95 protein-coding genes, 1 pseudogene and 2 riboswitches are annotated in these 114125 nt (G+C 72.0%); of the genes and pseudogenes, 61 read left to right on the top strand and 35 right to left on the bottom strand.

All coding sequences use genetic code 11. The annotated features are described in order from the left end of the window. Positions 1 to 101: 101 nt before the first annotated feature. Positions 102 to 1418, bottom strand: coding sequence for a short-chain fatty acid transporter (locus tag GCL72_RS03550; RefSeq protein ID WP_153143496.1), 1317 nt, complete (start codon positions 1416 to 1418; stop codon positions 102 to 104). Between the two features lie 306 nt (positions 1419 to 1724). On the opposite strand from GCL72_RS03550, the gene GCL72_RS03555 reads away from it, so the two are divergent. Genes GCL72_RS03555 through GCL72_RS03565 form a run of 3 tightly spaced genes read left to right on the top strand, consistent with a single transcriptional unit; the run spans position 1725 to position 4764 of the window. After that, on the top strand, positions 1725 to 2930 hold the full coding sequence (locus GCL72_RS03555; RefSeq protein ID WP_153143349.1) for a thiolase family protein: 1206 nt from the start codon (positions 1725 to 1727) through the stop codon (positions 2928 to 2930). Positions 2931 to 2935: 5 nt separating this feature from the next. After that, positions 2936 to 3901, top strand: a complete 966-nt coding sequence (locus GCL72_RS03560) for an enoyl-CoA hydratase/isomerase family protein (protein WP_246160992.1) — start codon at positions 2936 to 2938, stop codon at positions 3899 to 3901. Further along, positions 3898 to 4764, top strand: a complete 867-nt coding sequence (locus GCL72_RS03565) for a 3-hydroxyacyl-CoA dehydrogenase family protein (RefSeq protein WP_153143350.1) — start codon at positions 3898 to 3900, stop codon at positions 4762 to 4764. Before GCL72_RS03560 ends, GCL72_RS03565 begins: the two co-directional genes overlap by 4 nt. Positions 4765 to 5145: 381 nt before the next feature. On the opposite strand, the gene GCL72_RS03570 is transcribed toward GCL72_RS03565, so the two are convergent. After that, the gene (locus tag GCL72_RS03570; protein ID WP_153143351.1) at positions 5146 to 5379 is read right to left on the bottom strand and encodes a helix-turn-helix domain-containing protein; all 234 of its coding nucleotides are present in this window, start codon (positions 5377 to 5379) and stop codon (positions 5146 to 5148) included. A 133-nt stretch (positions 5380 to 5512) separates the two neighbouring features. On the opposite strand from GCL72_RS03570, the gene GCL72_RS03575 reads away from it, so the two are divergent. Next, positions 5513 to 6124: an HD domain-containing protein gene (locus GCL72_RS03575; RefSeq protein ID WP_343030139.1), complete on the top strand. Its 612-nt coding sequence runs from the start codon at positions 5513 to 5515 to the stop codon at positions 6122 to 6124. Positions 6125 to 6185: 61 nt separating this feature from the next. On the opposite strand, the gene GCL72_RS03580 is transcribed toward GCL72_RS03575, so the two are convergent. The 3 genes from GCL72_RS03580 to GCL72_RS03590 are packed head-to-tail and all read right to left on the bottom strand — an operon-like array spanning position 6186 to position 10019. After that, positions 6186 to 7652: a dihydrolipoamide acetyltransferase family protein gene (locus GCL72_RS03580; protein ID WP_153143353.1), complete on the bottom strand. Its 1467-nt coding sequence runs from the start codon at positions 7650 to 7652 to the stop codon at positions 6186 to 6188. 1 nt (position 7653) lies between these two features. Further along, positions 7654 to 8757 (bottom strand): alpha-ketoacid dehydrogenase subunit beta, encoded by a 1104-nt coding sequence (locus tag GCL72_RS03585; RefSeq protein ID WP_153143354.1) that lies wholly within the window; start codon positions 8755 to 8757, stop codon positions 7654 to 7656. A gap of 2 nt (positions 8758 to 8759) precedes the next feature. Beyond that, the gene (locus GCL72_RS03590) at positions 8760 to 10019 is read right to left on the bottom strand and encodes a thiamine pyrophosphate-dependent enzyme (RefSeq protein WP_153143355.1); all 1260 of its coding nucleotides are present in this window, start codon (positions 10017 to 10019) and stop codon (positions 8760 to 8762) included. Between the two features lie 218 nt (positions 10020 to 10237). Here GCL72_RS03590 and GCL72_RS03595 point away from each other — a divergent pair, with 218 nt between their 5' ends. Continuing rightward, positions 10238 to 10729, top strand: coding sequence for an Lrp/AsnC family transcriptional regulator (locus GCL72_RS03595; protein ID WP_153143356.1), 492 nt, complete (start codon positions 10238 to 10240; stop codon positions 10727 to 10729). Positions 10730 to 10863: 134 nt separating this feature from the next. Continuing rightward, positions 10864 to 12987, top strand: a complete 2124-nt coding sequence (gene paaZ, locus GCL72_RS03600; RefSeq protein ID WP_153143357.1) for a phenylacetic acid degradation bifunctional protein PaaZ — start codon at positions 10864 to 10866, stop codon at positions 12985 to 12987. Positions 12988 to 13343: 356 nt separating this feature from the next. Here the strand turns inward: paaZ and GCL72_RS03605 are convergent, their stop codons facing one another. The 9 genes from GCL72_RS03605 to GCL72_RS03645 form a co-directional block, all read right to left on the bottom strand. Continuing rightward, positions 13344 to 14114, bottom strand: a complete 771-nt coding sequence (locus tag GCL72_RS03605; RefSeq protein WP_153143358.1) for an enoyl-CoA hydratase/isomerase family protein — start codon at positions 14112 to 14114, stop codon at positions 13344 to 13346. 49 nt (positions 14115 to 14163) lie between these two features. After that, a complete protein-coding gene (paaE, locus tag GCL72_RS03610; RefSeq protein WP_153143359.1) occupies positions 14164 to 15336 on the bottom strand; it encodes a 1,2-phenylacetyl-CoA epoxidase subunit PaaE in 1173 nt (390 codons plus the stop codon). Further along, positions 15336 to 15887 carry a 1,2-phenylacetyl-CoA epoxidase subunit PaaD gene (gene paaD, locus GCL72_RS03615; protein WP_153143360.1) on the bottom strand — a complete coding sequence of 184 codons (552 nt, stop codon included), beginning with the start codon at positions 15885 to 15887 and terminating at the stop codon, positions 15336 to 15338. Before paaD ends, paaE begins: the two co-directional genes overlap by 1 nt. An 11-nt stretch (positions 15888 to 15898) precedes the next feature. After that, positions 15899 to 16726, bottom strand: coding sequence for a 1,2-phenylacetyl-CoA epoxidase subunit PaaC (gene paaC / locus GCL72_RS03620; RefSeq protein WP_153143361.1), 828 nt, complete (start codon positions 16724 to 16726; stop codon positions 15899 to 15901). Continuing rightward, a complete protein-coding gene (gene paaB / locus GCL72_RS03625) occupies positions 16723 to 17028 on the bottom strand; it encodes a 1,2-phenylacetyl-CoA epoxidase subunit PaaB (RefSeq protein ID WP_153143362.1) in 306 nt (101 codons plus the stop codon). The genes paaC and paaB overlap by 4 nt, the downstream gene beginning before the upstream one ends. A 58-nt stretch (positions 17029 to 17086) precedes the next feature. After that, positions 17087 to 18112 carry a 1,2-phenylacetyl-CoA epoxidase subunit PaaA gene (paaA, locus tag GCL72_RS03630; protein ID WP_246160993.1) on the bottom strand — a complete coding sequence of 342 codons (1026 nt, stop codon included), beginning with the start codon at positions 18110 to 18112 and terminating at the stop codon, positions 17087 to 17089. Between the two features lie 170 nt (positions 18113 to 18282). Next, on the bottom strand, positions 18283 to 18933 hold the full coding sequence (locus tag GCL72_RS03635; RefSeq protein WP_153143363.1) for a TetR/AcrR family transcriptional regulator: 651 nt from the start codon (positions 18931 to 18933) through the stop codon (positions 18283 to 18285). Positions 18934 to 18950: 17 nt separating this feature from the next. Next, complete coding sequence (locus GCL72_RS03640) at positions 18951 to 20342, bottom strand: phenylacetate--CoA ligase family protein (RefSeq protein ID WP_153143364.1); 1392 nt, start codon at positions 20340 to 20342, stop codon at positions 18951 to 18953. Between the two features lie 5 nt (positions 20343 to 20347). Then, positions 20348 to 20932 (bottom strand): hotdog fold thioesterase, encoded by a 585-nt coding sequence (locus GCL72_RS03645; RefSeq protein ID WP_246160994.1) that lies wholly within the window; start codon positions 20930 to 20932, stop codon positions 20348 to 20350. Positions 20933 to 21168: 236 nt separating this feature from the next. Beyond that, positions 21169 to 21285, top strand: a riboswitch (SAM riboswitch). Positions 21286 to 21415: 130 nt separating this feature from the next. On the opposite strand from GCL72_RS03645, the gene GCL72_RS03650 reads away from it, so the two are divergent. Continuing rightward, positions 21416 to 22795 carry an O-acetylhomoserine aminocarboxypropyltransferase/cysteine synthase family protein gene (locus tag GCL72_RS03650; RefSeq protein ID WP_153143365.1) on the top strand — a complete coding sequence of 460 codons (1380 nt, stop codon included), beginning with the start codon at positions 21416 to 21418 and terminating at the stop codon, positions 22793 to 22795. Between the two features lie 196 nt (positions 22796 to 22991). Continuing rightward, a complete protein-coding gene (gene metX, locus GCL72_RS03655) occupies positions 22992 to 24107 on the top strand; it encodes a homoserine O-acetyltransferase MetX (protein WP_153143499.1) in 1116 nt (371 codons plus the stop codon). Positions 24108 to 24131: 24 nt separating this feature from the next. On the opposite strand, the gene GCL72_RS03660 is transcribed toward metX, so the two are convergent. Next, a complete protein-coding gene (locus GCL72_RS03660) occupies positions 24132 to 25049 on the bottom strand; it encodes an SGNH/GDSL hydrolase family protein (RefSeq protein WP_153143366.1) in 918 nt (305 codons plus the stop codon). A gap of 133 nt (positions 25050 to 25182) precedes the next feature. Here GCL72_RS03660 and GCL72_RS03665 point away from each other — a divergent pair, with 133 nt between their 5' ends. After that, the gene (locus GCL72_RS03665) at positions 25183 to 25854 is read left to right on the top strand and encodes an alpha/beta hydrolase (RefSeq protein WP_153143367.1); all 672 of its coding nucleotides are present in this window, start codon (positions 25183 to 25185) and stop codon (positions 25852 to 25854) included. 39 nt (positions 25855 to 25893) lie between these two features. Here the strand turns inward: GCL72_RS03665 and GCL72_RS03670 are convergent, their stop codons facing one another. Next, complete coding sequence (locus GCL72_RS03670) at positions 25894 to 26256, bottom strand: RNA-binding S4 domain-containing protein (protein ID WP_153143368.1); 363 nt, start codon at positions 26254 to 26256, stop codon at positions 25894 to 25896. 86 nt (positions 26257 to 26342) lie between these two features. Here GCL72_RS03670 and GCL72_RS03675 point away from each other — a divergent pair, with 86 nt between their 5' ends. The 3 genes from GCL72_RS03675 (at position 26343) to GCL72_RS03685 (ending at position 29429) form a co-directional block, all read left to right on the top strand. Beyond that, positions 26343 to 27356, top strand: coding sequence for a DMT family transporter (locus tag GCL72_RS03675; RefSeq protein WP_153143369.1), 1014 nt, complete (start codon positions 26343 to 26345; stop codon positions 27354 to 27356). 58 nt (positions 27357 to 27414) lie between these two features. Further along, the gene (locus tag GCL72_RS03680; RefSeq protein WP_153143370.1) at positions 27415 to 27861 is read left to right on the top strand and encodes a VOC family protein; all 447 of its coding nucleotides are present in this window, start codon (positions 27415 to 27417) and stop codon (positions 27859 to 27861) included. 188 nt (positions 27862 to 28049) lie between these two features. Beyond that, entirely contained in the window at positions 28050 to 29429 is a 1380-nt protein-coding gene (locus GCL72_RS03685; RefSeq protein ID WP_153143371.1) for a glycine--tRNA ligase, read from the top strand. A 1125-nt stretch (positions 29430 to 30554) separates the two neighbouring features. On the opposite strand, the gene GCL72_RS03690 is transcribed toward GCL72_RS03685, so the two are convergent. Next, on the bottom strand, positions 30555 to 31706 hold the full coding sequence (locus GCL72_RS03690; protein ID WP_153143372.1) for an MBL fold metallo-hydrolase: 1152 nt from the start codon (positions 31704 to 31706) through the stop codon (positions 30555 to 30557). 1037 nt (positions 31707 to 32743) lie between these two features. On the opposite strand from GCL72_RS03690, the gene GCL72_RS03695 reads away from it, so the two are divergent. The 3 genes from GCL72_RS03695 (at position 32744) to GCL72_RS03705 (ending at position 36375) form a co-directional block, all read left to right on the top strand. Continuing rightward, on the top strand, positions 32744 to 33721 hold the full coding sequence (locus tag GCL72_RS03695; protein WP_246160995.1) for a GNAT family N-acetyltransferase: 978 nt from the start codon (positions 32744 to 32746) through the stop codon (positions 33719 to 33721). Positions 33722 to 33795: 74 nt separating this feature from the next. Further along, a complete protein-coding gene (gene dusB / locus GCL72_RS03700) occupies positions 33796 to 34950 on the top strand; it encodes a tRNA dihydrouridine synthase DusB (RefSeq protein ID WP_153143373.1) in 1155 nt (384 codons plus the stop codon). Between the two features lie 102 nt (positions 34951 to 35052). Further along, complete coding sequence (locus tag GCL72_RS03705) at positions 35053 to 36375, top strand: deoxyguanosinetriphosphate triphosphohydrolase (RefSeq protein WP_211364957.1); 1323 nt, start codon at positions 35053 to 35055, stop codon at positions 36373 to 36375. Here the strand turns inward: GCL72_RS03705 and GCL72_RS03710 are convergent, their stop codons facing one another. Next, the gene (locus tag GCL72_RS03710; RefSeq protein WP_246160996.1) at positions 36376 to 36960 is read right to left on the bottom strand and encodes an aminoacyl-tRNA deacylase; all 585 of its coding nucleotides are present in this window, start codon (positions 36958 to 36960) and stop codon (positions 36376 to 36378) included. A 125-nt stretch (positions 36961 to 37085) separates the two neighbouring features. On the opposite strand from GCL72_RS03710, the gene dnaG reads away from it, so the two are divergent. The 6 genes from dnaG (at position 37086) to GCL72_RS03740 (ending at position 47208) form a co-directional block, all read left to right on the top strand. Beyond that, entirely contained in the window at positions 37086 to 39065 is a 1980-nt protein-coding gene (gene dnaG, locus GCL72_RS03715; RefSeq protein WP_153143374.1) for a DNA primase, read from the top strand. Between the two features lie 212 nt (positions 39066 to 39277). Beyond that, positions 39278 to 41977: a phosphoenolpyruvate carboxylase gene (locus tag GCL72_RS03720; RefSeq protein ID WP_153143375.1), complete on the top strand. Its 2700-nt coding sequence runs from the start codon at positions 39278 to 39280 to the stop codon at positions 41975 to 41977. A gap of 32 nt (positions 41978 to 42009) precedes the next feature. Next, entirely contained in the window at positions 42010 to 44193 is a 2184-nt protein-coding gene (locus GCL72_RS03725; RefSeq protein ID WP_153143376.1) for a prolyl oligopeptidase family serine peptidase, read from the top strand. A gap of 229 nt (positions 44194 to 44422) precedes the next feature. After that, on the top strand, positions 44423 to 45058 hold the full coding sequence (locus GCL72_RS03730; protein WP_153143377.1) for a dihydrofolate reductase family protein: 636 nt from the start codon (positions 44423 to 44425) through the stop codon (positions 45056 to 45058). Positions 45059 to 45274: 216 nt separating this feature from the next. After that, positions 45275 to 46333, top strand: coding sequence for an ATP-binding cassette domain-containing protein (locus GCL72_RS03735; protein ID WP_153143378.1), 1059 nt, complete (start codon positions 45275 to 45277; stop codon positions 46331 to 46333). Continuing rightward, complete coding sequence (locus GCL72_RS03740) at positions 46330 to 47208, top strand: ABC transporter permease (RefSeq protein ID WP_153143379.1); 879 nt, start codon at positions 46330 to 46332, stop codon at positions 47206 to 47208. Before GCL72_RS03735 ends, GCL72_RS03740 begins: the two co-directional genes overlap by 4 nt. A 96-nt stretch (positions 47209 to 47304) precedes the next feature. On the opposite strand, the gene GCL72_RS03745 is transcribed toward GCL72_RS03740, so the two are convergent. Further along, positions 47305 to 47640, bottom strand: coding sequence for a DUF4870 domain-containing protein (locus GCL72_RS03745; protein WP_153143380.1), 336 nt, complete (start codon positions 47638 to 47640; stop codon positions 47305 to 47307). Positions 47641 to 48040: 400 nt separating this feature from the next. Here GCL72_RS03745 and GCL72_RS03750 point away from each other — a divergent pair, with 400 nt between their 5' ends. The 3 genes from GCL72_RS03750 (at position 48041) to GCL72_RS03760 (ending at position 49539) form a co-directional block, all read left to right on the top strand. Next, positions 48041 to 48853: an SIR2 family NAD-dependent protein deacylase gene (locus GCL72_RS03750; protein ID WP_153143381.1), complete on the top strand. Its 813-nt coding sequence runs from the start codon at positions 48041 to 48043 to the stop codon at positions 48851 to 48853. Positions 48854 to 48954: 101 nt separating this feature from the next. Continuing rightward, the gene (locus GCL72_RS03755) at positions 48955 to 49236 is read left to right on the top strand and encodes a DivIVA domain-containing protein (protein ID WP_153143503.1); all 282 of its coding nucleotides are present in this window, start codon (positions 48955 to 48957) and stop codon (positions 49234 to 49236) included. A gap of 132 nt (positions 49237 to 49368) precedes the next feature. Next, positions 49369 to 49539 carry a DUF3117 domain-containing protein gene (locus tag GCL72_RS03760; protein ID WP_153143382.1) on the top strand — a complete coding sequence of 57 codons (171 nt, stop codon included), beginning with the start codon at positions 49369 to 49371 and terminating at the stop codon, positions 49537 to 49539. A gap of 149 nt (positions 49540 to 49688) precedes the next feature. On the opposite strand, the gene GCL72_RS03765 is transcribed toward GCL72_RS03760, so the two are convergent. After that, the gene (locus tag GCL72_RS03765; protein ID WP_246160997.1) at positions 49689 to 50339 is read right to left on the bottom strand and encodes an O-methyltransferase; all 651 of its coding nucleotides are present in this window, start codon (positions 50337 to 50339) and stop codon (positions 49689 to 49691) included. A 250-nt stretch (positions 50340 to 50589) separates the two neighbouring features. Here GCL72_RS03765 and GCL72_RS03770 point away from each other — a divergent pair, with 250 nt between their 5' ends. The 3 genes from GCL72_RS03770 (at position 50590) to GCL72_RS03780 (ending at position 53879) form a co-directional block, all read left to right on the top strand. Then, positions 50590 to 52005: an SNIPE associated domain-containing protein gene (locus tag GCL72_RS03770; protein ID WP_153143383.1), complete on the top strand. Its 1416-nt coding sequence runs from the start codon at positions 50590 to 50592 to the stop codon at positions 52003 to 52005. A gap of 100 nt (positions 52006 to 52105) precedes the next feature. Next, entirely contained in the window at positions 52106 to 53188 is a 1083-nt protein-coding gene (locus tag GCL72_RS03775; protein WP_153143384.1) for a hypothetical protein, read from the top strand. Between the two features lie 43 nt (positions 53189 to 53231). Beyond that, positions 53232 to 53879, top strand: a complete 648-nt coding sequence (locus GCL72_RS03780; protein WP_153143385.1) for a twin-arginine translocase TatA/TatE family subunit — start codon at positions 53232 to 53234, stop codon at positions 53877 to 53879. A 50-nt stretch (positions 53880 to 53929) separates the two neighbouring features. Here the strand turns inward: GCL72_RS03780 and GCL72_RS03785 are convergent, their stop codons facing one another. The 4 genes from GCL72_RS03785 to GCL72_RS03800 all read right to left on the bottom strand — a co-directional run bounded on the left by GCL72_RS03785 (position 53930) and on the right by GCL72_RS03800 (position 57909). Continuing rightward, complete coding sequence (locus GCL72_RS03785; RefSeq protein WP_153143386.1) at positions 53930 to 55066, bottom strand: Mrp/NBP35 family ATP-binding protein; 1137 nt, start codon at positions 55064 to 55066, stop codon at positions 53930 to 53932. A 9-nt stretch (positions 55067 to 55075) separates the two neighbouring features. Next, positions 55076 to 55885 carry a DUF899 family protein gene (locus GCL72_RS03790; protein ID WP_153143387.1) on the bottom strand — a complete coding sequence of 270 codons (810 nt, stop codon included), beginning with the start codon at positions 55883 to 55885 and terminating at the stop codon, positions 55076 to 55078. A 143-nt stretch (positions 55886 to 56028) separates the two neighbouring features. Beyond that, entirely contained in the window at positions 56029 to 56961 is a 933-nt protein-coding gene (locus tag GCL72_RS03795) for an aldo/keto reductase (protein ID WP_153143388.1), read from the bottom strand. A gap of 87 nt (positions 56962 to 57048) precedes the next feature. Next, positions 57049 to 57909 carry an aldo/keto reductase gene (locus tag GCL72_RS03800; RefSeq protein WP_153143389.1) on the bottom strand — a complete coding sequence of 287 codons (861 nt, stop codon included), beginning with the start codon at positions 57907 to 57909 and terminating at the stop codon, positions 57049 to 57051. 169 nt (positions 57910 to 58078) lie between these two features. Between GCL72_RS03800 and GCL72_RS03805 the strand changes: the two genes are divergently transcribed. Next, positions 58079 to 58981, top strand: coding sequence for a LysR family transcriptional regulator (locus GCL72_RS03805; protein WP_246160998.1), 903 nt, complete (start codon positions 58079 to 58081; stop codon positions 58979 to 58981). Positions 58982 to 59098: 117 nt separating this feature from the next. Further along, positions 59099 to 60043: a YflT domain-containing protein gene (locus tag GCL72_RS03810; protein ID WP_153143390.1), complete on the top strand. Its 945-nt coding sequence runs from the start codon at positions 59099 to 59101 to the stop codon at positions 60041 to 60043. 156 nt (positions 60044 to 60199) lie between these two features. On the opposite strand, the gene GCL72_RS03815 is transcribed toward GCL72_RS03810, so the two are convergent. Next, positions 60200 to 60472, bottom strand: coding sequence for a GlsB/YeaQ/YmgE family stress response membrane protein (locus tag GCL72_RS03815; protein WP_153143391.1), 273 nt, complete (start codon positions 60470 to 60472; stop codon positions 60200 to 60202). Positions 60473 to 60651: 179 nt separating this feature from the next. Next, positions 60652 to 62343: an aminopeptidase P family protein gene (locus GCL72_RS03820; RefSeq protein ID WP_153143392.1), complete on the bottom strand. Its 1692-nt coding sequence runs from the start codon at positions 62341 to 62343 to the stop codon at positions 60652 to 60654. A gap of 251 nt (positions 62344 to 62594) precedes the next feature. Between GCL72_RS03820 and GCL72_RS03825 the strand changes: the two genes are divergently transcribed. From GCL72_RS03825 to GCL72_RS03885, 13 genes are all read left to right on the top strand, one after another. Continuing rightward, positions 62595 to 63452 (top strand): PHP domain-containing protein, encoded by an 858-nt coding sequence (locus GCL72_RS03825; RefSeq protein ID WP_153143393.1) that lies wholly within the window; start codon positions 62595 to 62597, stop codon positions 63450 to 63452. Between the two features lie 83 nt (positions 63453 to 63535). After that, a complete protein-coding gene (locus tag GCL72_RS03830; protein WP_153143394.1) occupies positions 63536 to 64204 on the top strand; it encodes a TetR/AcrR family transcriptional regulator in 669 nt (222 codons plus the stop codon). 241 nt (positions 64205 to 64445) lie between these two features. Further along, entirely contained in the window at positions 64446 to 64679 is a 234-nt protein-coding gene (locus tag GCL72_RS03835) for a DUF3107 domain-containing protein (protein WP_010525176.1), read from the top strand. Positions 64680 to 64687: 8 nt separating this feature from the next. Further along, positions 64688 to 66364, top strand: a complete 1677-nt coding sequence (locus GCL72_RS03840; protein WP_153143395.1) for a DEAD/DEAH box helicase — start codon at positions 64688 to 64690, stop codon at positions 66362 to 66364. Between the two features lie 28 nt (positions 66365 to 66392). Beyond that, positions 66393 to 67334 carry a DNA-methyltransferase gene (locus GCL72_RS03845; protein WP_153143396.1) on the top strand — a complete coding sequence of 314 codons (942 nt, stop codon included), beginning with the start codon at positions 66393 to 66395 and terminating at the stop codon, positions 67332 to 67334. Continuing rightward, the gene (locus GCL72_RS03850) at positions 67331 to 68179 is read left to right on the top strand and encodes an ABC transporter ATP-binding protein (protein ID WP_153143397.1); all 849 of its coding nucleotides are present in this window, start codon (positions 67331 to 67333) and stop codon (positions 68177 to 68179) included. The genes GCL72_RS03845 and GCL72_RS03850 overlap by 4 nt, the downstream gene beginning before the upstream one ends. Further along, positions 68176 to 68874 carry an ABC transporter permease gene (locus GCL72_RS03855; protein WP_153143398.1) on the top strand — a complete coding sequence of 233 codons (699 nt, stop codon included), beginning with the start codon at positions 68176 to 68178 and terminating at the stop codon, positions 68872 to 68874. Before GCL72_RS03850 ends, GCL72_RS03855 begins: the two co-directional genes overlap by 4 nt. Next, positions 68871 to 69533, top strand: a complete 663-nt coding sequence (locus GCL72_RS03860) for an ABC transporter permease (RefSeq protein WP_153143399.1) — start codon at positions 68871 to 68873, stop codon at positions 69531 to 69533. Before GCL72_RS03855 ends, GCL72_RS03860 begins: the two co-directional genes overlap by 4 nt. Before the next feature lie 22 nt (positions 69534 to 69555). After that, complete coding sequence (locus GCL72_RS03865) at positions 69556 to 70509, top strand: ABC transporter substrate-binding protein (protein WP_153143400.1); 954 nt, start codon at positions 69556 to 69558, stop codon at positions 70507 to 70509. Positions 70510 to 70596: 87 nt separating this feature from the next. Then, positions 70597 to 70707: riboswitch (SAM riboswitch) on the top strand. 5 nt (positions 70708 to 70712) lie between these two features. After that, positions 70713 to 72440 carry a nitrite/sulfite reductase gene (locus tag GCL72_RS03870; RefSeq protein ID WP_246160999.1) on the top strand — a complete coding sequence of 576 codons (1728 nt, stop codon included), beginning with the start codon at positions 70713 to 70715 and terminating at the stop codon, positions 72438 to 72440. Further along, complete coding sequence (locus GCL72_RS03875; protein ID WP_153143402.1) at positions 72437 to 73195, top strand: phosphoadenylyl-sulfate reductase; 759 nt, start codon at positions 72437 to 72439, stop codon at positions 73193 to 73195. The genes GCL72_RS03870 and GCL72_RS03875 overlap by 4 nt, the downstream gene beginning before the upstream one ends. After that, positions 73195 to 73974 carry a uroporphyrinogen-III C-methyltransferase gene (gene cobA / locus GCL72_RS03880; protein WP_153143403.1) on the top strand — a complete coding sequence of 260 codons (780 nt, stop codon included), beginning with the start codon at positions 73195 to 73197 and terminating at the stop codon, positions 73972 to 73974. The genes GCL72_RS03875 and cobA overlap by 1 nt, the downstream gene beginning before the upstream one ends. Further along, a complete protein-coding gene (locus tag GCL72_RS03885; protein ID WP_153143404.1) occupies positions 73971 to 75437 on the top strand; it encodes an FAD-dependent oxidoreductase in 1467 nt (488 codons plus the stop codon). Before cobA ends, GCL72_RS03885 begins: the two co-directional genes overlap by 4 nt. Positions 75438 to 75492: 55 nt before the next feature. Here GCL72_RS03885 and GCL72_RS03890 read toward each other — a convergent pair whose 3' ends face one another. Further along, complete coding sequence (locus GCL72_RS03890) at positions 75493 to 75867, bottom strand: nuclear transport factor 2 family protein (protein ID WP_153143405.1); 375 nt, start codon at positions 75865 to 75867, stop codon at positions 75493 to 75495. Positions 75868 to 75880: 13 nt separating this feature from the next. Continuing rightward, a complete protein-coding gene (locus GCL72_RS03895; protein WP_153143406.1) occupies positions 75881 to 77341 on the bottom strand; it encodes a glutamyl-tRNA reductase in 1461 nt (486 codons plus the stop codon). 157 nt (positions 77342 to 77498) lie between these two features. On the opposite strand from GCL72_RS03895, the gene hemE reads away from it, so the two are divergent. From hemE to GCL72_RS03950, 11 genes and pseudogenes are all read left to right on the top strand, one after another. Further along, positions 77499 to 78674 (top strand): uroporphyrinogen decarboxylase, encoded by a 1176-nt coding sequence (gene hemE, locus GCL72_RS03900; RefSeq protein WP_425486759.1) that lies wholly within the window; start codon positions 77499 to 77501, stop codon positions 78672 to 78674. Next, positions 78671 to 80143 (top strand): protoporphyrinogen oxidase, encoded by a 1473-nt coding sequence (gene hemG / locus GCL72_RS03905; RefSeq protein WP_153143407.1) that lies wholly within the window; start codon positions 78671 to 78673, stop codon positions 80141 to 80143. Before hemE ends, hemG begins: the two co-directional genes overlap by 4 nt. 142 nt (positions 80144 to 80285) lie before the next feature. After that, complete coding sequence (gene hemQ / locus GCL72_RS03910) at positions 80286 to 81011, top strand: hydrogen peroxide-dependent heme synthase (protein ID WP_153143408.1); 726 nt, start codon at positions 80286 to 80288, stop codon at positions 81009 to 81011. Between the two features lie 2 nt (positions 81012 to 81013). Then, entirely contained in the window at positions 81014 to 82150 is a 1137-nt protein-coding gene (locus GCL72_RS03915) for a ferrochelatase (protein ID WP_153143409.1), read from the top strand. Beyond that, positions 82150 to 83178 carry a hydroxymethylbilane synthase gene (gene hemC, locus GCL72_RS03920; protein ID WP_153143410.1) on the top strand — a complete coding sequence of 343 codons (1029 nt, stop codon included), beginning with the start codon at positions 82150 to 82152 and terminating at the stop codon, positions 83176 to 83178. Before GCL72_RS03915 ends, hemC begins: the two co-directional genes overlap by 1 nt. A 117-nt stretch (positions 83179 to 83295) precedes the next feature. After that, positions 83296 to 83920 (top strand): annotated as a pseudogene (locus GCL72_RS03925) (ABC transporter ATP-binding protein). Continuing rightward, entirely contained in the window at positions 83917 to 85062 is a 1146-nt protein-coding gene (locus GCL72_RS03930) for a permease (protein WP_153143411.1), read from the top strand. The pseudogene GCL72_RS03925 and the gene GCL72_RS03930 overlap by 4 nt, the downstream one beginning before the upstream one ends. A gap of 5 nt (positions 85063 to 85067) precedes the next feature. Further along, positions 85068 to 85826 (top strand): uroporphyrinogen-III synthase, encoded by a 759-nt coding sequence (locus GCL72_RS03935; protein ID WP_153143412.1) that lies wholly within the window; start codon positions 85068 to 85070, stop codon positions 85824 to 85826. Positions 85827 to 85942: 116 nt separating this feature from the next. Further along, positions 85943 to 86923, top strand: coding sequence for a porphobilinogen synthase (gene hemB, locus GCL72_RS03940; protein ID WP_153143413.1), 981 nt, complete (start codon positions 85943 to 85945; stop codon positions 86921 to 86923). An 82-nt stretch (positions 86924 to 87005) separates the two neighbouring features. Beyond that, positions 87006 to 88319, top strand: a complete 1314-nt coding sequence (gene hemL, locus GCL72_RS03945; RefSeq protein ID WP_153143414.1) for a glutamate-1-semialdehyde 2,1-aminomutase — start codon at positions 87006 to 87008, stop codon at positions 88317 to 88319. Positions 88320 to 88408: 89 nt separating this feature from the next. Continuing rightward, entirely contained in the window at positions 88409 to 88786 is a 378-nt protein-coding gene (locus GCL72_RS03950) for a hypothetical protein (protein WP_153143415.1), read from the top strand. 217 nt (positions 88787 to 89003) lie between these two features. On the opposite strand, the gene betC is transcribed toward GCL72_RS03950, so the two are convergent. Then, on the bottom strand, positions 89004 to 90587 hold the full coding sequence (betC, locus tag GCL72_RS03955; RefSeq protein ID WP_153143416.1) for a choline-sulfatase: 1584 nt from the start codon (positions 90585 to 90587) through the stop codon (positions 89004 to 89006). A 284-nt stretch (positions 90588 to 90871) separates the two neighbouring features. Next, positions 90872 to 91621, bottom strand: a complete 750-nt coding sequence (locus tag GCL72_RS03960; RefSeq protein WP_153143417.1) for a DUF6318 family protein — start codon at positions 91619 to 91621, stop codon at positions 90872 to 90874. Positions 91622 to 91811: 190 nt separating this feature from the next. Between GCL72_RS03960 and GCL72_RS03965 the strand changes: the two genes are divergently transcribed. After that, entirely contained in the window at positions 91812 to 92792 is a 981-nt protein-coding gene (locus tag GCL72_RS03965; protein WP_153143418.1) for an SUMF1/EgtB/PvdO family nonheme iron enzyme, read from the top strand. A gap of 36 nt (positions 92793 to 92828) precedes the next feature. Here the strand turns inward: GCL72_RS03965 and GCL72_RS03970 are convergent, their stop codons facing one another. Next, the gene (locus GCL72_RS03970) at positions 92829 to 93542 is read right to left on the bottom strand and encodes a 3'-5' exonuclease (protein WP_153143419.1); all 714 of its coding nucleotides are present in this window, start codon (positions 93540 to 93542) and stop codon (positions 92829 to 92831) included. Between the two features lie 176 nt (positions 93543 to 93718). Between GCL72_RS03970 and GCL72_RS03975 the strand changes: the two genes are divergently transcribed. The 3 genes from GCL72_RS03975 (at position 93719) to GCL72_RS03985 (ending at position 102288) form a co-directional block, all read left to right on the top strand. Continuing rightward, entirely contained in the window at positions 93719 to 97429 is a 3711-nt protein-coding gene (locus GCL72_RS03975; protein WP_170289549.1) for a UrvD/REP family ATP-dependent DNA helicase, read from the top strand. A 68-nt stretch (positions 97430 to 97497) separates the two neighbouring features. Beyond that, positions 97498 to 101274: an ATP-dependent DNA helicase gene (locus GCL72_RS03980; RefSeq protein ID WP_170289550.1), complete on the top strand. Its 3777-nt coding sequence runs from the start codon at positions 97498 to 97500 to the stop codon at positions 101272 to 101274. 69 nt (positions 101275 to 101343) lie between these two features. Further along, complete coding sequence (locus tag GCL72_RS03985) at positions 101344 to 102288, top strand: HNH endonuclease (protein ID WP_246161000.1); 945 nt, start codon at positions 101344 to 101346, stop codon at positions 102286 to 102288. A 29-nt stretch (positions 102289 to 102317) separates the two neighbouring features. Here GCL72_RS03985 and GCL72_RS03990 read toward each other — a convergent pair whose 3' ends face one another. Continuing rightward, the gene (locus tag GCL72_RS03990) at positions 102318 to 103577 is read right to left on the bottom strand and encodes an MFS transporter (RefSeq protein WP_153143422.1); all 1260 of its coding nucleotides are present in this window, start codon (positions 103575 to 103577) and stop codon (positions 102318 to 102320) included. A 259-nt stretch (positions 103578 to 103836) separates the two neighbouring features. Continuing rightward, complete coding sequence (locus GCL72_RS09950) at positions 103837 to 105678, bottom strand: phosphotransferase (RefSeq protein WP_343030140.1); 1842 nt, start codon at positions 105676 to 105678, stop codon at positions 103837 to 103839. A 188-nt stretch (positions 105679 to 105866) separates the two neighbouring features. Between GCL72_RS09950 and GCL72_RS04000 the strand changes: the two genes are divergently transcribed. The 4 genes from GCL72_RS04000 to GCL72_RS04015 all read left to right on the top strand — a co-directional run bounded on the left by GCL72_RS04000 (position 105867) and on the right by GCL72_RS04015 (position 111712). Next, on the top strand, positions 105867 to 106856 hold the full coding sequence (locus tag GCL72_RS04000; RefSeq protein WP_153143423.1) for an arsenic resistance protein: 990 nt from the start codon (positions 105867 to 105869) through the stop codon (positions 106854 to 106856). 312 nt (positions 106857 to 107168) lie between these two features. Further along, entirely contained in the window at positions 107169 to 108350 is a 1182-nt protein-coding gene (locus GCL72_RS04005) for a sensor histidine kinase (RefSeq protein ID WP_153143424.1), read from the top strand. Between the two features lie 129 nt (positions 108351 to 108479). Beyond that, on the top strand, positions 108480 to 109535 hold the full coding sequence (gene nudC, locus GCL72_RS04010) for an NAD(+) diphosphatase (protein WP_153143425.1): 1056 nt from the start codon (positions 108480 to 108482) through the stop codon (positions 109533 to 109535). Beyond that, positions 109532 to 111712: an ATP-dependent DNA helicase UvrD2 gene (locus GCL72_RS04015; RefSeq protein WP_153143426.1), complete on the top strand. Its 2181-nt coding sequence runs from the start codon at positions 109532 to 109534 to the stop codon at positions 111710 to 111712. The genes nudC and GCL72_RS04015 overlap by 4 nt, the downstream gene beginning before the upstream one ends. Positions 111713 to 111730: 18 nt before the next feature. On the opposite strand, the gene GCL72_RS04020 is transcribed toward GCL72_RS04015, so the two are convergent. Further along, the gene (locus tag GCL72_RS04020; protein ID WP_153143427.1) at positions 111731 to 112345 is read right to left on the bottom strand and encodes a M48 metallopeptidase family protein; all 615 of its coding nucleotides are present in this window, start codon (positions 112343 to 112345) and stop codon (positions 111731 to 111733) included. A gap of 11 nt (positions 112346 to 112356) precedes the next feature. Next, positions 112357 to 113967 (bottom strand): zinc-dependent metalloprotease, encoded by a 1611-nt coding sequence (locus GCL72_RS04025; protein WP_153143428.1) that lies wholly within the window; start codon positions 113965 to 113967, stop codon positions 112357 to 112359. Positions 113968 to 114125 lie beyond the last annotated feature (158 nt).

A 114125-nucleotide genomic window follows, 5' to 3' on the forward strand; every position in this document is an offset into this window, starting at 1 on the left:
CCGGAGGATCTGCTGGCGGAGTTCTCGAGGCTCAAGGGTGCGGTGCTCGACGACAAGACGATGCTGCAGTGAGCAGGCCGTGATTTTCGGGCGGGCGCTCGTCAGGACATGACCAGCAGCACGCCGCCGAAGACCAGGCCCGAGGCGATCAGCACGATGGTCGTGTAGCCGAGAATGTCGCGCATCCTCAGGCCGGCGATCGCCAGCAGCGGCAGCGCCCAGAAGGGCTGGATCATGTTCGTCCACTGATCGCCGTAGGCCACCGCCATGATCGCCACCGCCGGATCCGTGCCCAGCGACTCCGCGGCCTCCAGCAGGATCGGTGCCTGCACCGCGATCTGCCCGCCGCCCGAGGGGACGAAGAAGTTCACGATCCCGGCGGAGAGGAACGCGAACAGCGCGAAGGTCTGCTCGGTGGAGATCGCGACGAATGCCTCGGAGAACACCTGCATCAGTCCGGTGCCGGTCATGATGCCGAGGATTCCGGCGTACAGCGGGAACTGCAGCAGGATGTCGCCGACGTTGCCGGCGGCCGCCCTGGTCAGCGCGAGCAGCTCGAACGGGCTTCGCACCAGCAGCATGATCAGCGTCAGGAAGCTCCAGTTGACGATGTCCAGGGTCAGCCCGCCGCCGCCGGCGAAGTGGATCGTCAGATAGCCGACCAGCATGAGGCCCACCAGCAGGGTCGGGAGCCGGCTGGCGTCGACGCGGTCGGCCGGGGTGACCACCTCGTCGTCGACCGCGGCGTCCTCCTCCCGGGCGTCGACGTCGAGCGCGACCACCTGCTGCGGGTCCCGCGGGGCGATGAGCGTCAGGGTTCCGGCGACGACGATGATCGTCACCGCGGCGGCGACCATGTTCCAGCCGGAGAACACCGTCTCGGTGATCGCCAGCGGTCCGCCCAGCACGTCGGCGACGAAGGAGTCCGGGGTGGCCGCGGTGAGCGGGCCAGAGGCCGAGTAGCCCATGTGCCAGACGACGAATCCGGAGAACCCGGAGGCCACCAGCATGGGGAAGTGGACCGGCATCTCGCGCCGACGAGCCTGTTCGGCGACCTCGCGGGCCATCAGTCCGCCGACCACCAGTCCGAGTCCCCAGGTGATCAGCGCTGCGAGCGAGGCCACCACGAAGACGAACACGTAGGACTGCATAGGGCTGCGGGGAATCCGGGCCAGACGGCGCAGCAGCGCCCGCACCGGGCGGGTGCTGGCCAGGATGTGGCCCAGGAACAGGACCAGGGCGATCTGGGTCATGAACTGCAGGAGCCCCGCCAGTCCGAGGCCCCACTCCTCGATCACCTGGAGTGGTCCGGCGTCGGTGAACAGCAGGGCGAGGATCGCGACGATGACCGTCAGTCCGATCGCGAAGACCAGCGCCGAGGGGATCAGCTTCTCCACCACGGAGTTCAGGGGACGCATGACCGGGCCGAGCAGCGCGCCCCCGCCGACGGAGGGTCGGCGTGGTGCGGGGTTCTCGCTCATGGATGGACCTCCTCGTCATATCCGGTGTGCCGGGCGCGCAAGCCAGGCGCGGGTGCGTGGTGCACAGCCTGCCAGAGGGGTGTGTGGTGGATCACCCGTGACGCACCGCCCGGAAGCGGCGGAGTCCGTGCCGCGGACCCTGTGAGGCGCCGACGCATCTCGGTGATTGACCTCACAGTCCCTCCGTGGAAGAGTGGGGAAAAGTGAACGATCGGTCAGTTAATCCGACGAAAGGCCCATGACGTGTCCGTCAGCCCCGCTTTCCTCGTCTCCGGGACCCGCACGCCCGTCGGCCGCCACGGCGGCGCGCTGTCCGCGGTCCGGCCCGACGACCTCGCCGCCCTGGTGATCCGCACCGTCGTCGAGGACTCCGGCATCGACCCGGGCGCCGTCGACGAGGTCATCCTCGGCAACGCCAACGGCGCCGGCGAGGAGAACCGGAACGTCGCCCGCATGGCCTGGCTGCTGGCCGAGTATCCGGATTCGGTCCCGGGCATCACCGTCAATCGGCTCTGTGCCTCCGGGATGAGCGCGATCGCCCAGGCCCAGCAGATGGTCGCCGCCGGAGCCGCCGACCTGGTGGTCGCCGGCGGGGTGGAATCGATGTCGCGGGCGCCGTGGGCGATGGCCAAGCCCACCCGCGGCTTCTCCGGACCCGGGGAGGTGGCCGACACCTCCATCGGCTGGCGCTTCGTCAATCCGAAGTTCCTGACCATCGACAAGCGCACCTATTCGATGCCGGAGACCGCCGAGGAGGTCGCCCGGGTCGAGGGCGTCACCCGCGAGGATGCCGATGCCTTCGCCGTCGAGTCTCAGCGGCGCACCGCCGCCGCAGTCGAGGCCGGCCGGCTGGCCCGTGAGATCACCCGGGTCGAGGTGCCTGGCCGCAAGGGGGCGGTGCATGTGGTCGAGACCGACGAGGGCCCGCGCCCCGAGGTCACGCTGGACGGCCTCTCCGGGCTGCGCCCGGTGGTCCGCGACGGCGAAGTCGTCACCGCCGGCAACGCCTCCTCGCTCAACGACGGCGCCTCGGCGGTGATCGTCGCCTCCGAGGCCGCCGTCGAGCGGTACGGACTGGCCCCGCGGGCGCGGATCGTCGGCGGGGCGAACGCCGGAGTGGCCCCGGAGACCATGGGCATGGGGCCGGTGCCGGCGACGACCAAGGCCCTGGACCGCGCCGGCTGGCGCGTCGAGGACCTGGGGGCGATCGAGCTGAACGAGGCCTTCGCGACCCAGTCGCTGGCCTGCATCCGGCGGCTGGGTCTGGATCCGGCGCTGGTCAACGCCGACGGCGGGGCGATCGCGCTGGGGCATCCGCTGGGCTCCTCGGGCTCACGGATCGTGCATACGCTGGCCCGTCGGATGGAGGACGAGGGGGCCGAGCGCGGGCTGGCGACGATGTGCGTCGGCGTCGGGCAGGGCTCGGCGCTGCTGCTGGAGAGGGTGTGAGGAGCATGAACGGGCACGACCAGCACGATCAGCACGACCGGCACGACGGCGGCCGCGATGCCGGGCAGCGCGACGAGCCCGCGGCGCCGCGGCTGGATGCCGCGGCCTTCACCACGCTGCGGATCGCTGAGGGCGAGGACCGGCTGCATGCGCGGCTGGACCGCCCCGAGGTCCGCAACGCGATCGACGCGACGATGATCGACGAGCTCCACGCGCTCTGCGCGCATCTGGAGCACACGCCGAAGATCCTCATCCTCTCCGGCAGTCCCTCCACCGGCCTCGGAGCCGACGACGCCGGCCCCGAGGTCCGGCCGCGCCGCGGAGTCTTCGCCTCCGGCGCCGACATCTCCCAGCTGCGCGACCGCCGGCGCGAGGACGCGCTGCGCGGGGTGAACTCGACCGCCTTCGACCGGCTGGGGAAGCTGCCGATGCCGGTCATCGCCGCCCTGGACGGCCACACCCTCGGCGGCGGCGCGGAATTGGCCTGGGCCGCCGACTTCCGGCTGGGCACCCCCGCGCTGCGGGTGGGCCAGCCCGAGACCGGGCTGGGCATCATTCCGGCCGCCGGAGCCCTCTGGCGACTCCGCGACCTCGCCGGCGAGGCCCTGGCCAAGGAGATCCTGCTGGCCGGCCGCATCCTCGACGCCGAGGAGGCGCTGGCCCACGGGCTGGTCAGCGAGATCCACCCGAGCCAGGAGCTGCTCGACGCCGCCGACGCCCTGGCCGGGCGCATCGCCGCCCAGGACCCGCTGGCGGTGCGGATCAGCAAGCAGGTCTTCGCCATGCCGCGCGAGGCGCATCCGCAGGTGGACAATCTCGCGCAGGCGATCCTCTTCGAGTCCGAGGCGAAGGTCGACCGCATGCAGGCCTTCCTGGACAGGCGACAGGCCCGCCGGCAGGACCCGGAGCAGAACCGGGAACCGGACCGAGAACACTACCGAGAGCAGACGACGTCAGGAGAGACGGCATGACCAGCAGTGCACTTCCCCCGACGGTCGGCGTGCTCGGCGGCGGCCGCATGGGCGCCGGGATCGCCCATGCGTTCCTGATCTCCGGGGCCGAGGAGGTCCTCGTCGTCGACGTCACCGCCGAGGCCGCCGAGGCCGCACGCTCCCGGATCGCCGCCGACGTCGCCGCCTCCGTCGAGCGCGGCAAGATCGCCGGCGACTCCGAGGACTGGACCGCACGACTGACGGTGACCACCGATCGGGCGGTCTTCTCCCGCTGCGGGCTCGTCGTCGAGGCCGTGCCCGAGGACGCGCGGCTGAAGGCCGAGGCGCTGACCGACGTCGAGCAGCGGCTGACCTCCGACGCCTGGCTGGCGACGAACACCTCCTCGCTGTCGGTGACCGAGCTCTCCGCCACGCTGCGCCGGCCCGAGCGCTTCTGCGGGCTGCACTTCTTCAATCCGGTGCCGGCCTCGAAGCTGGTCGAAGTCGTCCTCGGCGGGCAGACCGGCGAGGAGCTGGCCGGCCGCGCCCGAGGGTGGGTCGAGGCGCTGGGCAAGACCGCCGTCGTCGTGCAGGATGCGCCCGGCTTCGCCTCCTCGCGGCTGGGGGTGGCCATCGGCCTGGAGGCGATCCGCATGGTCGAGGACGGGGTGGCGGCGCCGCAGGCCATCGACGACGCGATGGTGCTGGGCTATAAGTTCCCCATCGGGCCGCTGGCGCTGACCGACGTCGTCGGGCTGGACGTGCGGCTGGGCATCGCCGAACATCTGGCCTCCGAGCTGGGGGAGCGCTTCGCCCCGCCCCAGCTGATGCGCGACATGGTCGCCCGCGGCGAGCTCGGCCGGAAGTCCGGAAAGGGGTTCTACGAGTATCCGGAGGGGTGAGCGCTCTGCTCGGCGACCGGCCGGAGGGCTGGAGCCGAGCCCGGCGACCTGCAGCCCGTCTCCACGATCCGGGCTGGCGCTGGAGGCGCTCCGTTCGCGCTGCGGCGTCGAGAACTGGGACTGTCCGCCTGCCCGACGCATGTGCACCACCAGGCTCCGAGCGACTGCGCGGGCCAGCTCCGGTCCGTGATCCTCCTCGACCAGCGCCAGGGCCAGATCGATCCCGGAGGTGACACCCGCTGACGTGTAGACCGTCTCGTCCTGGATGAAGATCGCGTCCTCGTCGACGGCGACTCCGGGGTAGGACCGTTGCAGTCGCTCGGCCTGCTGCCAAGGGGTCGCTGCTCGGCGCCCGTCGAGGGCATCGGCCGGCCGGGAAGGTCATCCCCCGCCGCAGAGGACCGCTGTGCGGATGGGGCCTGCGGTCTCGGGCGGGGAGTCGACCGTGATGTCCAGGCCGATCGAGGTCTGCACCGGCCGCCCCGTCGGCGAGCTGTACCGGATCCGACAGTCGGCCCCGAGGCGGGCAGCCTCGCTGAAGACCTCGGCGCAGCCGGCCACGTCGAGCGCCTTCACTTCGGGGAAGACCAGGAACTCCACGTCGTGCGCCACCATGGCTGAAAGTGTGGCATGCCTGTCTGACAGGACCTTGGCGGCCGAGGGCCCTCGGCCGCATGGTGGGAGCATGGAGACGTCAGGACGCGACGAAAGCACCCCTCACGCCAGTACGACGATCGCGGGCATCGCCGTGCCGGACACTGATCTGGTGCGCCGGGCGACGGATTTCGTCCGCGAGCGTGAGGACGATCTGCTCTTCGACCACTCGCGACGGGTGTTCTTCTTCGGCGCCCTCCAGGGGCGGCGGCGGGGCATCGACGTCGATCTGGAGCTGCTCTACGTCGGCGCCCTGTTCCACGACCTCGGCCTGACCGAGGAATACGGAGACTCTCGCCGGCGATTCGAAGTCGACGGCGCTGAAGCCGCCTGGAACTTCCTGGTGGAGCATGGAGTCTCGGAGGCCGACGCGCGCCGCGTCTGGCTCGGCATCGCCCTGCACACCACGCCCGGAGTGCCTGAGTTCCTGGAGGGCGAGATCGCGCTGGTCACCGCCGGAGTGGAGACCGATGTGCTGGGCATCGGATTCCACGACCTCAGCGTGGAACAGCGTCGAGCTGTCACCTCCGCCCATCCGCGGCCGGACTTCAAGCGACGGATCCTTCACGCCTTCGCCGACGGGAATCGGCATCGACCGGAGACGACGTTCGGCACCGTCAATGCTGATGTGCTCGACCATTTCCTCCCAGATTTCGAGCGGACGGACTTCGTCGAGGTCATCCGATCCAACCCCTGGCCTGAATGAGCAGGGGCGCATGCGGCGGGCGCCGCTCATCCGTCCCGCCCGGCTGCAAGGGCGACGGGCATCAGAGGTTCGCCAGCGCCGAGGTCGGGTCCTCCACGCAGGCGGCCACGAAGTTCAGGAACCCGCCGGCCGTGCTGCCGTCGCAGACGCGGTGGTCGAAGGTCAGCGTCAGCGTGGCGATGCTGCGCACGGCCAGTTCGCCGTCCACCGCCCAGGGGCGCTCCAGGATGCGCCCGATCCCGAGGATCGCGACCTCCGGATGGTTGATGATCGGCGTCGCCCCGTCCGAGCCGAAGACGCCGTAGTTGTTCACTGTGAAGGTGCCGCCGCTGAGCTCGGCGCCGGAGAGTCGTCCCGCGCGGGCGTCGGCGACCAGCCGGGAGACCTCCTGGTGCAGTCCGCGCGCAGAGAGCCGCTCGGCGCGCCGGACCACCGGCACCACCAGGCCGGTGTCGGTCTGGGCGGCGAAGCCCAGATTCACCCCGTCGAAGTGCACGATCTCCTGCTCGCCGTCCTCGCGGTCGTCGACGCGGGTCGCCAGCTCGGGGTGCCGCGCCAGTCCGGCGAGCACGAAGCGGCCGATCAGCGCCAGCAGCGACGGCGCCTCCTCCCCGGTGCGGGCGGCCTGCTCCTTCAGCCGCGCGCGCAGCGCCAGCAGCTCGGTGACGTCGACGTCCTGCCAGGTGGTCGCCTCCGGGATCTCCCGACGCGACGTCGCCAGCCGGGTGGCCACTGCCTTGCGGATGCCGGTGATCGGCTCGCGGTCGCTGACCTCGAGGCCGGCCGGGGCCGACCGCGGAGCCTGTGCCGCGGCCGGCGACGCCGCGCTCGTCTGCTGCGCCGTCGTCGCCGGTCGGTCTCCGGCCGTCTCCATCGCGGCGAGCACATCGGACCGGAGGATCAGCCCGTCGGGGCCCGAGCCGGCGAGTCCGCTCAGCGGGATGGCATGGTCGCGGGCCAGCCGGCGCACCAGCGGCGAGGAGACGCGCGGGGCGCGCTCGCGGGGTGAGGCGGTCGCGGGCGTCGTGGAGGGCGTCGTGGAGGGCGCCGACGGCGGGGCCGCACGACGACGGCGACGCCGTCGGCCGCCCGAGGCGCCGGAGGTGCCGTAGCCGATGAGCACGTTCCCCGATCCCTCGCCGGCGGTCTCCGGGGCGGGTGCGGCGTCCGGATCGCCGGGCACTGCGGCGCCGGCGCGCTCCTCCTCGCGATGGTCCAGCGCACCGGCCGGCTGTGCTGCCGGGGCCTGTGCGGCCGAGGGCTCGGCCGCCGCATCCGGGCCAGCGGCGGCGTCGCCGGTGTCCACCGAGATCAGCGGACGCTCGACGACCATCGTCTCTCCCTCGGCGCCGTGCAACTGTGTCACGGTTCCCGCGTATGGCGAGGGGACCTCCAGAGTGGACTTCGCCGTCTCCACCTCGGCGACGGGCTGGTCCACCTCGATCGTGTCACCCTCGTCCACCAGCCAGCTCAGCAGCGTCGCCTCGGTCAATCCTTCGCCCAGATCGGGCAGGTTGAAGGTGGTCATCTCAGTCCTCCCACTGCAGCATGTCGAGCGCGTCGAGCACCCGGTCCACGTCGGGCAGGTGGTGCTGTTCGAGCTTCGGCGACGGATACGGGATGTCGAAGCCGGTCACCCGCCGCACGGGAGAGGCCAGCGAGTGGAAGCAGCGTTCCTGGATCCGGGCGACGATCTCTCCGGCGACGGAGGCGAAGCCCTGGGCCTCGGCGACCACGATCGCCCGGCCGGTCTTCTCCACCGTGGCGGTCAGTGCGGCGTCGTCGAAGGGGACCAGGCTGCGCAGATCGAGCACCTCGGCCGAGACCCCGTCCTCCGCGGCGGACTCGGCGGCGGCCAGCGCCGTGGCCACCGTGGGGCCGTAGCTGATCAGCGAGACGTCGGTGCCCGCGCGGGCGACGACGGCGCGGCCGGCGGCGCCGACGCCGTCGGGATCGGCGCCGGCCTCACCGGACCCGCCCGGCCCGCCGGAGTCGGAGGCGCCGTCCTCGTACTGGCGGCGCAGCGCCTCGAGGTCGACCGGCTCCTTCGACCAGTAGAGCTTCTTCGGCTCGAAGAAGATCACCGGGTCGGGGGAGTCCACCGCCTCGCGCAGCATCAGATAGGCGTCGGCGACCGTCGCCGGGGTGTAGATCTTCAGGCCGGGGGTGTGGGCGTAGTAGGCCTCGGAGGAGTCGCAGTGGTGCTCGACGCCGCCGACGCCGCCGCCGTAGGGGATGCGGACCACCAGCGGGATCCGCACGCGGCCCCGGGTGCGGTTGCCGAACTTGGCGATGTGGCTGAAGATCTGCTCCAGTCCGGGGTAGGCGAAGGCGTCGAACTGCATCTCGACCACCGGGCGCATCCCGTTCATGGCCATGCCGGCGGCCATGCCGGCGATGCCGGATTCGGCCAGCGGGGTGTCGAAGCACCGGTCCTCGCCGAAGCGGCGGGCCAGCCCGTCGGTGATGCGGAAGACGCCGCCGAGCGTGCCGACGTCCTCGCCGAAGACGCAGACGGACGGCTCGGCGGCCATCGCATCGGAGAGCGCGGTGTTCAGCGCCGCGGCGAAGGTCGTCGCCCGCAGGGCGGCGCCGGGATCGGCGGCGCGGGGCTCGAGGTCGGGGGCGGCCATGGTCAGTCCTCCTGTCCACGGGCGAGCTCGTCGGCGAGCTGGGCGCGCTGCTCGCGCAGCTGGGCGGTGGGCGCCGCGTAGACGTGGTCGAAGATCTCCAGCGGGTCGATCGGCGGATCGGCGGTCATCGCCGTGCGCAGCGAGGCGGCGACCTCCTCGGCCCGATCGCTGATGCGGGACGCGGCGTCGTCGTCGAGCACTCCCCGGGAGCTCAGGAACGTCTGCACCCGGGTCAGCGGGTCGTGGCGGCGCCAGAGCTCGACCTCGTGCGCATCGCGGTAGCGGGTGTCGTCGTCGGCGTTGGTGTGGGCCTGCATGCGGTAGGTCGTCGCCTCCAGCAGCAGCGGCATCGAGCGCTCGCGCGCCAGCGAGACCGCCCGGCGCAGCGTGGCCAGCACCGCGACCATGTCGTTGCCGTCGACCTGCTCGCCGGCCATGCCGTAGCCGATAGCCTTATGCGCCAGCGAGGGCGCCGCGGACTGGTGGGAGAGCGGCACCGAGATGGCGTAGCCGTTGTTCTGCACGAAGAAGACCACCGGCACCTCGAAGACGGCGGCGAAGTTCAGCGCCTCGTGGAAGTCGCCCTCGCTGGTCGCGCCGTCGCCGCACATCGCCAGCACCACGGTGTCCTCGCCGCGCAGCTTCGCCGCGTGGGCGACTCCGACGGCGTGCAGCAGCTGGGTGGTCAGCGGCGTCGACGGCGCCGAGACCCGATGGGCGATCGGGTCGAAGCCGCAGTGCCAGTCGCCGCGGAAGGAGACCATGACCTCCACCGGGTCCACGCCGCGGGTCATGATCGCCACCGAGTCGCGGTAGGTGGGGAACATCCAGTCGTCGGCGCCCAGCGCCAGCGCCGCGCCGACCTGACAGGCCTCCTGGCCGTGCGAGGAAGGGTAGACCGCCAGTCGGCCCTGGCGGACCAGGGCATAGTTCTGGTCGTTGATGCGGCGGCCGACCACCAGGGCCTCGTAGGCGGCGAGCAGCGCCTCGTCCTCCGGGACCGGGTACTCGTGCCCGGCGCTGGTGCCCTGCTCCTCCTCGGGGATCAGCGAGCCGTCGGGGGAGAGCATGCGGATCTGCTGGGCGGCGGGGAGCATGTACTGCTCGGGGGTGATGCCGAAGCTGCGGCTCGTCTGCTCGATGCGGGCGGCCTGCTCGGCCTTCTCGTGGGCGAGCGGCTCGTGCGGCTCGTCCGACTGGCGCGGCTCCTCGGGCACGACGGCGGGCCGGCGTCCGTCGTCGGCGGTGATCTCCTCGTCCATGGCCTGCGGCCTCCTCGGGGTCTCTCGGCTCGGGCCGTGCGGCCCGGCGCGCTCGGCGTCGGTGCGGAGCGAGCATCCGGCCGCGCTTCGAGTGTGACCCACGTCATGCAGGGTCTGCCATGCCTGCCGCGGATCGCAGACGATGTCCGATGGAGGAGGGGCTTCGGCAGACGATCTGTTCGTAATGCCAGGCACTGTCGCTGGTATCGTCCAGAGGTATGGCGACATTGCTGGACGATCACGCGACGAGCGGCCGACCGTTGGATGCCCTGGATCACCGGATCCTCGAGAGGCTGAGCCTCGACGCCCGCGCCTCGGTCACGCGCATCGCCGAGGAGCTGCACCTCTCGCGGGCGAACGCCTACGAGCGGATCGCGCGACTGCGCCGCTCCGGGGTGCTGCGCGGCTACACCGCGGTCATCGACCCGCGGGCGGCGGGGCTGGCCACTGCCGCCTACGTCTTCCTCACGCTGAAGCAGGACGACTGGGGCGTGCTGCGCGAAGCGCTGGCCGACGAGCCGGCAGTGCGGCATCTGGCCCTGGTGGGCGGGCAGTACGACGCCGTGCTGCTGGTGCGCACGCGCACTGTGGACGAGCTGCGCGCGGTGATCTTCGAGCGAATCCAGTCGCTCTCCTGCGTGCAGTCCTCGCAGACGGCGCTGATCTTCGACGACCACGCCGAGCATCGGCACGCCGTGCCGGAGGAATGACTGGCGATGAGGGTCCGTGCCGGCTTTCGGCGGGGCCGGTCGTCGGTGTGCGGGCTGTCACAGCAGCGTGATCGGCGCTACGATGGATGTGATTACCGACCGTTCGGTCAGTTGCCCATCGTCGAGAGGACGTCATGACCGCCATCGCCGCCGATCACGAGACGACCATCAGCCCGACCCGGACGCTGCCCAGCTACCTCGCCGACGCCTGGTGGGCGCCGGAGGATCCGCAGCGGATCAGTACAGTGCGCGACGCGTCCACCGGTGAGCCGATCTGCCGGGTCTCCGCCGAAGGGCTGGACACTGCGGCCGCCGTCGCGCACGCCCGCGCTGTCGGACAGCGCAGTCTGGGCGAGCTGACCTTCCATGAGCGGGCGATGCGGCTGAAGCAGATCGCCCAGCACCTGGACGAGCACAAGGAGGAGCTCTACGCGCTCTCCGACCGCACCGGCGCCACGCGGAAAGATCACCTGATCGACGTCGACGGCGGCATCGGCACGCTGCGGACCTTCTCCTCGAAGGCGCGCAAAGAGCTGCCGAACGCGCAGGTGATCGTCGACGGCGCCGTCGAGCAGCTCTCCCGCGACGGCTCCTTCCTCGGCGAGCACATCTACACCCGGCTGACCGGCGTCGCCGTGCAGATCAACGCCTTCAACTTCCCGGTCTGGGGCATGCTGGAGAAGCTCGCCCCCAGCTTCATCGCCGGAGTGCCGACGATCGTGAAGCCCGCCTCGCAGACCGCCTACGTCACCCAGGCCTGCGTGCGGCTGATGATCGACTCCGGGCTGCTGCCCGCCGGGGCGATCCAGCTGATCTCCGGCTCCGCCGGCGACCTGCTCGATCACCTGGACCACCGCGACGTGCTGGCCTTCACCGGCTCGGCGTCTACGGCGCACCTGCTGCGTTCGCACCCCAGCGTGCAGACCGCGGGACTGCGCTTCACCGCCGAGACCGACTCGCTCAATGCGGCCATCCTCGGACCCGACGCCGGCCCCGAGACTCCCGAGTTCGAGGCCTTCATCAAGTCCGTGGTCCTGGAGATGACCGCCAAGGCCGGACAGAAGTGCACTGCGGTGCGCCGGACCATCGTGCCCGGCGAGCATGTGGACGCCGTCGTCGAGGCGCTGCGCGCGCGGCTGGATTCCCGCGCGGTGCTCGGCGACCCGCGCGACGCGGCGACCACTGTCGGCGCGCTCGCCTCGAAGGATCAGCAGACCGAGGTCACCCGGGCGGTCGACGCTCTGGTCGAGGCCGGCGGCACTGTGCGCTGCGGCGGCGTCGACGGCTACCTGGGCGGCGTCGACGCCGAGGCCGGGGCCTTCTTCCCGCCGACGGTGCTCTCCTTCGCTGACGCCCGGACTCCGCAGGTCCACTCGGTGGAGGCCTTCGGCCCGGTGACCTCGGTGCTGGGCTATACCGACGTTGACGATGCGGTGGAGCTCGCCGCCCTGGGCGGCGGCTCGCTGGTCGCGACCGTCTGCACGCATGACCCGGGGATCGCCGGAGCCTTCGCCCGCGGGATCGGCTCCCACCACGGCCGGGTGCTCTTCCTGGACCGCGACGACGCGAAGACCTCCACCGGGCACGGTTCGCCGCTGCCGCATCTGGTCCACGGCGGGCCGGGCCGGGCCGGCGGGGGAGAGGAGCTCGGCGGAGTCCGGGCGGTGAAGCACCACATGCAGCGCACTGCGGTGCAGGGGTCGCCGGATCTGCTCACCGGGATCACCGGAGTCTGGCACCGCGGGGCGCGGGCGCAGACCGCGACGCCGGAGACCGTCGCCGACGGCAGTGCGGTCCACCCCTTCCGCAAATCGCTGGCCGAGCTGCGCCTCGGCGATCAGTTCGCCTCGGAGCTGCGGACGGTGACCCTGGAGGACATCGACGCCTTCGCCGCCTCCACCGGGGACACCTTCTACGCGCACACCGACGAGGAGGCCGCGACGGCCAACCCGTTCTTCCCGCGGCGGGTGGCCCACGGCTACCTGCTGGTCTCCTGGGCGGCGGGGCTCTTCGTCGAGCCGGCGCCCGGGCCCGTGCTGGCCAACACCGGGCTGGAGAACCTCTCCTTCGAGACGCCGGTGACCTACGACGACGCGATCCGGGTGACGCTGACCGCGAAGGAGATCATCCCGCGCGAGGACGAGGACTTCGGCCAGGTCCGCTGGGACACGGTGCTGCACAACCAGCACGACGAGGTCGTGGCGACCTACGACGTGCTCACCCGCGTGGCCGCGGAGAAGAAGCCCGAGTGGGCGTGAGGCGATGAGCGGCCGGCTGGTCGATCGCTGAGTCGGTGGGCTGCGCCCCGGTCGATCATCTGGTCGGCCGGGGCGCGGCGTCGGCCGGGGGCGGGCCGCCGGCGGGGACCGCTTCGCCCCGCCGGTCGGGGTCGGGCCGCTGGCTGAGACCGCTGCGCCCCGTGCTTTTCACCCGTCCCCGTCGAGTTGGACGAGGGATCGGAAACATGACGGGGATGATCGGAATCCCCGTCCAAGTGGACGGGGCGGATCGGCTGCCCCGCCCAACTGGACGGGGCGGACCGGATCACGGGCTCGGTGACCGAGCCCGGCTCGAAGCAGGGAGGGGCTGCGGGCGCTGCCGCGCGGTGGGCCGGTCACTCGCCGCGGAAGACCGGCGTGCGCTTCTGTTGGAAGGCGGCGAAGCCCTCGGCGTAGTCGGCGGTGTCGCAGAGTCGGCCCTGGGCGCGGTTCTCCTGCTGCAGAGACTCCCAGAGCCCGAGGCGCTCGTCGCGGATCCGGGCGACGAGCGCCTTGGACTCGCGGAAGGCGAGCGTCGGACCCGCCGCCGCACGTGCGGCCCGCGACCGGGTGAACTCCAGCAGCTCCTCGGCCGGCATCGTCCGGGAGAACAGTCCGCCGGCCACCGCCTCGGCGCCGGACATCAGGTCGCCGGTGTAGATCAGGTCAAGCGTGCGGTGGGCGCCCAGGCGCTCGGTGAACAGCGCATGACCGCCCGAGTCCAGCGTGGCGCCCAGGGCGGCGAAGGGCGAGCCGATCGTCGCGTCCTCGGCGACATAGACGACGTCGGCCGCGATCGCCAGTCCCAGGCCCACGCCCAGGCAGCCGCCGTGGACGGCGGCGAACGTCGGGGCGGGGAAGTCCGCCAGCCGGTGCAGCACCGGGGTGACGTGGTCCTGGAGGAAGGCCAGGGCGTCGTCGGTGGCCGGGTCGACGGCGGAGATGTCGCGGCCGGCGCTGAAGCCCTTCCCCTCGCCGCGCAGCAGCAGGGCCCGCACCCCGGCCTCCTCGGCGCGCACCAGGGCGTCGTCGAGCGCGGCCAGCGCCGCGGCATCCAGGGCATTGCGCTTCTTCGGGGCGTCGAGGACGATCTCGCCCAGGTCGTCGTCGAAGTCGGTGCGGATCATGGAGCTCCTCGGGTCGGCGGTCGGCAGGCGGCAGGCGGCGGTCGGCGTCTCAGGTGTCGTAGTCGACGACGAGCTTCTCCCCGGTCGGTCGGGTCTGGCAGGTGAGCACGTAGCCGGCCTCGAGCTCGTCGGACTCCAGGGCGAAGTTCTCCTCCATGGTGAACTCCCCGGAGACGACTTTGGCGCGGCATGTCCCGCAGACGCCGCCGGCGCAGGCGAAGGGCACGTCGGAGCGCGAGCGCAGCGCGGCGTTGAGCACCGTCTCTCCGGAGGACTCCGGAGAGGTGACGCTGCCGGTCAGACCGTCGAGGGTGAACTCGATCGTGCGGCCGTCTCCGTCGTCCTCGGCCGGCTCCACCGTCCGGCCCTGCTGGCCGGCGGGACGATCGGGGCGTCCGGTGGTGAACAGCTCGTAGCGGACGGCCCCCTCGGGCACGTCCCGGGCGGCCAGCGCGTCGCGGGTCAGCTGCACGAGCTCGAAGGGTCCGCAGAGGAACCATTCGTCGGTCTCGGGGACCTGCAGGACCTGGTCCAGCAGGATCTGCAGCTTCTCCTCGTCGAGCCGGCCGGTGAACAGCGGGTTGATGCGCTGCTCGCGGCTGAGCACGTGGTGGACGGCGAACCGGGAGGGGAAGCGGTCCTTCAGGTCGCCGAGCTCCTCGGCGAACATCACGTCCGAGGCCGACCGGTTGGCATAGACCAGGTCGACGGCGGCCTGCTCCGAGGCGGCCAGCACCGAGCGGACGATCGCCATGATGGGGGTGATCCCGGAGCCGGCGGCGACGGCGACCAGATGCACGTCGGGCCGCCGGGCGACCGCCTCGGCGGCGAGCTCCTCGGGGTGGTTCATCGAGGTGATCGCGCGGCGCGAGACGAAGGCGCCCGCCGGATTCATCACGTCCAGCTGATCGCCGGGGGCAAGATGCTCGTTCGCCCAGGTGGAGAAGACGCCGCCGAGGTCCCGCTTGATCGCGATGCGGATCTCGCCGGGGACCGGCTGCTGGCACAGCGAGTACGACCGGCGGATCTCCTGACCGTCGAGCCGGGTGCGCAGCGCCACGTACTGACCGGGGGCGTAGTCGAAGTCGTCCTGCAGCTCCTCGGGCACGGCGAAGGCGACCTCCACAGAATCGGCGGTCAGCCGGCGGACCTCGGAGACGGTCAGCGTCGAGAACGTCGCGCGACGGCGGGCGGCGGTCGGCGCAGCGGGGGTGGTCGGCATCAGTGCACCTTGAAATGGTCGAAGGGCTCCAGGCAGTCGCGGCACTGGTACAGCGCCTTGCACGCGGTGGAGCTGAAGCGGGTCGTCTCACGGGTGTTCGTCGAGTCGCAGTGCGGGCACTTCACGCTCAGCCCCACCGTGACCGGGCCGGCGGCGGCCGTCCCCGTCGGCGGGGCGATGCCGTAGTCGCGCAGGACCTCGCGGCCGCGCTCGGTCATCCAATCGGTGGTCCAGGCGGGGTGCAGCACTGTGTCGACGCGGACCTGCGTGTGGCCGGCGGCGCGGGCCGCGGCGGCGACGTCGGCGGTGATGGCGTCCATCGCCGGGCAGCCCGAGTAGGTCGGGGTGATGGTCACGACGGCGGTGCCGTCCTCGGCGACCCGCGCGTCGCGCAGGATGCCCAGATCGGCGATGCTGATCACCGGGATCTCCGGGTCGGTGACCGCCGCGGCCGCGGTCCAGAGGCCGACGTCGACTCCGGCGGGGGCGTCCTCCGCCGAGGGGAGCCGCGCGGGCACCGAGGTCTCGATCTCTGCAGCGTGGTCGATCATGGTCGTCCCCCTCACCAGGTCGCTCCGGGATGCCGGCGGGCCAGCACCTGCATCTCGGCCAGGATGTGGCCGCGGTGCTCGGAGAACCGGCCGCTGCGGTCGGCGCCGAAGGAGCCGCCGACTTCGGGGACCCGGAGTCCGGCCTGCTCGATGATCTCGCCGAGGCGGGCCATCGTCGGTTCGCGCAGCGTCGAGGGGGCCACGGCGACGGAGGCCAGCCGCGGGATCGGGTCGACGTCGATGAAGAGCTCCTCCACCGAGGCCCAGAGCTCGTCCAGCCCGGCCTGCAGGCGGCGGGCTGACTCCTCGGTGCCCAGTCCCAGGCGCAGGGTCCACTGGATCGCATGATCCTGGTGGTAGGCGACCTCCTTCAGGGCCTTGTCGGCGATCGCGGCCAGCGTCTCATCAGTCGAGTGGACCAGGCGGCTGTACACCTCGTGCTGGAAGATGCTGACGATCAGCTGCCGGGCGATGGTGCGGCCGAAGTCGCCGTTCTCCTGCTCGACGAGCCGACAGGAGCGGAACTCCTCCTCATCCCGGAAGTAGGCCAGGTCGTCCTCGGTCCGGTGCCAGGCGGTGCCGGCATAGGTCAGCAGGAAGCGGGCATGGCCCAGCAGATCGAGGGCGATGTTGCCCAGGGCGACGTCCTCCTCCAGCTCCGGGGCGCGTGAGATCCAGGCGGAGAGGCGCTGGGCGAGCATCAGGGCGTCGTCGCCGAGGATCAGCGCATAGCGGGCGGCGTCCTCGTCGGCGACGGCACCGGAGGCCGCCACCTCCTCGGCGGTGATCGCCTCGCCCTGCGACTGTCGGGTCGCCGAGTCGTGGGATGCGAAGCTCACAGGTGCTTCACCCCTTCGGAGGCCGTGTAATACGTCGCGTGGCGGTAGCTCTTGCCCTGCGGGGACTCGAAGAAGCTGCCCTTGGCGTCGGGGTCGGAGGCGGTGACCGCCTCGGCCGGCACGACCCAGACGGAGGTGCCCTCGTTGCGTCGGGTGTAGAGGTCACGCGCGTTGCGCACCGCCATGCCGGCGTCAGGGGCGTGCAGCGAGCCGGCGTGCACGTGGGAGAGTCCGCGGGCGGTGCGGATGAACACCTCCCACAGTGGCCAGCCGCCGGCGTGTGCAGAGTGCTCGGAAGTCATGGGTCTCGCCTTTCGTGGACGGCGGGCCGACGTCGGCCCGGAGGCGGCGGAGGATGGGTCAGGCGCCGATCGGCTCGGCGGCGGCCTGGCGGCGGGCGTAGGCCGCTGCGGCCTCGCGCACCCAGGCGCCCTCGTCGCGGGCGCGTCGATAGTGCTCCAGCCGCTGGCTGCTCAGCGGGCCCTGGCCCTTGAGCACGGCGAAGAACTCGTCCCAGTCGAGCTCGCCGAAGTCGTAGTGGCCGCGCTCCTCGTTCCATGCCAGTTCCGGGTCCGGCAGGGTCAGCCCGAGCGCCTCGGCCTGCGGGACGATCATGTCCACGAAGCGCTGGCGCAGCTCGTCGTTGGTGAAGCGCTTGATGTTCCAGGCCATCGACTGCTGGGAGTTCGGCGAGTCGGTGTCGGGCGGGCCGAACATCTGCAGCGCCGGGCCGTAGAAGCGGTCGACGGCGTCCTGGGCCATCCGATGCTGCTCCGCGGTGCCGTGCGAGAGGGTGTGCAGGATCTCCCAGCCCTGGCGCTGGTGGAAGGACTCCTCCTTGCAGACGCGCACCATGGCTCGGCCGTAGGGGCCGTAGGAGGCGCGGCACAGCGGGACCTGATTGGTGATCGCCGCGCCGTCGACCAGCCAGCCGATCGCGCCGATGTCCGCCCAGGTGCGGGCGGGGTAGTTGAAGATCGACGAATACTTCGCCCGGCCGGTGTAGAGCTGGTCGTAGAACGTCTCGCGAGCGGTGCCCAGCGTCTCGGCGGCCGAGTACAGGTAGAGGCCGTGGCCGGCCTCGTCCTGGACCTTCGCCATCAGGATGGCCTTGCGCTTCAGACTGGGGGCCCGGGTGATCCAGTTGCCCTCCGGCTGCATGCCGATGATCTCGGAGTGGGCGTGCTGGGAGATCTGTCGCGCCAGCGACTTCCGGTAGTCCGCGGGCATCCAGTCGCGCGGCTCGATGCGGGAGTCCTCGGCGATGAGTTCGTCGAAGCGGGCCTGCCCGGCCTCGGCCTCCTCGGCCGCCGCGTCGGCGTCGGACGCGTCCGCCAGGCGCAGCGGGGCGGCGTGGGAGTCCTGCGCAGTGCTCGGGTGCGGCATGGTCAACCTCGATTCCGTCGCATTAATTACCGACCGTTCGTTCAGTATAGCAGGACGCGTGTGATGGTCAACACACGGCGAGGAGGGAGTGGGCGAGAGGGCTCGCGGCGCCGGGGTCGTGCCCGGAAGGCGCGGGGAGGCCCGGACATGCCCCGGACCGGGGCGGGTGGTCAGCTCTGCGGAGCGCGCAGCCCCGTCAGCAGCAGGCCGGTGACCATCTCGGCCAGCGTCTCGTCGGAGTGGTCGTCCGTGGGGCGGTACCAGTCGACGATGGAGTTCACCATGCCCATCGCCAGCCGTGAGGCGGTGCGGGCGTCGATGTCGTCCCGCAGGTCGCCGTCGTCCTGGGCCTGCCGGATCAGCTCGGCGATGCGCAGGGTGATCTCGCGGCGCCGCTGCAGCGCGCGGATCTCCAACTCGGAGTTGCCGCGCAGACGCAGCAGCAGGGTGACGTGCGGCAGCGAGGCCGTCAGGACTGCCACCGAGCCGCGGATGATCTCCTCGAGCTCCGCGACGGCGGGGGCTCCGCGGGACTCGGCCTCGGAGACGACGCGTTCGAGCTCGGCGAGCGATCGGCTCAGCGCGATGTCCAGGATCTCCTCCTTGGAGGAGACGTGGTGGTAGATCGCCGACTTCGAGATGCCGAGCTCCCGGGCGAGGACGCCCATCGACGTCGCCTCGTAGCCGTGGCGGTTGAAGGCCTCGACGCAGACACGGATCAGGCCTTCGCGGTCGTAGCCGGGGCGGCCGCGGCGTCCGGCACGGGCGGCTTCGGCGCTGCGGTCGGAGTGCTCGGCGGCGGTGGTCGCGATCTCGGGCATGATTCCCAGCCTAGCCGTCAGTCCGAGCGCGGGCGCTCGTCGTGGATCCGGCGCAGCTTGCCCGAGGAGCGGGCCAGCGTGCCCGGCTCCTCCACGGAGACCTCGCAGCTGGAGCCGACGGAGACCTTGATGCGGCGGGCCAGCTCGACGCCGGCCGCCGCGGCCGCCTCGGCGGCGGTCTCGGGGCGTCGTTCGATGCGCACCGTCATCCGGTCCATCGTCTCCGGCCGGCTGAGTCGCAGCTGGAAGTGCGGGGAGAGCTCCTCGAGCTCCAGGGCGATCTCCTCGATCTGCGAGGGGAAGAGGTTCACTCCGCGCAGGATGATCATGTCGTCGGAGCGGCCGGTGATGCGCCCCATGCGCCGGTGGCCGGGCCGGTCCGTGCCGGGCTGCAGGCGGGTCAGGTCATGAGTGCGGTAGCGGATGATCGGCAGCGCCTGCTTGGTCAGCGTGGTGAAGACCAGCTCGCCGTCCTCGCCGGTGGGCAGCGGGTGCTCGTCGAGCGGGTCGATGATCTCCGGCAGGAAGTGGTCCTCCCAGATCGTCGAGCCGTCCTGCCGTGCGGCCGACTCTCCGGCGACGCCGGGCCCCATCACCTCGGAGAGTCCGTAGATGTCGCAGGCGCGCAGCGCGAAGGTCCGCTCGATCTCCTCGCGCATCTGTTCGGTCCACGGCTCGGCGCCGAGCACGGCGACCTCCAGGGAGGTCTCGGCCGGGTCGATTCCGGCGTCGCGGAAGGCGTCGGCCAGGGTGAGCAGGTAGGTCGGCGTGCAGAGGATGACCCGCGGGCGGAAGTCGCGGATGAGCTGGACCTGCTTCTCGGACTGGCCGCCGGACATCGGGACCACGGTGGTCTGCAGCTTCTCGGCGCCGTAGTGGGCGCCGAGGCCGCCGGTGAACAGTCCGTAGCCGTAGGCGTTGTGCACCAGGTCGCCGGGGCGGACGCCGGAGTGCCGCAGGCAGCGGGCGAGCAGCGTGGCCCAGGTGTCGAGGTCCTCGTCGGTGTAGCCGACGACGGTCGGCAGGCCGGTGGTGCCGGAGGAGGCGTGGAGGCGGCGGATCTGCTCCCGCGGGACGGCGAAGGCCTCGAACGGGTAGGCCGCGCGCAGGAACTCCTTGTCGGTGAAGGGGAACTTCGCCAGATCCTCCAGCGACTGCAGGTCGTCAGGGCCGACGCCGTGGGCGTCGTAGAGCGCGCGATAGGCCGGGACGTTCTCATAGGCGTGCCGGACGGTCTGCTGCAGCCGGACCAGCTGCAGCTGCTCGATCTCGGCGCGGCTGTACAGCTCCTCCGGGTCGGGGGAGGCCGGGTCGCGGCGCGTCGACTCGGGGTCGACCTCCGTCGAGCGGGAGGGGTCCTCGGGGGTGGTCGTGGGGGAGGGCTCGGCGGCACGGGAGGGGGAGGCCATGGGGATCACTTCTCTCCGGGGGTCTGGGCGGTGCGGTCGCCGCCGGCAGGGTCGGCAGGGTCGGCGGGCGCGGCGGAGGCCGCCGGCACAGTGCGCGAGCGGCCGCGGAAGACGGCGACGGGCTCGTCGTCGCAGGTGACCGTCACGTCGACGACGCCGCTGCGTCCGGTGCGGGCGACCTCCACGGCCTCGGCGACCAGCTCGTCGCCGGGGCGCGTCGCACGCAGGAAGGTGATGTCGGCGCCGGAGGCGACGGTGACGGTGCCGTCGTCGCGATCCGGGTCGTTGCATGCCATCGCGAAGCACGTGTCGGCCAGGGCGAAGATCATCCCGCCGTGGGCGATCGCGAAGCCGTTGGTCATCTCCGGCCGCAGCGTCATGGTCAGGCGGGCGCGGCCGGGCTCGGCGAGGAGCACTTCGGCGCCCAGCCACCCCGCGCATCGATCCGTCTCCAGCATGCGGTGGCGCGGCCCCTCGTCGGGCATCGGCACGCCTCGCGGGGAGGCGCTCTGCGCGGAGGGCGCTGCGGCGTCCGGCGGCTCGACCGTGGCCGTCGGCGACGGCTGGTCAGGGTGGGCAGGCTCGGACATCACGGGCTCCTCACGATTTATAGACCGATTGGTCGGTAAATAAACTCAAGCACCGGAGGGCATGTGATGTCAAGCACAGTCGTGGAGGTGGGCGGGGCGGATCGTCGGGCGCCGGGCGGGGCTCTCCGGCGTCGAGCGCGCGGTCCGCCGGCGGGATGGTCCACATCCTGAGATTCTGCGACGGTCTCCCGGCGGGGACTTGCCCTTTCGGTCTCGCGCGGGCAGACTGATGACCAGGTCAAGAGTGCCAGCGTGAAACCCCGGTTTGCTGGCCGGCAACCCTCCAGTTCGCGGTGGGGTGCCCCGGGTGACGACCAGGCTTCGTCGGGATTCCGGCGGGGCAAGCGCGGGCCATCACACGACACAGTGCGGCCCACCTCATGTCCTTCGACAGGGCCGCATGGCAGGTCTCTCGCTCGCAGTGCGGGCAGCGCCTCCGTTCCGGTCCCTGTCGCCACGACCGCATTGAACGGAGAGCTCACCATGAGCAGCACTGAGAACACCGCTCCCACCTGGAGCTTCGAGACCCAGCAGATCCACTCCGGCGTCGAGCCGGACCCCGTCACCGGCGCGCGGGCGCTGCCGATCCAGCAGACCACGTCCTTCGTCTTCCCGAGCGCCGAGACCGCCGGGAAGCGCTTCGGCCTGGAGGAGCTCGGCCCGATCTACTCCCGGCTGACCAACCCCACCGTCGAGGCGGTGGAGAACAAGATCGCCGCGCTCGAGGGCGGCGTCGGCGCGCTCGCGGTCGGCTCCGGCCAGGCCGCGGCGTCGATCGCGCTGCTGAACGTCGTCGAGACCGGCGGCCACGTCGTCGCCTCGCCGTCGCTGTACGGCGGGACGCAGAACCTCTTCAAGCACACCCTCCCCAAGCTCGGCATCGAGGTCACCTTCGTCGAGGACCCCGACGACGTCGAGTCCTGGCGGGCGGCCACGCGGGAGAACACCGGCGCCTTCTTCGGCGAGGTGGTCGCGAACCCGCGCGGCGACGTGCTCGACCTGGAGGCCGTCGCGGCGATCGCCCACGAGCACGGGGCCCCGCTGATCGTGGACAACACGCTGACCAGCCCGTACCTGATCCGGCCGATCGAGCACGGCGTCGACGTCGTCATCCACTCGGCGACCAAGTTCCTGGGCGGCCACGGCACGGCGATCGCCGGGGTGATCATCGACTCCGGGAACTTCGACTACACGAAGAACCCGCAGCGCTTCCCGGGCTTCAACGAGCCGGACGAGAGCTACCACGGCATCGTCTTCGGCCGGGACCTGGGCGTCGACGGGATCTTCGGGGTCAACCTCTCCTACATCCTCAAGGCGCGCGTGCAGCTGCTGCGCGACCTGGGCCCGTCGCTCTCGCCGCACAACGCCTTCGAGATCAACCTCGGTCTGGAGACGCTGAGCCTGCGCGTCGAGCGCCACGTCTCCAACGCCGAGACGGTGGCGGAGTACCTGGAGAACCACCCGTCGGTGAAGCGCGTGAGCTACCCGGGTCTGGAGTCCAGCCCCTGGCACGAGCGGGCGCGGAAGTACCTGCCGAAGGGCGTCGGCTCGGTGCTGGCCTTCGAGGTGGAGGGCGGCGCGGAGGTCGGCCAGGCGGTCGTCGACGGGCTGCAGCTGCACTCGCTGGTGGCCAACGTCGGCGACGTCCGCTCGCTGGCGATCCACCCGGCCTCGACCACGCACCGTCAGCTGACCGAGGACGAGCAGGCCGCCGCCGGCGTCGTCCCCGGTCTGGTGCGCCTCTCGGTGGGCCTCGAGCACATCGACGACATCCTCGCCGACCTCGACCAGGCCCTCGCCGCGGCCGCCTCCGGCGGCGCCGGGGCCCCGGCCGAGTCGACGGAGCCGGCCCCGGTCGGCTGACCCCGGCGCGGCGCGTCGACGACGACGGCCCGGTCCGCCGGCATCCTCACGGTGCGGCGGGCCGGGCCCTCGGCGTCGGGACCCGGCCGACGAGCACACCATGTCCGACCGCGACGACCGTGACCGCGACGGCAGCGACGGCAGCGACGACTGCACGGATCCGCGGGATCCCCGACCCTCAGGAGCCCCCGAGCCGATGACCGCCCAGGTGCCGACCACGACCGTGCGACCCGACGGCGCCCTCGCCGTCGTCGACGTCGGCGCCCACACCTTCGAGACCGGCGGGCGTCTGCCGCAGGTCTCGATCGCCTACGAGACCTGGGGAGAGCTCGCGCCCGACGGCTCCAACGCAGTGCTGGTGCTGCATGCGCTCACCGGCGACACCCACGTCGCCGCCAGCGAGGCCGACCCGGAGGCCGGCTGGTGGGAGGGGCTGGTCGGCCCCGGCCGGGCCGTCGACACCGACCGCTGGTTCGTCGTCTCGCCGGCGATGGTCGGCGGCTGCTACGGATCCACCGGACCGGCGTCGGCCGATCCGCAGGGTCGCCCGTGGGGCTCGCGCTTCCCGTTCACCACGATCCGGGACTCCGTGCAGCTCGAGGCCCGACTGGCCGACCAGCTCGGCATCGAGCGCTTCCACGCGGTCCTCGGCGGTTCGATGGGCGGTGCCCGCGCGCTGGAATGGGCGGCGACCTTCCCGGACCGCGTCGCCGGCGTGGGGGTCTTCTCCTGCGGCGCCGAGTCGACGGCCGAGCAGATCGCCTTCGCCCAGGCCCAGATCGCCGCGATCGAGAACGACCCGCACTATCACGGCGGCGACTACTACACCGGCCCCTGGCCGGAGGCCGGACTCGGGCTGGCCCGGCGGATCGCGCACATCACCTACCGCACCGAGACCGAGTTCTCCGCCCGCTTCGGGCGCGAGCACCAGGGCGACGAGGACCCCTTCGGGTCCTCGCGGCGGCCGCGCGGGCGCTTCCAGGTGGAGTCCTATCTGGACCATCAGGCGCGCAAGCTGGTCTCGCGCTTCGACCCGAACGCCTACATCCTGCTCACCGAGGCGCTGGCCGGCCACGACGTCGGCCGCGGCCGCGGGGGCGCCGCCGGCGCGCTGCGGGACGTGACCGCGACCCCGTTCGTCGCGGCAGTGGACTCCGATCGGCTGTACCACCCCGAGCAGTCGCATCGGCTCGCCGAGCTGCTGCCCGGCGCCGGGGGAGTGCACATGATCTCCTCGCCGATAGGCCACGACGGGTTCCTCACCAGCCCCGAGCAGATCGCCGAGCCGCTGTGCGAGACGCTGCGGCTGTAGGACCGGCCGGCGTCCGCCGGGCGTTCAGCCGCCCTGGGCCGCCGACCCGCCCGGCGGCATCGCCCCGCCGAAGAGCGGCTCATAGGTGGGGCGCTTCGCGGTGACCCCGTCGCCGGAGGATCGGCCGCGCAGCCGCCGCAGCACCCAGGGGAAGAGATGGTGCCGGGCCCAGACGGCGTCGTCGGCGCGCGCCTCGCGCCAGCTGCGCTCGGGCGTCGGCCGTGGTTCGAGCGGCTCGAGGTCGTGTTCGACGTTCAGCGCGTCCAGCGCCATCGCCGCGATGGTGTGGTGCCCCAGCGGGGAGAAGTGCAGCCGGTCCGGGTCCCACATCTCCGGACGGGTCAGGCTGCGCAGCGCCCACATGTCGGCGACGACGGCGTCGTGCCGCGCGGCGACGGTGCGGATGTTCTCGTTGTAGATCGCGATTTTGCCGCGCACGGAGCCGACCACCGGAGTCTCGCGCACATCCGGTCCGGTGAACAGCAGCAGCGTCGCGCCGGAGGTCGCCAGGAGCTGCACCATGGTGTCCAACGTGCGCGCGGTCTCGTCGGGGTCGCCGCCGGGGCGGATGACGTCGTTGCCGCCGGCGCAGAGGGTGATCAGATCCGGTGCGAGGTCCAGCGCCGGGGCGATCTGGTCGTCGCGGATCTGGGCGATCAGCTTGCCGCGCACCGCCAGGTTCGCATAGGCGAAGTCGGCCGTTCCGGCCGCGAGCTCCTCGGCCATCCGGTCGGCCCACCCGTGGTGGTATCCGGGGCGGGACTCGTCGGGGTCGCCGATGCCCTCGGTGAAGGAGTCGCCCAGCGCGACGTAGCGGCTCCAGGGGTGCCGATGGTCCGCCGCGGAGTGCGCGGCGTCGGGCGCGGAGTCATGATCTGCGGGGTGGTGGAGTTCTGACGAGTGCACGTCTTCATTCTGCCGGAGCCGCCTCTGGAGTTCCATGACCGACGGCGGCGCCGTCCCGCACCATCAGCCGAGTCATCGCCGGGGATGAGATCATGGACCGCCGGATGCGTCGACGGCGCGTCCGATCCGTCCTGGTCCCGACCGAGCCCGACCCGAGGAGCCCCCGCCGATGAACCCCGAGCCCGTAGTCGTCTGGTCCCGCGAGCCCGACGAACGCCGCGACACCCACCTGGTCGTGCTGCTGCACGGCTACGGATCCCACGAGCACGACCTCCTCGGCCTGGTGCCGAACCTGCCCGAGGAGTTCACCTACGCCTCGCTGCGGGGACCGCTGACGGCCGGACCCGGGTACAGCTGGTTCTCCCTGGATCCCCAGGACCTGAGCTACGACTCCGCCGAGGTGCTGCAGGCCGCCGAGGACGTGTGGTCCTGGATCGAGTCGGTGCAGGACCAGCACCTCTCGGTGACGCTGCTGGGCTTCTCCCAGGGCATGGCTGTGGCGACGACGCTGCTGCGCACCCGTCCGCACCAGCTCGCCGCCGTCGTCGGCCTCTCCGGATTCGTCCTCGACCCGGGCGAGGACGAGCAGGTCGCCGCCGCCGTCGACGACGAGGCGCTCGCGGCCGCGAAGATCCCCTTCTTCTGGGGGCGCGACCAGGAGGACCCGATCATCCCGGCCGCCGCCGTCGACCACACCCACCGGTGGGCCACCGAGCACGCGAATCTGACCAAGGTCCTCTACGCCGGCGCCGGCCACGGCGTGGTGCCGCAGGAGATCTCCCACGTCGGCGAGTTCCTCACCCACATGGTGCTCAAGCCGGCGCGCACCGCCCGCCGCTGACGACGTCGACGCCGCCCGGGCGGCTCGGCGCCGCGCCGCTCAGTCCTCGAGCTCCTCGGACTCCTCCTCGAGCTCCTCCGGGACCGGCGTGAGGGCCGCCTCGGGAAGGCCGAGCGCCTCGCCGTCGAGCTGGACGATCTCGCCGGGGCGGATCTGCCGGCCGCGGCGGGTCTCGACCTCCTCGTCGACGGTCACCGCCCCGGCGTCGAGCACCTCGCGGGCCATGCCGCCGTGCTCGACGACGTTGGCCAGCTTCAGCAGCTGCCCCAGTCGGATGGACGCGTCCCGGATCGGGATCTGGTCGACCTCGATGAACTCGCCCTCGTCGTGGTCCTCGTCGAGCTCGTGCTCGACGTCGTCCTGGTGCGGCCGCGCGTCCTGGTCCTGGTGCTCCTCGTTCATGCCTCCAGTCTGGCGCATCCGACGGCGCGCCACAGGACGTCATCATCCGGCCGGTCGAATCCTCAGGGACGTTCTACGCTGGGTCCATGTCCACCTCGACCATCACGCAGACCCCCGTCCGCGACGCCGGACAGTCCCGGACCGCCTGGATCCTGTTCCTGGTGATGTCGCTGGTCGCCGGAGCGGCCATCCCCTCGCAGGGACGGATCAACTCCGCGCTGGCCGCCGAGACGGCCGATCCCTTCCTCGCCGCGCTCATCTCCTTCGCCGTCGGCCTGGTGCTGATGCTCGTCATCGTCGCGGCCACGCCTCGCGGGCGGGCCACGATGCGCCGCGTGCGCCCGGCGCTGGCCGCCGGCGAGGTGCGCTGGTGGTACCTGCTGGCCGGCTGCCTGGGCGGCTATCTGGTGCTCACCCAGTCGTTGACCATCGGGATGATCGGCGTGGCCGTCTTCACCGTCGCAGTGGTCACCGGCCAGACGCTGGGTGGGATGCTCTGGGACCGCGTCGGGCTGGGGCCGGGCGGGCGCAAGCGGCTATCCCCGCTGCGCATGATCGGCGCGATCCTCACCGTGCTGGCGGTGCTCTGGACGGTCTCGCCGCAGCTGGGCGCCGACCACGGCGGGCCGGAGTGGCTGCTGCTGGTGATCCTGCCGCTGCTCGCCGGCGTCGGCTCCAGCGCCCAGCAGGCGCTCAACGGACGGCAGTCGGCCGCCTACGGCGGTCCGATCCCCGGAACGCTGATCAACTTCATCGCCGGCACCGCGGTGCTGCTGGTCGCCTACCTGATCAAGCTGGGGGTCGGCGGCGTCGGCGAGGCGCTGCCCACAGCCGGCTGGTACTACCTGGGCGGGCCGATGGGCTGCGTGTTCATCGGCCTTGGCGCCGTGCTGGTGACCCGGGTCGGGGTGCTGCTGGCGGCGATGGGCATGATCGCCGGTCAGCTCATCGGCTCGCTGCTGCTGGATCTGATCATCCCGGCTCCGGGCTCGGTGGTCACCACGGCCACCGTGCTCGGCACGCTGCTGACGCTGGTCGCCGTCGTCGTCGCCTCGCTGCCGGACGGCCGGGCCTCCCGCCGGCGCGGCGCGGGGCACTAGACTCGGACTCCGCCAGCTCCGCAGGGGAGCGGGACCCGTCGGAACGGAGGCGAGCACGATGGACCAGGACGTCCATGTCATCACCGTCGCCGTGGACGACCTCGACGCCGCCCGCCGCTTCTACGTGTCCGGGCTCGGCTGGCGTCCGCTCTTCGAGGAGCCGGGGGAGATCCAGTTCTACCAGTCGGCGCCCGGCCAGGTGCTGGGCCTCTTCGACGCCCAGGCGCTGGATGTCGACATCGGCGACGGCGGCGTCCATTCCCGGCCCGGCGGCTTCACGCTGGCGCAGAATCTCCACGACGCCGACCTCGTCCACCGGACCGTCGACAGGATGGAGCGCGCCGGCGCGACCATCCTCAAGCAGCCTCAGCCCGCGGCGGTGCCCGGCATGATGCACGCCTACGTCCGCGACCCGGTGGGCATCGTCTGGGAGATCGCCCACAATCCCGGCTGGCGGATCGACGACGACGGCGCGGTGGTCTTCGACGCGCCCGACGCCGGTTGACGCGGGGCGTCGCCGCCCGACGGCCGACGGGCGGCCGGAGGCGGCGGCGTCGTCGAAGGACGCGGGCGCGAATCGGCGCACCGGGGCCCGCCGCGGTAGGCTTTCCCCGTCCGTCCGCACGTCGCGGCCCGCAGCCCGACGGCATCCTGCACAGCACACTGCACCCCGACCAGAGGTGAAGCTCTTCCATGGCCACAGAGACCGCACTCGACAAAGTGATCGCCCTGGCGAAGCGCCGCGGCTTCGTGTTCCAGTCCGGTGAGATCTACGGAGGGTCGCGGTCGGCCTGGGACTATGGTCCGCTGGGCACGGAGCTGAAGGAGAACATCAAGGCCGAGTGGTGGCAGACCTTCGTCCGCGGACGCGGCGACATGGTCGGCCTGGACTCGGCGATCATCCTGCCGCAGCCCGTCTGGCACGCCTCCGGCCACGTGAAGACCTTCTCCGACCCGCTGGTCGAGTGCATCCAGTGCCACCGCCGGCACCGCCAGGACCACCTCGAGGAGGCCTTCCAGGACAAGAAGGGCCGGGCGGCCGAGTCCATGGAGGAGATCGTCTGCCCCGACTGCGGCACCCGCGGGCAGTGGACCGAGCCGCAGCAGTTCTCCGGACTGATGAAGACCTATCTGGGTCCGGTCGACAACGAGGAGGGGCTGCACTATATGCGGCCCGAGACCGCCCAGGGCATCTTCGTGAACTTCAACAACGTGGTGACCTCCGCGCGGCAGAAGCCGCCGTTCGGCATCGGCCAGATCGGCAAGGCATTCCGCAACGAGATCACCCCGGGCAACTTCATCTTCCGCACCCGCGAGTTCGAGCAGATGGAGATCGAGTACTTCACCCGCCCGGACGAGGCGCCGCAGTGGTTCGACCACTGGGTCGAGGCCTGCTACGCCTGGTTCGTCCAGCTCGGCCTGGACCCGGAGAACCTGCGGAAGTTCGACGTGCCGGAGGAGGAGCGGGCCCACTACTCGGCCGCGACCATCGACCTGGAGTACCGCTTCTCCTTCCCGGGCTCCGAGTGGGGCGAGCTGATGGGCGTCGCCAACCGCACCGACTATGACCTCGGCTCGCACACCGAGGCCTCGGGCGCGAAGCTGCAGTACTTCGACCAGGGCACCGGCGAGCGGTACACCCCGTATGTCATCGAGCCCTCCTTCGGCCTGACGCGGGCGATGATGGCCTTCCTCGTCGACGCCTACACCGAGGACGAGGCGCCGAGCGTCAAGGGCGGCGTCGACACCCGCATCGTGATGAAGCTGCACCCGAAGATCGCCCCGATCAAGGCCGCGGTGCTGCCGCTGTCGAAGAAGCCGGAGCTGGCCGGCCCGGCGCAGGAGCTGGCCGACCGGCTGCGCCGCCACTGGAACGTCGAGTACGACGAGTCCGGCGCCATCGGCCGCCGCTACCGTCGTCAGGACGAGATCGGCACCCCGTTCTGCCTGACCTTCGACTTCGACTCGCTCGAGGACCAGGCGGTCACCGTCCGCGACCGCGACGAGATGACCCAGGAGCGGGTGAGCCTGGACCAGATCGAGGGCTACCTCGCCGCGCGGCTGCTGGGCTGAGCGGCCGCGTCCTCACATCCGGACAGGGGCATGTGCTGTGTCATGACATAGCGCCCACTCCAGGAACAGCACTTAGTGGACACTTCTGCGGCATGGGACGAATACCCGATCATGTCCGCCAACAAGTAAGTCATCGATCGTCCGGCAGATGACGGCCGGGCGCGGTGCGGGCCTTCTGCGCTGAGCACGGGGTGTCGCGCTCGTGGTTCCACTCGATCCGCCGACTGGCCGCCGAACACGGGCAGACGGCGATGCTGATGGAATCCACCCGGCAGGCCAGGACGTCGGGGACGGTTGAGTCAGTTCGCCCGCCAGGCGGTGCTGGCCGAACGCCGTCGGCTGCAGGCCGAGGGCAAGGACCACGGGGCAGAGAGCGTGCTGTTCAGCCTGCGCCGCAAGCATCGCTGCGACTTCGAGCAACTGCCCTCGCGGTCGGCAGCAGAACGGACCTTCGACCAGGCCCAGGTCGTGGCGCGCAATCGCCACAAACGCCCCAAACGGGCCTATCGCCGCTTCGCCGCGCGATTGCCGAATCAGCGACGGCAGGCGGAAGCGTTCGAACACTGGCTGAGCACCGGCGAGTCGGTGCTGATCTTCGAGAGCCTCGACGATGCCACCCGCTACAGCCCGGCGGCCTCGGTCGTTGCCAGGGGAGACCTCCCCAGCAGTGGTGCAGGCCTTCCGCCAAGCGATCCAGGCCTAGTGCCGACCGGTGCTGGCCGACTGCCGGAGCTGGTGCAACCACGTTCGGGCGCACCAGGGTCCGGGGCGCTGACACCGGTGGAGACCGATGCCCCAGCGGGCACGAGCCGACGAGTCGGTTCCGGGCCAGAGGACTGCTCCACTGCCGCGATCGCTCGATCCGGTGCGGCAGCCGCTGCAGCGGCCACCTGCTGCACCGGATCGAGCACAGCGATCGCCTGGAGAACTTCGATGCCCAGGGGACTTTCCTCGCCGAGATCGCCTCGCCCCGCAGGCAGAATCCGGGCATCTCATCCCAGCTGCCATGAGTGTCCACTATGTCCTGGAGCTGCATACGGACATGCAGCACCGTGACATCGCGAAAACGGCGGGACCATGGAGCGTCGCTCGGTGGCGCCCCCGGCGGCCCGAGATCAGACGGCCTCACACTGCCACGCGCATGAGCTCCTTGGCCCGGATGACCTGGCCGGAGTAGTGCCGCTGAGCCTTGGAGATCCAGCGCCCGTCGGAGACCGTGCCCTCGGCCCCGGGTGCCAGGTGGCTGAGCACCAGGGTCCCGACGCCGGCCTCTTCGGCGACCCGGCCGACGTCCTCGGTGGTGGTGTGGGACTTCTCCAAGTGGCTCAGCACCGCGTCGGGCAGGCCGGCCTGGCGGTAATGCTCCAGGTCGATCGCCTCGTGCACCAACAGGTCCGCGCTTTCGGAGAGCCGCACCACGTTGTCGCTGCGGGCGGTGTCGCCGGAGAACACCACGGAGCGCTCTTCGGTGTCGAAGCGGAAGGCGAAGGACGGGAACATCGGCCCGTGCGGCACGAGCACCGCGCTGACACGGACGCGGTCGTCCTCGGAGACTACGAAGGGCTCCATGGCCGGGGCGGTCTCGCCCAGCGGAGTCGCGCCCACATCGGGCAGTGCGATTTCCTGGACGTCGATCAGCTCGCGGACGTCAGGGATTCCTGAGTCGCGGAGGAACACATTGGTCGAATAGGCATGGGCGGCGATGCTCAGCCGGGTCAGCTCCGCGAGCCCCGGCGTGGGATTCTCCGGTGCGACCGTCGGCGCCTCGCCTCCGCCGAAGGCCGGCGGCAGCGCACCGGCCGGGCCGGGGCCGTGCACCGGGACCGTCTCCGTGATGCCGGCGTCGAGCTCGCCGTCGCCCGGGCCCCATCCGCCGAGCAGGAAGAAATTGTAGAAGTCGGCCATATGGTCGGCGTGGAGGTGGGTGATGTGGATGGCCGCCAGATCCGAGAGCAGCAGTCCGGCCCGGCTGTACTGGGTCAGCGCGCTGCGGCCGCAGTCGATCAGGTAGTTCCGCCCGTGCACGCGCAGCACCGAGGCGATGCCGGTGTGTCCGGTCTCCAGCGGCGGTCCGGCCGCCGTGCCGAGCGCCACGAACTCGACGCCGGAGTCGCGGCCGCCCGCAGACCGTGCAGAGGCTGCCGCCGTCGGGGTCGCGGCGCCCCAGAGGGCAGCGCCGGCGGCACCCACGGAGCCGGCCTGCAGCAGGTTCCTCCGGGAAAGTCCGTGGGGCGCGGAGCCCGGCGGGACGGTGTGGTGCTGATGATCTTCGGACATGTCGTTGCCTCCCTCATCCGTGGACAGTGGAGTATGAGACTAGGGTCGCGACGTGCGGTGCGCCTTGCCCCTGCGTGCAGGGGATTCGTCCGTGCACGCTGAGTGGTGTGGGTCACGAAGGTCGTGGCGAGCTCTTCGACGCCGGACGTGACGGATGAGGCCGATACGAAGGCTCGCTCTCTGCTGTTCGTGGCGCCGTGGGCAACGGTGGCCGGTCGGCGCGCGCGAGGCTCGGGGAACGCAGCCACGGAGCAGCGGAGGCGCTGGATCGCCCTCATCGTCGCACCCTGCGGAACGGCTCGGGTTCCCTGCCGTCGATGGGCGCCCCGAACATTCACCCAGACGGCGCCGGAATGCGCGCTGGAGCATGGTCCCTGTCATGCCCGGCGTGGTGGAATGTGGTCAGTCCCATCGCGTCGTCGCTCTGCCCGGTGCTGTGGGATGTTCCGTTGCGGCGACGTGCACGACGGTGTCAGGGCCCGCTGGGCAGGGCCCATGAAGGCGATCGCTCGCCCATCCTGTGTGTTGGCGCTGTCGAGAGCGACCGCCGTCGGCGCTGCGCGGCCGGCCTCGGCCACGCGCTCGGCGTCGATGCCATCGACGTCGACTGAGCGGCCCCTGCCGGCGGGGATCGCAACGTGGTTCTGGCCGAGGGGTGGCAGGGAACCCTGGTCACGGCCGGGGGCACGATCGGTGGCGGCATCACCGGGGCGGCCGCCGGCTGTCTCGAATGGGGGCGAGCGAAGGAACCCGCCAGGGAGGTGCCGATCCGGACCCCGCCGCCACATGGTCGTTCGTCGGTCTCGTTCTCATAAGGGTGGTCGAGTTCGGCGCCGGAGTCGTCCCGCATCTCGCGTGCTGAGCCTGGACCAGCTCGAGGGCTACCTCGCCGCGCGGCTGCTGGGCTGAGTCCGACGTCGACGCTCCGGCGGCGGGGCACGGGGCGTCGGCGGCACCGCCCCGCATTGCCCCGCCCGGTGGACGGGACTAGAATCGCGTGGCTGACCCGAAGCCGCCTCCCCGATGAAGGACACGCGATGAGCACCATGCCCGAGGACTCCGTCCCGTCGGAGCACGACGACGGCGCGGACCGCCTCACCCTGAAGTCGGGCCTGACCGTCCGGCCGTGGGCCGAGGGCGACGACCTCGCCCTGCTGGAGGTCTGGGGCGACCCGGAGAACGCCCTGCAGCACCAGGACCGGGCGCTGCTGCGGCCCTCCTCCGACGACCCCTGGGCCCGCTGCATCGTCGCCGAGGACCACGGCGTCCCGGTGGCCGCGGCGACGATCCTGCGCTCCTCGCTGCACCCGGACCGGCTCTCCTTCTACGCCGAGGTCGCCGAGGACCACCGGCGCCGCGGCATCGCCGCGGAGATGCTCGAGCTGCTCGCCGCCGAGGCGGGCAACTGCTCGACGCAGAGCCTCAAGGCCCGCTGCGGCAAGCGCACCGCCGCGCAGTGCTTCCTCAAGGACAACGGCTTCACCAAGATCCAGCGGTCCCGCCAGGTCGTGGTCAGCGCCGGCGCGCTGGCCCTGCCGGACCTGGAGGGCACCGGTCTGGACCTGGAGGACCTGGCGACCGGGTCGGTCGCGCTGACCAGCGCCGTCGTCGACTTCTACAACGCCGTCCACGACTGGGACCGTGCGGAGATGACCGTCGGCAAGGCGCAGAAGCTGCTGCTCGGCGACGGCACCGGCGCCTCGGGAGCCGTGGCGCTGCGCGACCGGCGTCCCGGCGCCGACGGCGGCATCCTCGCCTTCGCCATCAGCTACACGCCCGAGCGCACCGAGGATCCGGCCGACGTGCTGCTGGGCTGGAACCCGCAGCTCGCCGACGACGACGCAGAGACCGCCTGCCAGTCGCTGCTGGCGCTGCTCGCGGCCCGCTATCCGGTCAGCGTCGAGGTCGACGACTCGATGGAGCCGCTGACCCGCGTCACCGACGAGCTGCTCTCCGCCGGCCGCGCCGAGTCGGACTTCGAGGCGCTGATCTACGCCCGCGACGCCGCGAGCTGATGCGCCCGCGCCGGAGATGCTCCGGAGCCGTGCCGGAGAACCGCCCTGGAGACCACGACTGAGGGGACCCGCTGATGAACCCCGTCCTGCCGCCGCTGCAGATCGGGCCCATCACCGTCGACACGCCGGTGGTGCTGGCCCCGATGGCCGGCATCACCAACACCGCCTTCCGCCGCCTGTGCCGCGAGCACGGCGGGGGGCTCTACGTCAACGAGATGGTCACCGCCCGCGCGCTGGTGGAGCGGCGCCCGGAGTCGCTGCGGATCATCAAGCATGAGCCGGACGAGGTGCCGCGTTCGGTCCAGCTCTACTCGGTCGACCCGGTGACCACGGGGCAGGCGGTGCGGATGATGGTCGAGGAGGACCGCGCCGACCACATCGACCTGAACTTCGGCTGCCCGGTGCCGAAGGTCACCCGCAAGGGCGGCGGTTCGGCGCTGCCCTGGAAGATCCGGCTCTTCGAGTCCATCGTCGCCACGGCGGTCCGCGAGGCCTCGAGGGGCGGGGTTCCGGTGACTGTGAAGATGCGCAAGGGCATCGACGAGGACCACCTGACCTTCACCGAGGCCGGGAAGGTCGCCCGCGACGCCGGCGTCGCCGCCGTCGCGCTGCACGGTCGCACCGCCCGCCAGCACTATTCGGGCACCGCCGACTGGGACGCCATCGCCGAGCTGCGCGAGGCGCTGCCGGATCTGCCGGTGCTGGGCAACGGCGACATCTGGTCGGCCGAGGACGCGCTGGAGATGGTGCGGCGCACCGGTGTCGACGGCGTCGTCGTCGGCCGCGGCTGCCAGGGCCGGCCCTGGCTCTTCGGGGACCTGCAGGCCGCCTTCGAGGGGCGCGACGAGCGGCATCGCCCGGATCTGGCGATGGTCGTCGAGACCCTTCTGCGCCATGCCCAGATGCTCATCCCGTACTTCGACGGCGACGAGCGCAAGGCCATGCAGGACATCCGCAAGCATGTCTCCTGGTACTTCAAGGGCTACCCGGTCGGCTCGCAGCTGCGCACCCAGCTGGTCACCGTGGAGACGCTGGCCCAGCTGCAGGAGCTGCTCGGCCGGCTGGACCATTCGATCGACTACCCGGGCGCCGACGCCGAGGGACCGCGCGGCCGGGCGGGCTCGCCGAAGAAGGTCCACCTGCCGGAGGACTGGCTGGTCTCCCGGGAGCTCAACGAGGACCAGCGCGAGATGATCGCCGCCGCCGAAGTGGACACCTCCGGCGGCTGAGCCGTGCCCGGCGGCGGCCCGCGGCGTGCGTCGGTCCGCAGAGGGCGGGGGCGCCCCTCGCCGCCGCGCGGGGTCGGGCCGCGGGCCGCTAGGCTGGAGTCCATGGATGTCCAGCCCCACGAGCGTGCCGAAGCCGGCTATGCCGCCCTGCGCCCCGGCTACACCGTCGAGGATGAGGAGCGGTGGCTCCCCGAGCACGGCAAGTCGGTGTATCGCTCCTCCTTCGAACGTGATCGGGCCCGGCTGCTGCACTCCTCGGCGCTGCGCCGCCTGGGAGCGAAGACCCAGGTGGTCTCGCCCGACGCCGACGACTTCGCCCGCACCCGGCTGACCCATTCGTTGGAGGTCGCCCAGGTCGGCCGCGAGCTGGGGCGGATGCTCGGCTGCGATCCCGACGTCGTCGACGCCGCCTGCCTGGCCCACGACCTGGGGCATCCGCCCTTCGGCCACAACGGCGAGAAGGTCCTCGACGAGCTGATGGGCGCGTCCGGCGGATTCGAGGGCAATGCGCAGACGCTGCGGCTGCTCACCCGGCTGGAGACCAAGCGATTCCACGACGACGGCCGCTCGGCGGGGCTGAACCTCACCCGGGCCTCGCTGGACGCGGCGATCAAGTACCCCTGGCGCCAGCACGAGGCGCCGCTGCTCGCCGACGGGACGCGCGGCGCGAAGTTCGGCGCCTACGAGGACGACCTGGACGTCTTCGCCTGGATCCGCCGCGGCGTCGACGGGCGGCGGCAGTCCATGGAGGCCCAGGTGATGGACGCCGCCGACGACATCGCCTACTCCGTCCACGACGTCGAGGACGGGATCTTCTCCGGACAGTTCCAGCTGCGCTTCCTCGAAGTGCCGCTGCAGCGCAAGCGGGTCATCCGGGTGACCCGCGAGTGGTACCTGCCGGACACGGAGGAGGATCGCATCGAGGAGGCCTTCGACCGGCTGGCCTCCATCGACCGCTGGGTGCGCGAGTCCGACGGCTCGCGGCGTTCGCTCGCGGCGCTGAAGAACATGACCTCGGAGCTGATCGGACGTTTCTGCGGGGCCATCTACGAGGCCACCCGCGAAGCCTATGGAGACAGGCCCCTGGTGCGCCACGAGGCTGATCTGGTGATCCCGCGGGAGACGCACGAGGAGATCGCGGCCATGAAGGGACTCTCGGCCTCCTACATCATGACCTCCGAGCAGCAGCGCCCGGTCTATCAGCGCCAGCGCGAGGTGATCGAGTCGCTGATCGAGCTGCTGCGCGACTCCGGCGACCGGTACCTGGAGCCGATGTTCCGCGAGGACTTCCAGCTGGCCGAGGGCGACGCCGCGCGGTCCCGGGCGATCGCCGACCAGGTCGCCTCGCTCACCGACGGCGCGGCCCTGGAGTGGTACTACGCGCTGGTCAGGGGAGAGCCCTTCGCCAATCGCCTGTTCGGCTGATCAGTCCGGCGGTGCCGGCTTGGTGATGTCGGCGGTGACGACGTCGAACGCGGCGAAGAGCTCGTGCGCCTCGACGAAGAGGCTCAGGTCCCGCGCCCCGGATCCCATGCCGATGCGGCCGGCGATGGATGCGTCGGCGTAGACCGGCCAGCGGGTGCCGGCGACGCTCTCCGCGGCGAAGGGCGTGATCGTGCCGGGGCGGTGGCCGGTGGCCTCCACCGCCTCCTCGGGCGCGGTCATCGCCATCTTCTTCATCCCGGCCAGCCGCCGGAGCTTCGCCCAGTCGACCTGCCGGTCACCCGGGATCAGGGCGATGACGTAGGTGTGCTCGTCGGCGGTCTGGGTGAGCTTGGCCCGGGCCACCAGCGTCTTGACGATCTCCCGGGGCGCGATCCCCAGCGCGGCGGCGGCCTCCTCCAGGGAGCCCGACGGTCCGCGGGAGACGAGCTCGATCGCGACGCCGCGGGCGGCGGCGTCGGCGCGGATGCGCTCGACCGAGGCGCGGTCCTCGGCGGAGAGCTCGACGTCGGCGGGGATCGGCGCGGGGGTCGGCATGGCTGAGACGGGGGTGGACTGCTGCTCCATGCCCGGGACAACCGAGACCGCCGCCGGCGGATTCCCCGAGTCGTTCCCCGGGCTGTTCCCCGGGGTGATCCGTGGGACTCCTGCACAGGCGCCTGCGGGGTGGCGCTCATCGGTAGACTCGAGGCGTGGCCGGACTCATCAAGCGCGAAGACATCGACGCCGTGCGCGAACGTGTGGACCTGCGGGAGGTCGTCGAGGAGTATGTGACGCTCAAGAGCGCGGGCATCGGCTCCTGGAAGGGGCTCTGTCCGTTCCACGACGAGCGCACTCCCAGCTTCCACATCCGCCCGCAGGTGGGCACCTATCACTGCTTCGGCTGCGGGGAGTCGGGTGACGTCATCGCCTTCGTGATGAACATGGACCACACCTCGTTCCAGGAGACTGTGGAGCGGCTGGCCGCGAAGGCCGGGATCGAGCTGCGCTACGAGGACGGCGGCACCGGGCCGGACAAGGAGGAGGTCGGCCGTCGTCGGCGGCTGCTCGACGCGCACAAGATCGCCGACGAGCACTTCCGCGAGCAGCTGCACTCCCCGGAGGCGCAGATCGCCCGGGAGTTCCTGGCCGGCCGCGGCTTCACCCGCGACCATGCCGAGCAGTTCGCCGTCGGCTATGCCCCGCAGAGCTGGGACCACCTGCTCAAGCACCTGCGCTCCCGCGGCTTCACCGACGAGGAGCTCTCCGCCAGCGGATTGTTCTCCGAAGGCTCCCGCGGCCTGTACGACCGCTTCCGCGGGCGGCTGATCTGGCCGATCCGCGACATGACCTCCAACACCGTCGGCTTCGGCGGCCGGCGCCTGCACGAGGATGACAAAGGGCCGAAATACCTCAACTCGCCGGAGACGACGATCTATAAGAAGTCGCAGGTGCTCTACGGCATCGAGCACGCCAAGCGGAACATCGCCAAGAAGCGCGAGCTGATCGTCGTCGAGGGATACACCGACGTGATGGCCTGCCACGTCGCCGGCGTGGACACCGCAGTGGCGACCTGCGGCACCGCCTTCGGCGAGGGCCACATCAAGATCGCCCGCCGGCTGCTCTCCGACGACGGCGGCGGGGGAGAGGTGATCTTCACCTTCGACGGCGACGAGGCCGGCCAGACCGCGGCGCTGAAGGCATTCAAGGAGGACCACCAGTTCCTGGCCAAGACCTTCATCGCCGTCGGGCCCGAGGGCATGGACCCCTGCGACGTCCGCCAGCACCGTGGCGACGAGGCCGTCTCCGAGCTGATCCGCGCCCGGCGCCCGCTGTTCGAGTTCGCCATCCGCGCCGGGATGAAGGACTACGACCTCTCCACCGTCGAGGGCCGCGTCGGCGCGCTGCGCTACGCCGCCCCGGTGGTCGCCGGGATCAAGGACCCGGCGCTGAAGCCGGCCTACACTCGTGAACTGGCCGGCTGGCTGGGCATGGACATGGACGACGTCAACCGGGCGGTGCAGGCCGCCGCCCGCCGCGGAGTCGCCCCGCAGCGGCAGGTCGACCCGGCCGTGCAGGCGCACCGGCGCGGGTTCGGCCCGGCCCCCGACGCGGACCCGGCCGACGGCGGCGAGCCGATCCAGCATCAGCCCGGCCCGCAGGACCACGGCGGACCGGCCGGCGAGCCGACGGCGTCGTCGGCCGCGCCGACGCACTATCCCCGGCCCGACACGCGGGACCCGGCGGTGATGATGGAGCGCCAGGCGCTCGAGGTGATCCTGCAGCATCCCACGCGGCTGACCGCCGAACAGTGGGAGGAGATCTTCACCGTGCGCTTCACCGCCCCGGCGCATGCGGCCGTCCATGCGGGACTGCGTTCGGCGGCGGCCTCGGCCACCGACCCGCGCAACTGGGTGCGGGCGGTATCCGACGAGGTCCCCGAGCCGCTGAGGCCGCTGGTCGCCGAGCTGGCCGTCGCCCAGCTGCCGGCGCGCACCGAGGAGGGGGTCGAGACCTACTGCCAGTCGATCCTCAATCGGCTGGTGGAGCTGAAGATCACCCACCAGAAGGCCGATCTGCTCGGGCGGCTGCAGCGCATGGGGCCCGACGAGTCCCCCGAGGAGCACCAGCGGCTCAACCGCGAGCTGATGGACCTCGAGCATCGGCGACGGGCGCTGCGCGGCGACCAGTGAGCCCTCCGCACCGGGACCGCTGAACACTGCGCACGGGGGTCGGTGCGGACGCTCCGCGTCCGTCCGTGTCCTGTCCGCGTCCGTCCGCGGCCGAGGCCCGCGACGACGCCTGTGCGACGCCGCACACCGGGTCCTTGGTACCGTGAAGTGCACGTCCGCGCGTGACGATGGGGTCGCGCTACGCCTCCGCACCCTTGATCGAGGAGACACGCATGCCCCAGCACGACGGCCCCACCGCGCCCGCACGACACGCCGCCGACGACACCCGCACCGCCGCCTCGCATGAGATCCCCGACGCGATGCGCCAGGACGTCGGCCTGCTCGGCGGCCTGCTGGGCCAGGTGCTGCAGGAGTATGGCAGCGAGGGCCTGCTGGGCGACGTCGAGGCCTTGCGCGAGCTGACCATCTCCGCGCTTGACGACGACTCCGGAGACGTCCTCGCCCGCGCCGAGGAGCTGGTGGGCTCCTTCTCCGCCGAGCGGGCCAAGGAAGTCGCCCGGGCCTTCACCTGCTACTTCCTGCTGGCGAACCTGGCCGAGGAGCAGCACCGCATCCGCACGCTGCGCTCCCGCGACGGGCAGGTCCCGCTGGAGGAGCAGCGGCCCAGCGAGTCGGTGGCCGCGGCCTTCACCCACCTGCAGGAGGAGGTGGGACAGGAGGAGGCCGAGCGCCGGCTGGCCGAATTGCGCTTCCACCCGGTGCTCACCGCCCACCCGACGGAAGCTCGCCGCAACGCGATCGCCTCCTCGGTCCGCCGCGTCGGGGAGCTGCTCGACGAGCGCGACGACCCGCGGATGGGCACCGCCTCGCTGGCGAAGAACCGCCGCGAGCTGCTGGAGGAGATCGACAACATGTGGCGCACCGCCCAGCTGCGCGTCTCCGCGCCGTCGCCGCTGGACGAGGTGCGCACGGCCCTCTCGGTCTTCGACTCCTCGTTCTCCCAGGTCTTCACCGAGGCTTACCGCCGCATGGACGACTGGCTGCAGGGCGACGAGGCCGGCACCCGTCCGCCGAAGGCGCCGGCCTTCATCCGGCTGGGCTCGTGGATCGGCGGCGACCGCGACGGAAACCCCAACGTCACCGCCTCGATCACCCGGCAGGCCGTCGGTCAGGCCGCCGACCGCGTGCTGGCCGATCTGGAGGAGCGGGCCCGCGCCGTCGGCCTCTCGATGACCCTCGACGACCGTTACACCAGCCCCAGTACGGAGCTCGACGACCTCTGGGGCCGGCAGAAGCAGCTCTCCGAGGAGCTGACCGCCCGCGCGGTCGAGCACTCGCCGCGCGAGCCGCATCGCCAGGTGCTGCTGGCGATCGCCGGACGGCTGGCCGCCACCCGGGAGCGCGACGCCGACCTGGCCTACACGGTGCCGCAGGAGCTGCTCGACGACCTGCGCGTGGTGCAGCGCTCGCTGGAGGCCGGCGGGGCGAAGCGCGCGGCCTTCGGCGACCTGCAGGAGCTCATCTGGCAGGTGGAGACCTTCGGCTTCCACCTGGCCGAGCTGGAGGTCCGACAGCACTCGAAGGTGCACTCCCAGACTCTGGCCTGGCTGGAGGCCCCGGAGTCGGTGGAGTCCATGGCGGTGCCCGGTGAGGAGGTCATCGAGACCTTCCGCGCGATCGCCTCGGTGCAGCAGCGCTTCGGCGTAGACGCCTGCCGTCGCTACATCGTCTCCTTCACGCAGAGCGCGCAGAACCTCGCCGACGTCTACACCTTGGCGGAGAAGGCCCTCGGCGGCCCGGAGCAGGCCCCGGTCATCGACGTCATCCCGCTGTTCGAGACCTACGAGGACCTGCAGAACGCCCCGCGCATCCTCGACGAGATGCTGGAGAACCCCGCGGTGCAGCGCCGCCTGGAGCAGACCGGCCGTCGCGTGGAGGTGATGCTCGGCTACTCCGACTCCGCCAAGGACGTCGGTCCGGTGGCCGCCACGCTCGCGCTCTACGAGGCCCAGGAGCGCATCGCCGACTGGGCGAAGCGCCACGACATCGCGCTGACCCAGTTCCACGGCCGCGGCGGCGCGCTCGGCCGCGGCGGCGGGCCGGCGAACCGGGCCATCCTCGCCCAGCCGCCGCACTCGGTGGACATGCGGTTCAAGGTGACCGAGCAGGGCGAGGTCATCTCTGCCCGCTACGGCAATCCGGAGATCGCCCTGCGCCATATCGAGCAGGTCGCCGCGGCGACGCTGATGGCCTCGGCGCCGTCCACCGAGGAGCGCAACGCCCGCGCCGCCGAGCAGTTCTCCGAGATGGCCGCGACCATGGACGCCGTCTCCCGCGAGCGGTTCGACGGGCTGGTCGGCGCCGACGGCTTCGCCCCCTGGTTCGCCCAGGTCACCCCGCAGGACGAGGTCGGCCTGCTGGCCATCGGCTCGCGTCCGGCCAAGCGCGGACTGTCGGTGGAGTCGCTGGAGGATCTGCGCGCGATCCCGTGGAACTTCGCCTGGGCCCAGGCGCGGATCAACCTGACCGGCTGGTACGGGCTGGGCAGCGCGCTGGCCGCCGTCGGCGACGTCGAGCAGCTGCGCGGCGCCTATGCGGAGTGGCCGCTGTTCCGCGCGCTGATCGACAACATCGAGATGTCGCTGGCCAAGACCGACCGTCGGATCGCCGAGCGGTACCTCGCCCTCGGCGACCGCGAGGACCTCGCGTCGCTGGTGCTCGAGGAGCTGGACCTGACCACCGAGTGGGTCCTGAAGATCACCGACCAGTCCCGGCTGCTGGAGTCCCATCAGGTCCTCGGCCGGGCGGTCGAGCTGCGCAACCCCTACGTGGATGCGCTCTCGCTGCTGCAGCTGCGCGCGCTGCGGGCGCTGCGCTCCGGCGAGCTGGACGACGAGCAGCTCGACGATCCGCGGAACCTGCTGCTGATCAGCCTCAAGGGCGTGGCCGCCGGCCTGCAGAACACCGGCTGAGCCGCGCACGGCCCGAGACATACGATGGGCTCATGAGTTCCTCGCAGACCCGCCTGATCGATCCGGAGCACGACCCCCACCGCTGGCTTGAGGAGGTCGAGTCCGCCGAGGCGCTGGACTGGGTGCACCGGCGCAATGCCGCCGCCGAGGCGGAGCTGGCCGATGCGGCGTTCGAGCCGCTGCGCGAGGACCTGCGCGATATCCTCGACGCCTCGGACCGCATCCCCGGCGTCGTCCGGCGCGGCGAGCACCTGTACAACTTCTGGACCGACGCCGAGCATCCGCAGGGGATCTGGCGGCGCACCACGCCGGCCTCCTACCGCACCGAGGACCCCGACTGGGAGATCCTGCTGGACCTCGACGCGCTCTCCGCGGCCGAGGGCGTCACCTGGGTCTGGCACGGCGCGGACGTGCTGCGCCCGGCCGCCGACGAGCCGTGGCGGCATGCGCTGGTCTCGCTCTCGCCGGGCGGCTCCGACGCCGACGTCACCCGCGAGTTCGACCTGCTCGAGCGACGCTTCGTCGGCGAGGCCGACGGCGGCTTCGTCCGTGCGCAGGGCAAAGGCTCGGTGAGCTGGATCGACGGCGACACGGTCTATGCGACCGTCGATCGGATGCCGGCCGCACCGGAGGAGACGGCGAGGGTCGACGACGCTACCGCCGCCGACGTCGCTGACGCCCCGGATCCGGCGATGGTCACCTCCTCCGGCTACCCGCGCACGGTGCGCCGCTGGCGCCGCGGCACGCCGCTGTCCGCGGCCGAGGAGGTCATCTCGGTCGAGGCCGATCATCTGACCGCCAGCGCCGGACATCTCGACACCCCCGGCTTCGAGCGCGACGTCGCCGTCCGGGCTCTGGGCTTCCACGACCACGAGACCCATCTGCTCACCGCGGACGGGCCGCGGCGCATCGAGGTTCCCACCGACGTCCGCGTCGGGGTCCATCGGGATCTGCTGCTGTTCATGCCGCGCACCAGCTTCACCGCCGGCGGGGTGACGGTGCCCGGCGGCGGGTTCGCCGTCGCCGACGTCGACGGCTTCCTGGCCGGGGAGACTGCGCCGACGGTCCTCTTCGCCCCGGACGCCTCGACCTCGCTGCAGGCGGTGACCACCACGCGGTCGATGCTGGTGCTCACGCTGATGGAGGACGTCGTCCACCGTGTCGAGGCCTTCTGGCGCGAGGAGGCCGGTGCCTGGACCTCCGTCCCGGTCTTCGCCGAGGTCTCGGGGTCGCTGAGCCTGAGCGCCGTCGACGAGGCCGACTCAGACGAGGTCTGGCTGACCGCCGCCGACCACCTGCGACCGACGACGCTGCACCTCGGCGACCTCTCCGCGCTGCCTGACGGCGGGAGCGAGACGCTGGAGGTGCTGAAGCAGGCGCCGGAGCGGTTCGACGCGACCGGGCTGACCAGCCTCCGGCGCTTCGCGACAAGCGACGACGGCACGCGCGTGCCGTATTTCCTCATCGGTCCGGCTGAGGTGCTGAACCCGGCCGACGGCACGACGCCGGAGCCGGCGCCCACGCTGCTCTCCGGCTACGGCGGCTTCCAGGTCTCCCGGACGCCGAGCTACCTGCCGCTGACGGGGAAGGGCTGGCTGGAGCGCGGAGGAGTCTTCGCCGTCGCCTGCATCCGGGGCGGCGGGGAGTACGGCCCCGACTGGCACCGGGCGGCGCTGCGCGAGAACCGGCACCGAGCCTATGAGGACTTCGCCGCCGTCGCCCGCGAGCTGGTCGACGCCGGAGTGACCACAGTGCCGCAGCTGGCCTGCCGCGGCGGCTCCAACGGCGGCCTGCTGACCGGGATGATGCTGGCCACCCGCCCGGAGCTCTTCGGGGCGGTGGTCATCCAGGTGCCGCTGCTGGACATGAAGCGCTATTCGCATCTGCTGGCCGGGGCCTCCTGGCGCGCCGAGTACGGCGACCCGGACACCGAGGACTGGGAGTTCATCCGCACCTTCTCGCCGTACCACCTGCTGGGAGAGGGGGTCGAGCTGCCGCCGGTGCTGCTGACCACCTCCACCCGGGACGACCGCGTCCACCCCGGCCACGCGCGCAAGATGGCCGCGGCGCTGGAGTCGATCGGCGCGGACGTGCGCTACTGGGAGAACACCGAGGGCGGCCACGGCGGCGCGGCCTCGCCGGCCCAGCAGGCCACGCTCGAGGGGCTGATCCATCGTTTCCTGGACCAGCAGCTGCGCGGCGGCGCCGCGCAGTGATTCTGCGAGGTGACGGTCCCGGGCCGTGACCCTGCGGTCGCCCTCGCGGCGGCCGGAGTCCCGGGGCCGCCTCCGGCCGTCGACCCGGGACGGCGGCGCTGGTCGACGGTTACTCTCAGCGCAGACAAGCTCACCGCCGTCGACGGGGCGAGGACCGTTCCAGAGTGAATCCGGCGGCCTTCCGCGCCGGGCGTCCTCGCGGTGCGGGCGCAGGAGGAGGGAAGCAGGCATGGGACGGACCATTCTGGGAGCGGCCGCCGTCTCGCTGGACGGTTTCATCGCCCACGAGGACGACTCGGTGGACCCGCTGTTCGACTGGCTGGTCGGCGGAGACGTGGAATGGAGCCTCTCGGAGCACGGTCACTACCCGCTCCGCACCACCGTCGCCTCCCGAGACTTCATGCAGGCCGTCTACGCGCACATCGGCGTGATGATGATCGGACGGCGGCTCTTCGACCACACCGACGGGTGGGGAGGCACGCCTCCGGCCGGTCAGCACGTGGTCGTGGTGACCCATGCACCGCCTCGCGACTGGGCCCCGGCGGCGACCGCGCCGTTCACCTTCGTCGCCGAGGGAGTCGACGCCGCGATCGCCACGGCGCAGGAACTCGCCGGAGACCGCGACGTCGACGTCGCCGCCGGACAGGTCGGCGGCCAGGCGCTGCGGCGAGGGCTCATCGACCAGGTGGTGATGAACGTGGTGCCCGTGGTCTTCGGGACCGGGCGCTCCTTCTTCGGCGTCCCCGAGGGCGGGGCGCCGGTGCGGCTGGGTGATCCGACGCGCCTCGTCGCCGGTGACCGGGTGACGCATCTGCTCTACGACGTGCCGCCCGAGAGTCGGCGCGGGGCGCCGCAGGTCGCCTGACCCCGGATCGGAGAGCCGGCGTCGCGCCGATGCGGACAGGATCTGTCCGCATCCGGCCCTATCGTCGGACCCGGGGCCTGTCCCGACAGTACGCCGTGGCGATATCCTCGTCGCAGCGTCTCGGAACCCCGTGTGTCGAGGGATGCGGCATGAGCCGCGGCAGGCTCCGGCGCTCGCACCTCACGACGCTCCGGCCCGCCGGAGGAAGGACACTCGATGACTCTGAGATCAGACGACCTCGCCGTGGAGACGCGCGGTCTGGTCAAGCGCTTCGGCGAGACGACCGCCGTCGACGGCGTCGACCTGTCCATCCGCCGCGGCGGCATCTACGGCGTGCTCGGCCCCAACGGTGCGGGCAAGACCACAGTGATCCGCATGCTGGCCACGCTGTTGCGCCTCGACGGCGGGCAGGCCCACGTGCTGGGCCACGACGTGCGGTCCGAACCCGCGGCCGTGCGCGGCAAGATCGCGCTGACCGGCCAGTTCGCCTCGCTCGACGAGGACCTGACCGGACTCGAGAACCTCGTGCTGCTGGGGCGGCTGCAGGGCTTCGCCGCGCGCGCCGCCCGGAGCCGGGGACAGGAGCTGCTCGAGGCGTTCGGCCTCGGCGACGCGGCCGGACGGCAGGTGAAGAAGTACTCGGGCGGCATGCGGCGCCGGCTGGACATCGCCGGGTCCCTGCTGGTCACCCCGGAGCTGATCTTCCTCGACGAGCCGACCACCGGCATCGACCCGCGCAGCCGCAATCAGGTCTGGGACATCATCCGCACGCTCGTCGACGCCGGCACCACAGTGGTGCTGACGACCCAGTATCTCGAGGAGGCCGACCAGCTGGCCGACCGGCTGGCGGTCATCGACCACGGGCGGGTCATCGCCGAGGGCACGCCGGGACAGCTGAAGGCCCAGGTCGGCGCCGGCGCGCTGAACGTGCGGGTGGTCGAGGCCGAAGACCGCGAGCGGGCCGCCGAGATCCTGGCGGCCGCGCTGTCCGCCGACGTCGTCCGCGAAGCCGACCCGACGGCGCTCACCGCGCGGCTCGACGCCGGGGCGCGGGCCTCGACGGCGTTGACCGCGCTGGAGGAGGCCGGCGTGGAGGTGGAGACCTTCTCCGTGGGGCAGCCGAGCCTGGACGAAGTCTTCATGGCGCTGACCGGCAGGAAACCCGAGCCCGACGGCGACGTCGCGGGCGATGAGCAGGAGGCCGCCGCCGACGGCGGCGATCACGGCACTGCCGGCCGCGCGGTCGACGACGAGGCGGAGGCGAGGACCCGATGAGCACCACGACGAACGGCACGTCCACGGTCCCGGCGGAGGCCGAGCGGATCCGCCATATCCTGGTCAGCCGTCAGGATACCCCGCAGCGGCCCGGAGCCGTCAGCGCCTCGCTGACTTACGGCTGGCGGGCGCTGCTGAAGATCAAGCATGTGCCCGAGCAGCTCTTCGACGTCACCATCTTCCCGATCATGATGACGGTGATGATGACCTACGTCTTCGGCGGCTCCATCGGCGCGGCGGTCTCGGGCCAGGAGGCCGGCGGCGACGCCGTCGGCGCCTACGTGCAGTGGCTGATCCCCGGCATATTCGCCCAGACGCTGGTGATGATCACGATGTACACCGGACTGACACTGAACCGGGACATCTCCAAAGGTGTCTTCGACCGCTTCCGCTCGCTGCCGGTCTGGCGTCCGGCCCAGCTGGTCGGCGCGCTGCTGGGCGACCAGGTCCGCTACACGCTGGCCGGCGTCATCATCCTGGTGGTCGGCTTCATCATGGGATTCCGGCCGGCCGGCGGACTCCCGGGAGTGCTCGCGGCCTTCCTCATGCTGCTGGTGTTCAGCTTCTGCCTGTCCTGGGTGTGGACCACAGTGGCGCTGCTGATGCGCACTGAGCAGGCGGCGATGGGCGTGTCGATGTTCATCATGATGCCGCTGACCTTCGTGTCGAACATCTTCGCCCCCACTGAGTCGATGCCCGGCCCGGTGCGGGCCTTCGCCGAGGCCAACCCGGTCTCCACACTGGTCGGCTGCATCCGCGAGTTCATGGACGGGGTCTACGACATCGGCTCGATCACCGCGGTGCTGATCTACTGCGCGGTGCTCGTGGTGATCTTCGGGCCGATCTCGATGTTCGTCTACAACCGCAAGTCCTGAGCCGGGCCGCCGGTCCCACCATCCCACAGTGCGATGCCGGGACCGACGTCGGCCGGGCGGGACCGGCCCGGCCGACGTCCCGGATCGACCGAGTGGTCAGGAGACGAACCGGATGGAGACCGGGTACCGATACGCCTGGCGCTTATTCGCCGCGACGGAGGCCAGGATGGCGAAGACGATCGAGCAGACCCAGGCGGCGAGACTGATCAGCGGGCCGATCAGAATGATGGTCAGCACCCAGCCGGCCACATAGGCGATCGCCACTGTGATCTGGAAGTTCAGCGCCTCCTTGGCATGGTCGGCGACCATGCGGCTGCGCTCGCGGAAGACCAGCCAGATCACCAGTGCAGGGATGAAGCTGGCGATGATGCCGCCCAGATGGGCGCCGATGCTCCAGCCCTGCTCCTCGCCGGCGGTCAGCGGAGGCACCATCGGCGCGGGTCCGGCCGGCGCCGGGCCGCCGCCGGGAGGGGCCTGCGGCGGACCCTGCGGAGGGGGACCCTGCGCGGGAGGTCCGTGCGGAGGGGAACCCTGCGGCGGCGTCTGCTCGTCCGGACGGTTCTGCGGTGCTCCGCCGGGGGCCTCGCCCGGGGGCTCGCTCGAGGCGTCGTCAGGACCCGTCGGGCGGTCGGGGCCGGGACCGTGGGGTGGCTGCTGAGTCATCGTTCCTCCTCGTGGACGCGCGGCCGCTGGCGGCCTGACTCGGCGGACCGAGTCCTTCCCTCACCCTAGGCGTCCCAAGCCGCGGCGGGGAACGGACGACGGCCTGGTCAGCCGGACGCGCGGGCCGCGACGCTTCAGCTCGGGGACGCCGACTCGCTACGGTGAAGGCATGCGAGAGCTCTCCGTCAGCGAAGAGGTGCCCGACGAGGTCGTCGCGCTGGTCCGCGAGGCCCGTCGCGTCGTGGTGCTCACCGGCGCCGGGATCTCCGCGGAGTCCGGCGTGCCGACCTTCCGGGAGGTCCAGACCGGGCTCTGGGAGCGGTTCTCCGCCGAGGAGCTGGCGACTGTCGAGGCCTACGAGAACGACCCCGCCCTGGTCTGGACCTGGTACCGCTGGCGCCAGGCGCTGATCGCCGCAGTGGAGCCGAACGCCGGGCACCGGGCCCTGGCGCTCTGGCAGCAGCGCCTGGCCGACGTCGACGGCGGATGGCTGGTGGTCTCCACGCAGAACGTCGACGATCTGCATGAGCGCGCCGGCGCCCACGTGCTCGGACATCTGCATGGGCGCATCGCCGCCCACCGGTGCGCCGACTGCGGCGAGCCCGACGAGCTGCCGCCGTCGGAGTTCGACGGTTTCACCGCCCCGCCGGAGCCCGTGGATCCGCCCTTCTGCACCCACTGCGAGGAGGGGCTGATGCGTCCGGACATCGTCTGGTTCGGCGAGATGCTGCCCGCATCGGACTTCGACGCCTCCTCGGCGGCGATCCGCGCCGCCGACCTGGTGCTGGCCGTGGGAACCTCCGGCATGGTCCAGCCCGCGGCCTCGCTGCCACTGCTGGGCCTGGAACGTGGGGTGCCGATCATCGAGGTCAATCCGCAGGAGACCGAGCTGACCGACCTCGTCGACTTCGCGATCCGCGGCCCCTCGGGCGAGGTGCTGCCGCAGCTGCTCCAGGCCGCCGGCATCGCCGGCCGTCGCTGAGCCGGTCCTGCTGAGTCGGTCCTGCCGAGTCGCCTCCGCGGAGCTCGCTCCTCGTCGTCGCGGTGGTCCTGAGCACCCGAGGCGGGTATAGGGTGGAACACATGGTCTGGCTGTATCTGCTGGCGCTCATCGTGCTCGGCGGCATCGTGCTGCTCCTGATGGGCCGCTGGAGCGGTCCGGAGCCGGTCGAGGAGGACCCGCCGGCCGGAGGGGCGAGCGACGTCGACGAGCTCATCGAGCGTGCCCGTGCAGACGGCCTGACCGCCGAGGACCTCGACGAGGTCCGATTCGACTCCGCAGTGCGCGGCTATCGGATGGACCAGGTCGACGCCCTGCTCGACACGCTGGCCGACCGGCTCCGTGACGAGGGGACTCGACGCTGATCCCGGTGAGGATCCTCCGCCATGGGGGATACTAGGAGACAGGATGCCGCGCGCATCCGACCTGATCGGGCGACCGCCGTGCGCGGCGGACGGCCCGATCCGCAGTGAGGAACACCAGAAGGGAAGCACTCGATGGCTGCAATGAAACCGCGTACTGGTGACGGTCCGATGGAGGTGGCCCAAGAGGGCCGCAGCCTGATCATGCGAGTGCCGATCGACGGCGGAGGCCGTCTGGTCCTGGAGATCAACGACGAGGAAGCCCAGGCGCTCAAGGAGTGCCTGATCGACGCCGTCGGGGAGTGAGAGCCCCCCCCGGGCGGCGGACGACGCTCGCCCCCGGGACGGCCGGCGAACGGGCCCTCCTCCTTCGCTCCAGCGCAAGCGCTGTCGCCACAAGGAATCCTCCGGGGCCGTTCGCCGGCCGCCGTCGCGTCGAGCCCCTGCGCCCCGACTCACCGCACGACGGCGACCAGCAGTCCGGTGCCGGTTCCCAGCATCGTGGTCACCAGGCGCTCGTCGTCGCGCAGCATCCGCTCGACCTCGCGCATCATCCGGGTGCTCTCCTCGCGCACGGCCGGCCGCGGCACGCGGTCGTGGTCGAGGGCGTCGTTGATGATCAGCATGCCGCCGGAGTGCAGCATGCGCAGCGCCTCGGAGACGTAGACGGGCACGTCGGGGGTGCCGGCGTCGAGCAGCACCAGGTCATAGCCCGAAGTGGTCAGACGCCGCAGCACGACGGCCGCATCGCCGGTGATGAGTCGCGTCCTCGAGGCCGGGACGCCGTCGTCGGCGAAGGCCTGCCGGGCCGCCTGCAGGTGCTCGGGATCGGGATCGATGCTGGTCAGCACCGCTTGTGCGGTGGCGCCGCGGAGCAGCGAGACTCCGGAGACCCCGACACCGGTGCCCACCTCCACCAGCGCCCGGGCGTTCGAGGAGGCGGCGAGCACCGTCAGCGTCGCCGCCGCGCCCTCGGAGACCGGACGGACGCCGAGATCCTCGCCGCGCGCCCGTGCCGCCTCCAGCACCGGATCCTCACCGCGATGCTGCTCGGCGTACAACCAGCCGGCGTGCTTGGCGGTGTGCGGGGAGTTCAAGGCTTTCATGGCACCTTTCTGCGGCGAGGACGGGGAGAGACGGCGACGGCGCGGCGGACAGTGCAGCCGCGGACTGTGGAGCCGAGGGAACCGGTGGCGTCCGACGCCGCTCCGGCTCATCATATAGACCTCGCGAGGTTCCCACATCTTCGAGGCGACCGACGTATGCGTCTCATCCTGAGCATGCGGAGAGCCCCCTGTCACGGGGTTCGTCTAGAGTCGCAACGGGTCACACTCGCACCGTCGTCTCGGAGGAATCATGTCCAACACCTCGCCTGTTGCCCTGCAGTCTAGACCGCCCCTTGCAGAGAGCACGCCTCTGTTCGTCACCGTCGTCGTTCTCCTGGTCCTGGCGATGGTGCCGGTCGCAGGTCTCGTGCTGGCGCCGGCGGCGCTCGTGTACGTTCTGGTCCTCCGCAGTCAGGCTCGAAGGGACGCGCGTCGTGCCGCCTACGCGGAGCATCGAGCTGCATGGTTCCAGGATGCCGCACAGCGCGTCGGAGGAATGGAGATCGTCCAACGCGAGCATCGCGCGGGGGAACTCCAAGCTGCGATCGAGGACCTCGATCAGCAAGCAGCCCGCGAAGAGGCCCGCGTCGCAGAGCTCAGGAACAGCGTGGTCGACCTTCGGGACCAGGTGGATCTCTCGGACTACGGTCTCTACGACTTCGAGAACCCTGCTGAGGACTCGGTTCGGTACAAGGACGCGCTGAAGGACACGCAAGCCCGGATCAAGGGCAAGGTCCGAGAGCGGACGGCAGCGACCGGGTCGACGAGCATGCAGTACAACAACAGCCTCGCACAGGGCCGGAAGATGGTCGCAGACATGGTGAAGCTGCTCCTGCGCGCCTTCAACGCGGAAGCTGAGAACGCTGTGAATTCGGTCAAGGCGGGCCATCTGGCGGCGGCGAAGAAGCGTCTCGAGAAGTCGGCGTCCCAGGTGGAGCGGCTGGGCAGATCGATGGACATCAGCATCTCGCAGGAGTATCTGTCTCTGCGGGAGCGTGAGCTCGAGCTGACCCATGCGCATCTCGAGGCGGTGAAAGCCGCCAAGGAGGATGAGCGGGAAGCTCGACAGCGGGCCCGTGAAGAGCAACAGGCCCAGAAGGAACTCGCTGCGGCGAAGGCCCAGCAGGAGAAGGAAGTCGAGCATCGGCGGAACGTCCTCGCCCGACTCGAGACCCAAGGGGACGGCGATGAGATCGCCAGAGCCCGTGCTGCGCTGGACGAGGCGGAGGGAGAGCTGTCCGACGTGGAGTCCACGATGGCGAATACGAGGGCCGGCTATGTCTATGTCATCTCGAACCGGGGAGCATTCGGCCCCGGGATCGTGAAGATCGGGATGACACGACGACTCAATCCGGACGACCGGGTGAAGGAGCTCTCGGACGCATCGGTGCCGTTCAATTTCGACAAGCACACGATGATCTTCAGCGAGGACGCGGTCAGTCTGGAGAAGACGCTGCATCGTCAGTTCGCCGACCGACGCGTGAACCTGGTCAACATGCGGCGCGAGTACTTCTATACGACCCCAGGTGCAGTGAAGGACGTGCTGCTCGCCCACGAGGTCCAACTGATCGAGTACCACGATGAGGCGGACGCGCTGGAATACGCCGCCAGCGAAGGACTGCGCGCGGAGCAGTTTCCCGAGACCGTCGGTGCAGCTGAACACTGACGGGCGCTGAGGTTCGGCAACTCGCAGGGCCGCCAGTGTTTCGAGACCCGCCGGCTCATATCCAGCCTACGCTCAGCTGCCCCTCGCATCATGGGCAGTGATGCCACAGGCCCCCGCCCCCGCCCAGCACCGCCGGCCCCGACCGAGTCGTCCGCGTCTCGGCTGGCCCGGGGTGATGTGCCTGGTGGCCCTCACCGCCTGTGCCGCAGTGGTCGCCGCGGCCTGGTACCTCGGCGGGCGGGGGACCGGGCAGGTCTCCAGCGTGGAGGCGCTGACCACCTCTCGCCAGGACGGCGGCAGCTCCGCGGAGACGGGCGATGGCTCCGCCGCGGCGACGGCGCCGGGGGCCGCCGAGGGCGCGTCGTCCTCGCCGGATCCGAGCTCCGTCGACATCACCCGATCCGCGCCGCCGCAGGCCTCCGGCGACGCCGCGAGCTCCGGCCCCGCGCCCGCCTCCTCGACCGCGTCAGACGCCCGGAGGCCGCAGGCCTCCGACGGCGCCGGACTGTCGGGATCCGCGCCGTCCTCCGCGCCGACCGCCTCGCCGGGGGCGGGCGCCGCCGCGGCGTCGACGCCCGCGGCCAGCCTGCCGGTCGGTCTGGAGGAGTCTCGGCGACCGCAGGGCCGCGTCGCGAGCCTCCCCGGCGCCGTCGAGCGGATGCCGGTGCGCAGCGTGCCGCTGGACCAGCTCGACAGGCTGCACCGGCTCGGTTGGAACGTCGCCGAGCTGCACGGGCTCGGGCAGGCGATGCAGGCCGACGACGCTGTCACCGCCCAGGCCGCGGGCGTGCGCACCGTCCAGGTGCACCACACCGACGGCGAGCACGCGATCACCGTCGCCGAGACCCGCCCGGCCGACGAGTCGACCGAGCTGCGGCCGCTGGCCGAGAAGCTCGACGAGATGCTGGACCTCGACGCGCTGGACCGGGAATCGCTCACGCTGCCCACCGGAGAGGACTGCACCGTCTACCGGTCGGCCGCCGAGGGCCGCTGGACGGCGGCCGTCGACGCCGGCCCCGTGCAGTACGTCATCACCTCCGATCTCGACGCCTCCGCCGTGGCCGCGGTGGCCGACTGGGTGATGACCACCGATCGCTCGCGCGTGCAGCAGATGCCCTCCTCGCCGGATGCCGGCGAGCGGCTCGAGCGCGGCTTCCGCTCGCTGCTCGGCTGGATGGACTGAGCCGGCGCCGCAGCGGGCGCCGACAGCAGGTAGATTTGAGCACATGCCTGGTCTCAATGGGTACGAGTTCATCATCCTGGGTGTGCTCGCCGTCGTGCTCCTCGGTCCCGAACGCCTGCCCGCCTATGCGCAGACGCTGGCACGGTGGGTGCGTCAGGCGCGCAGCAAGGCCGAGGACGCCAAGGAGTATTTCCGGGAGGAGACCGGCACCGACTTCGACGAGGTCGACTGGAAGCGCTATGACCCGCGCCAGTACGACCCGCGGCGCATCATCCGTGAGGCGCTGGCCGAGGACTACGAGGAGACGCGCCGGGCCGTGACCGAGGTCCGCGACTCGGCCCGCCTGTCCAGCGAGCGGCGCGGGACGGCGGCCGGATCTGCGCGCGGCGCGGCCGGTTCGGGCAGGTCGCGGAGCACCTCCGGCGGCGCGGCCGCGTCAGGAGCGGCGACGGGCTCCGGCGCGGACGACCCCCGGTCGGTCTTCGGCGGCGCCTCCGCCGCGACGGGCGCGGCCATGGCGGCCGGTGCCGCCGGGGCGGCCGCGGGCACGACGTCGGAGGGACCCGCCGGCGGCTCGGCGTTGGCCGCCGGGATGGCGGGAGCCGGAGTGCAGCCGGGCTCGACGAGCGACGACGGCGCCCCCGAGGTCCCGGGACTGCACCCTGCGCCCTTCGACGTCGACGCCACCTGAGTCGCCGCCGCGGCGTCGCCGCCGCGAGCCGGACGCCGAGTCGTCGGGGGTCAGGCGGGGCCGAAGGGCAGCGAGCGGTCGGCGATGCCGCGCGGACGGTGCGCCAGCGCCGAAGCGATATCCCGCAGCGCCGAGCCGGCCGGCGACTCGGGGGCGGAGAGCACCACCGGATCGCCGGCGTCGCCGGCGGAGCGCAGGTCCATGTCCAGCGGCACCGAGCCCAGCAGCGGGACCTCGGCCCCCAGATCCTCGGTGAGCCTGTCGGCGACGACCTGGCCGCCGCCGGATCCGAAGAGGTCCAGCGAACTGCCGTCGGGCAGGACCATCGGAGCCATGTTCTCGATGACCCCGGCGACCTTCTGCTCGGTCTGCGTGCTCAGCCCGCCGGCGCGCTCGGCGATGCCCGAGGCCGCCGCCTGCGGCGTGGTGACCACCAGCAGCTCCGAGCCGGGCAGCAGCTGGGCCACGGAGATGGCGATGTCGCCGGTCCCCGGCGGCAGGTCCAGCAGCAGCACGTCGAGATCGCCGAAGTGGACGTCGGTGAGGAACTGCTCCACCGCCCGGTGCAGCATGGGCCCGCGCCAGGCCACCGCCTGGTTGCCCTCGACGAACATGCCGATGGAGATGGTCTTCACCCCGTGGGCGACCGGCGGCAGGATCATCTCGTCCAGCCGGGTGGGGGTGTCGGTGATGCCCATCAGCCCGGGCACCGAGAAGCCGTGGACGTCGGCGTCGACGATGCCGACCTTCAGCCCGTCGGCGGCCATCGCGCAGGCGAGGTTCACCGTCACCGAGGACTTGCCGACTCCACCCTTGCCGGAGGCCACCGCGTAGACGCGGGTCAGGCTGTCGGGCTGGGCGAAGTGGTTGATCTTGCCGCCCTCGCCGCGCAGGTCCTCCTTCAGTCGGGCGCGCTCCTCGGGGGTCATCACGTCCAGATGGACCCGGGCGGTGGAGACCCCCTCGGCGCGCACCGCCGCGGCGGTGACGTCGTCGGTGATCGTCTGCTGCTTCGGGCAGGCGGCGATGGTCAGCTTGACGGTCACATCGGCGACGCCCTCGCCGTCCACGGCGACGTCGCCGACCATTCCCAGCTGGGTGATCGGCAGGCGCAGCTCGGGGTCCATGACCTGGGCGAGGTGGCGGCGGATGCTGCCGGTGATGTCAGTGGCGGTCGGATCAGGCACCGTCCCAGTCTAGGCGTCCGAGCCGCCGTCGGTGGAGGGGACTCCGGGGCGGGTCCACTGTGCGGTCGGACGCCCCGGACGTTCCCCATGGTCGCCGACGCCGACGGCGCGACCGGAGACGTCGGTGCGCAGGAAGCTGTGCGTCGGATCCTGCGGCCAGCCGGCCGGGGAATCCTCCCAGACCTCCTGGCGGCCGTAGGGGGTGAGATCGAGGAGGTCCAGTGTCGAGAGCTTCTCCACCCCGCGGCCCGTCGTCGAGTAGGTCAGGAACACCCGGTTCCTCCGCCGCAGATAGCAGGTGATGTGCCCGCCGCCGCCCACGGCCGGATCCTCGACCTGCTGGTTGGAGTACCAGGGGTGGGTGTAGTCCATGAAGGTGCGGAACCGGGCCAGTTCCTCATAGGGCCCGTCGCCGAAGACGGCGAAGCTCACTCCGCGGGCGTTCAGATAGGGCCAGGCATCGCGGATGTTCCAGAGATTGTGCGTGCAGCCCTCGCACTGTCGGTCGAAGGGCTCGCCGTCGTAGAACATGTGTCGATAGACGATCAGCTGCTCGCGCCCGTCGAAGACGTCGACCAGCGGGGTCGGGCCCTCGGGGCCGACGAGCTCCACCGGGGCGACCTCGGTCATCGGCAGTCGCCGGCGCTCCGCGGCGATCGCGTCGCCCTCTCGCGTGTGGGCCTTCTCGCGCAGCAGCAGGGCCTCCCGGCGACGGCGCCAGGTCTCGCGGTCGACGACCGGGGGAACCGCCTCGCCGTCCTCACCATGCCCGTCGGCGCCCGGGTGCTCAGGTGTGCCCGCGTCTCGTCCGCCGCTCATCGTGACCTCCCGCCGTGGGCCCGCACCGGTGACGAGCCCGATCGAGGCCTTCAGTCTCGCGCGGCGACCCGTGGGGAGTCACCCCTGGGGCCGCCGCGCGGACCGCCGGACGCCGCCTCGCAGCACCCGCGATGTTCAGTCGCTCACGGGATCGTGTAGCCGGCGGCCCGGGTGAGCTCGTACCACTCTGCGCGGGTAAGCGGGATCTCGGAGCCCTGGGCGGCTCCGGCGACGCGCTCCGGCGACGTCGTGCCCAGCACCACCTGCATGTCCGCCGGGTGGCGGGTGATCCAGGCGGTCGCGATCGCGATGGGCGGCACGTCGTAGGCGGCCGCCAGCCGATCGACGACGGCGTTCAGCTCCGGGTAGCGGTCCGAGCCGAGGAAAGGGCCGTCGAAGAAGCCCGCCTGGAACGGCGACCAGGCCTGCACGGTGATGTCGTGCAGCCGGCAGTAGTCCAGCAGGCCGTCGTCGCGGCTGACCGACTGATCGAGGTTCTGCATGTTCGCCGCCACGCCCTGGGCGATCAGCGGCGCGTGGGTGATCGACAGCTGCACCTGGTTGGCGATGATCGGCTCGTCGACGTACTTCCGGAGCAGATCGATCTGCCGCGGGGTGTGATTGGAGACGCCGAAGGCGCGCACCTTGCCGGAGGACTTCAGCTCATCGAAGGCCGCGGCGACCTCCTCGGGCTCGACCAGCGCATCGGGGCGGTGCAGCAGCAGGATGTCGATGTAGTCGGTGTCCAGGGCCTCCAGCGAGCCCTCGACGGAGGAGACCAGGTGCTCGCGGCTGAAGTCGAAGTACGGCCCTTCGCGGACGATGCCGGCCTTGGTCTGGAGGGTCCACTCCTCGCGCTCCGAGGGGGTCAGCTGGGTCGCCTCGGCGAAGCGGCGCTCGCAGCCGTGCAGCTCGGCGCCGTAGACGTCGGCGTGGTCGAGGAAGGTGATGCCGGACTCGCGGGCGGTGCGCACCAGCTCGCGGACCTCGTCGTCGGTCTTCTCCTGGATGCGCATCAGGCCCTGGACGATGTTCGGGGCGGGCAGGCGGACGTCGGGCATGTCGATGGTCTTCATCAGGTCTCCTCGGGGATCTCGCGGTGGTCGTGCGGGACAGGTCAGGGTGCAGGTCAGAGGGTCGGACGGGGCCGGAGGGCCCGGCGGTCAGGAGGCGGAGAGCCGGGCGAGCTGCTCGGCGCTCAGCGTCAGCTCCGCCGCGACGGCCGAGCTGCGCACGCTCTCCGGCCGCGAGGCGCCCGGGATGGGCACGACGACGTCGGCCAGCGAGAGCTCCCAGGCCAGCGTCACCTGCTGCGGCGAGGCGCCGGTCTCCTCGGCGACGGCGGCGAGCTCCGCGTGGTTCGCCGCCAGGTCGGCGGCGTTGGCGATGCCGCCCAGCGGACTCCACGGCAGGAAGGCCACGTCCTTCTCGGCGCAGCGCCGCAGCTCCTCCTCGGAGGAGCGGAAGCGCGGGGAGAACTGATTCTGCACCGACGCGAGCCGGCCGCCGAGGACCTCGTCGGCCTCGTCGATCTGCGACAGGTTCGCGTTCGAGATCCCCGCCATGCGGATCACCCCCTCGTCGAGCAGCTCGACCAGCGCGCCGATCGACTCGGCGTAGGGGACCTCCGGGTCGGGGCGGTGGAACTGGTGCAGGCCGATGGCCTCGACGCCGAGGCGGCGCGCGGACTCCTTCGCCGCGGCCTTGAGATGCTCGGGGCGGCCGTCCTGGGTCCAGGTGCCGTCTCCCGGGCGCAGGTGTCCGGCCTTCGTGGCGACCAGCACCTCGTCGGCGTCGGAGCCGCGGCTGCTGAGCGCTGCGGCGATGAGCTCCTCGTTGTGACCGGCCTCACCGGCGTCGCGGTGGTAGGCGTCGGCGGTGTCGATGAACGTGACGCCGGCGTCGAGCGCGGCGTGGACGGTGCGGATCGCCTGATCGCGGTCCGGGCGGCCCTCGATGGACAGCGGCATGCCGCCGAGTCCGATGGCCGAGACGGACCGGTCGCCGATTCTGCGGGTCTGCATGGGGCTCTTCTCCTCCGGGGTCGGGGCGCGCGCCGGCCGGCGACGTCGCGTCGAGGCTGAGGATGCGGCCGCGAGTGGAGTCCTCGGCGTGCCGTGTGTCACTCTATGGAGGCTCGATTGAGAAAGTCCAACAATCGCCGGCACTGGACGGCAGAAGCAGGAGCGATCAATGGATCTGCGGCAGATGGAGTATCTGCTGGCGCTGGCCGAGGAGCGGCACTTCACCCGGGCCGCCGAGCTGGTGGGCATCTCGCAGTCGGGCTTCTCCGCGGCGATCCGCGGGCTGGAGGAAGAGCTGGGCACCGCACTCTTCGACCGGACCACCCGACGGGTGGTGCCCACTGAGGCCGGCGCGGCGCTGCTGCCCCATGCCCGCCGCCTGCTCGCCGAGGCCGCCGACGCCCGCGACACGGTGGTCACCGCCAGTCGCGCGGTGACCGGCCGACTGCGCCTCGGCTCCGAGCAGTGTCTCGGGGTGGTCGACGTCGTCGCGCTGCTCGAACGCTTCCACCGGCGCCACCCGAATGTGGAGATCGAGTTCACCCAGACCGGCTCGCAGGACCTGCTGGCCATGCTGCGCGCCGAGGCGCTCGACGTCGCCTTCGTGGCCGGCGACCGGCATCTGGATCCGCTGCCGCACCGTCGACTGGGGGAGGAGCAGCTGGTGCTGCTCGCCGCTCCGGAGCATCCGCTGGTCGCCGGCCGCGGTCCGCTGGCACGTCGCGAGCTCGCCGACGCAGAGTTCGTCGACTTCAACGACTCCTGGGCGATCCGCGCGCTCAACGAATCGGCCTTCGGCGATCAGGGCATCACCCGCCGGGTGCGCTGCGCGGTCAACGACGTGCACACGCTGCTGGACCTGGTGCGCCGCGGGCTCGGCGTCGCGGTGGTGCCGCGGCACGTCGCCGCCAAGCCGCAGGCGGCCCCGCTGGCGGCGCGGCCGCTGGCGACCGACGCGCCGACGTGGACGGTCTCGGCGGTGTCCACCTCCTGGGATCGCGTCGAGGCGCCGGCGACGCATCTGCTCGAGCTGCTCGACGACGCCCCGGCGTGCGGGACGGAGGCCGCCTGAGCACGGATCGGCACGACGGCGCGGCGGCGTGACGGGACGACGGCACGCCGGTGCGCCCTGTGCGAACGTCCGGGGCCGCGGCGCGCGTCGGGTGCCGCGACCCGGCACAATGGGGCCATGGCGATGAACGCATCCATGACTCCCCAGCAGGCCGGCGGCCTGCCGCGCGGCGAGCTGCTGGGCCGCTACCGCACGTACGAGGAGGCCCAGCAGGTGGTGGACCACCTGGCCGCGTCCGAGGGCTTCGACGTCAAGATGCTGACCATCGTGGGCAATGACCTGCGGTCGGTCGAGCACATCCGCAGCCGACTGTCCTACCCGCGGGTCGCCGGCGCCGGCGCGGCGCAGGGGGCGATGTTCGGCGCCTTCATCGGCTTCCTGATGTACCTCTTCGGCCCGCAGGCGAATCCGCTGGACATCCTCTTCGCCGTGCTGCTCGGCAGCGCGGTGTGGATGATCGTCGGGGTGATCGGCTACGCGGTGCGCCGCGGGCGGCGGGACTTCGCCTCCTCCTCGCAGCTGGTGGCGACCTCCTTCGACGTCGTCTGCTCCTTCGACGCCGCCGGCCACGCCCGGCGGCTCATGCAGGGCGTCGGGGTCTCCAGCATGCAGCCGGCGCCGGGCCCGCAGGCGCCGGTGCAGCAGCCGGCTCCCGGCCCGCAGCAGCCCGTGCCCGGCCAGCCGGGCGCCCAGTCCGGTCCGGACCGCGGACAGCCCGAGGGCGCTCCGGCGGCGCAGGCCGCGGAGCCGCGGGCCGGCTACGGCGATCTGCCCGACGGCCGGCCGCGCTACGGGGTGCGGACCACCAGCGCCTCGAGCGCGAGCAGCGCGACGAGCGCCGCGCCCGCCGCCGAGCAGCAGGAACCGGGGACGCAGACGTCGGAGCAGCAGACATCGGAGCAGACGCCGTCCGAGTCCGCCGAGCCGTCCGCCCCGCAGGACGTGGAACAGCCCGTCACGCGGGACGCCTCGTCGCAGCAGGATGTGCCGACGCAGCAGCCTGCCTCGTCGCAGCAGGCATCTCCGCAGGACGGGGAGTCCTCCGAGGAGACCACCCGCTGAGTGGTCGATTCTGACGACATCTCGGTCCGACACGCCGCGTCGAGCCCGCCGGATGCCGCCATTCGTGACCACTCGACCTCGCCACACCATGAGCTCGTGACCACGTCATTTCGGGATCACGTCAGATCGCGACCCCGCGACGTCGCGGCGGGGGCGTCACGCTTCGGAGCGCCCGCGCCCGGTCAGGGCCTGCCAGAGGAAGGCGACGATCACGCCGCCGGCGATCGCGAAGATCCAGGTGCCCAGGTCGAAGAACGACTCGCCGATGCCGACGCCGAAGAGCGCCGAGGCGAGGAATCCGCCGAGCATCGCGCCCAGCACGCCGGTGATCAGTGCGGCGATCCAGCCGCCGGGCTGCTTCCCCGGCAGGATGGCGCGGGCGATCGCTCCGGCGATCAGTCCCAGGATGAGCCAGCCGATGATGCCCACAGGAGCCTCCCTCCGCTCGATGCGACCCCGGAGAGATGGTCGAGGGTCGCCGATGGGGTCAGCATACGGCCCCGCCCCGGCGCACCGGGAAGGCCTGCGGGCCGGTGACGTGCGCGGACGCGGCCGTCGTGCGACTCCTGCGCAGTCAGCGGCCGCGTCCGTCGAGACCCGGCGCCGGGTCAGCCGCGGGCGCCGGCCTGGACCTCGCGCATCCAGGCCTCGACGTCGTCGGGCTTCCGCGGAAGCTCCGCGGAGAGGTTCTCCGCGCCGTCGGCGGTGACCAGCACATCGTCCTCGATGCGCACACCGATGCCGCGGAACTCCTCCGGCACGGCGAGGTCCTCGGCCTTGAAGTACAGCCCCGGCTCGATGGTGAAGACCATGCCCGGCTCCAGCACGCCGTCCAGGTACAGGTCCCGCTTGGCTTGGGCGCAGTCGTGGACGTCCAGGCCCAGGTGGTGGCTGGTGCCGTGCGGCATCCACCGGCGGTGGTGCTGGCCGGAGTCGGCCAGGACCACCTCCAGCGGCTCCGGCAGCAGGCCCCACGAGTCCAGGTGCCCGGCGAGCACGGTCACTGCGGTGCGGTGGACATCGCGGAAGCGGATCCCCGGGCGCACGACGGCGAAGGCGGCGTCGGCGGCGGCCAGCACGGCCTCGTAGACCTTCCGCTGGACGGGGGCGTAGGTGCCGTTCACCGGCAGGGTGCGGGTGATGTCGGCGGTGTAGAGCGAGTCGGCCTCCACCCCGGCGTCCAGCAGCAGCATCTCGCCGTCGCGGACGGCGCCGGTGTTGCGGATCCAGTGCAGCACGGTGGCATTGTTGCCGCTGGCGGCGATCGTGTCGTAGCCGAGGTCGTTGCCCTCCAGCCGCGCCCGGGAGAAGAAGGCGCCCTCGACCACGCGCTCGCCGCGGGAGTGGCCGACGGCGCGCGGCAGCGCCGAGACGACGTCCTCGAAGCCGGCGATCGTCGAGCGCACCGACTCGCGCAGCTGTGCGATCTCCCAGTCGTCCTTGACCAGCCGCAGCTCGGAGAGCTCCTCGGCCAGCTCGGCGTCGGTGGCGTCGGAGGCCTCCAGATCCATGCCCGTGTTGATCCGCGAGGTGTCGACCAGGGCGTCGACGTCGAAGTCCACCTCGCGCAGCAGCCGGATGCGGGTGCCGCCGAGCTCGGCGGGGCCGGCATCCTTGGTCACCGCGACCTCCAGCTGGGAGACGTCGGCAGTGCGCATCCCCAGCCGCTGACGGAACTCCTCCAGGTCCGGGCGCGAGCCGATCCAGAACTCGCCGGAGCGGGCGTCGGCGTAGAACTCTTCGGTGTCGCGGCCGGCCATCGGCTTGAAGTACAGCGTGGACTCATGGTCGGAGCCGTCGTCGCCGGCGCCCTCCTCGACCGGTTCGAGGACGAGCGCGGCATGCGGCTCGTGGTCCAGGCCCAGTCCGGTGAGGTGGGCGAAGGCCGAGTGCGGGCGGAAGCGGTAGTCGGTGTCGTTCGAGCGGACCTTCAGCGGGCCGGCCGGGATCACCAGGCGCTCGCCGGTGTGGTTCCGGGAGACGCGGGCGCGGCGGCGCGCGGCATGGTCGGCCACCGCGTCGCGGGCATGCTCGACCTGCTCGGCCGGCGCCCAGTGGGAGGCCATGAACTCCTTGAAGGCCTGCGAGGTCGGCTTCTGCGACCGGTTCGACCCGCGCTCCTCGAGGGGCTGACCCTCGGCGTCGGCGGCCTCGTCGGAGGCAGTCTCCTGGTCCGGGCCCGCGGGGGTGAGCGTGGTCCGCTCGACGGAGGAGACGACGTCGAACTCCTCCGCGGGGCCGGCCGATCCGGCGGACTCGGAGGACTCGTGGGAAGACGGATGATTCTGCGAACTGACCATGCTCCATAGTCTGTCACTTCGGTGCGCGCGGTCCCACCGGGGCAGTCCCGCCGGCGCGGGGTCGGCCTGGCTCGTCGTGCCGGATGTCACGTCCGCACCGGGTCGTCACGCCCGGGCCCGGACGTGACGACCCGGTGCGGACGTGACATCCGGGCTGGGCAGGGGGCTGGGCAGGGGTCGGACCGGGGTCAGCCGGCGAGGCGCGACGTCGTCGGTCTGCGCGGCGCTTCCGCGGGGATACAGTGAGGGGCATGGGCGTCGACCTGCATGCGCACTCCTGGTACTCCGACGGCACCGAGCCCCCGGCGGCCGTGGTGGCCGCCGCCGCCCGCGCGGGGCTGGACGGCATCGCGCTGACCGACCACGACACCACCGCCGGCTGGGCGGAGGCGATGCGTGCCGCGGGGGAGCACGGGGTGCTGCTGGTCCCGGGGACGGAGATCACCACGCTCTCTGCGGACGGCATCAGCGTGCACGTGCTCAGCTTCCTCCACGACCCGCACGAGCCCCAGCTCGCGGAGGCGATCCGCGGGGCCCGCGGAGGTCGCTGGGAGCGGGCGCGGCGGATGACCGAGCTGCTCGCCCAGGACTTCCCGCTGACCTGGGAGGACGTCCTGGCGCACGTGGCCGACGGCGCCACGCTGGGCCGACCGCACCTGGCCGACGCACTGGTCGCCGTCGGGGTCGTCGCCGATCGGCAGCAGGCCTTCGACCGTCTGCTGCACCGCAGCTCGCCCTACTACGTCCCGCAGCTGAACATGCGTCCGGACGAGGCGATCCGGCTGATCCGCCGGGCCGGGGGAGTGCCGGTGCTCGCCCACGGGATGGCCTCCGCTCGCGGCCGGACGCTCGCGGCCGAACACCTGGAGGACCTCGTCGAGGCCGGGCTCGGCGGCGTCGAAGTCCGTCATCGGGACAATCCGCCGCAGGGGCGGCAGGTGCTGCTCGAGCTGGCCGCGCGCCACGATCTGCTGGTCACCGGGTCCTCGGACTACCACGGTGCCGGCAAACCGAACCTGATCGGGGAGAACACCACGGATCTGGACACTGTCGCCGAGCTACTCGATCTCGCCACCGGCGTCCCGGCGTACGGACATCTGCCGCGCTGAGGCGCGGGCGAGGTGGGGCCGGAGCGGCTGCTCCGACCCCACGGGCGGACAGCCGCGGGCGAGGTCCCGTAGACTGGGAGGCCATGACCGACGACGTGCTCCCCGCCCCCGCCCCGCAGCGGGCCCGGCGGCTGCCGCGCGCCCAGCGTCGGCGCCAGCTGCTCGACAGCGCGCTGCAGGTCTTCGTCGCCAAGGGGTACCACAGCACCTCGATGGACGACATCGCCGAAGTCGCCGAAGTCTCCAAGCCGGTGCTCTATCAGCATTTCCCGGGCAAGCATGAACTCTTCCTGGATCTGCTGGAGACGCATCTGGGCCAGCTCGAGGAGATGCTGGTCGCCGCGCTGAGCTCCACAGAGGACAACAAGGAGCGCGTCACGGCGACGATGACCGCCTTCTACGAGTTCATCTCCCGCGAGGACGAGGCCTACCGGCTGCTGCTCGCCTCCGGGATGGACAACGACGAGGCTGTCGAGTCCCGGCTGGACCGCTTCTTCGACCGGATCGCCGTCCGGATCGCCGAAGTCATCGTCGACGACACCGGCCAGCCGATGGCCGAGGCCACGCTGCTCGGCCACGGGCTGATCGGCATGGTCACCGCGGCCGCGCGGCACTGGTCCCGGCTCTCGGAACGTCCTGACCTCGACGTCTCCTCACAGCTGACGGCACGGCTGGCCTGGCGGGGGATCTCGGGCTTCCCGAAGGAGGCCGAGGCCGCCTCCGGCGACTCGGCGGCCTCGGCCCCCGAGTGAGTCGGAGACGGCGCGGGCCGACGTCGCGCCGACCGCCGACCCGACCGCTGTCCCGACCACCGACCCGTCCACGGGACCGCTCGCCGGTCCGGTGAGGTGCTGAGCCGACGTGGTGGGTAGTATCGGGGAGGATGACGATGTCGCCCCACTGGCCGTGCGCGGCCGCGGGGGCCGGCGTCGGAGCGGAGACGTCAGGGCCGCGCGGGCTCCGTGCGGCCCTGCAGAGACACGGAGGAGCACCATGGAAGTACGTATCGGAGTGCAGAACGTCACCCGCGAGATCGTCGTCGAGACTGATGCCACCGCCGAGGACGTGCAGCAGCGCGTCGCCGAGGCGGTCGAGCAGAACAAGCCGCTGCTGAGCCTGCAGGACCGTCGGGAGAAGACCATCGTGGTCCCCGTCGCGTCCATCGGCTATGTGGAGATCGGCTCCGACACCAAGCAGACTGTCGGCTTCGCCGCAGTCGCCGAATGAAAGAACCTATGACTGAACAGACCACTGCACCGGCCGATGAGGCCGAGTCCGCTGAGACCGTCGAGGCGCCGCAGACCGCCGAGGAGCAGGTGACCTTCGCCGACTTCGCGGTCCGCCCCGAGATCGTCGAGGCGCTGGATCAGAAGGGCATCGTCACGCCCTTCCCGATCCAGGCGGAGACGCTGCCCATCGCGCTGGGCGGCAGCGACATCATCGGCCAGGCCAAGACCGGAACGGGCAAGACCCTCGGCTTCGGCATCCCCGCGCTGCAGCGGGTGACCACGCCCGATGACGCCGGCTTCGACGAGATGGAGGCGCCGGGCTCCCCGCAGGCGCTGATCGTCACGCCCACGCGCGAGCTCGCCGTCCAGGTCGCCCAGGACATCAGCGTCGCCGGCGCCAAGCGCGGCGCCCGGGTGGCCACGATCTACGGCGGCCGGGCCTACGAGCCGCAGATCGAGGAGCTGCAGCGCGGCGTCGAGATCGTCGTCGGCACCCCGGGCCGGCTGATCGACCTGCACCGTCAGCGCTACCTGAAGCTGAAGAACATCAACATCGTCGTGCTCGACGAAGCCGACGAGATGCTCGACCTCGGCTTCCTGCCCGACGTGGAGAAGATCCTCTCGGCGGTGCCGGAGATCGGCCGCCAGACCATGCTGTTCTCGGCGACCATGCCGGGGCCGGTGGTCTCCATGGCCCGCCGCTACATGACCAAGCCGACCCACATCCGCGCGGCGGATCCGGCCGACGAGGGCGTGACCAAGAAGGACATCCGGCAGGTCATCTACCGGGCCCACCAGCTGGACAAGGACGAGGTCATCGCCCGGATCCTGCAGGCCGAGGGCCGGGGGCGGACGATCATCTTCACCCGGACCAAGCGGCAGGCCGACAAGCTCTCCGCCGAGCTGATCTCGCGCGGCTTCGCCGCCGGGGCCATCCACGGCGACCTGGGCCAGGGCGCGCGTGAGCAGGCGCTGCGGGCCTTCCGCACCGAGAAGATCGACGTGCTGGTGGCCACCGACGTCGCCGCCCGCGGCATCGACGTCACCGATGTCACCCACGTCATCAACCTCACCGCGCCCGAGGATGAGAAGGCCTATCTGCACCGCGTCGGCCGCACCGGCCGCGCCGGGCAGAAGGGCACCGCGGTGACCTTCGTCGACTGGCAGGACGTCCCGCGCTGGAAGCTGATCAACAATGCGCTGGGTCTGGGCGTGGAGGAGCCGGTGGAGACCTACTCCTCCTCGCCGCACCTCTACGAGGACCTGGACATCCCGAAGGGCACCAAGGGGCGCCTGCCGCGCCACAAGCGCTCGAAGACCGGACTGGACGACGAGACGCTCGAGGAGCTGGGCGGCGCCGACGCCGACAGCCGCAAGAGCTCGGCCTCGCGCGGGCAGAGCCGGGACGACGCGGCGCAGAGCGGTTCGGGCCGGGGCGGCTCGGGACGCGGCCGCCGACGGCGCACGCGCCGGTCCTCCGAGGAGGCCGGAGGCCGGAACGGCCAGGCCGAGGGCCAGAACGGCCAGGGCGGTGGCACGGCGGAGACCGGCGAGTCGACCCCGAACGGATCCGGCGGCGGTCAGCGGCGCCGGCGGCGTCGTCGTCGCGGCGGCTCCTCGGGCTCCGGCGCGGAGAGCGGCTCCACGAACGGCGACGGCGGGCAGGCGGGCTCGGGCGCCTGAGCCCGGGGCCGAGTGAGGACCTGCATCGGTGACGACCGCATTCGACCCGGACGGTCCGTCGCTGGTGCTCGAGGGCGAGAACCTCGAGCATCTGCGCGGGCTGCCGGACGGCGGCTTCGCCATGATCTATCTGGATCCGCCGTTCAACACCGGTCGGGCCCGGACCAGCGTCCGCACCAGCACCACCCGGCACGCCGAGGGCGCCCATGTCGGCTTCGGCGGTCGGCGCTATGAGACGGTGCGTCGGCTGCTGGCCGCCTACGACGACTCCTTCACCGACTACTGGGAGTTCCTCGAGCCGCGGCTGCTGGAGGCCTGGCGGCTGCTCGACCGGACCGGCACGCTGTATCTGCACCTGGACTACCGCGAGGTGCACTACGCGAAGGTGATGCTCGATGTCGTCTTCGGCCGCGAGTGCTTCCTCAACGAGATCGTCTGGGCCTACGACTACGGCGGCCGGACGAAGAAGCGCTGGCCGACGAAGCACGACACCATCCTGGTCTATGTGAAGGACCCGCAGGGCTATCACTTCGACGCCGAGGCGGTGGACCGCGAGCCGTACATGGCGCCCGGGCTGGTCACCCCGGAGAAGGCCGCCCGCGGCAAGCTGCCCACCGACGTCTGGTGGCACACCATCGTCTCTCCGACGGGCCGCGAGAAGACCGGCTATCCGACGCAGAAGCCCACCGGTCTGCTGCGCCGGATGGTCACCGCCTCCTCCCGGCCCGGCGACTGGGTGCTGGACTTCTTCGCCGGTTCCGGCACGCTGGGCGCAGTCGCCGCGGAGACCGGACGGCGCTTCGTCTGCATCGACTCCTCGCCGCACGCCGTCGAGGTGATGGGCCGCCGGCTGGGCGCCCACGCCGAGGTGCGTCCGGGCGCGCCGGAGCAGGGCCCCGGCGCAGGGGCGGACGGGCCTGCGGGCACACCGCCCGGACCGCCCACCGAGGGACAGGAGGCGCTGTCGTGATCGAGTTCCGTCAGGTGTCGAAGACCTACTCCGACGGCACCGCCGCCGTGGAGGACTTCAGCCTCACCGTTTCCTCGCACACCACGACCGTGCTGCTGGGCTCCTCGGGCTGCGGCAAGACCACGCTGCTGCGGATGGTCAATCGCATGGTCGAGCCCACGGCCGGCTCGGTGCGCATCGATGACGTCGACGTCGCCACGGTGCGGCCGGTGGCGCTGCGGCGCAGCATCGGTTACGTCATGCAGAACTCCGGGCTGATGCCGCATCGTCGCGTGGTCGAGGACATCGCCACGGTGCCTCGGCTGAACGGCGCCCCTCGGGCCGAGGCCCGCCGGCGCGCGATGGAGCTGATGGAGGTCGTCGGCCTCGATCCGCAGCTCGCCCGGCGCCATCCCGGCCAGCTCTCCGGCGGCCAGCAGCAGCGCGTGGGCGTCGCCCGCGCGCTGGCCGACGACCCGAACATCCTGCTGATGGACGAGCCCTTCGGCGCCGTCGACCCGCTGGTGCGGCTGGAGCTGCAGCGGGAGCTGCGCCGACTGCAGGACGACCTGCGCAAGACGATCGTCTTCGTCACCCACGACATCGACGAGGCGCTGGCCCTCGGCGACCAGATCGTGGTCCTCCGGCCCGGCGGCCGCACCGCCCAGACGGGCACGCCGCGCGAGCTCGTCGAGGCGCCCGCCGACGACTTCGTCTCCCGCTTCCTGGGGCTCGACGCGGGGCGGCGGAAGCTGCGGGCCGCGCCGCGCCCCGGCGGCGGACAGGTGGTCACCGACGACGCCGGTCGGCCGCTGGGCGTGCTCGACGACGCCGACGGCGGACCCTCCGCCGGCGCCGGGGAATGACCGCCGTGCAGTGGATCCTGGAGAACCTCCCGCAGATCCTGGAGCTGACCGTCGACCACCTGCTGCTCACCGTCCCGGCGGTGCTCGCGGCCTTCCTGCTCGCGCTGCCGCTGGGCCGGCTCGCCGTGCGGCTGCCGCGGCTGCGCGAGCCGCTGGTCGGCGGCATCGGGCTGCTCTATGCGATCCCCTCGCTGCCGCTGTTCATCGTGCTCCCGCTGATCCTGGGCACCAGCATCCGGGAGCCGCTGAACGCCGTGGCGGCGCTGACGCTGTTCGGTCTGGCACTGATGGTGCGGTCGGCCGCCGACGCCTTCGGCTCGGTGGAGGAGGACGTGCGGCTGGCCGCCGTCGCCGTCGGGCACTCCGCCGCCGGCCGCTTCCTGACCGTCGAGCTGCCGCTGGCCGGTCCGGCGCTGCTGGCGGGGCTGCGGGTGGTCTCGGTCTCGACGATCAGCCTGGTCAGCGTCTCGGCGGTGCTGGGCATCACCAGTCTCGGCTCGCTGTTCACCGACGGCTTCGAACGGGGCATCGTCGCCTCGATCGTCGCCGGCATCGTGATGACCGCCGTGCTGGCGCTGGTGCTGGATCTGCTGCTGGTCGCCCTCGGCCGGGTGCTGATGCCCTGGCGGCGGCCGGCGCCGCGCCGTGCCGGCTCCCGAGAGCCGGCGCAGGTCGGGGAGCGGGGTGCAGCATGACCTCGCTGCTGGAGGCGCTGGACTGGGTGCTGACCGCCGACTCCTGGACGGGGCCGGGCGGGCTCGGCGTCCGCGCCGGCGAGCACCTGCTCTACTCGCTGCTCGCCGTCGGGCTCTCGGCGCTGGTCGCGCTGCCGGCAGGGCTGTTCATCGGCCATACCGGCCGCGGCCGGGGGATCGCCGTGGTCAGCACCGGAGTCACGCGGGCGCTGCCCACGCTGGGGGTGATCACCCTGGTGGCGTTGGCCGCCGGGATCGGACTGACCGCCCCGATGGTCGCCTTCATCGTGCTGGCGGTCCCCTCGATCCTCGCCGGCGCGTACTCCGGCGTCGAGGCGGTGGACCCGCAGATCGTCGACGCCGCCCGCGCCCAGGGGATGAGCCCGCGGCAGGTGCTGCTCGGCGTGGAGGTGCCGCTGGGTCTGCGGCTGATCCTCGGCGGCGTGCGGCTGGCGACGCTGCAGGTCGTGGCCACGGCGACGCTGGCCGCCTACGTCGGCGCCGGGGGCCTCGGCCGGCCGCTGTTCCTGGGTCTGCGCAACCACGACTATGCCATGATGCTGGGAGCGTCGATCGTGGTGATCCTGCTGGCCGTCGTGCTCGATGCGCTGTTCGCCCTCGGCCAGCGCCTGCTCGCCCGCCGGCCCGGGACCGCCTGATCCACCAGGAAGGGGAACGACCATGAATCATGCCTCGCCTCGCAGCACCCGTCTCCGCGGCAGGTCGGCGAGCGTCACCTCGCTGGCGGCCGTCGCGCTGCTGGGCCTGACCGCCTGCTCCTCCTCGGATCCGCTGGCCGAGGGCGACGGCGGCGACGGCGGGGGAGCGGGCGACGGCTCGGCGATCGTCGTCGGCTCGCAGCAGTACTACTCGAACACGATCATCGCCGAGCTCTTCGCCCAGCGGCTCGAAGCCGAGGGCCACGAGGTGGAGCGGGAGTTCGAGATCGGACAGCGCGAGGTCTACATGCCCGAGGTCGAGTCCGGCGCCATCGACCTCTTCCCGGAGTACGCGGGCAACCTGCTGCAATACCTGGACTCGGAGGCCGAGGCCGCCACGCGTGAGGAGATCCTCGCCGGTCTGGACGAGGCACTGCCCGAGGGCGTCGAGGCGCTGTCCGCCGCCGAGGCCACCGATCAGGACGCCTACGTGGTCACCGCCGAGTTCGCCGAGGAGCACGATCTGTCCAGCGTCGGCGACCTCGCCGACCTCGACGGCGGGGTGCGCATCGCGGCCAACTCCGAGTTCGCCACCCGGCCCTACGGGCCCGAGGGGCTGGAGGAGGTCTACGGGGTCGACGCCGAGGTGGTGCCGGTGGAGGACTCCGGCGGGCCGCTGACGGTGCGCGCGCTGACCGACGGCGACGCCGACGTCGCCGACATCTACAGCGCCGACCCCACGATCGAGGAGAACGACCTGGTCGTGCTCGACGATCCCGAGGAGCTGGTCCCGCCGCAGCCGGTGGTCCCGCTGGCCTCCGAGGCCGTCGGCGAGCAGGCGCGCGCGGCCGTCGAGGACGTCACCGCCGAGCTCACCAGCGAGGAGCTGCTGGCGCTCAACGGGCGCAGCATCGACGAGCAGGCCGCGGCAGAGGACATCGCCGCCGACTGGCTCGCCGAGAAGGACCTCGACTGAACACATGAACATTCATGACGATATGTGACATGTCGTCTTCTCTTCCTCCGGGGACCTGCAGTAGCGTGGGGCCCTGAACAACAGAATGACCCATCCAGAGCGGCTGAGAGATCTGGCTCGACGATGCCGCAGCAACCCGGATGACGTCCCTGCCGAGCAGGGCTTCGTGCCGGGTGCTAACGCCAGGACCGATGGAGGATCCATTGAGCACTGACGTGCCCGCGAAACCCGCAGCGCCCCGCCCGACCAAGCGCCCCAACGGGCAGTGGAAGGTCGACGGCACCGACCCGCTGAACCACAACGAGGAGTTCAAGCAGGAGGACAACGGCCTCAACGTGCGTCGCCGCATCGAGGAGGTCTACTCCAAGCAGGGCTTCTCCTCGATCTCGAACGACGACCTGCGCGGCCGCTTCCGCTGGTGGGGGCTGTACACCCAGCGGCGTCCCGGCGTGGAGGCCGGCGCGCACAACTCGCTGCCGCCCGAGGAGGTCGACGACGAGTACTTCATGCTGCGCGTGCGCATCGACGGCGGCGGGCTGAGCACCGAGCAGCTGCGCGTCGTCGGCGAGGTCTCCCGGGACTTCGCCCGCGACACCGCCGACGTCACCGATCGACAGAACGTGCAGCTGCACTGGGTCGCCGTCGAGGACGTCCCGGAGATCTGGCGCCGGCTGGAGGCGGTCGGCCTGCACACCACCGAGGCCTGCGGCGACACCCCGCGGGTGATCCTCGGCTCGCCGGTGGCCGGGATCTCGGCCGACGAGGTCATCGACCCCACTCCGGTCATCCGCGAGATCTCCGACCGCTACATCGGGGATCCGGAGCTGGCGAACCTGCCGCGCAAGTACAAGACCGCGATCACCGGCCACCCCAGCCAGGACGTGGTCCACGAGATCAACGACTGCTCGCTGGTCGGCATCGACCACCCCGAGCACGGCCCCGGCTACGACCTGTGGGTCGGCGGCGGGCTGTCCACCAGCGCCCGGCTGGCCGAGCGGCTCGGCGCCTTCGTGACCGAGGAGCAGGCCGCCGAGGTCTGGCACGGGGTCACGCGGATCTTCCGCGACTACGGCTACCGCCGGCTGCGCAACAAGGCCCGGCTGAAGTATCTGATGGCCGACTGGGGTCCGGAGGAGTTCCGGCGCGTGCTCGAGGAGGAGTACCTCGGCTACGCGCTGTCCGACGGCCCGGCTCCGCCGACGCCGACCGTCCCCGGCGACCACATCGGCGTGCATCGGCAGAAGGACGGGCTGAACTACATCGGCGCCGCGCCGACCGTCGGCCGGGTCTCCGGCACGCTGCTGGTGCAGCTGGCCGATCTGCTCGAGGCCCACGGCTCGGCCCGGCTGCGCACCACGCCCTTCCAGCACCTGGTGATCCTCGACGTCGCCGACGAGCACGTCGCGGCGGTGCAGGCCGGACTCCGCGAACTGGGCCTGGACCCGGCGCCGTCGGTGTTCCGCCGCTCGACCATCGCCTGCACCGGCATCGAGTTCTGCAAGCTGGCCATCGTCGAGACCAAGGCCAACGCGGCCACCGCCGTCGGCGAGCTCGAGGAGCGGCTGGCCGACGTCGCCGAACAGATGCCGCAGCGACTGACGCTGCACATCAACGGCTGCCCGAACTCCTGCGCCCGCATCCAGACCGCCGACATCGGCCTGAAGGGCCAGCTGCTGCCCGACGGCGACGGCGGCAAGTCGCCGGGTTATCAGGTCCATCTGGGCGGCGGGCTGACCTCCGAACAGCGTGACGACCCGGGACTGGGCCGGACGGTGCGCGGACTGAAGGTCACCACGGAGGAGCTCGTCGACTATGTCGAGACGCTGGTCCGCCGCTTCCTGGCGGAGCGGAGCGCCGACGAGACCTTCGGCGAGTGGGCTCACCGCGCCGACGAGGAGCGGCTGCAGAAGGAGGAGGTGACCGCCGCATGAGCGCCGCGACCGACCGCGCCTGCGCCGTCGCCGAGGCGCCCGTCGGCGTCGACCGACTCCGTGCGCTGGCCGCCGAGGGGGCCGAGACCCTGGGCTGGGAGGCCTCCGCCGAGGAGGTCATCGCCTGGGTGGGCGAGCACTTCTCCGTCGAGGACCTGGCGGTGGCCTGCTCCATGGCCGACGCCGTCGTGCCCTCTCTGGTGGCCGACCAGTTCCCCGGCGTCGACGTGCTCTTCCTGGAGACCGGATACCACTTCACCGAGACGCTGGCGACCCGCGACGAGGTCGCGCGCCAGCTCGACGTGACCGTCGTCGACGTCACCCCGAAGCTCAGCGTCGCCGAGCAGGACGCCGAGCACGGCAAGGACCTCTTCGCCAGCGATCCGGCGGCCTGCTGTCGGATGCGCAAGGTCGAGCCGCTGAACGATGCGCTGGCCGGGTACCGCGTCTGGTTCTCCGGCGTGCGCCGCGAGGAGGCCCCGACGCGGCTGAACACCCCGCTGGTGACCTTCGACGAGGCCCACGGGCTGATCAAGGTCAACCCGCTGGCCACCTGGCGCCACGAGGACCTGGTGGACCACTCGGCCCGGCGGCGGCTGCCGGTGAACCTGCTGCGCGACAACGGCTACCCGTCGATCGGCTGCAAGCCCTGCACCCGACCGGTCGCGCCGGGAGAGGACCCCCGGTCCGGCCGCTGGTCGGGCAGCGGCAAGATCGAGTGCGGCATCCACACCGCCGCCGCGACGGAGAGCTGATGAGCACCGGACACGTCGCCCTGATCGGCGGCGGGCCGGCCCCGAGCGAGCTGATCACCGTGCGCGGCCGTGAGCTGCTGACCGCCGCCGACGTCGTCGTCGCCGACCGGCTGGGTCCGCGGGGCCTGCTGGACGAGCTCGGCGCGGACGTCGAGGTCGTCGAGGTGGGCAAGGAGCCCGGCCGGCAGTCGGCCACGCAGGACGAGATCAACGAGCTGCTCGTCGACCGCGCGCGGGCCGGCCGCCGGGTGGTGCGGCTGAAGGGCGGCGATCCCTATGTGCTGGGCCGCGGCGGCGAGGAGCGCGAGCACTGCCGCGCCCACGGCGTCGACGTCGAGGTGGTCCCCGGCATCACCTCGGCCTCCGCGGTGCCGGCGGCCGCCGGGATCCCGCTGACCCATCGCGGGCTGGCCCGCGGCTTCACCGTGATCACCGGCCACGAGGATCTGGACGTGGTGCCGCGCTCGGCGCAGCACACGCTGGTGATCCTCATGGGAGTCTCCACGCTGCCGCGGGTGAGCCGCCAGCTGATGGCCGACGGCCACGACCCCGAGACGCCGGTGGGCGTGGTGGAGTCCGGCGGGACCGAGGCGCAGCGCGTGACGCTGGGCCGGCTGCACAGCATCGCCGAGACCGCCGCTCAGCGGCAGGTGGCCAACCCCGCAGTGATCGTCGTCGGGCAGGTGGTCACCCTCGCCGACGACTGGACCGACGAGATGACCGGCGTGACGACGCCCCCGCGACCCGCTTCAGACACGAAGGACGGACACAGACCATGACTGCTGACAACCTGACCGCCGCGTCCGAGTTCATCCCCGACGCGGCCCGCCGCATCGCCGTGATCGGCTCCGGACCCGCAGGGGTCTACGCCGCTGACAACCTGGCCCGCTCCGAGGGCGGCGACGCGCTGGCGATCGACCTCTTCGACCGCTACCCGACGCCCTTCGGGCTGATCCGCTACGGCGTCGCGCCGGACCATCCGCGCATCAAGGGCATCGTCAAGGCCCTGCACAAGGTGATGGAGCGCGACGGCATCCGCTTCATCGGCAATGTCGACTACGGCACTGACATCACGCTCGAGGAGCTGCAGCGCCATTACGACGCCGTAGTCTTCGCCACCGGTGCGATCGACGACGCCGCGCTGAACATCGAGGGGATCGATCTGAAGGGCTCCTTCGGGGCGGCCGACTTCGTCTCCTGGTACGACGGCCACCCCGACTACCCGCGCGAGTGGCCGCTGGACGCCACGGAGGTCGCGGTCATCGGCAACGGCAACGTCGCCCTCGACGTCGCCCGGGTGCTCTCCAAGCATGCCGACGACCTGCTGACCACTGAGATCCCGCAGAACGTCTACGAGGGGCTGAAGGCCTCGCCGGTGACCGACGTGCACGTCTTCGGCCGCCGCGGTCCCGCTCAGGTGAAGTTCACCCCGCTGGAGCTGCGCGAGCTGGCGCACTCGAAGGACGTCGACATCGTGCTGCACCCGGAGGACTTCGAGTTCGACGCGGGCTCCGACGAGGCGATCAAGTCGAACAACCAGGTCAAGACCATGGTCAACACGCTGACCAACTGGCTGGTCGAGCAGGACGAGCGCGAGGAGGACCCGGACCACCAGCCGGCCTCGCGGCGGCTGCACCTGCACTTCCTGCAGTCGCCGACCGAGATCCTCGCCGGCGAGGGAGAGGAGACCGGGAAGGTCGCCGGCATCCGCATGGAGCGTCAGGAGCTGGACGGCACCGGCAACGTGCGCGGCACCGGCGAGTTCCTCGACTACCCCGTGCAGGCGGTCTACCGCGCCGTGGGCTACTTCGGCTCGCCGCTGGCCGACGTGCCCTTCGATGCCGACCGCGGCGTGATCCCGAACGAGGCCGGCCGGGTGCTGGACGCCGACGGCGCCGCCGTGCCGGGGGTCTACTCCACCGGCTGGATCAAGCGCGGCCCGGTCGGGCTCATCGGCCACACCAAGGGCGACGCGATGGAGACCGTCGCCTGCCTGCTCGAGGATCTGCCGCAGCTGCCCGGTCGCGGGGCGGCAGCCGGGGACGTCGACGTCGTCGAGGTGCTGGAGTCCCGCGGCGTGCAGACGACGTCCTGGGCCGGCTGGCTGCAGCTGGACGGCCATGAGCGCGGGCTCGGCGAGGAGGCCACTGCGGACGGTCCCGTCGAGCGCGAACGGGTGAAGATCGTCCCCCGCGAGGACATGGTCGAGGTCTCCCGGCAGAGCGCCCGCGTCACGGCCTGAGCGGCGCGGCGGGCGTGATCGGGCCGGTCCCGGTCCGGCCGGGGCCGGCGGGGGCTCAGGGCGTCGCCGTCTGCTGGTACAGCACCAGGCGGGGCACGCCGTCGAGGAAGCGGTAGGTGCTGGTCATCTGCGCCCGGAAGGGCTCCTGGCCGGCGCGCGTCGCCTCGGCCCGGTAGGCCAGCGCGGCGACGTCGCGGCCCAGATCCAGCGCGCGCGGCTCGGCCAGCGCATAGTCGTCCCACGGCGGGGCATCGTCGAGCGAGGCGACGACGGCGTCGCGATCGAGGATCGAGCCGTCGACCAGGATCATCAGCCCGTCCGGGGTCATCAGGGTTCCGTAGTGGGCGCCGCCGCGCTGCGCGCAGAGAGCGCGCCATCCGGCATGCTCGACCTCCAGCAGCGTGGTCAGCAGTTCGTCGGCGCGCGTCATGCCGACGAACGTATCAGGAGGCCTGCGCCTCGGTCAGCCGCTGGGCGACCTCGAGCCGCTCGACCTGGAACTCGCCGGGGCTGTGGTGCCGGCAGAAGCCGCCGTCGGGGACCTTCTGCAGGTGGGCCGCCATCTGGGCCAGCTCGGCGGCGGAGAACTCCTCGGCGCGGCGGCGCTTGGCCGGCTGGCGCCGCTCGGTCTCCTCGCGCGAACCCACTTCCAGGCCGAAGAGGTCCTCCAGGGCCTGGACGTAGTCGTCGGAGCGGCCCTCGGCGGCCATCTCGCGGGCCCGGACCGTGGGAGTGTGCAGCAGCTTGCGCACGATCCGCCGGGCGGCGAACTCGACCTCCTCGGCGGCGGCGGTGCAGCCGTGCTGCCTGCGGACCTTCTCCATCTCGCCGTCGAGCAGCTGCTGGGTGTGCTTGCGCAGCGCGACGATCGCGTCGTCGGCGGTGCGGCGGCGCCGCTCCTCGAGATACTCCCGGACGGAGGCCTGCACGACCTCGCGCGCCTGCTCCACCGAGTTTTCGGTCTCCTGCGGCGCGGCCATCTTCACCGACTCCAGGGTGATCAGCTCGACGTCGTCCAGCTCGGCGACCTCCGGGGTGAAGTCATGGGAGAGCGCGAGGTCGATGACCGTCAGCGGACGGTCGCGGCCGTCGTCGCCGACGCCGGCCAGCCGCCGGATCTCGTCGGCGGTGATCTGCCGGTTGCCGCCCGAGCAGCCGACGATCACGTCGGCGCCGGCGAAGGCCGCCGGCAGCTCCTCCATGGCCAGCGCCCGGGCCCCGCCGCCGCGCTCGGCGACGAACTGCCCGGCGCGTCCGGAGCCGGAGAAGACCGAGATGTCGGAGACGCCGCGCTCCTGCAGCTGGGCCAGCGCGGTGCCGGCGTAGGCGCCGGTGCCGATGAGCACCACGGAGGCCCCGGGGTAGAAGGCGGCGCCGTCGCCGTGCAGATCGCCGGCGACGTCGAGGGCGACCGAGACGATCGAGCGGCCGCGGCTGCCCAGCGCCGTGCGGGCGCCGACGTCTTTGGCGGTGCGGGTGGCCGACTCGAAGAGCCGGGTGAGGGTGCCGTTGACGGTGCCGGCCTCCTGGGCCTCGGCCAGCGACTTGCGCACCTGGCCGGCGATCTCCCGCTCGCCCACTACGGCGGAGTCCAGTCCGGCGCCGACTTCGAAGAGATGGCCGACGGCGTCGTCCTCGACCAGCGTGCGGAAGGAGGAGGAGATGGTGTCGCGGGCGACCCCGGAGGCCTCGGCGACGGCATCGACCAGCTCGTCGCGGCTGGCGGCGAGGTCGTGCTTCGACTCGGAGGGGGCCTCGGCGTAGATCTCCAGGCGGTTGCAGGTCGCCAGCGTCACGGCAGGAACGTCCACAGAACCGGCCACATCGGCCGCTCCTGAGCTGAGGGTGCCGACAGTCTCGAGATCGAGATCGGCATGCGTCGCCACGAGTGAGAAGAGAACCACGACTTCCCGATTCTACAGCCTGGGCGATCATCTGTGGGGAGAAGGTGACATACGAGACGCTCGCGCCCGCGTGCTGTGTGTACAGGGGTGGTGGGGAGCAGGGGCGAGGGTGAGGCCCCGGTGCCGCCGAACCCCGGGGCGCAGTAGGCTGGTCGGCATGACTCCCTCCGCCTTCCACAGCATGGCCGCCTCCTCGCCCTCGACGGTGCCGACCCGCCCGGTCGCCCCCGCCGCCGCGACGCTGCCGGCCGAGCATCCGCTGCGCACCGGGGCCACCGCCGATTCCTCGCTGCTGGTGGAGTACCGCGGCGGACGTGACTCGCAGGGCCGGCCCGCCCGGCCGCAGCGCCGCCCGGTGTGGTTCATGCGCCAGGCCGGCCGCTCGCTGCCCGAGTACCGCGAGCTGCGCGAGGGCACTGCGATGCTCGACGCCTGTCTGGACCCGGCGATGGCCTCGGAGATCACCCTGCAGCCGGTGCGCCGCCACGACGTCGACGCCGCCATCTTCTTCTCCGACATCGTGGTGCCGCTGCGCCTGGCCGGCATCGACGTGGAGATCGTCCCCGACGTCGGCCCGGTGCTGGCGCATCCGGTGCGCACCCGCGCCGACGTCGAGGCGCTGCCGACGCTCGACGACGACGCCTTCGCCCCGGTCGCCGAGGCCGTCCGGCGCACTGTGGCCGAGCTGGGCTCGACCCCGCTGATCGGCTTCGCCGGCGCGCCCTTCACGCTGGCGGCCTACATGGTCGAGGGGCGGGCCTCCCGCGACCATCTGGGGCCGCGGACGATGATGCACGCCGACCCGGAGACCTGGGAGGCGCTGGCCTCCTGGGCCGCCGACGTCTCCGGCCGCTTCATGCGCGCCCAGCTGATGGCCGGCGCCTCGGCCGCCCAGCTCTTCGACTCCTGGGCCGGCTCGGTCGGCCGCGCGGACTACGCCGCCCATGTGCAGCAGCACTCGGCCGCCGCGCTGTCCCACGTGCAGGGACTGGGCGCGCCGCTGGTGCACTTCGGCACCGGCACCTCCGAGATCCTGGACCTGATGAAGGACGCCGGGGCCGATGCAGTCGGCATCGACTACCGGCTGAGCCTCGCCGAGGCCACCCGCCGGCTGGGGGAGGAGACTCCGCTGCAGGGCAACATCGATCCCGCGCTGCTGGCCGCCGGGCCCGAGGCGCTCGAGGCCCACGTCCGCGAGGTCGTCGCCGCCGGATCGTCGGCCGCCGGCCACGTGGTCAACCTCGGCCACGGCGTGCCGCCGTCGACCGACCCCCAGGTGCTCACCGACCTGGTCTCGCTCATCCACCGGATCGAGGACGAGCGCGAGGCATGAGCCGCACGCTGATCGTCGGCGGCGGCATCGCCGGGCTCACCGCCGCCTGGGACCTGGCCGGCGCCGACCGGGCGGTGACCCTGGTCGAGGCCGCCGACCGGCTCGGCGGCGCCGTCGGCGTCCACCACCTGGCCGGACTCGCCGTCGACGCCGGCGCCGAGTCCTTCGCGACCCGGTCGACGGCGGTGCCGCGGCTCGTCGAGGAGCTGGGGCTGCAGGAGCAGATCATCGAGCCCCGCCCCGACGGCGCCTGGCTCCGACTGCCCGACGTCGCCGCGCCGATGCCGCCCACCGGCGTCCTGGGCATCCCCGCCGATCCGCACGGGGACGAGGTCGTGCGACTGATCGGCGCCGAGGCGGCCGAGCGCGCCGCGCAGGACCTGGTCGCCGACGTCGCGGCCTGGCGGGGCCGGGAGGCTGTCACCCTGGGCGAGGTCGTGCGCGACCGGATGGGCGAGGCCGTGCTCGAGCGGCTGGTCACTCCGATCGTCTCCGGAGTGCATTCGGCCCGCGCCGACGACCTGGACCTGGAGACCGCCGCCCCCGGGCTCTTCGCCGCGATGCTGCGCGAGGGCTCGCTGGCCCGCGCCGTCGCCGCGGTCAAGGCCCAGGCTCCGGCCGGCTCGGCGGTGCAGTCGCTGCACGGCGGGCTGAACACGCTCGTCGACGCATTCGCCGAGCAGCTGCCGCAGCGCGGAGCCCGCGGCGTCGACGTGCGGACGGGGCGGAGCGTCGACGCGCTGCCGGAGCTGCTGGCGGAGCTGGCCGCCGAGGACGCCGGGCCGGTGACCGACGTGGTGCTGGCCGTCGACGCTCCGACCGCCGTGCGGCTGGCCGCCGGGCTCGTCGAGTTGCCGGACTCCGGGGAACACGACGGCGACGCCGACCACGCCGCCGACCACGCCGACGGCCGGGACGCGCCCCCGACGGGCCGCGGCGTCGCGCTGGTCTCGATGGTGCTCGATGCCCCGGAGCTCGACGACCGTCCGCGCGGCACCGGCATGCTGGTGGCCCCGTCGACGCCGGGGATCGCGGCGAAGGCGATGACCCACGCCAGCGCGAAGTGGGAGTGGCTCGACGCCGCCTGCGGCCCCGGCCGGCATCTGGTGCGGCTGTCCTACGGGCGGGTCACCGACCTTCCCGGCTCCGGCGCCCTCGGCTTCGCCTCCTCGGACGAGGAGCTGCTCACCGCGGCCGCCGCCGACGTCGGGACGCTCTTCGACCGGCCGATCGCCGCCGCGCAGATCCTCGACGCCGACGTGGTGCGCTGGCAGAAGGCGCTGCCGCGCAGCGCGGCCGGCCAGGCCGGGCAGATCGAGCGGCTGCGCGCCGGGCTGCGCGAGGCCCCGGCCGATCCGGACGCCGGGCTGCCGCGGCTGCATGCCGCCGGCTCCTGGTTCGCCGGCACGGGGCTGGCCCGGGTGATCCCGGACGCGCGCGCCGTCGCCGGCGAGATCCTCGCCACGTGACCCGGTGCAGGACGTCATCGCCCCAGGTCAGAATGGGGTGAGCAGGAATGTGGCGTGCCACGCGCGGTGCGCGCCGGCGGCTCGACGGTAAGCTGGGCCCCGGTGCCGGCGACGACCCGCCGGAGCGTCGAAGGAGGAGCAGATGAGCTACGGCCGCAACGCCGTGAGGACCGCCGAGGACGTCAACGCCTCGGGGCTGGACTGGTACACCCTCTACACCGTCTTCCGCCGCACCGGGCCGCGTCGTGCGGCCGCGGACGGGCAGGCCGGCGCGCAGGTCGAGGAGTTCGACGCCGCCGTCGCCGGCTTCGCCGAGCAGGACATCGTGCTCCGCGGGGTCTACGACGTCTCGGGGATGCGCGCCGACGCCGATGTGATGACCTGGTTGACCGGCCACGACCCGGCCGCGCTGCAGCAGGCGCTGCGCACGCTGCACCGCACCGGGCTGCTCGCCGAGACCGAGCAGACCTTCTCCGCGATGGGCGTCCACCGCACCGCCGAGTTCGCCACCCGGCACGTGCCGGCCTTCAGCCTCGGCGTCGAGGCCGAGGACTGGCTGGTCGTCTACCCGTTCAACCGCTCCTACGACTGGTACCTGATGGATCCGGCCAAGCGCGGCGAGCTGCTGCGCGAGCACGGCCAGCTGGGCCAGGAGTTCCCCTCCGTGCTGGCCAACACCACCAGCGCCTTCGCGCTCAACGACTGGGAGTGGCTGCTGGGCCTGGAGGCCCCGGAGCTGACCGACCTGGTCGACATGATGCGCCGGCTGCGCTCCTCGGAGACGCGCTACCACGTCCGCGACGAGACGCCCTTCTTCACCGGACGCCGCCTGAAGACCACCGCCGAGATCACCGAGGTGCTGCGCTGACCATGACTCCCGCATCCGACGCCGGCTCCGCGTCCGGCACCCAGCAGGCCCGCTGCGACGCCATCCTGCTCGCCTCCTTCGGCGGGCCGGAGGGCCAGGACGACGTCATCCCGTTCCTGCGCAACGTCACCCGCGGGCGCGGCATCCCGGACGAGCGCCTGGAGGAGGTCGCCACCCACTACCGCGCCAACGGCGGCGTGAGCCCGATCAACGAGCAGAACCGCCGGCTGAAGGCCGCGCTGGAGGCCGAGCTGGCCGAGCGGGAGATCGAGCTGCCGGTCTACTGGGGCAACCGCAACTGGGATCCGTATTTCGCCGACGCCTTCCGGCAGGTGCACCAGGACGGGCACCGGAGGGTGCTGGTGCTGGTCACCTCGGCCTACGTCGGCTACTCCAGCAACGACCAGTACCTGGAGGACTTCGACCGCACGCTGGCCGAGACGGGCCTGGAGGGCGAGCTCGAGCTGGTCAAGGTCCGCGAGTTCTTCCACGACAAGGCCTTCACCCGCCCCAACGCGGAGTTCCTGGGCGCCGGCATCGACGACGTGCGCGCCCAGCTGGTCGCCGACGGCCGCGACGGCGAGCCGATCAAGGTCCTCTTCGTCACCCATTCCATCCCGAGGGCGGCGGCGGAGAAGCAGGGCCCGGAGCGGATCCGCGAGCTCTTCGGCACCGACGTCTACACCGCTCAGCACCAGGCGGTGGCCGACCATCTGATGGACGAGGTGCCGCAGGCCGAGGGGCTGGCGCACCAGGTGGTCTTCCAGTCGCGGTCGGGCGATCCGCGGACTCCGTGGCTGGAGCCGGACATCAACGACCAGATCGCCGAGGACGCCGCGGCCTTCGGCGGCGTGGTGGTCATGCCCTTCGGCTTCGTCTCCGACCACATGGAGGTCATGTGGGATCTCGACACCGAGGCGAAGGAGACCGCCGAGGAGCACGGGATGGCCTTCCACCGGGCCCCGACCACCGGAGTGCATCCCGCGTTCGTCTCCGGGCTGGTCGACATCATGGGCGAGTACCTGCGCGGCGAGGACGGCGAGCCGCGGGCCTCCGGCGAGCAGACCGTCGCCGGCGACTGGAGCGACCTGACCGGCGACGGCGGCTGGGGCGCCCTGCGGGAGGGCGAGGCGTCCTGATGCAGACCATCCGCGTCGGCACCCGCGGCAGCCGCCTGGCGATGACCCAGTCCACCACTGTGGCCGAGATGCTCTCGGCCGCGGCGGGGATCGACCACGAGCTGGTCACCATCCGCACCGAGGGCGACGTGCTCACCGGACCGCTGGCCCAGATGGGCGGCACCGGCGTCTTCGCCTCCGCGCTGCGGCAGGGACTCTTCGACCACCGGTGCGACGTCGCCGTGCATTCGTTGAAGGACCTGCCGGCCAAAGATCTCGAAGGGCTGACCATCGCCGCGGTCCCGGCGCGCGAGCAGGTCTGCGACGCGCTCTGCTCGGCCGGGGACCTGCCGCTGGCCGAGCTGCCCTCCGGCGCGAAGGTCGGCACCGGGTCGCCGCGGCGCGCCGCCCAGCTGCGTCTGGCCCGGCCGGACCTCGACGTCGTCGACGTCCGCGGCAACGTCGGCACGCGGCTGGCCCGAGTCCGCGGCCGCGAGGACGCCGCCGAGACCTCCACGCAGGCGCCCGACTCCGCCCGCGGAGACCTGGACGCCGTCGTGCTGGCCGGCGCGGGGCTGGCCCGACTGGGGCTGGCCGACCACATCTCCGAGCTGCTGGACCCGTCGGTGATGCTGCCGGCCCCCGGCCAGGGCGCGCTGGCGGTGGAGGTGCGCAGCGAGGACGCCGCCGAGGCGCCGCTGGGACCGGCGCTGACCGCCGCCGACGACCGCCGCGCTCGGCTGGAGACCACGGCGGAGCGGGCGCTGCTGGCCTGGCTCAACGCCGGCTGCTCGGCGCCGATCGGCGGGCTGGGACGGCTGCTGGAGGCGACGGAGTCCGAGACCAGCTCCGGCGCGGTGCTGCGGCTGGACACTGTCGTCTGCTCGCCGGACGGCACCTCCGCGCAGCGGGCCGAGCAGCAGGTCGAGCTGGGCGCGGAGCTGGGCGCCGAGGAGGAGATCGCCGCGGCCGCGGCGCTGGGCCGGCGCGCGGCCGAGCAGCTGCTCGCCGAGGACACCGGGCTGCTGGCCCACGTCGTCGACACCTGAGCCGCCGCCCTCCTCCACGGGGGTGAACCGGACGGCCGCAGCTCATTCTGCCGGGCGAGGTCGGATTCGCCCGCCGGGCCGATGTGCCGGACCGGCTGTGCGGGCGATGCTGGGGGCATGACGACACCAGCGACGACTCCGACGACGACATCTGTGCCGCCGGTGCTGCACGCCCGCGACCTCTCCAAGACCTATGTCGGCGCCCCGCAGGCTGCTCCGGCGCTGCACGGGGTGGGGCTGACTGTGCGGCCGGGGGAGTCGGTGGCCATCATGGGCCCCTCCGGATCCGGCAAGACCACGCTGATGCATGTGCTCTCCGGCATCCTGACCCCCGACGCCGGAGAGGTGCAGCTGGCCGTGGGCTCCGACTCCGCCGGGCGCCCTCGGGCTGTCCGGCTGGGAGCAGCACCGCCCCGGCCAGCTCTCCGGCGGGCAGGCGCAGCGCGCGGCCATCGCGCGGGCCCAGGTCGCCGGACCGGCCGTCGTCTTCGCCGATGAACCCACCGGCGCGCTGGACTCGACGACCTCCGCGGCGGTGCTCGACGCGCTGCTGGCCTCCACCGTCGGTCGCCGGGCGTCGCTGGTGATGGTCACCCATGATGAGACGGTCGCCGCCCGCTGCGCACGGATCATCCGGCTGCAGGACGGACGCCTGGTCGCCGACTGCGCGACCGGCGCGGAGGGTGCGGACCGCGCGCCTGATGCGGACGGTGCGGCTGCGGCGACGGGGGAGCGGCGATGATCCGGCTCTTCCTCGCCCGGACCTTCCAGGACTGGGGCGTCTGGCCGCTGCCGGTGCTGGCCTGCATGCTGACCAGCGGCATCGCCTTCATGGTCGTCGGCGGCTCCCGCTATTTCTTCACCCTCGAGCATCCGCTGGCCGGGTTCTACGCCGTTCTGGCCGCCGCCGGCGTCCTGGCCGGCACAGTGCTCTACGCGGTCCTGATGCCGCTGGTGGGGCTGATCCCCTTCGCCGGGACGCCGATGGGCGTCTCCGGTCTGTGGATCGGTCCCGGGCTCTGGGGACTCTCCGCGGCAGTCCTGATGCTCCTCGCGGCGGGGGCCTCGCTGGCCGGCATGCGCCGCATCGAGATCACGCCGCTGGGGGTGCGCACGATGGCCGCCCCGGCGCGGGTGCACTGGGTGCGGATCGTCGTCGCCGTCCTCGGCGTGCTGGCGCCGCAGCTTCTGGCCCAGCTGGCCGGCGTCGGCGGCATGGCCGCGGCGATCACGATGATGCTCGCCGTCGTCGCAGTGCCGCTGGTGGTGGTGCAGCTGGTCGGGCCCTGGGTGCTGAAGCTGGTCACCACCGGTCAGCTGCGGCGGGCGAGGACGGCGGAGCGGCTGATCGCCGCGCGCAGCGTGCTGGAGTCCCCGCAGCAGATGTTCAGGCAGGTCGGCGGGGTCGCGATCACCACCTATGCCGGGGTCATCGCCGGCTCCGGACTGGGTCTGGTGAGCCTGGCCGACCCGTCGCAGGCGGATGCGGGCCAGACCCAGCTGATCGCCGACATCCAGCGCGGGGTCTGGCTGACGCTGGCGATTTCCTTCCTGATGGCGGTCTCCTCAGTGGGCATCAATCAGACCGCCCAGCTGCTGGACCGGCGCCGGCTGTACGCCTCGATGCACATGATGGGGATGAACCGCGGCCAGCTGCAGCGCATCCGCACGCTGGCGGTGATGCGCGCAGTGGGCGCCGTGGTCGGCGTCGCCCTGGTCGCCGCGGCGGTCACCGCGTTCCCGCTGGTCGGGGCGGCGGTGCTCCTCGCCCCGGCGGCGGTGGCGACCTCGCTGAGCGTGCTGGGCCTCGGCGTGCTCTGCGTGTTCCTCGGCGCCCAGGTCACGCGGCCGGCGCTGCACAGGGTGCTGGCTCCGATAGGCTGATCACCATGCGTGTGGTGATCACCCGGGACGCGGCGCGCGCCGGCGGGCTCGAGGAGGGCCTGCGCGCCGCCGGCCTCGCCGTCGACTTCCTCCCGCTGACCGAGCAGCGACTCGTCGCCGACGTCGCCGTGCTGCGCGGCGCCGTCGATCGGCTGCGCGCCGGGGAGTTCTCCTGGCTGCTGGTCACCAGTGCGACCACGGTGCGGATGCTGGCCGCCGTCGGCTGGACCGGCGAGGTGCCCGCCGGCACGCGGCTGGCGGCCACCGGCGCGGCCACCGCCGCCGGGCTGGCCGAGCGTACCGGCGTCGAGGAGATCTGGACGCCGTCGTCCGAGGCCAGTGCCTCCGGCCTGCTCGCCGAGATGCCGACGCCGAGACCGGGGGAGCGGGTGCTGCTGCCGCAGTCCGCGCTGGCGACGCCGCAGCTGCGCGACGGTCTGGCCGCGGCCGGCTGGGACGTGACGGCGGTGACCGCCTATGAGACCGTCAGCCGGCTGGACGACGGTGTGCCGCCGGAGGGCGTGCCGCGGCTGCAGGCCGACGACGTCGTGCTGATCACCAGCTCCTCGGCCGCGCAGGCCTGGGTCGAGCTGGTCGCCGGCGCCGAGCGCCGCGGCGACGAGCTCGCGCCGGCGCAGGTGCTGGCCATCGGCCGGCCGACCGCCCGCACCCTGGAGGAGCTCGAGTCTCCCGCCGACGTCGTCCTCGACGCGCCCACGGCCGCCGGCGTGCGGCGCGCCCTGGGCCGGTCCTCGCCGGCGTGAGACGAGAGACAGCCGGCGACGACGCCGGCTCCGGTGCGCGACGGCGGTGCAGGATTAGACTGGGTGCGCCGGTCCTCCGGCCCGCATCCCGCCCGGCGACCACAGGAGTACCCCTCGTGACGTTCCCCGCCGACAGGCCCCGGCGCCTGCGCCGCACCCCCGCCCTCCGCCGTCTCGTCGCCGAGACCCGGCTGCACCCGGCCGACTTCATCCTGCCGGTCTTCGTCCGCGAGGGCCTGGACGAGCCGATGCCGATCAGCTCGATGCCCGGCGTCGTCCAGCACACGGAGCAGAGCCTGCTCGAGGCCGCCGAGGAGGCTGCCGACCTGGGCCTGGGCGGGATCATGCTCTTCGGCATCCCCGCCGTCCGCGACGCCGAGGGCTCGGCGTCGCTGGATCCGCAGGGGATCCTCAATCGCAGCATCGCCGCGGTGAAGCAGCAGGTCGGCGACCGGCTGCCGGTGATGAGCGATCTCTGCCTCGACGAGTTCACCGACCACGGCCACTGCGGCGTGCTCACCGCCGAGGGCGCGGTGGACAACGACGCCACTCTGGAGATCTACGCGTGCATGGGGGTGGCCCAGGCCGAGGCCGGCGCCGACGTCGTCGCGCCGTCGGGCATGATGGACGGCCAGGTCGCGGTGATCCGCCAGGCGCTCGACGACGCCGGCCACCAGGACGCGGCGATCCTGGCCTACTCGGCCAAATACGCTTCGGCCTACTACGGTCCCTTCCGCGAGGCGGTCGACTCGCAGCTGCAGGGCGACCGGCGCAGCTACCAGATGGACGCCGCCAACCGTTCCGAGGGGCTGCGAGAGGCCGACCTGGACCTCGCCGAGGGCGCGGACATGCTCATGGTCAAGCCGGCCACCGCCTATCTGGACGTGCTCTCCGACGTCGCCGAGGCCTCCGACGTGCCGGTCTCGGCGTACCAGGTCAGCGGCGAGTACGCGATGATCGAGGCGGCCGCGGCGAACGGCTGGGTCGACCGCCGTGCCGTCGTGCTGGAGGCGCTGACCTCCATCCGCCGGGCCGGGGCCACCAATGTGCTGACCTATCACGCCGCCGAGGCCGCCCGCTGGCTGCGCGAGGGCTGACCGGCTCGACGGACCGCCGCCGCGCCGGCCGACTTCGACCACTGTCCCGATCACTGTTCCGAGCACCGATCCGAGAGGACCTATGACGACCAACCAGCAGCTCTTCGACGCCGCCAGCGACGTGATGCCCGGAGGCGTGAACTCCCCGGTGCGGGCCTTCGGCTCGGTCGGCGGGACTCCGGCGTTCATGGTCTCCGCCGAGGGCCCGCGGCTCACCGACGCCGAGGGGAAGGAGTACGTCGACCTCGTCGGCTCCTGGGGTCCGGCCCTGCTGGGGCATAAGCACCCGGCGGTCATCGACGCCGTCCACGCCGCCGTCGACTCCGGACTGGGCTTCGGCGCCTCGCACCCCTCCGAGACGCGGCTGGCCGAGCTGGTGCGCTCGCGGGTGCCCGGCGCGGAGATGATCCGCATGGTCTCCACCGGCACTGAGGCGACGATGACTGCGGTGCGCCTGGCCCGCGGGGCGACCGGACGGAAGCTGGTGGTGAAGTTCGCCGGCTGCTACCACGGCCACTCCGACGGGCTGCTGGCCGCGGCCGGCTCCGGCGTGGCCACCCTCGGCCTGCCGGGGACGGCGGGAGTGACCGAGGCCCAGACCTCCGAGACCATCGTGATCGGCTACAACGACCGCGCCGCGCTGGAGCAGGTCTTCGCCGACCACGGCGGGGATATCGCCGCAGTCATCACCGAGGGCGTGCCCGCCAACATGGGCGTGGTGCCGCCGCAGGAGGGCTTCAACGCCTTCATCCGGGAGATCACGCAGAAGCACGGCGCGCTGATGATCTTCGACGAGGTGATGACCGGATTCCGCATCACCGAGGCCGGCCAGTGGGGCGCCTCCGGCCGGCAGGAGGGCTGGACGCCGGACCTGTTCACCTTCGGGAAGGTCATCGGCGGCGGGATGCCCACTGCCGCGCTGGCGGGTCGTCGGGAGATCATGGAGCACCTGGCCCCGACCGGGCCGGTGTACCACGCCGGCACGTTGTCCGGGAACCCGGTGGCGATGGCCGCCGGCGCCGCGACGCTGGAGCACGCCACTGCCGAGGTCTACCAGCACATCGACTCCGCCGCCGAGGCCGTGGCGACCGGGCTGGGCGAGGCGCTCGACGCCGCCGGAGTGGACCACACGATCCAGAAGGCCGGATCGCTGTTCTCGCTGGCCTTCGGCACCTCGGCGACCGGCGTGCACGACTACGCGCAGGCCGGGGCCCAGGAGGCCTTCCGCTACGGGCCGTTCTTCCATGCGATGCTCGAGGCCGGGGTCTTCCTGCCGCCGAGCGTCTTCGAGGCCTGGTTCCTCTCGGCGGCGCACGACGACGCCGCCGTCGAGCAGATCCTGCAGGCGCTTCCGAGGGCCGCCCGCGCGGCGGCCGCCGCGCAGCCGCAGGGCTGACCTGCGGCGCTGTGCTCCACGCGCCCCTCCTCGGTCAGTAGACTCGAGTCAGCAGATGATTCGGGGATAGTGCTGACTGAGGAGGGGTCATGACGCAGGCGGTCACCGATCAGGATGCCGAGCAGGAAGAGCCGGAGGGGGCGACGGAGGAGAAGCCGGCGCGCGGTGCGCCGCATGATGCGTATGCGGCGACGCTGCTGACGGTGGGTCTGGCGGGGTTCTTCGCGCTGTTGCAGCCCGCCATGGACGCTCCGTGGCTCACGGTTCCGTGGGCCGGGGCGGTCGCGGTGGTCATGGCGAGCTTGCCTCACCTCGAGCGGGCCCATCGTCCGGTTGGGGCGAAGAGCGCGGCGCGGCAGGATCAGCGGAATCAGACCATGCCCCTGGCCGTGGCACCGATGATCGCTCCGGCGCTCGCAGCGCACCAGTTGAACTGGCTGGTGCTCCAGCCGCTCCACGACGAGTAGGGTACCGGCTTGCGCTGGGTGTTCGCCTGCCTGACGCTGGCCACGCTGATCGTCGCGCCGGTCCAGGCGGCCACCAGCCTGAATCCGAGGGCCCGGGAGCTGATGACCCGCTGATCGGCGTCCTCCTTCCGGTCCTGCATACGACGACGGCCCCGCCCGAGGAAGTGCTCGGACGGGGCCGTCGTCGTGCGTCACCGCGGGGCGGCGACCCGGCTGATCAGCGGCGGCTCGCGTCGGGGATGGTCCCGTACTTCAGCGCCGACCAGAAGTCGCCGCGGACGTAGCGGGTCTCCGCGTCGGGGACGAAGTCCCAGTGGCGCATGGTGCCCTTGGTCAGGGCCTCGGCCACCAGGCGGCGCTGCGACTGGCTGGTGCGCACCTGGGCGTCCAGCGCGTCGAGGTCGTACCGCCGCTCGAGCTCGGCACGCAGGGTGGAGGCCACCTCGGCGTACTCGGGGGAGCGGGCGACGTTGGTGACCTCGTCCGGGTCGGCCTCCAGGTCGAAGAGCTGATCCGGGTCGCCGGGGCAGATGACCATCTTGTGCGGCCCGCGGACGATGGTCAGCTGCGGCTTCACCGTGCCCTCGGCGAGGTACTCGACGATGACGTCGCGGTCCTCGGGGCTGATGTCGCCGGCGGCTTCGCGCCGGGCGGTCTCCAGCATGGAGCTTCCCTCGGTCTCGAGCGACGGTGCGCCGCCGAGGTCCATCAGCGTCGGCATCAGGTCCAGCAGCGACACCGGAGTCTGGTAGCGACCCTGCGGCACCAGGTGATCCGGGCCGTTGACGATCATCGGCACCCGGGAGGAGCGCTCGTACGGGGACATCTTGTACCAGAGGCCCTTCTCGCCGAGCATGTCGCCGTGGTCGGCGGTCACGATGATCACCGTGTTCTCCGCCAGGCCGAGCTCCTCCAGGTGGGCGCGGATGCGGCCCACGTGGTCGTCGATGTAGCTCACGGCCGCGTAATACGCCCGCCGAGCGTTGCGGACGTCCTCGATCTCCGGGTCCCGGACGTCGAAGCCGGCCATCGCGCGCAGGCGGTGGCTGTGCGGGTCCTCCTCGACGGCGGGCACCTGGGGGTGCTTCGGATCGGGGATCTCTCCCTCGCCGAACCGGTCCCAGTGCTCCCGCGGCGGCTCATACGGGTCATGCGGGTGGATGAAGCTGGTGACCATCAGGAACGGCCGGTGCTCCTCGCCGTGCGCCTCGGCCCACTGGTTCGCCCGGACCCGATCGTTGAGGTGGCGGATCGTCCGGAAGCCCACCTCGTCGTCGAAGTCCTGCTGGACCGTGGCCTTGGAGACGCCGGCGTCGAAGACCGCGCCGGCCTCGTGGTACCACTGCAGCTTCTGGTCGAAGGGCAGGTCCCAGTCCGGGACCATGTCCAGGTCGGCGGGGTAGACGTCGGTGGTCAGCCGCTCCTCGAAGCCGTGGTGCTGGTCGGCGCCGATGAAGTGCATCCGGCCCACCAGAGCGGTGTGGTAGCCGGCGTTGCGCAGGTGGTGCGCGAACGTCGGGACCGAGGACGGGAAGTCGTCGCCGTTGTCGTAGCAGCCCAGCTGCGAGGGCAGCTGGCCGGTCATCATCGACGCGCGCGACGGCGAGCACAGCGGGGTGTTGCAGTAGGCCCGGTCGAAGACCGCGCCCTCGGCCGCCAGCGCGTCCATGTTCGGGGTCTTGGCGGCCTCGTCGCCGTAGGCGCCGAGCGCCTGCGCGGCCATCTGGTCCGCCTGCACCACCACGATGTTCGGAGGGGAGACAGTTCCTGAGTTGTGCGAAGTGTCCTGACCGTCGGACATGCCTGCATCCCTCCTTCTCCAGAGTCGTGGTGTGACGCATCCGTCAGGCTGGCGGACGCGAGCACCAGAGTACATGTCACTGGAGTTGCGTGCGTCTCAGTGCCCGCGGGTGTGAGGAGTCGCTCACGAACACGCCCTCAGCTCGAGGCCGAGGTGGGATCACTCGACGATGAAGTCGTCGAGATCGTAGTCGCCGTGTGGAAGGCGCCTCGCATCGTCGAGGAAGAAGGTCGAAAGGGCATCGGTGAGCCCGGAGCGCTCCCTCCGAGGATCCGCCAAGAGCCTCAGTCGGTTCCTCCGGCGCTGCTGTCGCTGAAGACAGCCATCTCAGCGATCCTCCAGCGGCCCCCGGCGAATGTCAGCTCGGCGTGCCACAGATCGTCGTTCATCTCATCCAGCGTGCGATGTTCGCCGGCGGTGTCGCAGGCGTCGCAGGAAGGGGCCGTGATGAAGGCCGGGCCGTTTGCGGACCCGTCTCGGTCGAGATCCACGCCCTCGGCCTGGACGTCGTAGCTGACGTTCGCATACCAGGCGTCGCCGTCGAGAACTCGGGTGACGTTCTCGATGCGTGCCTCACATGTGCCGCACCCATCTCCCGAGATGACTGAGAGCGGCTCCGTAGCTCCCGTCATCCTGGAATAGGCCAGTACCTCCCACCAGTGCTGAACGGCGGCTTCCGTGCCGGCTTCGGTCTTCTCGGCAACTTCGCCAGGCGCCTGCGGTCGCTCAAGGTGCCGGGCGGGACCTTCGGAGGGCGCGGGAGTCGGCTCGCCGGAGACCTCGGACGTGCCTGTCGTCTTCCTCGGGAAACGTGTCGCCGCAGTGTCCGGCCCGGAACTGTCATCGCCAGACTCGCCAGCTGTGGCCGACGTGCCCGGCTCCTCGGAACCGGCCTGTGCCTCCACCTCGGGCGATCCGCCGCAGGCGCTGAGCAGCAGTGCTCCGGCGAGCACCACCCCCACCAGGGGCAGGCGGCGCACGCGGCCGGCGCCGTCGTCGGTCGTCAGGTCAGTCCCAGTGGCCACAGGTGTCATGGGGCTCCCGCTTCGTCCCGGCAAGGTCAGGGGCAACCAGGCAGGGCGGAGGCCGCTCAGCCCGCCGGTCTAGAGATCACACCAGCCGCCGCAACTCCGCCAGGTCAGCTTGTGGACGAGGCTCCGGGCGCCGGCCGATAGGCTGGAAGCCAACCCGCCCGCACTCGACGCATCCGCCCTGGAGCAGCCCATGGACACCGCCCAGTACGCGTCATCCGACGACGCCCCTCGTCAGTCGGCCAGCCCCTGCTGCGCGCCGAGCAGCAGCGCACCGGCTGAGGCCTCCAGCGACGGGGACGCGGCGTCGCCGTCGGGATCCGTCCCCGGCCCCTCGCGCGAGCTCCTCGAAGTCCTCGCCGCCCACGCCCCGGAGCAGCTGACGATGATCGGGCTGTCCGCGACCACCTTCCGCATGGGATCCGAGGACGAGCTGGCCTACCCCGCCGACGGCGAGGGCCCGGTCCGCGAGGTCGCCGTCGGGCCCTTCGCCATCGGAGCCGCCAGTGTCACCGTCGCCGAGTTCGCCGCCTTCGTCGCCGCCACCGGCCATCGCACCGACGCCGAGACCTTCGGCGACTCGATGGTCTTCGTCGGGCGGCTCACCGACGAGCTGCGGGCGAGCACACCGGCAGTCGCCGAGGCTCCGTGGTGGCGGCAGGTCCGCGGCGCGACCTGGTTCGCCCCCGACGGTCCGGACAGCACCGCCGCAGGTCGCGAAGACCACCCAGTCACCCATGTCTCCCACCGTGATGCGCAGGCATATGCCCAGTGGGTGGGCGCGCGACTGCCCACTGAGGCGGAATGGGAGTACGCCGCCCGCGGTGGGCTGGACCAGCGGCCCTACCCGTGGGGCGCAGTCCGCGACCCCGAGGGCGTGAGGCGGATGAACATCTTCCCGGGCGACTTTCCGGAGGACCCGCACGGCGAGGCGGGCACGATGCCAGCACGGTCCTTCGAGCCCAACGGCCTCGGCCTCTACAACACCACCGGCAACGTCTGGGAGTGGACCGCCGGCACCTTCGGCGCCACGGGGAATCCGGTCGCCCGGGGCGGCTCCTACATGTGCCACGAGAACTACTGCCGCCGCTACCGCACCACCGGACGCACGCAGGCGACGGCGGACACCACCCTGGGCCACACCGGCTTCCGCATCGCCGCCGACGTCGGCTGAGCCAGCAGCGCCGCCGGCGTCACCGGCGTCGCCGCCTCACATCGGCCAGCTGGGATCCACCACGGCGTCGGGGCGGGTGCGGCGGAAGTACTCCTGCAGCGAGGCGGCCTGCTCGGCCTTCCACCCGACCTGCAGCTCGTGCAGCTCCTCGGCCGGGATCTGCAGCTGCGGATACTTCGCCGCCAGCGCGCCGGCGACCTCGACGGCGGCCCAGGCGTCCGGCGTCGCCGAATGGGCGTCGTCGAGCGTGATCCGGTAGTGCTCGCTGACGTGGCCCAGCGTGCGCTTGCCGCGACGGAACCGGTCGACCTGCTTGTCGACCACCAGCGGGTCGATGACCGGGGAGGGGAGCGGCACGTCGATGCCGTGCCGCTCGGCTTCGGCGGCCAGCACGGTGAAGTCGTACGGAGCGTTGAAGACGATCACCGGGTGGCCGGCTTCGAGCTGCTCGCGCACTGCGTGGACGATCTGCGGGATCGCCTCGGCGGCGTCCTGGCCCTCGGCCTGCACCTGCTCGGTGGAGATGCCGTGGACCGCGGTGGTCTCGGCCGGGATCTCCACACCGGGGTCGACCAGCCATTCGCGGGCGCGTTCGCGGCGACCGTCGGCGTAGACGGTCACCACCGCCGCGGAGACGATCCTGGCCACGCGGGGGTCCCGCGAGGTGGTCTCGAGGTCGAAGCCCGCTCGCGGACGGTCGTGCCAGCTCTGGCGGCTGGTCGGGAGGTCGAAGAGTGCCGGTTCATCCACGCCTCCAGCGTATCGTCCGCCGCCGACACGTCCGCGGATGACGCTCGCACAGACGGCGAGACGCAGGATGCCTCTGTGGCAGGTGTGGGAAAGCCCCCCCGTATTCCCACGCGTGCCGCGGAGTCATCCCGTCCGGCGGCGGGGCCGTGTCGGAGGGCTCTGATTGAATGTGGGCCATGAGCTTCGACGTCGCCGTCACCCCGGACGCCGCCCAGCAGGCCGTCCTCGACCGCGTCGCCGCCTGCGACCACGGCCCGCTGCTGGTCACCGGCGGGCCCGGCACGGGCAAGTCCACGCTCGCCGTCGAGCTGGCGCTGCGCTTCCTGCGCGCCGGCGGCGACTCCCACCACCTGCTGCTGCTCTCGCCCTCGCGCGCCTCCTCAGCGGCGCTGCGCGACGCGCTGGAGGCCCGGTGGGCCGCAGAGCCCGACGGCGGCTCGCTGACCGACCAGCCCTCGCGCTCCTTCGCCTCGTATGCCTTCTGGCTGCTCGGCGAGGCCCGCCGCCGCGGCTTCCTGGAGTTCGCCGCGCGGACTCCGCGGCTGCTCTCCGGCGCCGAGCAGGACCGCGAGATCGCCGCGCTGCTGGACTCCGAGCACACCGCCATCGATTGGCGGGTCACCGATCCGATCAGCGGTGCGGTGCGCATCGACCTGCGCGAGGCCGCCGCCACCGCCGGCTTCCGCAAGGAGATCCGCGAGCTCTTCGACCGCGCGGCCGAGTACGGCGTCAGCCCCGAGGAGCTCATCGCCTGGGGCGAGCAGGCCGCCTCCGGCGCCGGCCCGGGAGTTCCGGCCTGGCTGCCGGCCGGCCGGCTCTACGCCGAGTACCTCGAGCAGCTCGGCCAGCGCGCGCCCAATGCCTTCGACCCGGCCGGGCTGATCAGCCGGGCCTGCGACGTGCTGGAGGACAGCCCGCAGCTGCTGCACGAGGAGCAGGACCGGCTGCGACTGATCCTCGTCGACGACCTGCAGGAGGCCAATCCGAACATATACCGGCTGCTGCGGCTCATCGGCGCCGGCCGTCGTGTGGTCGCCTGCGCCAACCCCGACGTCGCCGTCCAGGGCTTCCGCGGCGCGCGCCCGGACCTGCTGGCCCACTGGACCGGCACGACCGGCGACCGTCCGGCCGCGGCGCAGCATGCCGAGGACGCCGGGCAGGCCGAGATGCCGGAGGAGCACGACGACGGGACGGTCACCCTGCGCGGCCGGCGCGGCTCGATGCGCCCGGACGAAGGGCTGCCCGGCCGCATCCCGGAGGTCCTCGCCCTCGACGGCGACCACCGGCTCGACGAGCCCGTCGGCGAGGTCTACGGCCGGGTCGTGCAGCGCATCGGCGCCGTCGGTGACAGCCGAGCCCACCGCGGACGCTGGGCGCAGCTGGCCACCCTGGCCCAGCAGCGCCTCGACGCGCTCGCCGAGGACCAGCGCGCTGAGGCCGAGCGGCGCGCGGCCGCGGGGGAGAAGCCCTCCTCGGGTCGGAGGTTGAACGTCGCCTCCGACGTCGACGCCCGCGGCCGCGGCGTGCACGTCGCCGTCGTCGGCGGCCAGTACCACGCCGAGCAGATGATCCTGCAGGAGGTCCTCGACCGGCACCACCGCGGCGGCGACGCCGGCGAGCCGCTGCCGCTGGACGAGATCGCCGTCGTCGTCCGCAACGGCCAGATGGTCCAGCAGATCACCCGGCTATTCCACTCCCACGGCGTGCCGGTGCGGCGCTCGATGAGCGAGATCGTGCTGCACGAGGAGGTCGCCGTCGCCCCGCTGCTGCGCATCCTGCGAGCGGTGACCGCCGAGGATCCGCTCACCGGCGCCGACGCGAAGCGGCTGCTCGCCGGCCCCTACGGCGCAGTGGACTCGGTGGCGCTGCGCCGCATCCGCCAGCGGCTGCTGACCGCCGAGCGGCGCCTGCGTGCGGAGACCGTCGACCAGCGCGACTCCGAGGAGCTGCTCGCCGTCGGGATCTCGGCTCCGGAGGATCCGACCGTCGCCGAGGCGCTGGCGACCAAGGACCCGGCGCTGGCCGGTCTGCGCCGGCTCGGCGCGATGGTCGCCGCCGCGCGGACGGCGTGGGAGCAGCTGGGAGAGTCCGCCGGCGCCGGCGACCTGCTCTGGGAGGTCTGGCAGGCCTCCGGCCGCGAGGCGCTGTGGGTGCGCCGCTCGACGCGCGGCGGCGAGGAGGCCCGCCGCGCCCACCGCGACCTGGACGCGGTGGTCTCGCTGTTCCAGGCGGCCGAGCGCTACGCCGAGCAGCTGCCCGGCCACAGCATCAGCGGCTTCGTCACCCACATGGAGGAGATGGAGCTGCCCATGGACACCCTCGCCGAGGCCTCCACCGCCCAGGATGCGGTGCACGTGCTCACTCCGGCGACGGCGGCCGGCCAGGAATTCGACACAGTGGTCATCGCCGGACTGCAGGACGGGGTCTGGCCGAACCTGACGCCGCGCGGCGAGCTGCTGGGCTCCTCCCGGCTGGTCGACGTCGTCGACGGCGACGATCCGGCCGCGGCCTCGACACGGGCGAAGCGGCTGCAGGTCCTGCAGGACGAGCACCGGCTCTTCGCCGCGGCGGTCTCGCGGGCGAAGCACCGGCTGGTGGGGATCGGCATCGAGAACACCGACGAGACGCCCAGCATGCTGCTGGATCTGATCCTGCCGCCGCTGCTGCGTCCCTCCTCGGAGCTGGCGCGTCCGCGGGCGATGACCGCGCCGACGCTCCTCGCCGAGCTGCGCCGGCGACTCGAGCAGCACCACAGTGCTGAGGCCCCGCAGACCACTCAGCCTCAGGCGCAGGAGGCCGCCCGGGCCCTGGCGCTGATGGCCTCCGCCGAGGATCCTCACGGCGGCGATCGCATCCCCGGCGCCGATCCCGAGGAGTGGTGGGGGACGGTGGATCCGCGCGAGGTCGAGCCGCTGATCACCGAGGCCGAGCTCGACGACGGCGCGCCGATCCGACTCTCGCCCTCGGCGCTGGACACCGCGTTCAACCAGCCGCTGCAGTGGTTCACCCAGCGTGCCGGCGGCGTCGCCCCGACCGACCAGGCGCGCAGCCTCGGGCTGCTGATCCACTCCATCGCCGAGGACCACCCCGAGCCGCGTGCGCGCCCGCACGAGACCCAGCAGATGCTGCTCGACGCGCTGGCCTCCCGCTGGCCGGAGCTGGGCCTGGACCCCGATTCCTGGCGCGCGGCCGGCGAGTACGCCCGGGCCCAGGAGATGATCAAGCGGATCGCCTGGTACTTGCATGCCGCCGAGGAGTCCGGGCGCAAGCACCTCATCTCCGAGGCGCACTTCACCACTGGTTCCCAGCTGCCGGTGCGCGGCACGATGCGCGAGGTCACCGTCTCCGGTCTCATCGACCGGCTGGAGCGCGAGGTCGACGACGCCGGCGAGCCCACCGGCCGCTTCTTCATCCTGGACTATAAGACCGGCCGCCACGCCCCGCGGCGCTGCGCGCACCACACCCCGCCCGGCAGCTCCCGGACCAAGCCCGAGACCTGCGAGCTCTGCGGCCACCTGCAGCTGGGCATCTACCAGACGATGCTCACCACCCCGGCCGAGGAGAAGACCGTCGTCCGCGGCGAGGACCCGGTGGAGCTGGAGCTGACCGGCGAGGTGCTCGGCGCGGCGCTGCTGCAGGTCGGCGAGGACCGCAAGAAGATCGAGGGGATCGAGTACCGCCAGGAGCCGATCACCGACGTCGACCGCCAGGACGACTGGCCCGACGGCGTCGAGCACTGGCCGCAGCTGGCGCTGCGCGAGGCCGCCGAGGTGGTCTCCGGAGCTCGTTTCCGGGCCGTGCACGGTCCCGGCGACCAGCAGTGCCGGGTCGGGACGCTCTGTCCGCTCTGCTCCTCCGGCGCCGAGGTCACCCAGCCGCTCGAATGACCTGTCAGCCCCAGCACCCCGCCGGAAGCACCCGCCCAGAAGCACCCCGGAGAGGACGCGACGAGCCCATGACCTCCCAGACCGCCTCCGGCGTCGTCGGCTCCGGCCTCAGCGCCGCCGGCCTCGCCGAGATGCTCCACGAGCCGCTCGACGGCACCTTCTTCCCGCCGACCGAGGATGAGCAGGCCCCGGTCATCGAGGCCGGGCTGGAGCCGATGCTGGTCGTCGCCGGCGCCGGCTCGGGCAAGACTGCGACGATGGCCGACCGCGTGGTCCACCAGGTCGCCGCCGGCGCGGTCAGCCCCGACGAGGTGCTCGGGGTGACCTTCACTCGCAAGGCCGCCGGCGAGCTGCGCGAACGGATCGTGGCCAAGCTGCGGCGCCTGGAGCAGAAGGGACTGCTGGACCCGGCCGATCTGCTGCCCGAGGGCTCGGCGGCCGCCGCCGTCGGCGCCGGGGGACTGGTCGAGCTGCTGGCCCCGACAGTGGCGACCTACCACTCGTATGCGAATTCGCTGGTGCAGGAGTACGGGCTGCAGCTGGGCCTTGAGCCGGAGACCACGATGCTCAGCGACGCCGATGCGTGGCAGATCGTGATGCGGCTCGTCGAGGAGCATGAGCCCTCGGACCCGCAGAAGCTGGTCGATCTGGAGGTCAGCCCGCGCAGCCTGGCCGGTCAGGTGCTGAAGCTGGTCGGCGACTGCAGTGAGCATCTGATCGAAGATCTCGACGTGGTGCGCAGCTTCCTGGACGCCGAGATCGCCCGCGTCGAGGCGCTGCCGATGGGGAAGTCCGGCAATCGGGCCAAAAGCTGGGGCGCGGCCGAGGACAAGCTGCTCGACAACCTGACCATCCGCCGGATCGTCGTCGACCTCGCCGAGGAGTACCGCCGGCAGAAGGCCGAGCTGAAGGTCATGGACTACGGCGACCTGCTGGTCCACGCGGTGCGCATCGCCGGCAGCACCACTGCGCGCGGGGCCGAGCAGGAGAAGTACCGGCTGGTCATGCTCGACGAGTTCCAGGACACTTCGCACGCCCAGTTGGAGTTGTTCTCCCGCCTCTTCGCCGGCGTCGAGGGCATCGGCGTCACCGCCGTGGGCGACCCGAACCAGTCGATCTACGGCTTCCGCGGCGCCTCGGCGGGCCAGCTGTTCAGCTTCCTGGACCGCTTCACCTGGACCGAGTCCGTGACGACGGCGCAGCGGGTGCCGCAGCAGCTGCAGCTCACCCGCGCCTGGCGGAACGGGCAGGTCATCCTGGACGCGGCGAACCGGCTGGTCGAGCCCTTCCGCGAGCACCAGCCGCGCTGGGCGCCGTCGTGGAAGCGGCATAAGCAGGAGCAGCGGCGGATCGCACGGCTGCGCGCCGGCAAGGGCCACCGCGGGGCGGTGCGGCTGGGCTGGTACGAGACCGGCGACGCCGAGGCCGCCGCCGTCGCCGACCAGCTCGCCGCCGAGCTCGCCGCCGGCGAGGAGTCCGGCGAACGTCCCACCGCCGCGGTGCTCTCCCGCAAGCGCAGCCATCTGAGCGCAGTGGCCGAGGAGCTCGCCCGCCGTGGGGTGCCCTATGAGTTCGTCGGACTCTCCGGACTGCTCTCCACGCCGGAAGTCGTGCAGGTGATCTCCTTCCTGCAGGTCATCGCCGACGCCTCCCGCTCGGATGCGCTGATCCGGGTCCTGGCCGGGCCGAAGTACCAGGTGCCGCCGCGGGACCTGATGCGGCTGAACCGGCTGGCCTCCTCACTGGTGAAGCGCCGTGAGAAGCGGGCGGCGCGAGCGGCCGAGGAGCGGGCGGCGGCCGGGGAAGCCGGTACGTCCGGGAGCTCGGGGACTGACGACGTCGACGCCGCGGCCCCGGTCCAGGAGGTCGCCGAGATGGCCTCGCTGGTCGAGGCGCTGGCCCAGCTGCCGGAGGAGTCCGACCACGGTGACTTCGAGGGCTTCAGCGCCGAGGGTCTGGCCCGGCTGCGTGCGGCCCAGCGGGATCTGCAGCGGCTGCGCGGTGCGGCGGGCCTGGATCTGTCCTCGCTGATCGAGCGGATCATCGAGGACACCGGGCTCGGCGTCGAGGTCCTCGCCCGGCCGGGGGAGGAGCAGCACACCGCCACCCGTCAGCTGGACGCGCTGATCCAGCATGCCGAGTCATTCGTCGCCCAGGCGCCCGGCCGGGCGGATCTGACCGGCTTCCTCGAGTGGGTCGACGCCGCTGAGGATCAGGAGAACGGGCTGGCCCAGGCCGCGGTGGAGCCGACGCCGGGGGCGGTGCAGCTGCTGACCGTCCACGCCTCGAAGGGGCTGGAGTGGGAGGTCGTCGCCGTCGTCGGCCTGCGTGAGGGCCAGTTCCCCTCGGAGAAGGCCGATCACTGGCTGCAGCGGAACGGCCAGCTGCCTGCGCCGTTGCGCGGGGACGCCGAGAGTCTGCCGCAGTGGGAAAGCGACCAGGAGACGGTGGCGCTGTGGTCGGCCGCCTCCGGAGAGGCTTCGGACACCGCCTACCGCAAGGCCGAGGCCGAGCGGCTGGGCATCGACGAGTCCCAGGTGGCGTCCTATAAGAAGCAGGTCAAGGAGTTCTCCCGGCAGGAGGAGCGGCGGCTGGTCTATGTGGCCGTCACCCGGGCCGAGCGGCTGCTGCTGGCCACCGGGGCACGGTTCTACGGGGCGACCAAGGGGGATCTGCCCTCGGTGTTCCTGCGCGAGCTGGCCGAGGTCGACGGCGTCGAGTGGATGACCGCCGAGGACGAGACCGGCGAGTCCCGTCAGCTGCGGCTGCCTGAGGAGGTCGCCGATCCCGGTCTCGAGGAGTCGTTCGATCCTGATGACGAAGCCGTCGCCAAGGAGTTCACGAACGAGCCCAACCCGCGCGGGGCCGAGAAGCTCGGCGTCGACTGGCCGATCGATCCGTTGGCGACCACGCCGGTGCGTCGCTATACAGAGCGTCGCTTCGCCGACCAGCCCTGGCGCGCCCCGGAACTGGAGCCGGTCGACGACGGCGAGCCGGCCTCGACCACGCGCCGGCCGGCGGTGGAGGCGAGCCTGGAGGCCGTCCGCCGCGCCGTCGCCGAGGGGGTGGAGCCGGACCCGGCCAGCGAGGTGGAGCAGGAGGCCCAGTGGGTGGTCGACCGGTTCCTGGCCGCCCGCCGGCCCGTCGGCCGGCCGCATATGCCGCAGAACTTGAGCACCTCGCGATTCGTGGAGCTGGAGAAGGACAGCGCCGACGTCGCCCAGCAGTATCTGCGGCCGGTGCCGAAGAAGCCCTCCCACGTGATGCGCCGGGGCACGGCCGTGCATGCCTTCATCGAGGACTTCTACGGGCACAAGGCCGGCCTCGACGGCGTGGAGGACCCGCTGGAGGGCGACCAGCACCTGGACGAGGCCTTCGGGATCGCCGAGGTGCGCGAGGCGCTGGAGGTCTCGCCGTGGGGCGAGCGGCAGATGGCGGCGATGGAGATCGCGATGAAGACCTCGCTGGACGGGGTGACCATCAGCGGTCGCACCGACGCGGTCTTCGGCATCACCGCCGACGGCGATGACGTGCTGGCAGCCGACTTCGACCGCTGGCAGGTGTTGCCCAGAGACGAGCGCAACGCGCTGATGAGCCGGTGCAGCTGGCATCTGGTCGACTGGAAGACCGGGCGCGTGCCGACGGGCGACGACCTGCGGAACAAGCAGCTGCAGCTGGCGATCTACCGACTGGCCTTCAGCCTGAACTACGGAGTGGACCTGCAGCAGATCGAGGCCTCGTTCTACTACGTGGATCACCGCACGCCGGTGCACGCGGAGAATCTGCCCGATGCCGAGCAGCTGCGCACGGTGATCCGCTCGGCGCGGCAACACTTCGCGGAGTGAGCAGAGCGGTGTTGTCGACGATGGAACGCTAGCTAACGACGGCATAAGCGACGACGAGGGGCCACCACGTTGGAACAACTAGAGCAACGGTTGCGAGCGGACTTGCAGTTTCGTGAACTGGCATTCCGCTGGCTGCACCTCAAGAGTGAGGCAGCAACTCGATCCCTGCTTCGATCTGAGATTGAGGAGTTCGAAGGGCATGTCCCGGAAGCACGCTATCGACTGATCCTCCAAGAGGGAATCTGGAAGCCGGCAGAGCTTATGGGGGCCTTGTCCCTTACGAGCGGGGCCCCTGGCGGCCGGAAGGGACGCAACGTATATGACGACGTTCTTACGGAGCAGGGTTACGTCGAGTATGAGTTTGTGTCGTCACCGAAGAAGCAGCATCAGAACCAAGCGCTAAGGGACGCATTCCACTACGGGCTCCCGTTGATCTACTTTCGCGGAATTCGTAAGTCACTGTTTGACGCCTACTTCCCCGTGTGGATCGTGCACGTCGATGAGGAGAAGAAGCGGGTCCTTCTAAATATTGTTGATGGCGCCACCCCCGGAGGTCGCCTGGACCTGACATTCTCCGAGCATGGTGCACTCCCCGAGAGCGAGCCGGCCTATGGTGAACACGTCGTGCGGACTAGGCTTCATCAGCGGGACTTCCGGGCCAGCGTTATGTACTCTTACCGCACTCAATGTGCAGTGTGCTCGTTGGGACACGCTCGTCTCTTGGACGCGGCGCACATCGTGCCTGACCGAGATGGCGGGATTCCTGACGTGAATAACGGTCTGTCGCTATGCAAGATCCACCACTCGGCGTTCGACGCGAACATTTTGGGGGTGGATCCGAACTACAAGGTTCACATTCGGCACGACATACTGAACGAGGCCGACGGGCCGATGTTGAAGCACGGCCTACAGGATCACCATGGCCAGCCACTCCGGGTTGTGCCGCAGAACAGGAACGAACGCGCTGGTAAGGACCATCTCGAGTACCGATTTAGCCAGTTCCAGGACGCCTAGGCCGAATTCCCACTAGGAGGAGTTCCCGTCTATCCCCGCACGGGCTTCAGCACCGGCTGTCCGGGGTGCGCGCGGCGGGTCAGCACCACCGCGTACATCGTGATGGCCACGCCGATGACCGCTGCGATCGAGCCGACGTAGCTGGGCGCCCGCAGACCCCAGTCCAGGTCGATCACGGCCGCGCCCATGGCTGCGCCGAGGGCGTTGGCGGCGTTGAACGCCGAGTGGTGCAGCGAGGCCGCCAGTTGCGGCGAGTTCGGCGTGGCGTCGATCAGGTGGGTCTGCATCGCCGGGCCGAGGGCGGAGGCCGAGACGCCGACGAGGAACAGGAAGAGCAGCGCCGGCACCACCACGTGCGCGGTGGCGGCGAAGAGCACCATGAACACCGCCACCAGGCCCATCGCCAGCACCACAGTGCCCAGCACGGTCTTGTCCGAGCTCCAGCCGCCAAGGAAGTTGCCGCAGACCATGCCGAAGCCGTAGAGCCCCACGACCCACGGCAGATACGACGCATCCAGGCCGGTCACGTCGGTCATCACCGGGGAGATGTAGGAGTACAGCGCGAACATCCCGGAGAAGCCGATCACCGAGAGCCCGATGCCGACCCACAGTCGCCGATTGGCCAGGCCCTTGAGCTCGCCGCGCTTCGAGGCCGAGGCATGCGGCTCCTGGCGCGGGGTCAGCGTGGCCACGGCGATCATAGTGATCACCGCCAGCACCATCACGATGGCGAACATCCAGCGCCAGCCGAACTGCTGACCCGCCCAGGTCACGATGGGCACGCCGATGACATTGGCGACGGCCAGACCACCCATCACCACGGCGATCGCCCGGGAACGCTTGGTCGGACCGGCCAGATGCGCGGCCATCAGCGCGGCCACGCCGAAGAACGCCCCGTGGGGCAGTCCAGAGATGAAGCGGGCGACGAGCATCAGCTCGTAGTTCGGCGCGATCAGGCTCAGCAGATGCCCGACGGTGAACAGTCCCAGCAGGATCAGTGCGTAGCTGCGCCGCTCGCGGGTGGCGCCGAAGAGCCCCAGCACCGGAGCGCCGACGACGACGCCGAGCGCGTAGGCGCTGATCAGCAGCCCGCCCTGCGAGCGGGTGACGTCCAGATCGGCCACGGCCTCCTGGAGCAGCCCCATGATCGCGAACTCCGTGGTGCCGATCGCGAAGCCGCCGGTGGCCAGCGCGAGGATCGCCAACACCACCTGCTTGCGCGAGAAGCGCGGAGCATCGGTGACCAGCGGAGCGCCGTCGTGGTCGGGAGTCTGGGTCGAGGTTGCCAAGCAGCAGCCCTTTCATCGGTCGTCGGAGCGATCGCCTGCCCGGCTGATCGCAGCGTCAGAGTCGGAGCCGCGGCACGGCTCGGCCCCGCACACCGATGTGCAGCGCAACAGTCCCCAACCGACGCGGCGGGGACGCCATTCCCCGCACGCGCCCGATGAGAGACAGATCAAACGGACTCCGCCGACGCCTCGGCCGGACGTCGTTGCGGAGACCACGGCCGGCCCGGGGAGAGAGCCGGCCGCAGCAGGGGAGCGGGCCTCAGGACTTCGGCGGTCGCAGACCCGGGAAGGTCGAGTAGACCGAGTCGGAGGTGTCCGTCAGTCGGCTCGGCCGGGAGGAGGACGACGGCGCCTCAGGTTCAGACGTCGTGTCCTCCTGCTCCTCCTGCCGCGACGGCTCGGCCGCGTCCTCCGGCTCCTCGGCGGGCTTGGAGCTCGGCGCCGGGAAGAAGCGCTTCTCCCGGGCCCGCCGGTCGGCGTCCTCGTCGGGGGCGATGGGAAGCTCCCCGGTGGTCGGTCCGGTGGTCTCGGTGGTCTCGGCGTTCTCAGCGGACTCGGCGGTGTGCTCCGGCTCCTCGGCGGCGACGGCGGGAAACGCCCCGGTGGGCTGCTCATCCGGGGCGAGGGCGGCGTCGCCGTTGTCGGGTGCGCCGGTGCCCGGCGGCGGAATCTCGCCGGTGGGCTGCTCCTCGGCCGCCGCAGGCTGCTGCGGGCGCGGCACCAGTGTCGTGTGCTGGGCACCTTCGTGCGCGACGGACGGCGAGGGCTCGGTGTCCGGCTCGGTGTCCGGTTCGCCGTCCAGCTCGGCGTCCGGTTCGGCGTCCGGTTCGGTGTCCGGTTCGGTGTCCGGTTCGGACTGCGGCCGGGGCTCGGCCGCCGGGGCGGCCGTCCCGGCGGAGGACTCGCCCGATTCCTCGCCCGATTCCTCGCCCGCTTCCTCGTGCGGTGCGCCGTGCTCGGGCTCGTCGGCGCTGGCGTCGGTGATCACAGCCGGTTCGTCGTCGCCGACGCCGGAGTCGGACCAGTCGCCGGTGTCGGCCACTGTGGCCGCCGCCCCGGGGCGGGCCACCGGCTTCGAGTCCTGCGTCCCGGCGTGCCCGGTCTGGCCGGCCTGACCGCTCGCACCGACCGGGTCGACGGCGTCGGTCGGCCCGCCGTCCGGCGAGCTCAGCGAGATCGGCTGTCCGCCGTGGGCGAGGACGTCCTCCTCCAGCTGGCGCAGCAGCTCGCGGGCCTCGTCGACCATCTCCTGGTTCTCGGTGGCGTGTCCGCGCACCAGCCACTGGGCCAGGGCGAACTCCGCCGAGAGCGCCGCCCGGCGCATCAGGTGCGGGTCCGAGGGCCCCCGGCGGTGGGAGCGGTAGGCGGCCAGCACCGCGTCGGAGAACTCCACCTCCGGCGAGGCGGTCAGCCAGGCGAAGTCGGCGGCCGGGTCCCCGATGTGCAGGTCGGTCCAGCCGGTCACCGCAACCACGCGCTGCTCGTCGATCAGCAGAGCGTCCTCGTGCAGATCCCCGTGGGTGACCGTCGGGGTGAAGTCCCAGAGCTCGCGCTCCTCCATGGCGTGCTCCCAGCGGCGCAGCAGCGTCGAGGGGATCTGGCCGGTGGTCGCGGCCTGGTCGAGCTCGTTGAGCCGGCGCTGGCGGAAGCGCTCGGCGGAGTAGCGCGGCAGGTCGGCGTCGTCGACGACGTTCTCGTCCAGGTCATGGATCGCGGCGATGGTGGCGCCGATGTCGTCGATCATCTCGGCCGGGCCGCGGTTGAGCTCCTCGAGCTCCGCCGAGTCCCCGGGCAGGTGGTTGTAGACGAAGGTGCGCAGCTCGCCGCGGCGGACGGCGCCGGCCACCGAGGGCAGCCGGAAGGGCAGCTCCGCCCGGATCCCGGTGGAGAAGCCGCGCAGCACCTGCAGCTCGGTCTCCAGGCGCATCGCGGCCTCCTGGTGCTGCGGCGAGCGCACGCGCCAGCGGCCGCCCTCGACGTCGACGACGATCGCCGAGGTGAAGTCCCGCGCATCGTCGGCGGCCGCGGCCACACCCGTGGGGGAGAGTCCCGGCACGGCGGCGGTGGCCATCGCCGCCAGCTCCATCGAAGTCCATCGCACGCACCCCAGCGTATGGGACGTCACCGGCGACGGCACGATGGGCCACGGTGTTTCCCCGAAATCGCCTCCCCGGCGGCGGTCCCGCGGCAGTCGACGGCGCGCCGCGGACGCGGACCATCCGGGTGGCCGTCCGGGAGGCGGTCCAGGAGGCGGTCCGGGAGTGCGCCCGGGCTGGAAGAATCGCAGGCATGAGCGACTCTGCCGTGCCCGCGGACTCCTGGATGCGCCGCCGCCAGGTGCCGCTGTACGTCGCCGCGCTGGTGGTCGGCGCCGTCGTCGGGCTGGCCGTGCCGTCGCTGGCCGTCGTCGCCGAGGTGCTCGTCCACCCGGTGCTGGGGGTGCTGCTCTACGCGACCTTCCTGGAGGTCCCGGCGGCCGCCGTCGGGCGTGCCGTGCGCGACCGACGCTTCCTCGCCGCGGCGCTGGGCGTCAATCTGCTGCTCGTCCCGCCGGTGGTGTGGCTGCTCTCCCGGCCCGTCGCCGACGATCCGGCGGTGCTGCTCGGCGTGCTCTTCGTGCTGCTGACCCCGTGCGTGGACTACGTCGTGGTCTTCGCCGGGTTGGCCGGGGGCGCGCAGGAGCGGCTGCTGGCGATCACGCCGCTGCTGATGATCGGGCAGATGGCGCTGCTGCCGCCGGCGCTGTGGCTGCTCGCCGGGCCGCAGGCGCTGGCCACGTTGTCTCCGGAGCCCTTCCTCGCCGCCTTCGTGCTGCTGATCGTGCTGCCGCTGGCGGCGGCCTGGATCACCCAGGCCGCCGCGCGGCGCACGCGGCCGGCGGCGGCGCTGGAGCAGGCCGGATCCGGGGCGATGGTGCCGCTGATGATGCTCACCCTGGCGACGGTCGTGGTCTCGCAGATCGCCGCCGTCGCCGATCAGCTCGCCGCCCTGCTGCAGGTGATCCCGCTCTATGTGCTCTTCGCAGCGATCATGGTCGTCCTCGGCCTGGCCGTCGGGCGGCTGGCCGGCATGGACGTCGCCGGCCGGCGGGCGGTGATCTTCTCCGGGGCGACGCGCAACTCGCTGGTCGTGCTGCCGCTGGTGCTCGCGCTGCCGGACCGGTTCGCGCTCGCCGCACTGGTGGTGGTGACCCAGACCCTGGTCGAGCTGGTGCTCCTGGTGCTCATGGTCCGGGCGGTGCCGCGGCTGGTGCCGCAGCGCCTCAGGGGCAGGGGATGACCCAGCAGTAGAACGGGTCGCCGGCGGCGGTCACAGTGGACAGCAGGGTGGCCACAGATGTCAGGAGGTTCATCGGACCTCTCCTCTCTGGGGATGCGAGTGCGATGGCGAGACGGTCAGTCTCCGGTGTCAGTCTCCTGCAGGACGGTGACGGGGACCAGACCTGTCGGCTCCCGTCGGGTGACCGGCAGGTGACGATCCGGCGGCCCGACGGCGGCGATCGATGCCGGTGTCGTCGCCGACGGTGCGTAGGATGCCTGCTGTGATCCCGGAGACGACCGCCGCGCCGGAGAAGCCGAGGAAGGGCCGCTGATGGACCCTGTGCTGCCCCGCATCGGCCGCTCGCTGCGCCGCCATCTCAGCGCGCCGCCGCTGAGCTGGCGCACCCGACTGATCATCTGGGGATTCCTGGTCGCGTATCTCGCGCTCGAGCTCGCCTCGGCGCTGGGCATGTTCGGCGAGAACACCGCCGGCGTCGGCCGGGACGGCTTCGCCGAGGTCGCCGTGGTCGGGCTGCTGATCGTGCTGGCCTCGCTCTCCGCGCCGGCCGGGACGCTGCTGATGTTCGTCTTCGCCTTCGGCACGGTGACCGACTGGTACCCGATGAACTTTGCGATGGGCTTCGTGTTCATCGCGGCCTGCCTGACGCGCACCGCGACCTGGGGCTTCACCTGCTTCAGCGCCGTCCTCTATCTGGGCTGGGCGACGACGGTGCTGCTGACCGGCCATCCCGTCGCCGTCGCGCTGGTCTCCTTCTTCCTGGTGCTGCTCGGCACCACCATCGGCTGGTACTTCCGCGCCCACGACGCCCGGGTGCGGCGGATCGTGCAGGACCTGGACCGCCAGGCCGAGATCCGTGAGGAGGCCGTCGCCGCCGAGCGCCGGCGGATCGCCTCGGAGATGCACGACGTCGTCGCCCACGGGATGACGGTGGTGGCCATGCAGTGCTCGGTGCTGGAGACGCTCGACGAGCCCGAGGCCCGCCGCTCGGTGCAGCGCACCATCCGGGAGGCGGCCGGCCAGTCGCTGGTGGATCTGCGGCGGCTGCTGGTCGCGCTGCACGGCAGCCAGCGGTCCGACGGCGAGGACGCGCCCGACGGCGGCGAGGGCCTGGACGCGCTGCGGCGCTTCGGCGAGCGGCTCGAGGAGGGCGGCTACACCGTGCGGCTGCGCCTCGAGGCGCCCGAGGACCTGCAGCGCTCGCTGGAGCTGACCGTGCTGCGGGTGGTCCAGGAGTCGGTGACCAACATCCTCAAGCACGGCCCGGGCGAGGGCGAGGTGTCCCTGGAGGTCGTCGCCGAGGTCGGGCAGGTGCGCGTCGAGATCTCCAGCCCGATCCCGGAGCAGCAGGCGGAGCGCAACACCGCCGGCGCCGGGATGGGGCTGGCCGGCATGGAGGAGCGTCTGCGGGTCTTCGAGGGCACGCTGGGCTGGGGCCCGGCCGACGGACGCTGGCTGGTCTCGGCGACGCTGCCGCTGCGCGGACAGGGCTGAGACGCCGGACGGCCGGCGCGCGACGAGGCGCCGACGAGCCGATCCGCCGCGGTCCTGCACAGTGGCCGGCTCCTGCGCAGCTGCCCTCCGGATGCGTCGGGGGCGCATCGGAGCGATACGCTGGAGGACATGCACGTCGTCAGCTCGGCCCTCGATGAAGGCCCTCTCGCTCTGCCGCAGACCGGCCATCGGATCGACCGGCACGACGCCGACCGGCAGTGCGAGGACTGGCTGGCCGAGGTCTGGCGGCACCCCGGGACGCGGGTGCTGCGGGTGGTCGACGACCGGGTGCGCCGCACCGCCGACGGTGCGCGGCCGGTGCTGGAGCCGGCGCGCGGCGAGCTGCCGGACGGGACCGTCTATCTGGGCGAGGTGGACGCCGCCGATCTCGCCGCCGACGCGTCCGGCGGCGTCCACGTCGTCGCCGTCGAGGAGCCGGAGGACGACCACGCCGACGCCGCCGCGGAGATGGTCTCGACGATCATGCTGCGCCGCGACGCCGCCGAGCTGGCCGCCGTCGACGCCGGGCTGCTCACCCAGGCCGTCGCGATCCTCGCCTGGCATCGTGCCGCGGGCTTCTGCACCGCCTGCGGAGCGGCCACCGAGATCCGCAGCTCCGGCTGGATGCGTGTCTGTCCGCAGTGCGGCGCCCAGTCCTTCCCGCGCACCGATCCGGCGGTGATCACCGCCGTCGTCGACCGCGACGACCGGCTGCTGCTGGGCTCGGCGGTGCGCTGGGACGCCTCCCGCTACTCGACCTTCGCCGGATTCGTCGAGGCCGGCGAATCGGTCGAGCAGGCCGTCGCCCGCGAAGTCGCCGAGGAGGCCGGCGTCGACGTCGTCGAGGTCCGCTACCTGGGCTCGCAGTCCTGGCCGTTCCCGCGCTCGCTGATGCTGGGACATCTGGCGGTGGTCGACGACGCCGAGCGCGCCGTCGCCGACCGCGAGGAGATCCGCCATGTCCGCTGGTTCACCCGCGAGGAGCTCGCCGCCGAGACCGCCGCCGGCCGGATCGGGCTGCCGCCGCGCTCGTCGATCTCCCGGGCGCTGATCGAGCACTGGCACGGCGGCCGGATCGAGGACGCCGATCCGCGCACCGGCCCGCAGCCGGCGTCCCGCAGCCGAGACGGCAGCCGATACAGCAGCCGAGACCACCGACGAGACGAAGGGGGCGATCGCCGATGACGGCGTCCGCGCAGCCCGCAGGAGCAGACGCGCAGGCGGCACAGCCGCCGGAGGCGGTGCTCGCCGGACTCGACGACGAGCAGCGCGAGGCCGCGGCGACGCTCACCGGACCGCTGTGCATCCTCGCCGGCGCCGGCACCGGCAAGACCCGGGCGATCACCCACCGCATCGCCTACGGGGTCCGCTCCGGGGTCTACGACCCGCATCGGCTGCTGGCGGTGACCTTCACCGCCCGCGCGGCCGCCGAGATGCGCTCGCGGCTGAACTCGCTGGGCGCCCCCGGAGTGCAGGCGCGGACCTTCCACGCCGCCGCGCTGCGCCAGCTGCAGTACTTCTGGCCGATGGCCATCGGCGGGACGATGCCCGAGATCCTCGACCACAAGGTGCGGCTGCTCTCCGAGGCCGCCCGGCGGCTGCACATCACCACCGACCGGGCCGCGCTGCGCGATCTGGCCTCTGAGATCGAATGGGCCAAAGTCTCCACGCTGACGCCGGACTCGTACCTGGAGGTCGCCGCCGGCCGCGCCGAGCCCGGGGGAGTGGACCACCGCACCTTCGCCAAGCTGTACCAGTCCTATGAGGACGTGAAGCTGGACAAGCACCTGATCGACTTCGAGGACGTGCTGCTGCTGATGGTCGGCATCCTCGAGGACGACGAGCGCGTCGCCGCCCAGGTCCGCCAGCAGTACCGGCACTTCGTCGTCGACGAGTACCAGGACGTCTCGCCGCTGCAGCACCGGCTGCTCGACCTCTGGCTCGGCGGCCGCGACGAGCTCTGCGTGGTCGGCGACGCCGCCCAGACCATCTACTCCTTCACCGGCGCGACGCCGTCGTACCTGCTGGAGTTCACCCGCCGGCACCCCGAGGCGAAGGTGGTCAAGCTCGTCCGCGACTACCGCTCCACGCCGGAGGTGGTCCAGCTGGCCAACGGGCTGCTGACCGACCGCACCCGCGAGCAGGCGAGCCTGCAGGCGCGCAGCCGCGACACCGGCGAGACGGTGCCGGCCTGGCCGGACCCGCTGCGGCTGGTCTCGCAGCGCGAGCACGGCCCGGACCCGCAGATCACCCTGCACGATGACGACGACTCCGAGGCCGCCTGGATCGCCGACCAGATCGCCGGGCTGCAACGCTCGGGAGTCTCGCTGGGCGAGGTCGCGGTGCTCTACCGCACCAACGGCCAGTCCCAGGCGATCGAGCAGGCGCTGGCCAAGGTCGGAGTCTCCTATCAGCTGCGCGGCTCCGAACGGTTCTTCTCCCGGCGCGAGGTCCGCGAGGCGATCGCGGCGCTGCGCACCTCCTCGCTGGTGGCCGAGTCCGAGGAATCGGTGCCCAAGACCGTCCGCGACATCCTCTCCGCCCACGGCTGGCGGCGCGAGGCCCCGGAGTCCACCGGCGCGGTGCGCGAGCGTTGGGAGTCGATGGCCGCGCTGGTCTCGCTGGCCGACCAGCTCGACGCCGAGCGCGAGGACTTCACCATGCGCCAGTTCCTCGCCGAGCTGGAGGAGCGCTCGGCCGCCCAGCACGCCCCGACGGTGGAGGGCGTCACGCTGGCCTCGCTGCACTCGGCCAAGGGACTGGAGTGGGACGCGGTGTTCCTCGCCGGGCTCTCCGAGGGGCTGATGCCGATCACCTTCGCCAAGGAGCAGCGCGAGATCGACGAGGAGCGGCGGCTGCTCTACGTGGGCATCACCCGTGCGCGGAAGTACCTGAGCCTCTCCTCGGCCCGGTCGCGGCACAGCGGCGGCCGCGGGCGGCGCAGCCCTTCGCGGTTCCTGCGCCCGTTGCGCCGCGAGCTCGGGCTGGAGGAGCCGACGCGGAAGATCGCGCCGTCCTCGGGACGGACGAATCCGAATTCGCGGGTGCGGAAGTCGACGGCGACCTGCTCGAGCTGCGGGGAGGTGCTGACCACCGGCACCGAGGTGAAGCGGCGGCGCTGTGCGGACTGCCCGGCCCGCTACGACGAGGAGCTCTTCGAGCGGCTGCGCCAGTGGCGGGCCGAGCAGGCGCAGAGCCTCGAGGTGCCGGCCTTCGTGGTCTTCACCGACGCCACTCTGGAGGTCATCGCCGAGCGGCGCCCGACCACCCGCGCCGAGCTCCTCGAGGTCCCCGGTGTGGGGGAGCGGAAGTTGGAGAAGCACGGCGAGGCGCTGCGTGCGGTGCTCGAGGGCCGCGGCTGAGCTGATCGCGCGGGCCGCTCAGCCCTGCGGGTTCCGCCAGCCGTAGCTGACGCCCTCGAGGAAGGCTTCGGCGGCGACGGTGTGCGGATAGGCCGCCACCAGCCGCTGGAACTCCGCGCCGTGATCCGGTGCGATCAGATGCGCCAGCTCGTGGACCAGGACCGAATCCTGGACCCAGACCGGCATGCCGCTCAGCCGCGAGGACAGTCGGATGGTGCCCTCCAGCGCCGTCGTCGACCCCCAGAGCGTGTTCTGCCGGTCCGACCAGGTCACCGACCGGACCTCGGCGGGATCCAGAAGCCCGCCGAAGTACTCGGCGACGAGCTGGCGCGCCCGCCGCATCAGCTCGTCCTCGGAGCGCTCGCCGCGAGCGGCGCGCCGCTCCAGCTTCTGGCGGAAGGCCCGGGCATGGCCGTCGACCTGGCGGCGGGTCAGCCGCATCGGCACCCGCAGTCGCAGCACGCCGTCGACCTGGTCGGCCGAGACGGTGCGGGTCCGCCGGGAGGAGCGCACCACGATCACCGGATGGCCGTCGACCTCGACCTGCTCGGTCTCGCGCCGAGTCTGCGCCGGCTTCCGCCCGGGCCCGCTCCCGGGGCGCGGACGCCCGCGGGAGGACGACGAGGAGGCCATCGACGCGGCGCTCAGGAGGTCGGAGTGCCGCCGGAGCCGCCCGGGCGGTCGGAGTCGTCGCCGGACTCGCCCGACCCGTCGGCGTCGCCGGTGTCTTCGTCCTCGGCGGAGGCGCCGGACTCGGACGGGCCGTCGTAGCCGCCGGCGAGCAGCTTCTCCAGCGCCTCGTCGAGCTCGGCCGACTCCGCCTGCCGCTCGGCGCGGCGACGGTGGAAGCCCTCGGGGTCGTCCAGGTCCTGCTCATCGGGCTGCACGTCCGGATGCGACCAGACCTCGTCGCGGCCGGAGAGGCCGTCGGCGGTGCGCAGGTGCGCCCACAGGGCGGCGGCGTCACGCAGCCGGCGGGGGCGCAGCTCCAGGCCGACCAACGAGGCGAAGGTTTCCTCGGCCGGTCCGCCGGCGGCCCGGCGGCGGTTCATCGTCTCGCGCAGCGCGCCGAGCGACTCGAGGTGCTCGGCGGCCTGGCTGACGACGTCGTCGACCCAGCCCTCGACCAGTGCCAGCGTGGTCTCGATGCGGCGCAGTGCTGCATCCTGCATCGGGGTGCGCTCGGAGGAGAACAGCCCTTCGCCCATGATCTGCTGCATCGCCTCGGGGTTGCTCGGATCCACCTGCGAGGCGGCCTCCTCGATCCGGCCCATGTCGATGCTGATGCCCGCGGCATACTGCGCGACGGCGTTGAACAGGTCCTGCTCCAGCCAGGGCGCGTGGGTGAACAGCCGCATCCGGGCGGCCTCGCGCAGCGCCAGATAGAGCACGATCTCCTGGCGGTCGACCTGCAGGCCCTCGCCGAAGTCGGCGATGTTCTTCGGCAGCAGCGCCAGCGTCCGGCCGGCCAGCGGCAGCCCGATGTCCGAGGAGGAGTGGACCTCCTTGGCGAGCTCGCCGACCGCCTGGCCGAGCTGCATGCCGAAGGCCATTCCGCCCATCTGCTCGAGCATGCCGGTGATCTGCTCGGAGCCGGCGCCGCCGAGCATGCCCTGCATCTCCGGCGGCAGCCCGGCGGTGAGGTCGCCCTGCTCGCCGAGCTGGTCCTTCATCGTCTGCGACAGCGCGGAGGAGACCGACTCGGCCACCGGCTCGGTCAGCCGCTGCCAGGAGTCGAAGGTCTCCTCGATCCACTGCGCCCGCGACCAGGCCTTGCCGAGCTGGCCGGTGGAGGCGAAGGTGGTCGCCGCGTCGAGCCACATGTCGGCCAGCCGCAGCGCCTCGTCGATCTCCCGGGACTCGCTCGGGGAGACGCTGGGGTCGTCGCCGGAGGCGGCCTGGCGGGCGGCGTTCTTGGCCATCGACCAGTTCACCGGACCCTGCCGGTCCTCCTCGGAGGAGTTCTGCATGGCGCTGAACATCGCCTGCACCTGACCCATGATCTGCTGCATCATCTGCGGGTCCATGCCCGACATGCCCATCTGCGAGGGGTCGAAGCCCTGCGCGCCGGACTGGCCGGACTGCCCGGAGCCGGGCGTGCCGGTGAAGCCGATCGACGGGCCCTGAGACGAGTCGCCCGTCCCGCTCTGATTCCCGGAGGGGTCGGAGCCGAAGAGCTGCTTGAACAGCTCCTCCATGGGGTTCTGCGGGTCCTCGCCGTCGCCGTCGCGGCGCTCGGAGTTGTCGCCATTCATCGGGTGCTCCCTGACTCGTCGCTGACCATGGGTCTGTGGAGTCTCCAGGGTATCGAGCCGTCGAGCGCGGTGTCCGCTCCACGGGCCCGAGTTCGCGCTCGGTGGACGGGAGGCGGCACGGCGCCCGCAGCCTGCCCGAGCAGGACGCCGCGGCATGG

The sequence above is a fragment of the Nesterenkonia halophila genome (genome assembly GCF_009467795.1).
GTDB classification, from domain to species: domain Bacteria; phylum Actinomycetota; class Actinomycetes; order Actinomycetales; family Micrococcaceae; genus Nesterenkonia; species Nesterenkonia halobia.

What these genes read in the sequence shown, in the direction of transcription:
- GCL72_RS03735 (WP_153143378.1), top strand. Translation starts at nt 45,275, where the DNA reads ATGACTCTGAGATCAGACGACCTCGCCGTGGAGACGCGCGGTCTGGTC.
- GCL72_RS03680 (WP_153143370.1), top strand. Translation starts at nt 27,415, where the DNA reads ATGGACCAGGACGTCCATGTCATCACCGTCGCCGTGGACGACCTCGAC.
- paaB (WP_153143362.1), bottom strand. Translation starts at nt 17,028, where the DNA reads ATGACTTCCGAGCACTCTGCACACGCCGGCGGCTGGCCACTGTGGGAG.
- GCL72_RS03660 (WP_153143366.1), bottom strand. Translation starts at nt 25,049, where the DNA reads ATGGAACTCCAGAGGCGGCTCCGGCAGAATGAAGACGTGCACTCGTCA.
- GCL72_RS03805 (WP_246160998.1), top strand. Translation starts at nt 58,079, where the DNA reads ATGGATCTGCGGCAGATGGAGTATCTGCTGGCGCTGGCCGAGGAGCGG.
- GCL72_RS03965 (WP_153143418.1), top strand. Translation starts at nt 91,812, where the DNA reads ATGGACACCGCCCAGTACGCGTCATCCGACGACGCCCCTCGTCAGTCG.
- GCL72_RS03840 (WP_153143395.1), top strand. Translation starts at nt 64,688, where the DNA reads ATGACTGAACAGACCACTGCACCGGCCGATGAGGCCGAGTCCGCTGAG.
- metX (WP_153143499.1), top strand. Translation starts at nt 22,992, where the DNA reads ATGACCGCCCAGGTGCCGACCACGACCGTGCGACCCGACGGCGCCCTC.
- GCL72_RS04015 (WP_153143426.1), top strand. Translation starts at nt 109,532, where the DNA reads ATGACGGCGTCCGCGCAGCCCGCAGGAGCAGACGCGCAGGCGGCACAG.
- GCL72_RS04000 (WP_153143423.1), top strand. Translation starts at nt 105,867, where the DNA reads ATGAGCGACTCTGCCGTGCCCGCGGACTCCTGGATGCGCCGCCGCCAG.
- GCL72_RS03685 (WP_153143371.1), top strand. Translation starts at nt 28,050, where the DNA reads ATGGCCACAGAGACCGCACTCGACAAAGTGATCGCCCTGGCGAAGCGC.
- GCL72_RS03695 (WP_246160995.1), top strand. Translation starts at nt 32,744, where the DNA reads ATGAGCACCATGCCCGAGGACTCCGTCCCGTCGGAGCACGACGACGGC.
- GCL72_RS03975 (WP_170289549.1), top strand. Translation starts at nt 93,719, where the DNA reads ATGAGCTTCGACGTCGCCGTCACCCCGGACGCCGCCCAGCAGGCCGTC.
- GCL72_RS04020 (WP_153143427.1), bottom strand. Translation starts at nt 112,345, where the DNA reads ATGGCCTCCTCGTCGTCCTCCCGCGGGCGTCCGCGCCCCGGGAGCGGG.
- GCL72_RS03960 (WP_153143417.1), bottom strand. Translation starts at nt 91,621, where the DNA reads ATGACACCTGTGGCCACTGGGACTGACCTGACGACCGACGACGGCGCC.
- GCL72_RS03690 (WP_153143372.1), bottom strand. Translation starts at nt 31,706, where the DNA reads ATGTCCGAAGATCATCAGCACCACACCGTCCCGCCGGGCTCCGCGCCC.
- GCL72_RS04025 (WP_153143428.1), bottom strand. Translation starts at nt 113,967, where the DNA reads ATGAATGGCGACAACTCCGAGCGCCGCGACGGCGACGGCGAGGACCCG.
- GCL72_RS03645 (WP_246160994.1), bottom strand. Translation starts at nt 20,932, where the DNA reads ATGTCCGAGCCTGCCCACCCTGACCAGCCGTCGCCGACGGCCACGGTC.
- paaA (WP_246160993.1), bottom strand. Translation starts at nt 18,112, where the DNA reads ATGCCGCACCCGAGCACTGCGCAGGACTCCCACGCCGCCCCGCTGCGC.
- GCL72_RS03565 (WP_153143350.1), top strand. Translation starts at nt 3,898, where the DNA reads ATGACCAGCAGTGCACTTCCCCCGACGGTCGGCGTGCTCGGCGGCGGC.
- GCL72_RS03800 (WP_153143389.1), bottom strand. Translation starts at nt 57,909, where the DNA reads ATGCAGACCCGCAGAATCGGCGACCGGTCCGTCTCGGCCATCGGACTC.
- GCL72_RS03860 (WP_153143399.1), top strand. Translation starts at nt 68,871, where the DNA reads ATGACCTCGCTGCTGGAGGCGCTGGACTGGGTGCTGACCGCCGACTCC.
- GCL72_RS03665 (WP_153143367.1), top strand. Translation starts at nt 25,183, where the DNA reads ATGAACCCCGAGCCCGTAGTCGTCTGGTCCCGCGAGCCCGACGAACGC.
- GCL72_RS03760 (WP_153143382.1), top strand. Translation starts at nt 49,369, where the DNA reads ATGGCTGCAATGAAACCGCGTACTGGTGACGGTCCGATGGAGGTGGCC.
- GCL72_RS03820 (WP_153143392.1), bottom strand. Translation starts at nt 62,343, where the DNA reads ATGGTCAGTTCGCAGAATCATCCGTCTTCCCACGAGTCCTCCGAGTCC.
- hemG (WP_153143407.1), top strand. Translation starts at nt 78,671, where the DNA reads ATGAGCCGCACGCTGATCGTCGGCGGCGGCATCGCCGGGCTCACCGCC.
- GCL72_RS03865 (WP_153143400.1), top strand. Translation starts at nt 69,556, where the DNA reads ATGAATCATGCCTCGCCTCGCAGCACCCGTCTCCGCGGCAGGTCGGCG.
- GCL72_RS03830 (WP_153143394.1), top strand. Translation starts at nt 63,536, where the DNA reads ATGACCGACGACGTGCTCCCCGCCCCCGCCCCGCAGCGGGCCCGGCGG.
- GCL72_RS03710 (WP_246160996.1), bottom strand. Translation starts at nt 36,960, where the DNA reads ATGGAGCAGCAGTCCACCCCCGTCTCAGCCATGCCGACCCCCGCGCCG.
- GCL72_RS03950 (WP_153143415.1), top strand. Translation starts at nt 88,409, where the DNA reads ATGACGCAGGCGGTCACCGATCAGGATGCCGAGCAGGAAGAGCCGGAG.
- dusB (WP_153143373.1), top strand. Translation starts at nt 33,796, where the DNA reads ATGAACCCCGTCCTGCCGCCGCTGCAGATCGGGCCCATCACCGTCGAC.
- GCL72_RS03765 (WP_246160997.1), bottom strand. Translation starts at nt 50,339, where the DNA reads ATGAAAGCCTTGAACTCCCCGCACACCGCCAAGCACGCCGGCTGGTTG.
- GCL72_RS03590 (WP_153143355.1), bottom strand. Translation starts at nt 10,019, where the DNA reads ATGGACGAGGAGATCACCGCCGACGACGGACGCCGGCCCGCCGTCGTG.
- GCL72_RS03835 (WP_010525176.1), top strand. Translation starts at nt 64,446, where the DNA reads ATGGAAGTACGTATCGGAGTGCAGAACGTCACCCGCGAGATCGTCGTC.
- GCL72_RS03580 (WP_153143353.1), bottom strand. Translation starts at nt 7,652, where the DNA reads ATGACCACCTTCAACCTGCCCGATCTGGGCGAAGGATTGACCGAGGCG.
- GCL72_RS03720 (WP_153143375.1), top strand. Translation starts at nt 39,278, where the DNA reads ATGCCCCAGCACGACGGCCCCACCGCGCCCGCACGACACGCCGCCGAC.
- GCL72_RS03745 (WP_153143380.1), bottom strand. Translation starts at nt 47,640, where the DNA reads ATGGTGCCTCCGCTGACCGCCGGCGAGGAGCAGGGCTGGAGCATCGGC.
- GCL72_RS03740 (WP_153143379.1), top strand. Translation starts at nt 46,330, where the DNA reads ATGAGCACCACGACGAACGGCACGTCCACGGTCCCGGCGGAGGCCGAG.
- hemC (WP_153143410.1), top strand. Translation starts at nt 82,150, where the DNA reads ATGCAGACCATCCGCGTCGGCACCCGCGGCAGCCGCCTGGCGATGACC.
- hemE (WP_425486759.1), top strand. Translation starts at nt 77,499, where the DNA reads ATGACTCCCTCCGCCTTCCACAGCATGGCCGCCTCCTCGCCCTCGACG.
- GCL72_RS03775 (WP_153143384.1), top strand. Translation starts at nt 52,106, where the DNA reads ATGCCACAGGCCCCCGCCCCCGCCCAGCACCGCCGGCCCCGACCGAGT.
- cobA (WP_153143403.1), top strand. Translation starts at nt 73,195, where the DNA reads ATGAGCACCGGACACGTCGCCCTGATCGGCGGCGGGCCGGCCCCGAGC.
- GCL72_RS04005 (WP_153143424.1), top strand. Translation starts at nt 107,169, where the DNA reads ATGGACCCTGTGCTGCCCCGCATCGGCCGCTCGCTGCGCCGCCATCTC.
- GCL72_RS03810 (WP_153143390.1), top strand. Translation starts at nt 59,099, where the DNA reads ATGGCGATGAACGCATCCATGACTCCCCAGCAGGCCGGCGGCCTGCCG.
- GCL72_RS03670 (WP_153143368.1), bottom strand. Translation starts at nt 26,256, where the DNA reads ATGAACGAGGAGCACCAGGACCAGGACGCGCGGCCGCACCAGGACGAC.
- GCL72_RS03780 (WP_153143385.1), top strand. Translation starts at nt 53,232, where the DNA reads ATGCCTGGTCTCAATGGGTACGAGTTCATCATCCTGGGTGTGCTCGCC.
- hemQ (WP_153143408.1), top strand. Translation starts at nt 80,286, where the DNA reads ATGAGCTACGGCCGCAACGCCGTGAGGACCGCCGAGGACGTCAACGCC.
- GCL72_RS03855 (WP_153143398.1), top strand. Translation starts at nt 68,176, where the DNA reads ATGACCGCCGTGCAGTGGATCCTGGAGAACCTCCCGCAGATCCTGGAG.
- GCL72_RS03725 (WP_153143376.1), top strand. Translation starts at nt 42,010, where the DNA reads ATGAGTTCCTCGCAGACCCGCCTGATCGATCCGGAGCACGACCCCCAC.
- GCL72_RS03605 (WP_153143358.1), bottom strand. Translation starts at nt 14,114, where the DNA reads ATGATCCGCACCGACTTCGACGACGACCTGGGCGAGATCGTCCTCGAC.
- GCL72_RS03875 (WP_153143402.1), top strand. Translation starts at nt 72,437, where the DNA reads ATGAGCGCCGCGACCGACCGCGCCTGCGCCGTCGCCGAGGCGCCCGTC.
- GCL72_RS03885 (WP_153143404.1), top strand. Translation starts at nt 73,971, where the DNA reads ATGACTGCTGACAACCTGACCGCCGCGTCCGAGTTCATCCCCGACGCG.
- GCL72_RS03560 (WP_246160992.1), top strand. Translation starts at nt 2,936, where the DNA reads ATGAACGGGCACGACCAGCACGATCAGCACGACCGGCACGACGGCGGC.
- GCL72_RS03770 (WP_153143383.1), top strand. Translation starts at nt 50,590, where the DNA reads ATGTCCAACACCTCGCCTGTTGCCCTGCAGTCTAGACCGCCCCTTGCA.
- GCL72_RS03890 (WP_153143405.1), bottom strand. Translation starts at nt 75,867, where the DNA reads ATGACGCGCGCCGACGAACTGCTGACCACGCTGCTGGAGGTCGAGCAT.
- paaE (WP_153143359.1), bottom strand. Translation starts at nt 15,336, where the DNA reads ATGCCGACCACCCCCGCTGCGCCGACCGCCGCCCGCCGTCGCGCGACG.
- GCL72_RS03825 (WP_153143393.1), top strand. Translation starts at nt 62,595, where the DNA reads ATGGGCGTCGACCTGCATGCGCACTCCTGGTACTCCGACGGCACCGAG.
- paaD (WP_153143360.1), bottom strand. Translation starts at nt 15,887, where the DNA reads ATGATCGACCACGCTGCAGAGATCGAGACCTCGGTGCCCGCGCGGCTC.
- GCL72_RS03935 (WP_153143412.1), top strand. Translation starts at nt 85,068, where the DNA reads ATGCGTGTGGTGATCACCCGGGACGCGGCGCGCGCCGGCGGGCTCGAG.
- GCL72_RS03595 (WP_153143356.1), top strand. Translation starts at nt 10,238, where the DNA reads ATGGCGACATTGCTGGACGATCACGCGACGAGCGGCCGACCGTTGGAT.
- hemL (WP_153143414.1), top strand. Translation starts at nt 87,006, where the DNA reads ATGACGACCAACCAGCAGCTCTTCGACGCCGCCAGCGACGTGATGCCC.
- GCL72_RS03640 (WP_153143364.1), bottom strand. Translation starts at nt 20,342, where the DNA reads ATGGCCTCCCCCTCCCGTGCCGCCGAGCCCTCCCCCACGACCACCCCC.
- GCL72_RS03980 (WP_170289550.1), top strand. Translation starts at nt 97,498, where the DNA reads ATGACCTCCCAGACCGCCTCCGGCGTCGTCGGCTCCGGCCTCAGCGCC.
- betC (WP_153143416.1), bottom strand. Translation starts at nt 90,587, where the DNA reads ATGTCCGACGGTCAGGACACTTCGCACAACTCAGGAACTGTCTCCCCT.
- GCL72_RS03915 (WP_153143409.1), top strand. Translation starts at nt 81,014, where the DNA reads ATGACTCCCGCATCCGACGCCGGCTCCGCGTCCGGCACCCAGCAGGCC.
- GCL72_RS03705 (WP_211364957.1), top strand. Translation starts at nt 35,053, where the DNA reads ATGGATGTCCAGCCCCACGAGCGTGCCGAAGCCGGCTATGCCGCCCTG.
- GCL72_RS03755 (WP_153143503.1), top strand. Translation starts at nt 48,955, where the DNA reads ATGGTCTGGCTGTATCTGCTGGCGCTCATCGTGCTCGGCGGCATCGTG.
- GCL72_RS03730 (WP_153143377.1), top strand. Translation starts at nt 44,423, where the DNA reads ATGGGACGGACCATTCTGGGAGCGGCCGCCGTCTCGCTGGACGGTTTC.
- GCL72_RS03550 (WP_153143496.1), bottom strand. Translation starts at nt 1,418, where the DNA reads ATGCGTCCCCTGAACTCCGTGGTGGAGAAGCTGATCCCCTCGGCGCTG.
- GCL72_RS03790 (WP_153143387.1), bottom strand. Translation starts at nt 55,885, where the DNA reads ATGAGCGGCGGACGAGACGCGGGCACACCTGAGCACCCGGGCGCCGAC.
- GCL72_RS03750 (WP_153143381.1), top strand. Translation starts at nt 48,041, where the DNA reads ATGCGAGAGCTCTCCGTCAGCGAAGAGGTGCCCGACGAGGTCGTCGCG.
- GCL72_RS03570 (WP_153143351.1), bottom strand. Translation starts at nt 5,379, where the DNA reads ATGGTGGCGCACGACGTGGAGTTCCTGGTCTTCCCCGAAGTGAAGGCG.
- GCL72_RS03585 (WP_153143354.1), bottom strand. Translation starts at nt 8,757, where the DNA reads ATGGCCGCCCCCGACCTCGAGCCCCGCGCCGCCGATCCCGGCGCCGCC.
- GCL72_RS03675 (WP_153143369.1), top strand. Translation starts at nt 26,343, where the DNA reads ATGTCCACCTCGACCATCACGCAGACCCCCGTCCGCGACGCCGGACAG.
- GCL72_RS03635 (WP_153143363.1), bottom strand. Translation starts at nt 18,933, where the DNA reads ATGCCCGAGATCGCGACCACCGCCGCCGAGCACTCCGACCGCAGCGCC.
- GCL72_RS03795 (WP_153143388.1), bottom strand. Translation starts at nt 56,961, where the DNA reads ATGAAGACCATCGACATGCCCGACGTCCGCCTGCCCGCCCCGAACATC.
- paaZ (WP_153143357.1), top strand. Translation starts at nt 10,864, where the DNA reads ATGACCGCCATCGCCGCCGATCACGAGACGACCATCAGCCCGACCCGG.
- nudC (WP_153143425.1), top strand. Translation starts at nt 108,480, where the DNA reads ATGCACGTCGTCAGCTCGGCCCTCGATGAAGGCCCTCTCGCTCTGCCG.
- GCL72_RS03930 (WP_153143411.1), top strand. Translation starts at nt 83,917, where the DNA reads ATGATCCGGCTCTTCCTCGCCCGGACCTTCCAGGACTGGGGCGTCTGG.
- GCL72_RS03650 (WP_153143365.1), top strand. Translation starts at nt 21,416, where the DNA reads ATGAGCAGCACTGAGAACACCGCTCCCACCTGGAGCTTCGAGACCCAG.